Source organism: Fimbriimonadaceae bacterium, from assembly GCA_023957775.1.
Lineage (GTDB): Bacteria > Armatimonadota > Fimbriimonadia > Fimbriimonadales > Fimbriimonadaceae > JAMLGR01.
The window spans coordinates 1-115,343 of the sequence record JAMLGR010000001.1; the positions used below are offsets into that span (position 1 = coordinate 1).

Here is a 115,343-nt window from a genome sequence, read left to right on the forward strand (position 1 = left end):
GATGTTGTGAGCGAACTCGTGGATCAGGATGCACTCCTTCTCGTAGGGGTCGCCAACCAGACCCAGCAGGTTCTCCTCGGCGACGGAGCAGTAGGGGTCGGTCTCGCTCCCTCCCAAGCCCCGGGCCCGAGCGTCCCAGAAGTCCTTGCTCGAAAGAGCCTCGAAGCCGCGCATCTTTTCCTTGCCCAGCCACGCGAACTCGGGAAGGTCCGTCGTAAACTCGTCGTGCGCCATCACGCACATGCGCGCGCCGCTCTTGATCATTGCCTCGCGAACGTCGGGGCGGTTCGCGAGCATCAAGTCCACGAGATAGGCCGCCTCCTTGAGCGCGTAGGGATTGACCTTGGGGGAGGCGACGATTGGGAAACCGTGAGCGTGGACCACCCGCGTGTAGAAGGGGGGAATGCCGTCATGGCCGTCAGGCTGGTAGCGGAAGCACTGGACCCGGACCTCGCTCGTGACGGTGGCCACCGTTTCGCCACCGCCGACGAGGGCAAAGCGGTGCCCGACGGTGGTGTTGAGGATCGTCTGGCCGCCTGGCGGCACGTCGCCTCTCTGGACGCGCTCAGTCTCTGACTTCAGCCAGAAGACGGTCAGGGGAACGTTGCCCGCGTTCTGGATCTGCAGACGCGCGCGAGGCGCGGCGGGTTGGGCCATCGTTGCGGCGGGCACCAGACAGACGACGAGAAGTAGGGCTCTGATGGTGGTCATGGGTTCCCCCGCGTGGGCTCTTGCTTGCAGTATAGGCCTGCGAGGGCGGCAGGTACCCTGAAGCGGTGAAGCGCCCAACGAAATCCGAGATCAAATCCGCCATCGCAAAGCTCAACGCGAAGGAAGCCTTCTCCACGGGCGCCGTCGAGTCCAAGAAAGCGCCCTTCGCCGCCTCCAGGAACACGGAGCGAAAGACCAAGAACGGCTACTAACCCCCAAGGACGAAGGACCAAGAACCAAACCCGCCGTGGCAGACATCGAACGCCTCATCATCACGCATCGCGACGCCATCTACCGGCAGATGCTTCGCGTGTGCGGCAACCACGACGACGCCGAGGACGCGCTGGCCACGGCGATCCTCTCGGCCCTCAAGGCGTCCGAGCAGCTCCGCGATCCTTCGAGCTTCCAGGGTTGGCTTGCCATGATCGGCCGACGTGCCTGCGCGCGGCTGAAGGGCCGTATGAAGGAGTCGAAGTTCGCCTCGCTGGAGGCCTTGCAAGCCCTGGGCTTCGAGGCGTCGAATGGGGCGCCGGGCCCGGACGAGGCGGGCGAACTCGCCGAGCTCCAGAATTGCGTCAGGGAAGCGATCGCCGGCGTTCCGGAGCTGTACCGGGAGGTCTATGTGCGCCGCGAGATCCTCGGCGAGCCCGCGGCGGAAGTGGCGGCGTCGATGGACCTCAGCGTGCCCGCGCTCAAGTCGAGGCTCCACCGCGCCAGGCAGATGGTCCGAGCCGCGCTTGACGACGGGCTCGGATGTCCGGAAGCCTCCGTGTGAGGCCGTCGGCTCAAGCGTCAGCCCTCCCTTTCTCCCACTTGCTTGCCGAAAGGAAGTAGAGCACCGGCACGGTGAGGCGCGAGAGCAGCGTCGAGGCGATTTCGCCCGCCATCAGCGCGATGGCCAAACCCTGGAAGATCGGGTCGAACAAGATCACGAACGAGCCGACGATCACCGCCGCCGCCGTCAGGAGCATCGGGCGAAATCGGATCGCGCCTGCGTCGATCACCGCCTGCTCCAGCGACGAACCCTGTCGCCTGCGCAGCTCGACGAAGTCGACGAGGATGATCGAGTTGCGAACGATGATCCCCGCTCCGGCGATGAACCCGATCATCGACGTCGCCGTGAAAAACGCTCCCATCAACGCGTGGGCGGGAAGGATGCCGACCAGCGTGAGGGGGATCGGCGCCATGATCACGACAGGCGTCTTGAAGTCCTGGAACCACGCCACCACAAGGATGTAGATCAGGACGAGGACGACCGCGAAGGCCAGTCCCAGGTCGCGGAACACCTCGTAGGTGATGTGCCACTCGCCGTCCCACTTCATCGCAGGGTGATCCGTGGTCTCGGGCAGGTGCGTGGACAGGACGTTGAGGCGCACGTCGTCCGGAAGCTCCATCTTGTCGAGTTCCTGGTTCATCTTCAGGATCGCGTAGACGGGACTCTCCTGCCGACCGACCACGTCCCCGGTGATGTAGATGACGGGCAAGAGATTCTTGTGGTAGATGCTCTTGTCGGTCTTCACCTCGCGGATCGTGGTGAGATCGCTCAGGGGAATCATCGCCCCGCTCGAACTTCGCACTTGGAGCTGCTCGAGCTGGTCCAGACCGCTGCGTTGCGAGCGAGGGAGTCGCGCCATGATCGGTACGTCTTCCCGGGACCCCTCGTCGTGGAAGAGCCCGACCGCCTGGCCCGAGAGCGCAGCGGCGAGGTTGTCGTTGATCGCCTGCACGCTCACTCCTGCGAGCGCGGCCTTCTCCTTGTCCACCTCGAACCGGAACGTGGTCTGGTCGTCGTCCATGTACCAGTCGACATCAGAGACGCCGTCGGTCGTGCTGAAGATCTGCTTCACTTTGCTCGCCACGTCGCGTCGGGTTTCCTCGTTGGGGCCGTAGACCTCGGCGACGAGGGTCTCGAGCACCGGCGGCCCCGGCGGCACCTCCGCGACTTTGATGCGTGCGCCGTAGCGGGAGGCGATGCGGGTGAGATCCGCGCGGATGCGCTTCACGATGTCGTGGCTTTGCGCCTTGCGCTCGCCCTTGTTGGTGAGGTTGACCTGGATGTCGGCTTGGTAGCTCGCGCTGCGCATGAAGTAGTGCCGGACCAGACCGTTGAAGTTGTAGGGGCTCGCGGCTCCGATGTAGATCTGGTAGTCCGTGACCTCCGGCACCTTCGCGCCGTAGTCGGCGAGCGTGCGTGCGACCGCAGCCGTCTGCTCGAGGGTCGTGCCCGTCGGCATGTCCACGATCACTTGGAACTCGTTCTTGTTGTCGAACGGGAGCATCTTGACCGTCACGGCCTTGATGGCGACCAGCGACATCGCGCCCACCAGAAGCAGCGCGATGATCGAGAAGAAGAGCGTGCGGACCTTCCACGAGCGGAGGAGCGGCGTCATGATCCGGCGGTACATCCGGGTGAGGACATCTTCGGGGCCCTCCTCGTCGTGCCCGTGTTTGCCCTTGCCGCCGTTCTTGAGGATGCGCACGGCCGCCCAGGGCGTGACGATGAAGGCGATGAGCAGCGAGAAGATCATCGCGGCGGATGCGCCGACGGGGATTGGGCGCATGTAGGGGCCCATGAGGCCGCCGACGAAGGCCATGGGGAGGATGGCGGCGATGACGGCGAATGTCGCGAGAATCGTGGGGTTGCCCACCTCGTCCACGGCGAGGATCGCGGTCTTCACCACGCCTTGCTCCTTGGCGCTGGGCATGCGGAGGTGGCGCACGATGTTTTCGACCACCACAATGGCGTCGTCCACGAGAATGCCGATCGAGAAGATGAGCGCGAAGAGGGTGATCCGGTTGAGCGTGAATCCGTAGAGGTAGAAGACCAGCAGCGTCAGGGCGAGCGTGACCGGGATGGCCGTGAGCACGACGATCGACTCGCGCCGACCGAGCACGAGGGCGATGAGGATGGTCACGGAGACCACGGCGATGGCCATGTGGAAGAGCAGTTCGCCCGATTTTTCGGCCGAGGTCTCGCCGTAGTTGCGGGTGACCGTCACGCGCACGTCGCCGGGGATGATCGTGCCCTTGAGGGAGTCCACCTTGGCGAGGACGCCGTGGACGACGTCGATCGCGTTCACGCCTTGGCGCTTGGCGACACTGATGGTCACGGCGGGTTCCAGCGCGGTCGTCGCTGGTTCGCTGCTGGCCGGACCCGTGCCGAAGAGCACGTAGTTCTTCGCTTCTTCAGGACCGTCCTCGACGCGTGCCACGTCGGACACTTGGATCGACTTTCCGTCCATGGAGGCGACCACGGCGCTCTCGACGTCGGACGTCGACTTGAAGAAGCCGCCCGCCTTGACGACGATTTCGCTGTTGTCTTCGGCGAAGTGCCCCGCATCGCCCGACTGATTGGCTGAGCCGAGGGCGCGCAGGACATCGGAGGGACTCAATCCATAGCCCGCCAACCGGGAACGGTCCAGGATCACGCGGAGCTCGCGCTTGCGCCCTCCGATGATCATCGTCTCGCTCACGTTGGGAACGCTCTTGATCGCTTGCTCCACCCGTGACGCCACCTGGCGCAGCGTGTAGGAGTCCACGGTCTGGCTGTGGAGGGTCAGGGCGAGAACGGGCACGTCGTCGATCGACCGGGCCTTGATGATGGGTTGGGACGCCCCAGGCGGGATGAGATCGAAATGTCCCTGGAGCTTCTCCCGCAGCCGGACGAAGGCCCGCTCCTGGTCCTGTCCCACGAGGAACCGGACGACGACCATCGACTGGCCGGGGCTGCTGGTGGAGTAGACGTACTCGACGCCCGGAATCTCCCAGATCAGCTTCTCCATCGGCGCGGTGACCCGACGCTCGACCTCCTTTGAGGATGCGCCGGGCATTTGGACGATCACGTCCGCCATCGGCACGACGATCTGCGGTTCCTCCTCGCGAGGGGTCTTCAGGACGGCGAAGAGCCCGAGGAGCAGGGAAGCGAGGATGATGAGCGGGGTGAGTTTGCTGTTGACGAACGCCGCCGCGAGCTTGCCTGCGAAGCCGGTCTTCATGGTTGGCCAGCCGCGACCTTGTCGCCGTCGGCAACGTCGGAGATGGGAGCGAGCACGATGCGATCGCCCTTTCCGAGGCCTGAAAGCACCTCCACTTGACCGCCGAAAGCCTCTCCGAGGGTGACGATCCTCAGCCGCGCGATGCCCTGATCGTTGACCGCATAGACGTAGTGCAGACCCTCCCGTTCCCAGGTCGCGCTTGTCGGAATCAGCATCCGCGGCACGGTCCCGGACCGGATGCGGGCGCGCCCGAACATTCCCGACTTCACGCCGGAGCTGGCTTCCAGCACGAACTTTACGATGAAGCTGTGCGACACCGCGTCGCCCTGGGGGACGATTTCGACGACGCGACCTTGGAGAATCTTGCCCGGCAGCGCATCAAGTTCGATCGGCGACGTGTCTCCCATCCGGACCGTGGCGATCAGGGACTCGGGGACCACCGCCTCGAGGCGGTAGGTACCTCCTTCGATTGCCAACAGGGGCACGCCCGGACTGGCCATCGCTCCGGGATCGACCATGCGCTGGACGATGCGGCCATCGAAGGGCGCAACGACCTTCGTGTAGGAGAGCCCCACCGTCGCCGAACGAAGCGCCGCGTCGGCCTGCCTCACCTGGGCGTGCGTGACGTCGACCGTCTTTCGACTCACGTCGACCTGAAGGGCCGACGCTTTGGCCTGGGCAAGTGCGGATCGCGATTGCTCGAGGCCGGCTCGGGCTTGGCTGACGGCCTCCTCGGCGGCGCGGATTTCTTGGGAGCGGGAACCTTCCTTGGCGATCGACTCGCTTTGGAGCGCCGCGTCGTACTGGCCCTTGGCCAGCTCGTATCGATTTCGCGCGACGTCCAAGTCGCGCCGCGCGATCGCCCCGACGTTGACGAGCTGGGTGGCTCGATCGAGTTCGATCTTCGCGAGTTTGAGATTGGACTCGGCCTGCACGACGGCGATGTGCGTCTGGGCCACCTCCTGGGTCCTGGGGCCTGCGACGGCCAGGTCGCGGCGGGCCTCCGCCGCGGCAAGTTGGGCTTGGGCTTGGCGAACGCCGGATTCCGCTTGGGCGATGCGGGCTTGGCTCGTCCGCTCTTCCATCGTCGCGCTGGTCTTGGCGCTGTCGACGGCGACCACGGAAGCCTGGTAGTTGGCGCCGGCCAGGTTGACGGCGGCTTGGAGTTCGCGCGAGTCGATCCCGACCAGTAGTTGGCCCCGTTTGACGTTGTCCCCCTCGCGTCCGACCACCTTCTCGACCCTGCCCATCACTTTCGAGGCGAGCGTGGTTTCGAACTGCGCTCGGACGGTTCCGGTGACGAGGGTGCCCTCGGCCGCTTCCGACTGGCCCACCGTGAGTATCTGGGCGTCCACCGTCCGCGCCGCCTCCTGCGGCTTGGAAGGGGTCTCCTTAGGTCCGCATCCAGCGATCAGGCCGGCACCCGCCGCGGCGAAGATGGCGATTCCTGTCCATTGAAGCTTCTTCATCACAAAGCACGATCCTCCGTACAACCCAAGAGAGGCGGCTGCGCGGCGAGAGGATTCGGGGTCGGCGGTATGAATCCTCGCCCTCGGCAAAGGGCTCTTTCGGTTCGGAGGATCACACCCATGAAGCAAGCCGTTCACACCGACGCATTTCCCCATTCAAAGCCGGCGGACCGCCGCCTCGACCGCCAGACGCACCTGGTTGCCGGGCTGATGTTGGGAGCCGCCTTTCTGCTGGCCGGATGGGTGGACCCCCGATGGATCTATCTGGCCCTGCTGCCAACTTTCGGGCTCCTGCTCGACGCCTTGACGGGCGTTTGTCCCATGACCCTGCTGTTGAAGCGGATGCCTTGGAACGCCAAGTAGTCGAGAGGCTGTGGGAATGGAGTACGCTGGGCCGTGAAGCGCCCTTCGAAGAAAGACATCAAGGCTGCCGTCGACAAGCTGAAGGAAAACCCCTCCGGCCCCTCCGGCACCCCGGAGACCAAGGTGGGCAAGCTCCCTTCGAAGAAGTCGAGCCAGCGCATTCGCAAACAAGGAGTGTAGACGCCATGGGTGACCGCAAGCCAAAGAAGAACTCGTCCGGGAACAGCGACGCGCACAAGGCGAAGCAGGACAAGAACGCGGCGAACCGGCCGGCGGTCGCGCCTCGAGCCGACGAGAAGCCCAAGAAGAAGAAGTAGGCAGGAGCATGGACCCCTTCGATCCGGTGGAGTCGTTCGCGAACCTTCGCCACGAGTTCGGCGAGCACGGCGGGGTGAACATGTCCGTGGAGGCCAGTACGACCTTCACGGTGATCGAGCCTTCCACCATGCCGGAGATCTTTCAGGGCCGACTTGGCCCGGAAGCAGGCGGTTGCTACCTATACGGACGCCACTTCAACCCGACGGTCTACGTGCTCGGCCGTCAGATCGGAGCCCTCGAGGGAGCGGAGACCGGCTACTGCGCCGCGAGCGGCCTCGCGGCGATCTCTTCGGCGATCATGCAGGTGTGCGATTCGGGCGACCACGTCGTTTCGGGACGCACGGTGTACGGCGGCACCTTCGCGCTGCTTAGCGAGTTCCTGCCGCAGAAGACCGGGGTGCAAACGACCTTTGTGGACCTGTCGGACCTCGAGGAGGTCGAGCAGGCGTTCGTCGCCCGCACGAAAGTGCTCTTCTGCGAGACGATCTCCAACCCCACCCTGCGGGTCGCCGACCTCCCCGCGCTGGCTGAAATCGCACACCGGCACGGGGCGATGCTGGTCGTCGACAACACCTTCGCTCCGTTGATCGTTTCGCCGATTCTCCACGGCGCGGATGTGGTCGTGCACAGCGTGACGAAGTTCATGAACGGCGCGAGCGACCATATCGCCGGCGCCATCTGTGGCAAGACGGAGTTCGTGATGCAGCTCATGGACCTGCACACGGGGGCGTTGATGCTGCTGGGTCCGACGATGGATCCGCAGGTGGCATTCGAGATCAGCCTGCGCTTGCCCCACCTCGGGCTGCGGATGGTCGAACACAGCCGTCGCGCCCTCGCCTTTGCCGAGCGTCTGCACGCCTTGGGCCTTCCGGTCAACTACCCTGGGCTGCCTTCCCACATCGACCACGCGTTGATGCGGCGGATGGCCAACGCCGAATTCGGGTACGGCGGCATCCTGACGCTGGATCTGGGGACTCGCGAGAAGGCCTTCGAGTTCATGCGCCTTCTCCAGAACGTGCACCGGTTCGGATTGATGGCGGTGAGTCTGGGATTCAGCGAGACCCTGATGTCCTGTTCCGCGGCCTCCACGAGCAGCGAGATGCCGGACGAGGAGCTGGAGCGCGCCGGCGTCAAACCCGGCCTGGTCCGGCTTTCCATCGGCTACACGGGGTCATTGGAGCAGCGCTGGTCGCAGTTGCACTGCGCCCTGCAGACCCTGGGTCTGGTGGGTAGCCGGCGCCTCGACTGAATCCCGCGCATACTGGACAGCCTCCTGCCCCCGGAGGTTGTTTCACGCTAAGGACGCAAAGGGGCTTTGGCCTGGAGTAACTGCAGGTTCAAGCTGGGGGCAACGCCCGTCGAGCGGACGTGGCACCGTTCTTGTGTGAGCGGTCTGGCACCCTACGCGGAGGGTGTTGCCCGCGAAGGGGAGGAGGTGCGGATCGCGGCGTACGGCTTGTGGCGGTACATCGCCCGGTCGGCGTCTGCCAGGAGCGAGTCCAGGCTTGCGCCCGGTCGCCACTGGGCGACGCCGAAGGTGAAGCCCGTACCGGGAACGCCCGCCTCGAGAAACCTCGTCCGAGACTCGTTGAGGAGCTTCGCAGCGTTCTCGGGCGTACAGCCGGGAAGCAGGGCCACGAACTCGTCGCCGCCCGTCCGCGCAACCCATCCATGCCGCCGGAGCCCGTGTCCCAGGGTGCGGGCGAGCAGTTTGAGCACCAGGTCGCCGTAGGCGTGCCCGTACGTGTCGTTCAACTCCTTGAAGCGGTCGCAATCGATCATGGCGAGGGTGAGGGGACCTTGGGCGTCCTTCGCGGTCTCCGCCCGCTGGATCGCCTTGTCGGCGAGACGTTGCAGGGCGTTCCTGTTCGGCAGGCCGGTCAGGGCGTCTTGGCACGCAAGGGTCTGGTAGTTGGCGAGCCCGGACTCCAGGCGTTCCATCAGGCGCAGAATCAGGCCCAGCAGACACGCGTGCAGCGCCAAGGAGGCGAGCGAGTTCACCTGGCCCTTGTGGAGGTACCACTCGATGGTCGTGAGGATCAGGGCGGCCGCGAACACGACTCCCACGCTCCACCGGAGTCCCGCGCCGCGTGCGGCGACGCAGATGGGGAAGACGTAACCCAAGCGGAACGCGGTCGGGAAGCCGAAGAGGGCATCGAGCGCCAACACGGCGAGAAGGGCGGCGACGGAGTCGGCCTGCGCGCGCACGACGGGGGACGCCAAGTAGCTGTCCGCCGTCGCGCGCACCGTGCGCACGACTCGATTCCGACCCGAAGGTGTCACAGCCTACTTATCGGCAAACCTCATAAACAACTTGAGGTTCTTGCCCGGGCGTGGCGGAAATCTACCCTCGGCTGCGCACGATCTCGACCCCCGCGACTTCCGCGATGATCGGGGCCGGCGGCAGCCGCTTCGCCAGGCGCATGCGGACCTCGACGATGGCTTCGAACGTCTCGAAGAGCGTGTCGCACAGACCCGCCGCGAGGCGCTCCAGGGTGCGGTAGCGGTGTTCCTGCGCGTGCCCGACGAGTGCCTCGGCGACCGCGGCGTAGTCCACAGTGTCCTCGACGCGGTCGGTCTGCGTCGCCTTCTCGCGCACGTCGATCTCCAAATCGACGGCGTAGCGGTGTCCGATCGCCTGTTCGGCTTCGGGGACTCCATGGTGCGCGTAGAACTCCAGACCTTCGACGAAGAGTGTGATCACAACGCGAGTCTACTTGGAAGACGCGTCGTCTGGCGTGTCGCGGGAGGGTCCTTTCGGCCTGTGCCCTTCGCCCCCGTCTCGATGCGCCCGGAGGGGGGTGCTGTGCTATACTCTGCCCAATAACTGAGCTAAGCCGAGAAGGCGGCCACGGTGCCGCCTTTTTTGTTAGCTCTTCACAAGGTTTTTCGAAATGGACATCCTGCAGCAGCTCAATCAAATCGCGACCGAGCGCGATATCTCGCTCGAAGAACTCCTTGCAGAGATTGAAGAGGCGCTGGCCGCCGCCTACAAGAAATTCGTTGGTGCGACGGGCGATGTCACCGTGCACATCGATCCCGAGAAGGGATGGACCGCGCTGCTGGACAAAGAGGTGGTCGGCATCGTCACCGAGCCCTCTTTCCAGATGACGATCGACGAGGCGCGCAAGCGCAAGCCGGACGCCGAGGTGGGCGATTTCATCCAGACCCAGGTGGACCCGAACCGGTTCGGCCGGATCGCGGCCCAGACGTTCAAGCAGGTGCTGAGCCAGAAGCTGCGCGAAGCCGAGACGCGGCAGATCCACGAGGTCTTCAACGAGAAGATGGGCGAGGTCGTTTCCGGCGTCGTCAGCAGGCGCGAGGCTCAGAGCGTCTTCATCCAGGTAAACCGCGTGGAGACCGAGTTGCCGCGCCGCGAACAGGTTCCCACGGAGCCGTACAGGCCCAACGATCGCTTGCGCGTGTACGTGCTGCGAGTGGACGACTCGATGCGGCGCCTCCGCGTTTTGGTGAGCCGGACGCACCCCAATTTGCTTCGCAAGCTGTTCGAGCTTGAGATTCCGGAGATCGCCCAGGGCATCGTGGTGATCAACTCGGTGGCGCGCGAACCGGGCCAGCGTTCGAAAGTAGCGGTCACTTCGACCGATGAACGTGTGGACGCGGTCGGGGCGTGCGTCGGGCCGCGAGGCTCGCGCGTGCAGGCGATCGTGGACGAGTTGTACGACGAGAAGATCGACATCGTGCCGTACAGCGAGGATCCGACGACCTACATCACCAACGCGCTGAGTCCGGCGAAGGTCAACGCGATCCGCCTGAACGAGGAGCAGCGAAGCGCCTATGTGGTCGTTCCAGACAACCAGCTTTCCCTCGCCATCGGCAAGGGCGGCCAGAACGTTCGGCTTGCCGCCCGTTTGACGGACTGGAAGATCGACATCCGGAGCGAGACGCAGGCGGCCGCCGAGACGAAGGCAGCCGTCGAAACCGAAACCACGCCCGAGGCCCAGGCGGTGCCGGAGGCTTCGGAGAGCGAGGCGCCCGCCGAGGCGTCCACGCCGCCAAACCCGGAGGAAGCGCCTTCGTCTTGACGCACGTTCCGCATCGCACATGCGTCGCTTGCCGGTGCAAGGCGCCTCAGGCGACGTTGCTGCGCGTGGTGCGGACCGAGAGGGGAGTCGATGTCGACGGCCCTGGCTTGCACGGGCGGTCGGCCTACGTGTGCAGGAGCGAATCCTGCGTGGAAGCGGGAACGACCCGCGGGCGCCTGGCGCGGGCGCTGAAACTACCCGCGGGAGCGGTTCCCGAGGCGGACATTCGAGAAAAGCTAATATGCAAACTGAGGTAAAGAAAGAAGCTATGACGGTGACCATCGCAGAACTGGCCACAGAATTCGGGTTGAAGCCGGGCCAGATCTACGGCGCGTTGCACGATCTGGGGCTCGAGCACGATGCGCAGGGCTTCGAGACCGACGAGGAGAGCCTCGAGCTGATCCGCGAGTCGTTGGCCGAGATGCCCAAGGACGCCCCGCTCGTCCTGCAACCGAACGTCACCCCGCGCGACATCGCCGCCGCCCTGGACCTCGCTCAGCCGGAAGTTCAGAAGACCCTCATGATGAAGATGAAGGTCATGGCCACTCTCACGACGGTGCTGAAGGCCGACGTCGCCGAGAAGTTCGTCCAATCCTTCGGCCACACCATCCGATGGGCCGATGCAGCCAAGCCGAAATCGGCGCCTGCGCAACAAAAAACGCGGCGGAGCACCAAAGGTGCCCAGCCGCGCCCGCCTGTTGTCACCATTATGGGCCATGTCGACCACGGCAAGACGTCGTTGCTCGACTTCATTCGGAAGGCGAACGTGGTTTCGAGAGAGCACGGCGGCATCACGCAGCACATCGGCGCGTACCAGGTGCAGCTTCCGGAAGGGAAGATCACCTTCTTGGATACGCCGGGCCACGCCGCGTTCACCGCGATGCGCGCCCGAGGCGCGCAGGTGACCGATATCGCGATCCTCGTGGTGGCTGCCGACGACGGCATCATGCCGCAAACCAAGGAGGCCATCAGCCACATCCTGAACGCCGAGGTCCCGATGATCGTGGCGGTCAACAAGATCGATCGCCCCGACGCGAATCCCGACCGGGTGATCCAACAGCTTCCCGAACACGAGGTGATTCCCGAGGTGTTCGGCGGCCAGACCATTGTCTGCCCGGTCTCCGCCATCACCGGCGAAGGCGTTCCGCACCTCTTGGAGATGGTGTTGCTCCAAGCCGAGGTCCTCGGCCTGCAAGCAGACCCCAAGGGGCCCCTTGAAGGGGTCGTGATCGAGGCGAAGCTCGAGAAGGGCCGCGGCCCGGTGGCCACGCTTCTCATTCAAGAGGGAACGCTCAAGGTGGGCGACACTCTTGTCGTGGGGAGCACCTGGGGCCGTATCAAGGCGATGCACGACTACACGGGCGAGCGGATCGAAGAGGCGGGTCCCTCGACCCCGGTCGAGGTGCTAGGGCTCAACGAGACGCCCCTGGCCGGCGACACCATCGAGCGCGAGTCCGACGAGCGCGAGGCTCGAGAACGGGCGGAGGGAAGGGCCGAGGCCGATCGCGTGAGCAACTTGGCGACGCCCGAACGCAAGATCACGCTGCGCGACCTCCGGTCCCAGATGGACTCCGGCGAACTCCGCGAGCTGCTGCTCGTGGTCAAGGCGGACGTTTCGGGTTCCGTCGAGGCGGTGCGCGGCATGCTTGAGAAGATCAGCAACGCCGAGGTGGAGACCCGCATCATCCACTCGGGCGTCGGATCGATTACCGAGGGCGACGTGCTCCTCGCGGGCGCCGCGGGCGCGATCTGCGTCGGTTTCAACGTGAAGCCCGAACCGGGCGCGAAGAAGGAAGCCGAGAAGCAGAAGGTCGAGATTCGAACGTACACGATCATCTACGAGCTGATCGAAGACATCGAGGCCGCCGTGAAGGGCATGCTCGAACCCAAGTTCGAGGAGCAGTACCTCGGCAAAGCTGAGATTCGCGTTCGCTTCAAGCTGACCAAGAAGGGGATCGTTGCGGGCTCCCACGTCACCGACGGAAAGGTCACCCGCAACTGCAAAGTGCGCGTGCGCCGTGGCGAGGAGCTGGTGTACGAGGGCAAGCTCTCGACCCTGAAGCACCTCAAGGACGATGTGCGCGAGGTTACCGAGGGTTTCGATTGCGGTCTGACCTTCGACAACTGGGAAGCGTTCCAGGAAGGCGACGTCGTCGAAGCGTTCGAGATGATCCAGGTCAACGCCTGATCCTCGGGCACTGGGCTCAAAACAGGAAAGGCAGGGACCGAAGTCCCCGCCTTTAGAGAGCTCGACGCTGAGTCGACGCGGCTATATCCGGCTCTGCAAGATGATATTGATGATTGCTACGAGAGATGCAGAACCCCGCCAGTTTTCTCAACGCCTTTTCCGAAATGGCATCCAACGCTTGAGGGCTTGTGAGACACAAACTCAAAAGCGAGAAGGCTTCCTCTTCGGTGAGCTCAAGCCCGTCGGGATGATTCCCTGCGGTCATGTGCCACCTCCTGTGGAAACGTCCACTATTTTAGACGAGATTTGGCGGGATTTGTTGCAAAGGATTCGACAACCCGGCAATCTTGATCCCTCGTAGCCGCGCCCAGGTCCCCCGCGTCGACGCGGATGGAGCGCCAACGCGTCGATGGGATCCATACGTGGCTCTGCATTTGTACCGGGATTTGGGTCGCGCAAGCTTCTTTTGCTTGTTCCTCACCTACACTGATGGCGTGTCGCTGGGACGCAACGCTGCGTTGGCCCGATTGTTGATTGTGGTCAAAAGAAAGAGGAGTCTTCATGTTTCGCAAATCTCTGACCCTGGTGGGATCTTTGGTGTTGGTGGGAGCCGCAAACGCTCAGAGCGCGGCTTCGCACTTCGACTCGAACTTGGAGGGCTGGCACGGCGACACTTGAAACCTGGGCTACTCCTGGCAGTCTGCCGGGGGAAATCCTGATGGTTGGATGCGTTGGCAGGAGCCGTGCGGCAGCACCTATGTAGTGGCTCCGAGCGCCTTCTTGGGTGATTGGAGCAGCTTGATCGGGGCGGGGACGTACAGTTACGACTTCCGCATGATCGAAGTGCCGACCGACGGAAGTCCGCTGCCGTTCGAGGTGCGGGTGTCAGGGCCAGGGGGCTCGCTTCTTTGGACCGCCCCTCAATCGGGACAGCCTACGGATTGGATCCACCACTCGATCCAAATCGACGAGGCTTCTTGGACCGTCACTTCGGGCTCGTTCGCCGCGACCTTGGCCGACGTCTCGGAAGTTCGCATGCGGGTCCGCTTGTTCGATAACACGACCCCCGGCATCAAGATCGGATTCGACAACGTGGTCCTTACTCCGGTGCCGGAGCCCACAACCCTGATCGCGCTTGGGATCGGTGGATTGGCCCTGATGCGGCGAAAGCGAGCCGGGTAGGTTTGGGGCGTTCCGGGGAGGTCGGGGTCCGTCCCCCGGTATAATCCAGCGATGCCCAAGGGCGAGTATCTCCAGTACGGCGGACAGGCCATCATCGAAGGGGTCATGATGCGTTCGCCGCGGTACTTCGCCGTGGCCGTGCGGGCTCCCAACCAGCAGATCGTCCTGCAGGCAGAGCCTCTTGCGAAGACTTGGATCGGCCGGCAGAAGTGGCTTAAACTCCCCTTCCTGAGGGGAACCCTCGCGCTGCTCGACGCCATGGCCCTCGGAATCCGTGCGATGCACTTCGCCTCGCACATCCAGATGGACGATCGCTACCAGCCCCAGACTCCTTCTGGAGAGGGCTCCGACGAGAAGCCGGAGGCGGTGCCGGGCGAGGTCGTTTCCGGAGGCGGAGAGAACGACTCCATCAAGAAGATCGCGGTGGGCGGCGCGATGGTCATGGGGCTGGTCGTCGGCCTGTTCCTGTTCGTTTTCTTGCCCAACCTGATCGGCCAGGGTTTGCTGCAGCGCTTCTTCGGCATCGACGACTCGACGATCGTGAACTTCGTGAGCAATCTGGTGAAGGTCGTGATCTTCATCGGCTACATCTGGCTGGTGAGTCGGATGCCCGAAATCAAACGCGTCTTCATGTTCCACGGCGCCGAGCACAAGGCGATCAACACGCTGGAGGCGGACGAGGAGCTGACCCTGGAGAACTGCAAACGGCAGACACGGCTTCACCCGAGGTGCGGGACGAGTTTCGCGATCATCGTGTTGCTGGTGGGCATCCTCATCTTCACGTTCGTGCCGAGGTACCCGGTGCCGGAGTGGAAGCACCTGCTGTTCCTCAATACCCTCCTCCGGTTCGGGATCGAGCTGCTGATCTTGCCGTTCATCGCGGGAATCAGCTACGAAATGCTCCGGTTCGCGGGGAAGTTCCGCAACAGCAACTTCGTGATGGCGCTCTTCAAGCCGGGTCTGTGGACGCAGTACATCACCACGGTCGAACCGGACGAGGATCAGATCGAGGTGGCGCTGGTGGCGCTGAAGGCGTGCATCGACGCCGAGCAGGGACATACCGAAGCCGCTCCGGTTCCCGCCACGGTTTGATCCGGGAGGAAAAGGGGGAAGGTCCCAGGGTGCCACGCCCGCTTGACGGGCGTGTCGAGACTCCCAGGGTGCCACGCCCGCTTGACGGGCGTGCGATCTGTCGCCCCTCACGGAGGGCGAGAGCAGCTAGTTCAGCACGAAGTGTCCGACGCTGAACCAGACCACCCACAGTGCGACGTAGGCTCCCGAGGCCCACAGACAGGAGCGGCGCACGAATTCGCGATTGGTCTTGGCGTACCACACGAGCACGCCCCAGGCCCCGAACAGGGTCGCCGATTTCACCAGCACGAAGGCCCACTCATCCCTGAGCAGGAAGTAGCGCATGATCGGGTTGAGCTCGACCATCATGCCGTTCACGTGCAGCCAAAGGGTGGTGAACAGATCCAGGAATCCAATGGCCAGCAACAGTGCCAAGCTCCGCGTGGGCATGAGGGCTTTCATACGTTCTTCTCAAGGCAAACGGCGTGCCGTCCAGGAATTCCTTTTGCAATTCGGTTACGAAAGTGTCCTGGATTCCCCGTGCTTCCGCCGAACTGCAAAGGAAGTGGTTGAAAACCAGTGACACGACCAGCGTCCGTCCCTTGCCGTCCTCGACGTAACCCGAGAGGGCGCTTGCCAGATGCAGGGTCCCGGTCTTGCCGCGGAATCCCGTCCCTTTCAAGCGACCCGACAACGTTCCTACGCTCGAGGAAGCGAGGGAGCTCTCCCAACTCTTATTCCAGGACTGTTTTGCCGCCCAAACCAGCACCCTTGCGAGTCCGCGGGAAGCGACCATGTTGTGGCGGCTGAGCCCGCTGCCGTCTTGAGGCACCCAGTCGCCCTTGGTCACGCCCACCGTGCCCTCCAGGAAGGCGCCAAGCCGCTTGGTCGCCACGCCGTAGGGCGCGTCCCCAAGTGGACCCTCCTTGCCGGCCGCGGCGAGAAGGAGCATCTCCGCCAAGTTGTTGTCGCTCTTCGTCAGGCACTCGTGGGCGATCTCCGCCAGAGGCGGGCTTTCGATGACGAAATCGGGTTCGCGCGCGGGCACGTCGCCGCCGACGGCGTAGAGCCCTCCGAGCGCGGCCACCGCCGCCCGGTCGGGAGCGGGCAGGGCGAGAGTGTCGAGCCGGGTGCGCGCCTTCGGCAGGCCCCCGTAGAGGAGGGCGACGCGTTGGGACGGGTCGTACCGGACGGAGGGCTTGCCCTCCTCCGTGACGCGCACGGTCCGCGTGCCATAACTTTCGGGGAGGAAGAAGGCCTTCCCATCTTCCGCCCAGATCTCGAAGGAGCCCCGATCCACGGTCAATCCGGAAACGGGAGCCGCGTACTTGTTGGGCAGATCGTCCCACTCCCACGCCGGGCCGATCTGGGCGCGAAACGGTTGGTGGACGTAGACCGCCGTGTCCTTTCCGATGCCGAGCTTTGCCCCCGCCGCCTTGAGTTGGGCGTACGTGAGCAACGGATCGCCCTCGGCTTGCACGCGAACGCCCTCGCGTACCTTCCAGAATCGGGTTTGGAAACGGTGCTCCGGGCCCAGCTTCGCAAAGGCGAAGGCGACCGAGGCGAGCTTCTCGTTGCTGGCCGGCATCATGCGGATTCCGGGGTTTCGCTCGTACAAGGTCTCGCCGCCGAGGGTGCAAACGGTGGCGGAAACCCAGGCGCCTTGGAGCTTGGAGTCGTCGAGGATCGCATCGAGGCGCGAGACGCAGGCAAAGGCGAGAAGGCAGGAGATCACGGAACCCGCTTTCGTGAAAGGAGCTCCCCAATCCTGCCGGAAAGGCGTCGAACGTCGTCTCAGCGCTCTTCGTCGAAGATCGGTTCCTCGACGTGTTCGAAGCGTTGGGCTTCAATGTCGTCCGCCATGTGCGACGCAAAGGTCTTGAGCAGCGGTTCCGGTTCGACCGCCGCGGCGGCGCGCAGGGCGCTCACGACCCTCTCCCGTTCGCCGGGGTGCCACTCGACGACATGGAACAACCCGTGCATCGCGCTGCGCCGCCCGTACTTGCTCTTGGCGCGAAGGCAATCCAGCAAGGCGAATTCGCCCTCCTCGTCGGGAAGGTGTCCGCCCAACACGACCCCCGCCTTGTAGATCGTGCGCGCGTAGTCGTCCTGCGAGGACCACAGAAGCTCCTTCATCGCCGCCACGGCCTCGTTCTCTTGGGTCGGATTCGTGCAGAAGCTGGGGAGATCTTCAAAAAGGTCCAGAACGCACCACTGCGCCGATCTCCGGTGGGGATGGCGGGTGTCCTTGAGGACCTCGATCAGGGCCGGCGTGAACACGTTGAGGCTGGCGTGTTTTTCGATCTCCGTACGGGCTTCGTTGGCCACGTCTCGATCGGGACAGTAGAGGAGTTTCACCAGATCGACGGGACCGAGATCTCGGATATGGCCGCCAAAACGCCCCTCGAGGCCGAGGGTTTTGCTGATCGCGAACTGGCGCTCGAACAGAGGGGCCGCGGTCGTTTCGAGGTTGGCCAGCATCTCCTCCATGGTCTCGCCCCGCGCCTCGTGCCAAAGGACATCGCACCTCCCGAAAATCCCATGAGGCGTCCGCGCCACGGTCACGGGGAACGTCTCGCCATAGGCGCTCCAAGTGGCCCGCTCCTTCCAATCTCCGGCCAGCACGTGAAACCCGTGGCTTACCGGATGGGGCGGCCAGTGAAAGGGAATGCGGTGGTCGGGCTTGAGCGGTGGCGCGCCCGGCTCGAGGCCCTCGGCCGCCGCGTCGATGAACGCGCGCAGCTCTTGGAGGACCTCTTCGGCGGTCGGTGCGTTGTCACTCGTGGTCGGCATGCGTCCTCACCCCGTCCTCAACGACCCACCGCGTAGTGGCGCTCGAGGAACCGATCCACGGTCTCTTTGCAGTCCTTGAGGTGGAGGCGCGTCATCGAGTCGAGTTTCGCGCCGGCGGCCAGTTGCTGGCCGAATCGGACCGAGAGGCGGCGCAGGGCGTCGGATGCCAAGAGCCGCATGTCCTCGTTGATCGCACCGGTGCCAGCCGAAGATTGGAGGATCAGCGCGTTGAGGGCGAACCGCTGCAGGTCTCTCCGGGTCGCAGGCACGTTCTGGTTCTTACCGATTTCGCCGAAAGCGGCCGCGAGCATCGTACCGACGTGCTCCTCCAGCGTGTAGGCGCCGGGTTTGTCGCCCCATTTCACCTGGTTCTCGGTGATGCGGTCGATCGTGTCGGCGCTCATCGCCCCCGCGTAGAGCATCATCTGCTGCCTTCCGATCAGTTGCCGAAGCGGGGCGATCCAGTCTTGCGACTCCTCAAGGTTGTTGTCGATGGCGAGGTTGTTCCGGACGGAATCCGGGAGAGCGAAGGCGTCCGCATGAAGGCACTCCCGGGCAAGGAGGCGGGTCGCCTGCCGCTGGAGCGCCGGGGAGACCGGCGCGAGCGTCCCTTGGCCTGAGCGGAAGGAGCGATTCGCTACGATGCCGCCGATGAACCGCGAGGCGTAGCGGCCCTCGCGAAACGTCGCGACGATCGACTGCAGGATCATGTTCGTCCGGCGCGCGTAGCTCTCGTCCGCGAGGGGCAGCTTGTCGATCGCGTATCGGCGAATCCGATGCGCCGCCTCGATCTGCCTTTCCGAGTAGTTGAGGGGGTCCGCGGCGTTGTCGAACCGGACGACGTAGGGGTTCCACGAGTCGGCGTTCTCGTCCGTCATGAAACCGAGGCCCGGCTGCGTGCTCTGCGAGGCGATGCGCTCGAGCCCGTACCGTTCGCCTTCCGGAGAGTAGGCCTTCACGTCTCCGTACCCGTACTCGATCGCCCACTCGTCGTACTTTCCGATCGTGGGGGAGAAGAAGTTGCCCTGTCCCTTCAGCACGGCCATCACGTTCACCGGAACGTAGTCCATGACGCTCGCGGAAACCCCTTCCCGATTCGTCAGATCGTCGTTGGCGAGTTGTCCGGTGGAGAGTCCCGTCGAGCCTTCGAAGTTGTGGCGCAGCCCCAGGCAGTGGCCCATCTCGTGGCTCACCACGTCGCGGATGAACTCCTTGGAGTACTCCTCTTTCGAGATCGCCACCCCGGGCAAGGGAAGGAGGGCGTTCCAAGCGAAGCTCGCGGAGTCGCGGAGCCCCGGCGCGAAGCTGCACTCGAGCCGCTTCCAGCCCATCTGCCCGAGCTTCTGTCGCGCTTCGGCGCGCATCTGATCCTGCTCGTCCGTCCAGAGGAACGCGTCGGCCGGTTCGCGCCGCTTCGGGTCGCGCACCAGCACCGCGTTGGCCCTCGTGATCGCGGTCGAGGCCGGGACGGCGAGCCGTTGGTGCTCCTGTTGGGAAAACTGAAGCATGTTGGCGTCGAAGGTGATGCTGGCGTTGAGGATTTCGCCGGTGAACGGGTCGGTCCGCACCAGCGAGACCGCATATCCCGCGTCCGGGCTCATCGTCCATCGGAACACGTTGTAGCGGCCGTCTGCGTGGTCCCAGTCGGGATCGTCGGGGGCGTCCTGGACCACGATGGCGTTGCGGTAGCCGAGTTTCTCGAACGCCTTGTTCCACCTCAAAATCCCGTCCTTGCAGGCGTCCCGATATTGCTCGGGCACCGAGGGATCGATCGTCCAGACGATCGGTTTGACGGGCTCGCTCATCGCCGCGTCCGGGTCCTTCTTCTTCAGGTTGAAGCGCATGATGTAGCGCTGGGTCCGATCGATGGCAAGAAACCGGTCGACCGAATAGAAGTCCTCGGTGAAGTACCCCACGCGGGGATCGGCGAGGCGGGGCATGTAGTCGCTCGTTTCGCGGTACCAGAGGTTGTAGCTGACACTGATCGGAATGCTCCGGCTGTCCGCGAGCTGGTCGGTCCCGGACAGGCCGAGGAGGGCGAGCAGGGGATTCCGCTCGGCGCCCCTCGGAGAGACGAAGTGGAGGTTCATCCGCACCACGGAGTTCTTGTCGAAGCTCTTGACGGAGGCGGGCTCGCACTTCTCCCGGTCGAGCACGTATTGCCCGCCGACCCCCATGTTCACCAGGTCGTTCAGTCGGAACACGTCGCCATAGAAGAGTTGGGTGACGTTGGCCAGCACGAGCTTTTTGGCGGGATGCTGCTGTTCGATACGGAAACCCGCGAGGATCGCCTCGGGAAAACTCCTGGACGAGGCCAGGCCCAGCGGGTCTTCGGCGGACCATCGGTAGGCGAGGTTCGGGCGGACGAGCCAGATCTGGTCGTCGTGCTTTTCGAATCGGAAAGTGTCGATGGCGGTATCGCCGATCGGATCTCCGGCCTGGGTGCCGTTTGCGCTCGATCCCGTTCCGAAGGCGGCCTGGATCAGGAAGAGCTTGCCGAGCTGCTCCTCGGGCAGTTCGATCAGGAGCTCCCGTTTCCGGAGATAAAAGGTGAACGCACCTTCGATCTTTTGCAGGTCCTTGACGGCCTTCTCGTACTCTTCGCCCTTCTTGTCGGCGGCCTTCTGCTCGTCGGTTTTCTCGGGTTCCGCCTGCTTTTGTTCGGTCTTCTGCCCGGTCTTCGGGGGATCCGCCTTCTTTTGGGCGGGAGCGAGGGTGGGCAACGCGAACGCGGCGAGCGTCGCCAGGGCGATCAGTTCGGTCTTGGACATGGGTGAGATTCCTTACGCTGGGAGAGGCCGTTGGGTTCTCCTAAGATTGGCAGATTCTGCGTCGAACGGGAGGAGATTTCGACCCAACGAAGGAACTCCCTGCGTCCCGTCGAAGCTCAGCGCATGGCGCAGATCGGCGAATCGCCGCACCTTCAGCGGCAGATCGGTTTTTGGAGTGCCGTTGCGGTGGTCGTCGGCAGCACGATCGGCTCGGGGATCTTCGGATCGCCCGCCGGCATCGCCGAAAAGATGCCGGGGCCGCTGCCGATGCTTTCGGTTTGGGTGGTCGGCGGCCTGTTCGCGCTGTGCGGAGCGTTGACGCTCGCCGAGGTGGGGGGCGCGTTTCCCTACGCGGGCGGCCTGTACGTGTTTTTGAGGGAGGCCTACGGTCGGCCGATGGGGTTCCTGTTCGGCTGGGCGCAGCTGCTTTTGATCCGGCCGGCGGCGCTGGGGGCCGTGGCGGTGATCTTCGGCGAGTACGCGTTGAGGCTGGGGGGTCTCGATCCCGACTCGGCGGAGTTCGCGCGGTACGCGACGTACGCGGCGATCGGCGCGCTGGTCGTGGTGGCGTTCGCGAACGTGCGGGGCGTGCGGTGGGGAACCGGGATCCAGAACGTCACGACGATCCTCAAAACGGGTGGATTGATGGCGCTGGTGGTCCTGGCGTTCGCGCGCGGGCTACCGGGCAACACGGCCCACTTCACGCCGGCGGTGCCGGCGGGCAGCTTCTCGTTCGCACCGTTCGGGTTGGCGCTGGTGTCGGTGCTGTGGGCGTTCGACGGCTGGTCGGACTCGACGTACGTGTCCGGCGAGATTGCGGATCCACGGCGCAACGTGCCGCGCTCGATCTTCTTGGGCACGGCGATCATCATCGCCGTGTACCTGCTGGCGAACCTCGCGTATTTGTCGGTGCTTTCGGTGGGCGAGATCGCCGCGAGCAAGCAGGTGGCCGCCGACGTGATGCAGGGGCTCGTGGGACCTGCGGGCCTGGCGTTCATCGTGGCGACGGTGATGCTCTCGACGTTCGGCACGCTCAACGGCTCGATGCTCACCGCGCCTCGCATCTTCTACGCGATGGCCGAGGACAAGCTGTTCTTCCCGGCTGTCGCGCGGGTGCACCCGAGGTACCACACGCCGTACGTGTCGGTGGTGCTGACCGCGGCCATCGGCATCGTGTTCGTGTCGATCGGCTCGTTCGCGCAGCTCGCGGACGCGTTCGTGACGGCGATGGTGCCGTTTTACGCGCTGGCGGTGGGCAGCGTGTTCGTGTTCCGCGCGCGGGCGAAGCGCGGGGCCGCGACGCCGCCTGGCGAACTGCCGCCCACGGCCGCGGAGAGCGGGGAAGAGGCCGCGGTGCCCGACCACCCGCACTACGACCCGCCCGTGCGCACCCCCCTTTACCCCTTTGTGCCCGCCCTGTTCATCCTCTCGACGCTCATGCTGCTGGCGAACGCCGTGATGGACGGAGCCTCCCGCTGGCCGACCTTGGGGACGTTCGCCGCGATCCTTGTGGGTCTGCCCGTGTACTGGGCGACTGCGGGGAGGAAGGGAGGCATCTCCCATGGATGACGCGATCGAGGTTCTCAGCCGCTTCTTCGAGGCCGTCAACCGCAACGACCTCGCCTCGGTCGCGGCGTGCTTCGATCCGGAGATTGTGCGGATCGAGCCCCAGCGACACGCCACGGCCGGGACCTACCGAGGCATCGAGAGCGTGGTCGCGCATCTGCAGCAGGGACGGGGAACGTGGGCGGAGGGAAGCTGCGACCCCGAGGGCTTTTTTGCCAGCGGGGAGCGGGTGGTCGTGTACCTCCACGCCCGGGTTCGCCTCAAGGACTCGGACGAGTGGATCGATGGCAGGTTCGCCGACGGCTTTGTCGTACGCGATGGCAAGATCGTGGAGTATCACACCTTCTGGGAGCGCTCCACGGCTCTCGATTGGGCGGGGATCGACGAGGTCACCACTTGAACTGGGCGGCCTCGTCGAACGTGTAGGCCCGGGCGTGACCGTCCGCAAAGGCGATGTTGGCGACGGTCTTGTCCCCAGATGGGTGGCGCGGGACGAGCCATTCCCGGCCCCCGGAGGCATCGGGCAGAGCGGCGTTGGCTTCGAAGATGAGCACGTGTTCCTCCGGGTCCTTGAGGGTCTCTGCGTTCGCGCCCGCCATGGAGCGGTCCATCGCGTAGGACCAGGGGGAGGTGGCGAGGGGGCAGTGGAACAAAGCTTCGTTCCCGGCGTAGGGCGGGAGTTCCCGGTACCAGGTCGCGGCGAGAGAGAAGCGCCCGTCGTGGTCGCCGGCGTACATGACCATGCTCATGGCTATTTGTTTGATGTTGGAAAGGCACTCGGTTCGACTGTCGCGATGGTCGCGCGCATAGATCGGATTCATGACGAGCACGAGGAATCCAAACAGCACCCCCGCAACAGAAATCAGGCAACCTTGTCGAAGCCGGTCTTCCCTCGGCCCGGCCGGAATCCCCAGCAAGGCCGTGGCCACTGCGCCGATCACGGATGGGGTGCCAAGCAACAAGTCGCCTGCGAAGAACCCGATGGTCGCTAGGCAGAACAGCACAATCGACAGCAGAATCAGCAGTACGTGCTCAAGGGGACCCCTGCGGCGATTGGAAGCCATGCAACTATTGTACGGTTGAATCTCGCCTCAGCATCGGGGGCTGGGCCCGGTAAACGTTACACCTTGGCGGGTTCGGATTCGAAGGTGAACGCCCCGTCCCGATAGTCCACGTGGACCGTCTGCCCATCCTCGACCTCACCGCGCAGGATGCGCTGGGCCAGGGGGTTCATCACGAACGTCTGGATCGCGCGCTTGAGCGGTCTGGCCCCGTACACGGGGTCGTAACCGGCGGTCGCAATCTGGGTCGCGGCCTCCTCGGAGAGGTCCAGCGTGATGCGCCGCTCCGCGAGGCGCTGGGCAAGGTGTCCAAGCTGGATCTTCACGATCTCGCGAATCTGCGCCACGCCGAGCGGGCGGAACACGATGATGTCGTCGATCCGGTTGATGAACTCGGGCCGGAAGAACGCCCGGACCTCCTCCAAGACCCTCGACTTCGTCGTCTCGAAGTCCGCGTCCGTGGAGATGGGGTCGCCGTAGAGGTGGGATCCGAGGTTGCTCGTGAGGATCACCACCGCGTTTCGGAAGTCCACGGTCCGCCCGTGGCCGTCGGTCAGACGGCCGTCGTCGAGCATCTGCAACAAGACGTTGAACACCTCGGGGTGCGCCTTCTCGACCTCGTCGAGCAAGACCACGCTGTAGGGGCGTCGACGCACGGCTTCGGTGAGTTGGCCGCCCTCTTCGTAGCCGACATAGCCGGGGGGCGCCCCGATGAGCCGCGCCACGGAGTGCTTCTCGCCGTACTCGCTCATGTCGATGCGCACCATCGCCCGTTCGTCGTCGAACAGGAACTCGGCGAGGGCCTTGGCGGTCTCGGTCTTCCCGACTCCGGTGGGCCCCAGGAACAGGAACGAGCCGATGGGACGGTGCGGATCGGCCAGACCGCTGCGCGAACGCCTCACGGCGTCCGAGAGGATCTGGAGCGCGTCGTCTTGGCCGACGACGCGACGCTTGAGGTGCTCCTCCATCGAAAGCAACTTCTGCATTTCGCCCTGGAGCATCTTGCTGACCGGCACGCCGGTCCACTTGCTCACGACTTCGGCGATGTCTTCGGCGTCGACCTCTTCCTTGAGCATCTTGCCGCCCTGCTGGATCTGCTCGAGTTCGGCGGTGTCCTCTTCAAGCTGCTTCTGAAGCGTGGGAATCCGTCCGTGCTGGATCTCCGCGGCGGTGGCCCAGTCGGCCTCCCGCTCGGCTTGCTGGAGCTCCGTCCGCAGCGTCTCAAGCTGCTCCTTGAGGGCTCGCACGGACTCGATCTTCTCCTTCTCGCGCTCCCAAACACCCCTCAGGCCTGACGCCTGCTCGGAAAGCTCTGCCAGCTTCCGCTCGGTGGACTCGAGGCGCTCCTTGCTCGCCTTGTCGTCCTCCTTCTTGAGCGCCTCCCGGTCGATTTCAAGCTGGGTGATCTGGCGCTCGATCTCGTCGATCTCGACCGGCACGCTGTCGATCTCGATCTTCATCTTCGAGGCGGCCTCGTCCATCAGGTCGATGGCCTTGTCCGGCAGGAAGCGATCGGTGATGTACCGGTTGCTGAGCGTCGCCGCCGCGACGAGCGCGGAGTCGGTGATGCGCACGCCGTGGTGGATCTCGTACCGCTCCTTCAGACCGCGCAGGATCGAAATCGTCTCCTCGACGCTGGGCTCGCCCACGTAGACGGTCTGGAACCGGCGCTCGAGCGCCTTGTCCTTCTCGACGTACTGGCGATACTCGTTCAGCGTCGTCGCGCCCACGCAGCGGAGCTCGCCGCGCGCGAGCATCGGCTTGAGCATGTTCGCCGCGTCCATCGACCCTTCTGCCTTCCCGGCGCCGACCAGCGTGTGGAGCTCGTCGATGAACAGGATGATGCGGCCGTCCGAGCGCTTGATCTCGTCCAAGAGCGCCTTGAGGCGATCTTCGAACTCGCCGCGGTACTTCGCCCCTGCGATCATGGCGCCCAGGTCGAGCGAAACGACCGACTTGTCGCGCAGCCCCTCGGGCACGTCGCCGCTGACGACGCGCTGGGCGAGGCCCTCCACCACGGCCGTCTTGCCGACGCCGGGTTCGCCGATCAGCACGGGATTGTTCTTCGTGCGGCGGCTGAGGACCTGGATCACGCGGCGGATCTCCTCGTCGCGGCCGATCACGGGGTCCAGCTTGCCGCTGCGCGCCCGCGCCGTGAGGTCGATCCCGTACTTCTCGAGCGCCTGGTAGCGCTCCTCGGCGTTGGCGTCCGTGACGCCCCGACCGCCGCGCAACGCGTCGATCGCCGTCTCCAGATCCTTCTTGTTGATGCCGGACGAACGCAGGATCTTGCCCGTGGCGCCCGGCTCTTCGACCAGCGCGACGAGGAGATGCTCGGTGGAGACGTACTCGTCGTGCATCGCGTCCGCGAGCGCGAACGCGTCGTTGAAAACCTTCTGCATGCGCCCGGTGATCGCGCTCCCGTAAGAAGAGGCTCCTTGCACCGTGGGCGCACGCTCCAGCTCCCCTTCGATCTGGGCCCGAATGGACGTGGGGTCCGCATCGAGCTTCTCGAGCAATGGTCGCGTGACGCCCCCGTCCTGGTCGAGGAGAGCGGCCGCGATGTGCTCGACATCGACGTTGGCGTGCTGATGCGTGGTCGCTATCTCCTGTGCGGACTGGAAGGCTTCTTGGGCTTTGAGGGTGAGTTTGTCGAATCGCATGGACTTGAGTGTAAGATTATCAAGTGAATTGCTTACATCTTATATAACGCTGGGGCGCGGGTGGGGGTTCCAAAGGCCCTGGGGCCCGATTCCAGTGTATCGCACCCGCCGCCCTTACTTTCCAAGGCAGAAGTCGGCGAAGAGGCGATCGACGAGGTCCGCATCGGCCGTCTCGCCGGTGATGGCGCCCAAGGCGCTCGACGCTTGCTGGAGGCCGACGCTGGCGAGGTCGGTCGGTCGGTCGGCACGGAGGACGTCCGTGGCGAGGTTCACCCCTTCGAGCGCTTGCGCGAGGCTCGCGGCGTGCCGGGCGTTGACCGCGGGCGCGTCGGGCGAGAGTTCCAGATCCGCGGCGAGGGTGGCGATCAGGTCCGACAGGCCCGCGCCGGTCGTCGCCGAAACGGGCCTGCCGAAGCCCGCGTTCGGCGCCAGGTCGCACTTGTTGGCAAGCACGAGGCACGGTCGATCGAGGGCGGCGTGTTGGCGGGCATCTTCTTCGGTCCAGCCGAGCGAGGCGTCGGCGACGTACCACACGCGGTCGGCGGCGGCGGCGGCGTTCCGCGCCCGTTCCACGCCGAGGGCCTCTACCGGGTCATCGGTTTCGCGCAGACCGGCGGTGTCGGTCAGGACGCAGGGGATGCCGCCGAGGTCGGCGCGCTCCTCCAAGAAGTCGCGGGTGGTGCCCGGCACGTCGGTCACGATGGCCCGGTCGGTGCCCAAGAGGGCGTTGAGCAGGGATGATTTGCCCGCATTCGGACGGCCGACGATCGCGACCCTCAGCCCGTGTCGGAGGATCCTCCCGGTTTCGGCGGTCGCCGCAAGCTCCTCGACGTTGCGCGCGACCTGCGCGAGCGCCGCGAGGGCCTCGGGCTTGTCCAGCTCCCCGACCTCGTCGCTGAAGTCGACGCTCGCTTCGATCGAGGCCTGGACCCCGAGAACGCGCTCGCGGATCGCGCGGACCCGGTTCCGCAGCGCCCCTTCTCGATGGAGGCGGGCGAGCCGCAACTGGGACTGTGTTTCCGCCTCGATCGTGTCCCGTACGCCTTCGGCTTGCGAAAGGTCGATGCGGCCGTTCAAGAACGCGCGCTGCGTGAACTCGCCGGGCTCGGCGCGGCGCGCGCCCGCAGCCAGGCACGCCTGACAGAGCGCGAGCACCGATGCCGGCGAGCCGTGGATGGAGAACTCGACCGTCTGCTCCCCGGTGTAGGAGCGACCCTCTTCGAACGGAAGGGCAAACCCCTCGTCGCCGTGCGCGAACGTCCCGAAGTGGGCTGCTCGCGGGGTCGGCGATTCGGGCCAGGGTCCGAAGACGGTTTGGGCGATGTGCCACGCATCGGGGCCCGAGACGCGCACGATCGCCACGGCCGCGTTGGCAAGGCCGGTGATGGGCGCGACGATCGTGTCGAAGTGGGACATCCGCAGTGGCAGATTGACAGATTTCCCGACGCCGAAGGAATCCGGCGCGCAACGGCGAAGCAACTCCTCGTGACGCAGCCCCGCCGATCGACGCTGTGGTACGCCGGCTTGTCTGCGTACTGGTTCGCCACAAGCTACAAGTGGTTCATCCTGCTCCTCGCGGTGTTGCCCGGACAGGTGAACGCCATCGTTCCGGGGGGAGAGAAGAACACGGCCTGGGGGATGGTGTTCATGATCGGAGCGGTCTGGGCCGTGGTGGGGCCGTCGGTGTTCGGGTACCTGAGCGATCGCTTCACCTCGCAAGGGGGAAGGCGGCGTCCGTTCATCGCGATCGGAGCCGCGGCGACCGTGGTTTCGCTGGCCATTCTCGCGGGCGCCAACCAGCTCTGGATGCTCGTTGTGGGCTATCTGTTGCTGCAGGTTTCCGACGACGTGGGCACCGGACCGTACAGCGCCCTCATTCCCGATGTGGTCGCCGAGACCGACCGCGGGAAAGCCAGCGGGTGGATGGGGCTGATGCAGCTCGTCGGCCACTTCTGCTCGGCGGTCGTCGGCGCGTTGCTCGGCAGCGTCGTGCTGATCTACGTGGGGATCGCGGTGGTCAACGTCCTGTGCGCCCTTTGGGTTCTGGCGCTGCTGCGGGGGGTCGATGTGGCCTCGGAAAGGCCCGCGGAAACACCCGCTTCGTTCAAAGAGTTTCTGGTGGGCTGGAAGGCCCCGTGGGCGAGTCGCGACTTCCGCTGGGTCTGGTTCACCCGATTCCTCAACGCCCTGGGCTTCTACATGGTGCAGCCCTACTTGCGCAACTACCTCGAGGACGTGGTCAAGGAGTTTCGCATCTTCGGCATTGCGGTGGGTGACGGTCAAACCGCGACCCTCGTGATCGGCCTCACGATCTCCGTCTTCGGCGCGGTGGGAGCGGGGTGGGCCGCTAAGGCGTCGGACCGCATCGGGCGCAAGCGGGTGATCTACTCGGGTGGGACCCTGATGGCGGCGGTGCTGGTCCCGATCGCCTTCATTCCCAACTACACCGTGATCTGGTGCCTGGCGCTGGGCTTCGGTTTTGGCTACGGCGCCTTCCTCTCGGCGGACTGGGCGTTGGTCAGCGACGTCCTGCCGGACAAGGAAGCGTCGGGTAAGGACATGGGGGTGTGGCAGTCGAGCATCTCCTCCGTCCAGATCTTTGCGGGCGGATTCGGGCGTGTGATCGACTGGGGCAACCGCCTGCAGTTCGGGCTGGGGTACTCGATGACGCTCGTCGGTGCGGCCGTGGTGTTCTTCATCGGGACCGTTCTGGTGCGGCAAGTCAAAGGCTCCACGTAGGGCAAATCGGTTGAACGGTTGGCCTCCTCTGCGACACCCATGGGCGAGGTGCTCTCATGAAGTTGTTCGCCCTGGTCGGTCTCAGCCTCGCCGTGATCGGATGTCGGTCGTCCGCTCCGCCCGCTCCAGAAGTGGCCCAAACCGGGTCTGGAACCAAGGTGGAGGGGTTGCGCTTGGCCGGCTCCTTCAGCTCGGGAGGGCTCACCGTGATTCCGATCCTGGAGGACGCCCAAAAGGGAGGTGGCGAGGAGGTCACGACCTTGGCCGAGGCCCAGAAGATGGGCACGGTGGAGATTCGGGAGCTTCCAACGAGCCAGGTCAACTCCCTGCTCGTGATCAATCACGGAGACAAGCCGCTGCTTCTTCTCGCAGGCGACTTGTTGCTGGGCGGCAAGCAGGACCGGATCGTTGCCAAAGACACGCTGGTGCCGCCGGGCAAGGCCATGCAGGTCGAAGCGTTCTGCGTCGAGCACGGCCGCTGGACGGAGGGGAGGACGAAGTTCGAGTACAGCGGTTCGGTCGTTCCCCAGTCCGTCAAGAGCGCGGCGGCCCGCGAGAGCCAGGAAGAGGTGTGGTCGAAGGTGGCGGAGTATCGGGCCAATGCCGCCCCGATGGCGAGCATGCCCTCGGGAACGACCGTGAACGGTGCGGTCTCGGCTCCCGAGGTACGCAAGCAGGTGGACGACGCCCTTGCGGCGCTCCGGCAGGATCTCGCGAGTTTCCCGGATGCCGTGGGCTTTGTCGTCGCCCGCGGGGGGCGCGTGGTGGCGGTCGAGCTCTTTGGAAGCCCGGCGCTCTTCAAACAGGCCCAGGATGCCGTGTTGAGGGGGTATCTCGCGGACTCCGTGGTCGGCGGTGCGCCGGCTGCACCCGTCGATGGGGACTTCGTCGAAGCAGGCCTGAAGCGCGCGCTGGACGCCCGCAAGGGCGTTCGCGTCGACGGGATGGCCGTGACCCAGGTCGAGGGCGGCCCGGAGAACGCGAAACTGCCGCTTCACGGCACCTACGGGTTCGATCCGGGGAATTAGTCCGTCGGCGACCATGTAGACTCTCCGCATGAAGCTATTCGTGGACACCGGAGACGTCGAGGAGGTCCGCCAGGCGGCCGAGTGGGGCATTCTGGACGGCGTCACGACGAACCCGACGCTGATCGCCAAATCGGGCAAGGGATTTCGCGAGACCGTGCTGAAGATCTGCGAACTCGTGCCGGGGGGTGCGATCAGCGCCGAGGTTGTGGCGACCGATTACGACGCGATGCTCAAGGAGGCCCTCGAGATTTCGAGTTGGCATCCGCAGATCGTGGTCAAGGTGCCGATGATCGAGCCGGGCGTCCGCCTGGTCCGCACGCTCTCCGAAAAGGGCATCCGCACCAACGTGACGCTGGTGTTCTCCGTTCCGCAGGCGATGATGGCCGCGAAGGCCGGGGCGACCTTCATCAGCAACTTTGTCGGCCGGGTCGACGACATTTCGGGGGACGGGATGGACGCGGTGGCGGACACCGTGGCGATGGTGGCGACCTACGGTTTCGAGTCGGAGGTGTTGGTCGCCTCGGTGCGCCACCCGGCGCACGTGGTGGAGGCGCTCCAGGCGGGCGCCCACATCAGCACGATGCCGTTCAAGGTCATGAAGATGCTGTTCAAGCACCCGTTGACCGACATCGGGCTCAAGCGGTTTCTCGACGATTGGAACGAAGCGGGCCTCACCATTCTTTGACGGTTTGAACGTATCAGGCAATTTTGCGAGGTATCGGGTGCAAGCGACTCGTGTACCCTATAGGGAGTCAGTTTCAATTTGGTGGAGAGTATATGAAAGGTCTATTGGTTTCGTTGGTCGTGGCGTCGTTCGCCGGCGCGCATGCTTACTCGCTGTTTGACTTCGAATCCGAAGCGGCGACGTCGGACATCGGCTCGGGGAGCCCCGGAGCGTTGACGTCGGTGACGATGACGGACAACGGCCTCACGCTCGAGCTTTATCGCGAAGGCGGAGCCACGTTCGACATCTGGGATGCGACATCCACCGAAGGCTTCTTCCCGCTCACGTGGGAGACGCGGGTCCTCGATCCGTTCGCCAACCTCACCACGGACGATTGGTTTATCGGCAACTTCTCCTCGGCGGTCAAGCAGGTCGAGGTGGAGATGACGGACTTCGGCAGCGACGAGGACGAACTTGTGATGGAGGTCTACAGCGGCCTCGATGCCACGGGAACCTTGATCGCGACCAAGACGCTCAGTTGGGGCGGTAACTCAAGTCCGAGCTACATGGCCCTCGGATGGTCGAGCGTTTTCGAGTCCGGTGCCGCTCGCTCGATCCGCTTCCGCGGCGGTGTGCCTGACTTCCCGAACAGCATGTACTACGACAACATCGCCGCAACCCCCGTGCCGGAGCCCGCTTCCTTTGCCGCGCTCCTGCTGGGTGGGGCCGCGCTCCTGCGCCGGCGAAACCGCTAACTCCTCCTCGCTCGCGGGAAAGGGAAGGGCCGCTCCTATCGGAGCGGCCCTTCTTGCTTTGCGCTTGGGCGCTTCGGCCCGAATCGGATACCATGTCCCAGAGGCGGCTCCCAATGCGCCCCGAGGTTGAACCGTGCTGTTGCTCCTAACCCTTGCGACCCTGCAGCCGTCCGAAACGGCCGAGGAGATCTTGGCTTCGATGAGCGCGGCCTACCGATCCTGCGAAACGTACGCCGACACCGGGGTGGTCTCTTCGGTCTTCGAAGCCGGCGACGAGACGGGCGAACCCTCCGTTCGGACGATCCGCACCCTTTTCGTGCGGCCGGACCACATCCGTTTCGAATGCCACGAGAAGAATGCCGCGACCAAGGCGGAGGAGTATTTCGTCGTTTGGAGGGGTGCCACGAAGTCTCACACGTGGTGGTCGACGATCGCCAACGGCACGCACCACGACACGCCTTTGGAGGCGTTGGGAGAGGCCTCGGCCCTCTCGGGCGGGGCTTCCGACCTGGTGTACGCCCTGCTCTCGCCGCCCGTCGATGGGAAAGGCTGGTCGGTCGCCCAGTTGGCGTCCTTGAAGAAGGCGGGCACCGAGCAGGTTACGGGTGCACTGTGCGATGTCTTGGTGGGGAAGGGCTTTGAGGACTCGGCCGTCACCGTGTGGATCGACCGGGACTCGCACGCGATCCGGCGGTTTAGGGAAGCGGTCGTCGTGCCAGGCGGCACCACGGTGGACACCGTCACCCTGGTGCCGGTGTTCGGCGCACCGGTCACCCCGGAGGAGGCCTGGTTCAAACCCCCCATCGTGCGGGATCCGCCGCCGGTCGGCGGCGATACCGGAGGCGGTGGGGCGCGATGATCCTCTTGGCCGCCCTCGCTTTGGCGGCGCCCCTCCAGTGGGCCGCCGACCTTCCGACGGCGCTTCGGACCGCCGGCGGCGGCCGCGTCGTGCTGGCGTTCTTGTGGAAGCAGGATTGCCCGTGGTGCGACAAACTCGAGAAGGAGACCTTTCCCTCCAAGGAGTTTCAAGACCTCGGCAATTCGCTGGTTCCGGTGAGACTCCAGGGCGACGGATCCGAAGCTGGGGAGTCGGCGAGGCTGGGTGTTCGCGGATTCCCGACGCTCCTGTTCCTGTCGAGCAAGGGTCGCGTCGTCGGACGCATCCAAGGGTTTGTGTCGGCCGATGCCATCCAGTTCGAGGCCTCGGAGGCCGCAAGACGGGCGTGCAACCTCGACGTGGTTCCCCGCTCGCGACAGGCATTTGCCGATCGGGTCGCCATCGCGGCCGCGCAGCGGAACGAGGCGGACGTTGAGACGTGGCTGGGGCGCCTGGGCGCGGGGAGCGATCCAGAGTCCGCCGCCGCCCACCTCGCTGCGGGGATTTACTTCGAGGAGGAGATGCGGCTCACGGACGCGCGTTCGCACTTTGAGAAGGCGGTGCTTTCGACGGATGCGCGGGTGCGGGCCCAAGCGCTTTTCGGCCTCGCTCGGACCTACCTTTCGACCGATGGGTTCGCGGACGCTGCGCGCAACCTGGAGGCGGCCCTGGCGGGAGAGCACCTGTTCCACAGCCAGCGGGAGTTGGCGGCGAACCTCCTGAAGTTTGCTCGTCAGAAGGGTGGAGGGGCTGAACCCTCGATGGTCCGCCGATGAGTCGGGTGCCACGCCCGCCTGACGGGCGTGCCGCTCGTGAAGAAGCCGGGTCTCGTTTGCCGCGCTAGTTGCGGTCCCCGGTGTGAAGCTCCTCCTCGAGGCCCTTCACGGGACACGGCGGAATCGGAGTGCGGCGAGGCGCGACGAGGACCAGCGTGTCGCTCAAGACATCGTGGATCGCTTGGCGGTACGTGCTGAGCCAGATCGCGAGCACGTTCATGCTCGCAAGACCGTAGGCGGCGAACAAAAGGGTGCTGCTCACGAAATCGAGGTTCCGGAAGTGCGCCACGAGCCCGAGCTCCGCGGCGGTGGCGTACCCCATCGGCGCGCACCACTTGAGGAAGTTTCGCCTCAGCGCGCGTGAGAAACGGACGCGACCGCCGTCGTCGTCGGTCACCCGGATCCTGGCGAGCCACTTGCCGGGAGTCGAACCGTACCGGAACTCGAAAACGGCCATCAACGCGGGGATGGCCGTCAACGCGAAGACCACCACGCCGATGAGAGCCAGAGGTTCCCGAGACCCGATCCCGGCGCGAAGCAGCCCGAAAACGCAACTGGCGGCGAGGATCGCATCCACGATCGACGCCACGATTCGTCTGAGGAGACTTGCCAAAGGCATGGGCTCACCTGCCACTTGTGGGAGGTTTGATTCACTTCCATCCTACGCCATATCGGGGTCCGAGACGCAAATTTGCTTGACGAATCGAAATCTTTGCTCCTAAACTGGGAGCACGTTCGTCTTCAAGGACTGATGACCGTCGGTCCAGCAGGGCTGGAGCCGGGGCAGATGGGCTTCGTTTGCGCATGATGCGCAATGGGAGGCGCCTCTGGATCCGGGAGGGTGTCTGAGTATGGGGATGAGCGGCGACTTCGAAGTGGCGATCCAGGAAGGGTCCACCCACGTTCGGATCGGCACCGCCCTTTTGGGGCCACGGGAAAATTAGACCGTTTGGAGGACTCATGGAAGAGCTGGAACTCCAGGAAAAGCCTGGGATATTTACGAAACTCGCCGCCGTGTTCACGCGTGGCGACCACGACGAGATCGAGGACGAGGAACCGTCCGAAAGCAACGCCCGCACCTACCAGTTGCGCACGGCCTACCGGTACCACGTGACGGTCCGCAGACAAGTCGCCTCGTTCGACGATGCGATGGCCGCCGCCCAGGGCTTGAAGCGGGGAGAGCAGCAGATTCTCAATCTCTCGGCCACCGAGCCCACGATGCGGCAGAAGATCGTGGACTTCATGTGCGGCGTCAACTTCGCTCAGGAAGGCACGTGGGAGGAGATCGGGGACCACATCTACCTCATCGTTCCCGCCAGCGTGTACGTGGAGGCGGCCCCGCCGACGCCTCGCTCGTCCTCGCTCCACAACTAGTCGATTTCGGTCCCCATGGATCGAAGCCTCAGCCCCGGCCGATCCCCGGGGCTTTTTGGTGTCTCCCCGAACCCCTGCCGATCTCGGTAGAATCCCGGCAATGGTTCTTTCCTTCAACGACGAAGAGAAACGGTTTTTTGAGACGGTCGAGCGGTTCGTCGCCGACGAAGTCCTCCCCAACACGCGTGAGTGGGAGAAATCCACCTTCCCGGACGATATCTGGAAGCGCACGGCGGAGCTGGGCATCACCAGTTGCCTGTTGCCGAAAGCCTACGGCGGGCGGGGCTACTCGTGCGGCACGTACGTGGAGATGTGCCGGATGATCGCCCAAGGCGATCCGGCGCTCAGCATGAACGTCGCGGCGATCAACGCCCTGTGCGCGGCGCACTTCGAGCACTTTGCCAACGATGAGCAGCGCGAGCGTTACCTCCCAGGCGTTCTGAGCGGGGAGATCCCGTTGGCGTGGGGGCTGACCGAGCCCGACGCGGGCAGCGACGCGCGCCGGGTGAAGACCTTCGCGACACCGATCGAGGGGCGGCCGGGCTACTTCCACCTCAACGGCGAGAAGATGTTCATCACCAACGGCGGGTTCGCGAAGCTCTTCATCATCATCGCGCGGGTGAGCGACACCGAGCTGAGCGCGTTCCTCATGGAGAAGGACCAGCCGGGTTTCGAGGATCTCGGCCGCATCCCGACGATCGGGGTGAGCGCCTCGTACACGTTGCGGTTCAAGATGAACGACGCGGTCGGCTGGCATACGCCGGGCTCATTCGAGCAGGTGATCGGGCTTCTCTATCGGGGTCGCGTGGGCATTGGCGCGATGGCTCTTGGCATCGCGGAGAAGGCGCTCGAGGAGGGCATCTCCTACAGCAAGACGCGCGAGCAGTTCAACCGACCCCTTGCCGCGATGCAGAGCGTGCAGAACATGATCGCCGAGAGCGCCATGAAGGTCGAGGCAGCCCGACTCCTGGTGCACAAAGCCGCATGGATGTACGACCAGGGGCTCCCGATTGTGAAGGAAGCCTCCTACGCCAAGCTGTTCGCCTCCGAAGCGGCGCGGGACACGACCAACGCCATGCTCCAGGTCCACGGTGGCCGAGGCATGATGCAGGAGTATCTGATCGAGAAGCTCTGGCGCGACGCCAAGCTCACCGAGATCGGCGAAGGAGCGAGCGAGATCCAGAAGCTCGTAATCGCCAAGTCTCTCTTGAAGTAGCAGGGGCTATCATTCAGCCATGCCTCTGCACGTGCTCGACCACCCCTTGGCCGGCCACCTGTTGGCGGGTCTGCGGGACGTGGCCACGCCGCCCGACCGCTTCCGCCAACTGTCCAAACGCCTGACCACATTGCTGGCCTTGGAGGCGACCCGAACTCTGGCGACGGCGGAGAGGGTGGTGGAAACCCCTCTTGAGCCCGTTTCGCAGCGGGTTCTAAGCCAGGGGCTCGCTGTCGTTCCGGTCCTGCGGGCCGGGCTTGGAATGTTAGAGCCCATCGTGGAGCTGTTTCCCGACGTTTCGATCGGCTACATCGGCCTCGAGCGCCACGAGGACACCGCGATCGCGCACAGCTACTACTGCAAGCTCCCGGACTTCCAGAGCCGGTTCGTGCTTTGCGTGGATCCGATGCTGGCAACCGGCGGCTCCGCGGCCCAGGCCCTTTCTCTGATGAAGGCGCACGGCGCGCAGCAGCTCGCGATGGTGTGCGTGGTCGCCGCGCCGGAGGGGGTCGCCCGGCTTGAGGCGGCCCACCCGGAGGTTGCGATCTACACGGGCGGGGTTGGACCATGGGCTCAACGATCGGAAGTACATCGTGCCCGGGCTTGGCGACTACGGCGACCGCCTGTACGGAACGCTGTGAACGGGCGCGTCCATTTGTCCACGACCTGTCTGCTCGTGTTGGGCGCCGTCGACCTGGTGTCGTCGCTCATGTGGATGAATCTTGGCCACCAGGAGGGCAATCCGTTCTTCCGGGCGCTGGCCCGACACGGCTCGATGGCGTTCGCCCTCGGCAAATTGGCGCTGCTGCTCGGACCCGTGCTGCTGCTCGAGTACGCGAGGCGGTCGCATCCGAAGTCCGCCGAGCAAGGCACGTGGATCGCGTTTGTCGCCTACCTGCTTCTCTACGCGTTGCACGTGCGGCGGCTGGTTCTGGGCTGATGCCCCGTAGTGGGGATCGTGCACAGGAGGTGCCACGCCCGCTCGACGGGCGTGCTTGGGCGGCAAAGGTCAGGACACCTTGGGGATGAAGCACCCGACGGCCTCGGTGCGTTTCACCTTGACGGCCTTGCCAGCAAGCGCGGCGTCGATCGCGTCGCGAAGGTCGTGGGTGCGCGGGTCGCGCAGCACGCCGAGGTCGGCCCAACGGTCGTCGATGCGGCCCCGGTAGAGCTCCGGGCCCTTCCGATCGAGGACGAACGCCTCGGGGGTCTTGGTCGCTCCGAGCTCCTTGACGAACTGGTGGCGCGGATCGAGGAGGACGGGGCACTTGAAGCCGAACTCCTTCGCATGGGCCTTGGCCCGCGAAGAAGAGAGGTCGGGATCGACGTGCACGAGATAGAACTGGACGCCCTTGGGATCGTACGCTGCGACGAGGCGGTTGATCTCCGGGGCGTAGGCGTTGCTGATCGGGCAATCGACCGTCACGAAGATCACCGCGGAGAGCGTGTGCCCCTTGGGCGGAACGGTCATCGTGTGGGACTTGCCCTCGACATCGCGAAGGACGATCTCTTGGTCCGCGAACGAACCTGATGCGAACAGGGCGAGGACGGCGAGGGTGAAGCTCATGAATCTGGGGCTCCCGTTCCGCAACGTCGCAGGTCGCACGTTTGCAACCCGCCGATGCTCCGGCGCGTGATTTCCTACGAAGACGATGGAAATTAGGTTTCGACCGGGGGCCGTTCGCGCTGGGCGCGGCGGCTTTGGTTTTGAGGCTCCTTCGCGATGTTGACGCTCTACATCGTCACCGCGATCGTGGGCGGCGCGATGGTTCTCGTGAGCGCGCTCATGGGCGGCCACGACGCGGACACCGACCACGACTTTACGCACGACGCCGACGTGCACGTCGAAGTGGATTCCGACACGGATTCGGACGCCGGCGCCGATCACGGGGGGGACCATGCCGGGCCCTGGCTGCCGTTCTTCAGCCTTCGGTTCTGGACTTATCTGCTGGCGGCCTTTGGGCTGACGGGGGTCTTGCTCACGTGGCTGACGGATACGCCGCAGCCGACGGTCCTCACCTGGTCCATCGCCATGGGCCTGGTCGTCGGTCTGGCCGTCTCGTACCTGATGCTGGTGTTGAAGCGGATCGGCGTCGACAGCTCGATCTCGTCGAGCGACATGCTCGGGATCGAGGCGCGCGTGACGGTGCCGATCCGGGGCGCTTTGATGGGCCGCGTGCGGTGCAACGTGAAGGGCGAGGCGCTGGACGTGTTCGCCACGTCCGACGAGGACCGGGTTTTCGAAGAAGGCCAATCCGTGGTCATTGTGGAAATGGTCGGCGACAAGGCGCGGGTGGTCTCGCGCGAGGACGTGTTTGGTTAATTCTATGGCAACGATTCAACTTTCGCAGGAAGTGACGACGGGGCTGATGATCGGGGGCGGCGCCGCCCTCGTCATTCTCATCGGCCTGGCATGGATCAAGAGCTTTCTCCACATCTGTCCTCCCAACGAGGTGCTGATCTTCTCGGGGCGTCGGCGCAAGATGGCGGACGGCTCCCAGCGCGGATTCCGACCGATCTTTGGGGGAAGGGGGTGGCGGATGCCGATCGTCGAGAAGGTCGACCGCATGAGCCTGAGCATCATGGAGGTCCCCATCCAGACGCGGAACGCCTACTCGAAGGGCGGCATCCCGTTGGCGATGGACGCCATCGCCAACGTGAAGATCTCGAGCGACCCGCAGGTGGTCGGCAACGCGATCGAGCGCTTTCTCGGGCGGGACCCGGCGGAGATTCGGAGAGTGGCGAAGGAGACCCTGGAGGGCCACCTGCGGGGCGTGCTCGCGCGGCTCACCCCCGAAGAGGTGAACGAGGATCGGCTCAAATTCGCCGACGAGCTTCTGCGCGAGTCGGAGCTTGATCTCAACAAGCTGGGCATCCATCTCGACACGCTGAAGATCCAGCACGTGTCGGACGAGGTGCACTATCTCGACTCTATCGGCAGGGAAGCGATCGCCAACGTCGTGATGGAGGCGGAGATCGCCGAGAGCGACATGAAACGCCAGGCCGAGCTTGCCGAGGCCGAGAACGACGGCCGCGCCAGGGTCATCGAGGCCAACGTGCAGGCGCAGGTGCTGCAGATGCGCAACGAGTTGCGGCGGATTCAAGCCGAGCTGGAGTCCGAAGTCCGTTCCGAGGAGGAGCGCACGCTGGCTGCGGCCCGCGAGGCGCGGGCCAAGGCGGAGCAGGAGTTGCAGCAGGTGCGCGCCGAGGTCGAGGGGGTCCGGCTCCACACCGACCAGGTGTTGCCCGCCGAAGCGCAACTGGTCGCCCAGGAGTATCGGGCCAAGGGCGACGCGGCGATCCTCCGCGAGCGCGGCATCGCCGTGGGGCAGGCGCTCGAGGAGATGAACTCGGCGTGGCTCGAGGCGGGCGACCAAGCGCTGGCCATCTACTTGATCGAAGAGATCGAGAAGATCCTCGGCAAGGCCGCCAAGGGCGTCGCCAAGATCAAGATCGACAACCTCGACATGATCGACAGCGGGGACGGCAAGGTGCTGTCCAACTACCTCAGCGTCTATCCCGAGATGCTGGGCTCGGTGCTCGACGCCGTCACGCGGACGACCGGACTCGACATTCGCAAAGCGATTTCGCAGACGGAAGGAGAGGCAGACAGCCTCTTGGCCCAAGAGGAAGGGGGCAAGCAGTGATTCCCGTAATCATCCTGACGGTATTGGCGTTTTTCGGAGTGCTCGGTCTCCTAAGCCTTCGGCGGCTGTTCTACATCTGCGCTCCCAACGAGGTGCTGATCTTTTCCGGCTCCACCCGCAGATTGCGGGGCGAGAACCGACGGTACGGCTACGTGATCGTCAAGGGAGGTTCGCGCTTCCGGGTTCCGATGCTCGAGCGCGTGGACAAGATGGACCTGACCAACATGGTGATCGACGTGGGCGCCACGAACGCTTACTCCAAGGGCGGCATTCCGCTCACGGTGCAGGGCGTGGCGAACGTCAAGATCGCGGGCAACGAACCCGTGCTGAACAACGCGATCGAGCGGTTCCTGGGCAAGAGTCGCGAGGAGATCATGCGGATCGCGAAGGCGACGCTCGAGGGCAGCCTGCGCGGCGTGCTGGCGTCCCTCACGCCCGAGGAGGTGAACGAGGACAAGCTGAAGTTCGCCGAGCGCCTCGTGCACGAGGTAGAGCAGGACATGACGGCTCTCGGACTCGTTGTCGACACCTTGAAGATCCAGAACGTCCACGACGAGGTGAAGTACCTCGATTCGATCGGGCGCAAGAAGAGCGCGGAGATCCTGAGCACGGCCCGGATGGCGGAGGCGAAGGCGAAGGCCGACTCGATGGTGCGCGCCGCGGAGAACCTTCAGCGGGAGACCAAGGCTCAGATCGACGCCCAGACGTCGATCGCCAAAGCCGACGCGCAGCGGCGGCTGACCGACGCCCAGACCCGGCGTGCGGCCCTGGTGGCCGAGGAGCTAGCGACCGTCGCCGCGCAGGTGGCCCAGTCCAAGGCGGAAGTCGGCGTGCAGAAGGCGCGCGTCGAGCAGGTGCGGAAGATGCTCGAAGCCGACGTCGTTCAGCCCGCCAAGGCCTCGTCCGAGGCGGCGGAGGCCCAGGCCAAAGGCAAGACCGTGCAGATCGTCGAGGACGGCCGCGCCCGGGCCGAGGCGCTGAGACGGCTGGCCGAGAGCTACCGCAAGGCGGGCAAGGGCGGCCGCGACGTGCTGCTGCTCCAGAAGCTCGACAGCATCATCGAGGCGATCACCGACACGATCGCCGAGACGCGGATCGACAAGGTCACGATGATCGGTTCGGGAACGCCGGGGCTGGGCGACGGTGGCGGTTCGTTGCCGGTCAAGGCGTTCAGCACGCTCGAGCAGTTCCGCCGGCTGACCGGGGTGGACCTGGTGGAGAAGCTTAGGGACGCCGACTTCGGAAAGAAGCGGGAGGCGGAGGTCGAGGCCAAGGCGCCCGTGGTCGTCCCGGAGCCGTTGGAAGGACCCCAACCGGAGCCCCCGGCCCCAACGCCCCAACCGATGCCGAAGCGGACGCCCCCCAAGAAGTGGGACATTGCTCCTCCCCCAAAGCTGGACGGCTAGCCCAAACCACAAACCACCAACCACAAACCAGCTGGGCGGAGCCCAAAGGTAGACTAGACGCGTTGGCCGCGAGCTTCAACGGCGCAGCCGCCCAACGTGTCGTCTGACAATCGAGGAATAAGCGCTGTGCCCAAACCTGCCCAAACCCCTGCCCAATTCACTCCCTCGCAGCTCGAGGACTTCTACCGCGAGATGGTGTTCTTGCGGCACTTCGAGGAGAAGTGCAACTTCGCGTACCGCCAAGGCAAAGCCGGCGGCTACCTCCACGTGTACATCGGGATGGAGCCGCTTGTCGTGGGCTGGCTCAACGTGATCAAGAAGGGCTACGACTACGTGATCACGGCGTACCGCGACCACGGCCACGCGCTCGTGCTGGGCTCGGACCCCGTCGCCGTGATGGCCGAGATCATGGGTCGCAGCGGCGGATTGAGCCGGGGCAAGGGCGGCTCGATGCACCTTTACGACATCGGGCGGAACTTCTACGGAGGCTGGGGGATCGTCGGAGGCCACACGGCCCTGGGCGGAGGGTTGGCCTTCGCTGCGAAGTACCGCGGGGAGGACCGGGTGACCTTGTGCTACCTCGGTGACGGCGCCGCGAACGCCGGCGTGTTCTACGAGACGCTCAACATGTGCGGATTGTGGGACCTGCCGATCATCTTCATCATCGAGAACAACGAGTTCGCGATGGGAACGCGCCTCGAGTACCACGCGGCCGATCCCGAGTTGCACAAGCGCGGGTATCCGTTCGGCATCAAGCACGAGCGGGTGGACGGGATGGACCTTCTCCAGACGTTGTCCGATGCCGAGCGGATCGTGGATTGGGTCCGGAAAGAGCAGAAACCGTATCTCGTCGAGGTGATGACGTACCGTTTTGCGGGCCACGGGGCGGCGGACAACGACCAGAGCCTTTACCGCACGGCGAAAGAGGTCGATCAAGCCAAGAAGCGAGACCCGATCCACCTGTTCGAAGAGTATCTCGTGAAGAACAAAGTGGCCACGAAAGAGAAGCTCGAGGCCATCGACGCCGAACTGGAGGAGCGCGTCGAGCAGATTTACGAAGAGGCCGACGCCTCGCCGATGCCGGAGGCGGGCGAAGTGTACGAGCACGTATACACGGACATGACCCCGGAGGAGGGGCACTAATGGCAACCGAGACGATGACCTACCGCGATGCGGTGCGCCAAGCCCTGATCGAGGAGTTGGACCGCGACGACAACGTGTTCGTGATTGGTGAAGATATCGGTCGGTACCAGGGCACCTTCCGCGTCACCCAAGGGCTGTTTGAGAAGTACGGGGGGCGGCGGATCGTGGACACGCCCATCACGGAGCCCGGAATCGTCGGGATGGCGACGGGAGCCGCGATGACGGGCTTGCGCCCGGTGGTCGAGATGATGACGATGTCGTTCTCGATCCTCGCGCTCGACCAGATGATCAACCACGCCGCGAAGATCCACTACATGACGGCAGGGCAGGCCAAGGTGCCCTTGGTGATGCGCGGCCCAGGCGGGGCGGCGAACCAGCTCTCCGCGCAGCACAGCCACTCGCTGGAGGGGTGGTACGCGCACGTGCCGGGGCTCAAGGTCGTCGCGCCCGCGACGCCCGGGTGTGCCAAGGGCATGTTGAAGTCCGCGATCCGGGACGACAACCCGGTCGTGTTCACCGAGAATCCCGGCCTTTACGCACTCAAAGGGGAAGTCTCCACCGATCCTGAATCGTTGGTGCCCTTCGGAAAGGCGCGGATCGCGAAAGGGGGGAAGGACCTCACGCTCGTGGCGTACAGCCGGATGGTGCACGTGTGCCTGAAGGCCGCGGAGATGCTGGAGAAGGACGGGCTGGACGTCGAAGTGGTCGACGTGCGATCGTTGCTTCCGTTGGACGCGGAGACGATCTACGCATCGGTGGCGAAGACGCACCGCTGTGTGGTCGTGTACGAGGATTGGAAGAGCGGGGGATTCGGCGCGGAGATCGCCGCGCGCATCGCGCAGGACTGCTTCGACGACCTCGACGCGCCTGTGCGGAGGGTCGGCGGCCTGAACGTTCCCATGCCGTACACGCGCCCGTTGGAGTTGCTGTGCATCCCCAACGAGGACGACGTGGTGGCCGAAGTCCGGCGTCTCGGCTAACACCACCCGATTCCGGTTCCCGATTCCCGACTCCCGGTTCCCGACTCCCGATTCCCGTCCGGAGGATAGACTCTCGTCCAATGGACGACGGGAGTTTGTGGGCGGCGGTCGGTCGGATGTACGACCGCGACGAGGTGGTGGCCGCCCACGAGCTTGCCGAGTCTCTTGGAACGGGCGAGTTCGGCGTCCACTTGGGTTTCTACCGCTCGATCGAGGCGGAGGCCGCCACTCGGCGCGAGAGCCGGGTCGTGCGTCTTGCCGAGTGGCTTGAATTCGAATACCTGCCTCACGAGGTGCGCAATTTCAAGGCGCTCGCCGAGGCGACGCTGGCCACGTGTGATCTCGTTGCGGAGCGTCTGGGTTGGACCCACGGAGCGGCGACGAGGATCGCGGTGCTCGCCGACGAGGCTGACGCCCCTTGGGCCACCAACCCGCACGGCTACCACAGCCCGCGCACGGATTACGACAAGATCTGCCTTCCCGCGTATCTGCAGGACGACCTGGGGGAGTTCCGACAGGCCATCGCGCACGAGTACGCGCACGTGGTCACGCACCACTTGACCGAGGGACGGGCACCGCGTTGGCTTTCGGAGGCGGTGTCCGTCCTGGCGGAACGGAACTTCGACGCGCGGGCGCTCAAGGCGCTCGCGGCGGGGAAGTGGCGTTCTCCGGGACCCTTGGAGGCGGCGTTCGCGGGGGACGAGGAGGGCGAGAACCCGGAGTGGGACGTGTGGCTCGCCTACCAGCAATCGGGTTGGATCGGGAGGTTTCTCGTGTCGATGGGGGACGAGCGGCGCCTGGGAGATCTGCTGCGCGCCCATGTGGGAGGCTCGACCTGGGGCCGCGTGCTGGCGCTGCTTCAGGGTCGAAGTCCCACCGACCGGGCCCTGCGCCAGACGTACGGGCTCACCGTTGCGGATTTGTTCGAACAGGCCCGCGCCAATCTCTAGCCGATCCCGCCCAACGGTTGCGGAAAGCCATCTGATGCCGTCGGGTGCCCTCGGGTGCCCTCGGGTGCCACGCCCGCTTGACGGGCGTGAGAAGCATGCCCGCCAGGCTCACCAGGTGCCCTCGGGTGCCACGCCCGCTTGTCGGGCGTGAGGGGCATGCCCACCAGGCTCACCAGGTGCCCTCGGGTGCCACGCCCGCTTGTCGGGCGTGAGGGGCATGCCCACCAGGCTCACCAGGTGCCCTCAGGTGCCACGCCCGCTTGTCGGGCGTGCGTTCGGCTTCGGATCCTGAGTCTCAGAAAGCAAATGCAACGGCTTGGAACCCGGGAGTTGTCACTGCGTGCGCTCCACCCAAGGCCCCTGTGGATCTACAATCAGGCATGCGCTTTCAAGATCAGGCGGTCCGCATGACCCAGCGCGCGCTCGACGACATCTGCCGCGCGGCGCGGGCGGTGCCGGAAGACAAGCGGGAGTGGGTGCCGATGGGAGCGGCGAGGAGCGTGCTCGACCAGATGCAAGAGATCGCCGCGGCCGCGCCATGGTTCCTTCCCATCTTGCGAGAGCGCAAGATGCCCGTGTTCGACGCGCACGCCAAACGGGAGGCGGTACGGCTGAGGCAGACGCACGCGACGGTGGAGGACTGCATCCTGGCCGCCCAGTCGCACACGGCCCTGCTGTGCGGCGTGATCGAGTCGATGGAGGACGAGCACCTTGAAGAGGAGATCGAGCTTCCGTTCGGCGGCGGCATGAAGCTGTCCCTTGCGGACGTGTGCATGCTCCACCACAACAACATGCAGTACCACCTCGGGCAGATCAACCAGATCCAGTTGATGCTGGGAGACCGGGAGATGCATTAGGGGGGGACGGGAATCGGGAATCGGGAATCGGGAGTGGGGACGGGGGTTGTCTGCGCGGCGGGTGACGTACAATGGGGTGGAACCGGTCTTTTGCTGGATACCGATCCGGCGAGGCGGGGGGAAGCCGGCGACGGAAGGGCCCGCTGCTGAGGCGGGCGCTTCGAGGAGGAGACAGTGATGCGTATCGGAATCCTCGCGCTGATCGCCGCGGTCGGCGCGTTTGCCCCCTTGGGTTCGCTCGACCAGACGGCGGGTCTGCCCGGCCTGACGTCCAAGGATGCGTTCCCGAAGGGCTGCGTCAGTTGCCACGTGGTGGTCGAAGGTCAGGACCACCGCCTCAGCGCGCTGTTGGCGAAGGTGAAGGGCCATCCCAAGCTGAAAGCGGGTGTGGCCGTCCCCACGGAGTGCGCCAAGTGCCACCGCGCGGAATCCCCGCTGGGCGAAATCGGCTCGTTGCTGCACCGGGCCCACTACGCAAGGCTCGAGGAGAGCGAGTTCGTCAAGAAGTTCCAGGGCGCGTGCCTGAACTGCCACACGCTCGACTCGAAGACGGGAAAGATGGGCCTCAAGACCGGCCCGCTGCAGTAGAGCGGCGCCGGAGGGGGAGGACGTGGTGCGTTGGGGTTGCGGGCCCGCCGCGAAATTTTCTCTCCGGCCCCTTGACTTGCCCCTCCCGGTCTGGTATCATCTCCTCTTGCCGCAGGTTGGTTTCGCAAGAAGCCGAACGACGGCCCGCGCACGAGCACTTTGACAGCCGCATATTGGTTTAGTGGATTCAAGCATCGAGCATCGAATCGAAAGCTGCTTTGTCTAAATAAGCTTAAGAGGGTGTACGATGAATGCCTAGGGACAAGTTGCCGATGAAGGACGCGCAAGCGGCGAAACGCTCCGGGGAGCTGCACAGAAGTGTTGATCCGGAGGTGTCCGAATGGGGAAACCCAGCGTGGGTAATGCCACGTTACCCTTGCCTGAATAAAATAGGGCATGTGGAGGGAACCGGGTGAACTGAAACATCTCATTAACCCGAGGAAAAGAAATCGAAGAGATTCCGTAAGTAGCGGCGAGCGAAAGCGGACCAGCCCAAACCAACAGGCTTGCCTGTTGGGGTTGTAGGGCCATCACTAAGCCCCCCAAACGAAGGGTTCGCCTTTCGTTTGAGGGGTTCAGAAAAGAAGATCGAAGGTGTTAGCGGAAGAGGACTGGAACGTCCCGCCATAGAGGGTGAGAGCCCCGTACTCGAAAACTTCCTTCGGATTCAGATGGTACCTGAGTAGCACGCAACACGAGGAACTGCGTGTGAACCCGCCCAGACCACTGGGTAAGGCTAAACACAACTTGTCACCGATAGTGCATCCAGTACCGTGAGGGAAAGGTGAAAAGAACCCCGGGTAGGGGAGTGAAATAGAACCTGAAATCGTACGACCCACAAACAGTCAGAGCACAATGTGCGGAGCAATCCGTTCAGGTGTGATGGCGTACCTTTTGCAGAATGAGCCTGCGAGTTACTAGTGTTGGCAAGGTTAAGGATTTAAGATCCGGAGCCGGAGGGAAACCGAGTCCGAATAGGGCGTCAAGTCAGCATTAGTAGACCCGAAACTGCGTGATCTAGCCATGGCCAGGTTGAAGTGTTGGTAACACAACATGGAGGACCGAACTCATTGACGTTGAAAAGTCACGGGATGAGCTGTGGTTAGTACGGTGAAATGCCAATCGAACGCAGAGATAGCTGGTTCTCCCCGAAATGCATTTGGGTGCAGCGTTACGTGATGTTGGTGGGGGGTAGAGCACTAAATGGGCTAGGGGGCCTACCAGCTTACCGAACCCAATTAAACTCCGAATACCCATCAATTAACGTGGCAGTGAGACGGCGAAGGCTAAGCTCCGTCGTCAAAAGGAAAACAGTCCAGATCGACAGCTAAGGGCCCTAAACGTGTGCTAAGTGTGAAACGATGTGAAATCGCGTAAACAGCCAGGAGGTTGGCTTGGAAGCAGCCACCCTTTAAAAAGTGCGTAACAGCTTACTGGCCGAATGTGATTTCGCGCGGATAATGTAAGGGGGCTAAAGCACACTCCCGAAGCTTCGGGATTCAATCTTCGGATTGGATCGGTAGGGGAGCGTTGTGTTCAGCAGTGAAGCTAGAGCGGAAGCACTGGTGGAGCGGACACAAGTGAGAATGCAGGCATGAGTAGCGATCACACAGGTGAGAATCCTGTGCGCCGAAAACCTAAGGTTTCTCCGTCTATGTTCGTCAGACGGAGGTTAGGCGGCACCTAAGGCGAGGCCAGAAGGCGTAGCCGATGGACAACGGGTAGAAATTCCCGTCCTTGGTATATCAGCGATGGAAAGACGCTTCTCGACGTTCCATCCCGCACCGTTGGTTGTTGCGGGCTACGTGAAGGCTGGGCCGGTTGAATAGACCGGCGGAAAGGTCGACACGGGGGAAGGGCGCTCTTCGGAGCAATCGAACTGGGACAGAGGGGGGCCGAGAAAATCTCCTCAGCGTTAATGATATATCGAGCCGTACTGCAAACCGACACAGGTAGGTGAGTCGAGGAGACTAAGGCGTTCGAGAGAACTCTCGTTAAGGAACTAGGCAAATGGGCCCCGTAACTTCGGGATAAGGGGCGCCCACTTCGGTGGGCCGCAGCGAAGCATCCCAGGCGACTGTTTACCAAAAACACAGGTCTCTGCTAAGACGAAAGTCGAGGTATAGGGGCTGACGCCTGCCCAATGCCCGTAGGTTAATCGGAGATGTCAGGGGTAACCCGAAGCATTGAAGTGAAGCCCGGGTGAATGGCGGCCGTAACTCTAACGGTCCTAAGGTAGCGAAATTCCTTGTCGGCTAAATACCGACCCGCATGAAAGGCGTAACGACTTGGGAACTGTCTCAACGAGAAGCTCGGTGAAAATGTAGCACCCGTGAAGATGCGGGTTAAACGTAGTAGGACGGAAAGACCCCGTGGAGCTTTACTACACCTTGAGATTGTGAATTGGCTATGCGTGTAGAGCGTAGGTGGGAGCTTCGGCACCAATGGAACACCACCCTCGTATAACTGGTTCACTAACCCAGGCCCTTATCGGGTCTGGAGACAATCTCAGGCGGGTAGTTTGACTGGGGCGGTCGCCTCCCAAAAGGTAACGGAGGCGTCTAAAGTTGCACTCAGGCTGGTTGGAAATCAGCCGTTGAGCGTATAGGTATAGAGTGCGATTGACTGCGAGACACACAGGTCGAGCAGGGACGAAAGTCGAGCTAAGTGACCCTCTGGTGGTGTGTGGGCACGCCAGGGTTCATCGGATAAAAGCTACCCCGGGGATAACAGGCTGATCTTGCCCGAGCGCTCACAGCGACGGCATGGTTTGGCACCTCGATGTCGGCTCGTCGTATCCTGGGGCTGTACAAGGTCCCAAGGGTTCCGGAGTTCACGGATTAAAACGGCACGCGAGCTGGGTTCAGAACGGCGTGAGCCAGTTCGGTCCCTATCCACTACGTTCGTAGGAAACTTGAGGGGAGTCGCTCTTAGTACGAGAGGACCGGAGTGAACTGACCTCTGGTGTACCAGTTGTGCCGCCAGGCGCAGACGCTGGGTAGCCACGTCGGGCAGGGATAAGCGCTGAAAGCATCTAAGCGCCAAGCCCACCCCAAGATTAGGTTTCCCATCAATTGAGTAAGGCCCCCGGAAGACTACCGGGTGATAGGTCGCAGGTGTAAAGGCAGTAATGTCAAAGCTAAGCGATACTAATTGGCCGAGGGCTTAAACAAAGCTCTTACGATTCAAGCTTGGTGCTTGAACCCCACTAAACCAGCATGTGGCTGCCAAAGCGCTTGGCGTCGCGGCGACAATCAGGCGAATAGGTTTCTATTCGGGTGACCATGGCGAGAGGGTCACACCCGTTCCCATCCCGAACACGGCAGTTAAGCCTCTCAGCGGCGGATGTACTTGGCCCGCAAGGGCCCGGGAGATAGGCACGTTGCCCGAGTAGATGATTTCAAAGAGCCCCCTCGAGGGGCTCTTTCCATTTGCAAGCCTCCCCGACTCCCGATTCCCGACTCCCGACTCCCGTTCTGGAAAAACCCCGTATTGTTGCTGGCCCCTCCGTTTGGCGAGAATACGTATTCTGGGTTACAATGGACCCAGAGGGCGAGGCGCCGGTACGTCGCGCGTCGCAAAGGAGAGTGGACATGAATCTGCGAACGATGCTCGTGCTCTCGGTGGTTGCCGCTTCAGGCGCCGTTCATGCCGAGTTTCATCTGGCTGGAGACTTCAACGGGTGGGATCCAAACGGTCCGCTCCTCAATGAGACCGGAAGCGGGACCGGGATCTTCACCGCAGACTTGAGCGGGCTCGGCGACACGGTGCGGCACGAGTTCAAAGTCACCGACGGGACCTGGAACGTCTCCTGGCCCGGCAGCGGAAACAGCTGGTTCTACTCGACGAGCGGCGGGGAGATTACGATCACCTACGACACCAACGTCTACGGAGACGGCTGGAGCGGGGACGGTGGCCGGATCGGCCTCAGCAACAACGTCTCCGCCTGGACGGCGGTCGGCGATTGGCAAGGCTGGGACAATGCGAACGCCGCCACGGCGATGGCGGACATGGGCGGTGGGATCTACAAGTTCACCGCTACGGGACTGAGCGCCGGCAGCCACTTCTACAAAGCCGTCAACACCGGCACGTGGGACGCGATCGGGGCCGACTACCGCAGCATCAATGCGGACAACCTCGAGTTCTTCACAGACGCCGCGAACCCCAATGTGGAGCTGTTCGTGAACGTCCAGGATGGGACCATTCGCGCGAATCCGGTTCCCGAGCCGGCGTCGATGGTGGCCCTCGCTCTGGGTGCCGGCGCCCTTCTCGCAAGGCGCCGACGAGCCTAACAGGGCACCCTTGAGCCCGGGGTCTCGCTGCTGCTCGACCCCGGGCCAACGTCCGCGACCTCTTTCACGGTCGTGTTTCGACACCCCGCTGGAGTCCGAGGGGGACAATTCCAACACACGGAGCCGCAAGCGATGAACCTGCCGCCCCTTCTTGGCTATGCGGAGGGGGGGCGAGACCGAGGGGTTCGTCCACCCTTAGGTGAAGGGGCTGACCTCGGCGGACCATGCCTCTGCCCGGCGAGCGTCCCCTTGGGGTAGAACGTGGGTATGCCTTTGCCAGTTGGAACCCGAGCCCCGTTGTTCACCCTCCGAAGCCTCCAGAACGGGGAGTTCAAGGACGTGTCGCTCGAGGACAACCTCGGACAGCGCAACACCGTGCTGCTGTTCTTCCCGGGCGCGTTCACCCCCCCGTGCACGGAGGAGATGTGCCTGGTGAACGACTGGCACCAGAAGGCCGCCGCGCTGGACGCCGTGGTCTGGGGCATCTCGTGCGACACCGCGTTTTCTCAGGCGGCGTGGGCCAAGCAGGAGAACATCTCGATTCCCCTGCTTGCGGACTACGCCAAAGAGGTGGCCACGCAGTACGACGTGCTGTTGCCAAGTCTGGCCGGCATGGGACCCTCCGCGGCTCGAGCGGCCTTCGTCGTCAATCGCCACGGGATCATCCGCTACGCCGAGCAGACCGAAACGCCCCTGACGATGCCGAACTTCGACGCCGTCAAAGCCGCCCTGGAGGGCGAGAGGGAGTAGCCCCGCGCCCGCGGGTCTCAGTCTGGAGAGGGGGGTGCCAGGGAACCCTTGGAGCCCAGGGTCCCGCCGCAGCTCGACCTCGGACATTCGTTTGCGACCTATCGAGGTCGTTGATTCTGCACCCTGTGGGCACCGACCGAGGATCTAGCGAGTCGGCTGCCTGAATCTGCGGCGCCTGGCGGTAGCCGCTAAGGCGAGGCAGGCAAGCGCCGTGGTGGCGGGTTCCGGAACCGGCGCGTGGACCCCCCGGATATCGTCCAGCCCAAATCCCTCGCCAGGCATCCCGGCAACCGTGCTCGTCGAGCGAAAGCGAACCGAGGTCGCCGACATTCCGCCGTCGAGGACGAAACCGGTGAATTCAGCCGCTCCTCCGGAGAGATCGTGGCTTCCAAGGAGCGTCGCGTCGTCGAAGACGTCGATGGTCGCCCCTTCGAGGGTCATCGCGTCCCAGGTGAGAAAGCTGAGCGCGGTGTGGCGCGTGAAAAACGTGAGGCGCACGTCGGTGCCCACACCTGCTTCGTGACCGTTTGTGAAGAGCGATGCGTGCTTGGTCCCGTTATTATCGGTGTAGACAAGAGGCGGGACATCGATAAAGTTGCGGAACGTGTTGCCGTCGAGGCTCTCTTGAGAGAAGGCGCCCGCGGCGGACGCCACCGGACTCGACGTGAACGAGAGATCGGTCGCAAATCCGTCAAAAGTCTCGAAGTAAGAAGGGGGGCCGGCGGCCGCACCCCAAAGCGCGGGATGATCGTACCAAGTGATGCCCGCGTGAGCGTGGGTTGCACACACGGCAATGGCCAAGAATAGGGTTCGCCTCATGGTCTCCTCTCAGGGTGGCCCCAATGGAAAGACACCCGTCCTCCCATCATAACGCAGAACTGTTGCTAATGACACTCGCAATGTTGCCAGGCGACCCTTGTCGATGCGGGATAATGGGCCATGAAGATCGGGATCTTTACCGCCCTCTTTGGGGACAAGTCGCTGACCGAAACACTCGATATCGTGCAGGCCGAAGGGATCGAGGCCGTCGAGTTCGGAGCCGGCGCCTATCCCGGGGCCGCCCACCTCGACGTCGAGAAGCTCCTCGAGAGTAAGTCCGCCCGCGAAAAACTCCTCGCCGAGGTGGCGAAGCGGGGGCTCTCGATCAGCGCGATCAGTTGCCATGGGAACCCCTTGCACCCCGACAATGCCGTGGCCGAGGAGCACCATCAAGCATTCAAGAACTCGGTAAAGCTCGCGCACCTCTTGGGAGTGGAGTGCGTCAACGGCTTCAGCGGCTGCCCGGGGGACGGCCCGAAGGCGAAGAACCCCAACTGGGTGACCTGTGCTTGGCCCGACGAGTTCCGAGACATTCTGGACTGGCAGTGGAAGAAGAAGGTGATCCCCTACTGGCGCGAGCAGGCGGCTTTCCTGAAGGAGCACAAGGTCAAGTTCTGCATCGAGATGCACCCGGGGTTCGTCTGCTACTCGAACGACACCCTGCTCAAACTGCGCAACGGCGTGGGGAAGAACGGCGATGCGATCGGCGCCAACTTCGACCCCTCGCACCTTTGGTGGCAAGGCATCGATCCCATCGCCGCCGTTCGGGAACTGGGTGCCGAAGGGGCCCTCTACCACGTCCACGCCAAGGACACGCGCATCGATCCCTACAACTCCGCGCGCAACGGAAACCTCGACACCAAGTCCTATGGGGACATCCTGAACCGGTCTTGGGTGTTCCGCAGCGTGGGCTACGGGCACACGCTGGGGTGGTGGAAGGACTTCGTCTCGAACCTGCGCATGGCGGGCTACGACCACGTGCTCAGCATCGAGCACGAGGATGGGCTCATGTCCCCGATGGAAGGCCTCCGCAAAGCGGTCCAGGTGCTCAAGGCAAGCGTGATTTCCGAGCCCGCCGGACCCATGTTCTGGGCCGCCGACTGACCTCTGCCAAGGTTGCCGATCCTCGGCGGGTGCCACGCCCGCTCGACGAGCGTGAGTTCAAGGTCGGAGAGTCTCGGCACGCCCGCCAAGCGGGCGTGGCATCGACGAGGACACGGAGGGGTTGTCCTACTCGGAGTCCGCGCACTCCCACAGACTAGCGCTAGCCGTTGTTGGAGGCGCCGGTGCCTGCGGCGGCCATGGCGCGGCGCGAAGCGACGTGCGCGGTGGGCCAGTCGGGCGCCGTACACACGACCGTGTAGGCATCGATCCGCTCCCACTCCAAGAGCTGGCACGCGGCGTCCGCCTCTTCGGAGCGGTTGAACTCGATCTTCGCCACCACGGGGCTTTGAGGCACCCACGGCGCGATGCTCCCCGCCGAACGGACCGCATCCCCCGCCGCCGCTTCGATCCGGGGCCCCGTCTCGGAGGGGTGCAGCAAACGGCCCATGTAACGGCCGATGCCGTGTTTGGTCACCGCGGTCTTCAGCGCGGGCACCAACTCCTCGGCCTCGCGGCATCCGGCCTCGTCGCTGCTGACCAGCACCAGCGGAACCTCGCAGACACCCGCCGTCGCCGCGCTCATGGCGATTTCGCCTGCGGGCATCCCGTTGATCCAGTACCGATGGACGTTTCCACTGATCGTGTGCTCCATCACGCCCGCGGTCGTCCCCGCCATCGCGTGGTAGCCGACCAGCATCGCGCAGTCGAAACCCGCGTCGACCCCCTCCATCATCCCCAGAGCCCCGCTTCCGGAGCCCGAGAGCAGCTCGACGCCCGCTTCGAGATCGGAGACGAGGAGGTTCTTGCCGCCCCCGTGGCTGTCCTTCACCACGATTCGGGTTGCACCCGCGGCCCGCGCCCCTCGGATCGCGGCGTTCACGTCGTGGGTCATCATCCGGCGGGCGTGCGGCCAATCGTAGTGCTCGGAGCGGGGACCCCCCGTTTGACCCCAAGTGACCACCCCCGTGACTCCTTCGATGTCGGCGGAAATGTAGACCCTCATGCGCCCATTCTACTGGTCCGGCCTGCCCGTGCGTGCCACGCGCTACGCGGCTCGTGGAAGGGGTTCGGGCTTTCGCAACGCCAAGATCGCCACGGAGGAGACGATCGACACGATCCCGATCAGGATGAACCCGCTGTTGAAGGCGATGGTGTGGGCCTGGACGGAGACGCTCCGATCGATCAGGGCAAAGGCTGCCTGGTGGGCGCCGGCGGGCGAATACCCGCGAGCCACGAGCGCTTGTGCTGCGCCCTCGATGCGCTGCTGGAGTGCGGGATTGCCCGCATAGAGATTGGAGAGCAGATCCACGCGCGCGTAGGCCGCCTGCCGCGTGATGAAGCTCCCAAGGGCCGCGATGCCGAACGTCCCTCCGATCTGTCGGCTCAGATTCAACATGGCGGCGCCTTGAGCGATCTCGGCCCCGCGGAGCGTCGCAAACGCGGCGAGGTTGATCGGCACGAAGAGCATTCCCAGGCCGAAACCGCGCACGATAAGCGCCAGTTGGACGTCGCCGGAGCCCGCGTAGGCGGGGAGGGAACCCAGGTCGAACATCGACGTGACGAACAGTCCCAATCCCAGCACGATGGAAAGGCGAGGGTCGAAACGGGGCCGGGGGCCGTTCAGCAAACGGCCCACCGTGATCGCGGCGATCCCCGTGGCAATCCCTCCGGGAAGCATCGAAAGCCCGGTCTCGGTTGGAGAGAGCCCCATGACCGACTGGGCGAACAACGGGAAGATGAAAACCCCGCCGTAGAGACCGAATCCCAACACCACGAACAGCACGAGTGCCGCCGAGAGCTCCCGATTGCGCAGGACCCGCAGATTCACCACTGGCTGTTCGTTCCGCGGCGAGAGCTGCCACCACACGAAGATCGGAAGGGTGATGGAGGCGATGAGAAACGGCCACACGATGGCAGAACTTTCGAACCAGCCTTTGTCGTTGCCAGACTCCAGGGCGTACTGGAGGCAGCCCAGCCCGGACGTCAAGAGCAGGATGCCCGCGACGTCGAGCTTCTGGACCTTCATGTGGAAGGTCGAATCTTCCAGGAAGGAGAAGACGAGGAAGAACGCCAAGAGGCCGATGGGCACGTTGATCAGGAAGTTCCAGTGCCAGGAGTAGTTGTCGGTGATCCACCCACCCACCGTTGGGCCGAGGGTGGGCGCCACGATGATGCCCAGCACGTAGATGGACTGGACCAGGCCCTGCTGCTCGCGTGGGAAGATCTCGCGAATCGTCGCCTGCGCAGTGGAGAGCAGCGCGGCGCCCCCGGCGCCTTGGACAATCCGCCATCCCACGAGCGACACCAACGACGTGGAGGTGCCGCAGAAGAATGAAGCCCCCACGAAGAGGAGAATGGACGCGCCCAGGTAGCGTTTGCGGCCGAATCGGAATGAAAGCCACGCCGTGAGGGGCAACACCACCACGTTGCTGAGGATGTAGCCGGTCGCCACCCAGCCGATCTCCTCGGTCGTCGCACCGAGGTTTCCCGCCATTTGAGGCAGCGACACGTTGACGATCGTGGTGTCGAGCACCTCCATGACCGCGGCGAGGATCAGCCCGACGAGGATGATCCACCGGTTGGGGTTCAGCGGCTCCTCCATCGAGGGAATGGGACCCAACGCTATTTCACCGCCACGGTGACCAGAGCGGACATGCCCACCCGCAGCCCCTCCAGTTTCGAGTCGTCGGCGAACACGATCTTGACGGGAACTCGCTGCACGACCTTCACGAAGTTCCCGGTGGCATTGTCCGGAGGAAGAAGGGAGAACGTTGAACCGGTCGCCGCCGACGTGCTGTCGATGCGGCCCGCGATCGTTCGACCCGGGTAGGCGTCCAGTTCGATCTCCACGGGCTCGCCGCTCCGAATGTTGACCATCTGCGTCTCCTTGAAGTTGGCGACGATGTACAAGCCGCCAGCCGGCACGATCGACATCAAGGGTTGTCCGACGGCGACCAGATCGCCCACCGCCCCCAGTTTCTTGCTCACGCGTCCGGCGCGCGGCGCCACGATTCGGGCATGCGCAAGGTCGAGCTCGGCACTTTCCAGCGCCGCCCTCGCCTGATCGACCTTCGCCTGCGCTTGCTGCCAGGCGGCCTCCTTCTGCCCGACCATCAATTGCGCGCCGGCTGCCTGAGACAGCTCGCCGGCCGCGCTCGTCCGCCGGCCCTTGGCCGCGGCAAGCTCGGCCTGGGCCCCCGTGGTCTTCTGCTTGGCAAGATCTGCCCGAGCTTTGGCTGAATCAAGATCGTGGCGGACGGTTCGCAGGTGGACTTGCGCTTGGTCGATGGCCGTCTGCGCAAGCTTCCGGGCGACGAGGGCGCTCTCCAATTCGGCCTGGCGCTGGTCGACCAGCGCCCGTGCCATGGCCAGTTGTTGCTGCGCGACCTGCAGACCCGCGGAGGCCTGCGCCTCCCGAGCAAGGCCTTGGTCGAGCTGCTCCCGACTCACGGCGCCCTGACTTTCAAGGAGTTTGAGGCGCGCCAGATCCCGCGCGGCGACCGTCGCTCCCGTTTGGGCCGCAGAGATCGATGCCTCTGCGGAGGCGACCGAGGTCTTGGCGGCCCGCAGTTGGGCCTGTGCGGCGGTCACCCCGGCATCGGTCCGCTCGAGGCTTTGGCGGGCGAGCGCGACCTGGGCCTTGGCGTCGTCCAGCAGGGAAGCGGCGCCCTGGGCGTCCGCCTGGGATCCCAACAGGGCGGCGGCGGCGGAGCCGATGCCGGCCTCGGCGGCCAACACCCCGGCCTGGGCTTGGGCGCGGTCGCCGTCTGCGGAGAGCTTGCTGGCCTCGGCCATGGTCTTCGAGAAGTCGACGTCGACTCCTGCCGCCCGGGCATCGGCAATCGCGGCTTCGAGGTTTGCCCGCGCTGCGGAGACTTGCGCTCGGAGCTTGGAGTCGTCGAGTCGGGCGAGCAACTGCCCGGCATGGACCTCTTCGTTTTCGGAGACGAGAACTTCGGAAACGATTCCGGTCACCTGAGGCGCGATCTGGACGAGATCGGAGGCGACCTGCGCGTTGTCCGTAGATTCATGCCCATGGAGCCAGATCCACTGGCGTACGCCGTAGCCCAGCGCGATGACGACCGCCAGCGGGATCAGGATCTTGGCGACGGCGACGCCGCGCTTGCGTTTGGAGGGCGGGCTGGGGGATTCATCCATGATTGATCTCTTGCGGCTTCTGAAGGGCTTGGCGCAGGAGCGCGGAGACGCGGCGCGCATGGTCCTCGATCGTCTTGCGCGGGGGGACCTGTTCTGTTCGCACACGGTAGGGAAGCAGCGAGTTGGTGGCGACCACCAACGTCTCGCCCAGCCGGTCGGACGACTCGCCGGTCTGGCGCGCCTCCCCTTCCCGAGCAGCCTCGTCGATGAGCCGGGCGATCAATGCGGCTTCTTGGGCGTGGAACCGGTGGCGATGCTCGTCGAGCATGCCTCTCAGGCTCTCGAGGGCCTCGTCCAGACTCCTTCGGTGCTGGCGGAAGATCGCATCCCGCAACATCACCCGCTGCACGAGGAACTCCTCGAGTCGATCGAGCGCGCTGCCCGTCCCCTCGACCGTCTCGAGAAGGGAGATCAGCATCTCCTGGTGGATTCGGTGCAGCCACGCGAGTCCGATCTCCTCCTTGCTCTCGAAGTGAAGGTAGATCGTGCCCTTGCCGACGCCGGCTTTCTGGGCGATCTCCTCGACGGTCGTCTTCCGATAGCTGTAGTGCTCGAAGAGCTCGGCGGCGGCGTCGAGTATCTCTTCCCGAACGGGATCGTGAGTCGCGTTCATGGTGACTGGTGACCAACAATCAAAGTCGGTCACCAGTCACTCTACCTCATGGGGCGGAGGCTTTAGCCGCCCTTGAGGAGGTCCTGGGCCATTTGAACGTACTCCTTCGGCGCGCCTTCGAGGGCGACGAGTCGTTTGGCCACGGCCTTGGCCGAGGCCACGTCCCGATTGCCCTGGTGGCACACCATGAGCGAGATGAGCGCGTAAGCGCGGTCGTTCGCGTTCAGCGACGCCGCATCCGCCTTCTTGAAGTAGCCGATGGCCTTGTCAAGGTCGCCGGACGTTTGGTAGTAGTCGCCGACGGCGTTGTACGCCGGCGCGAGCGCGGGGCCCTTGTAGTGGCCCTTCTCGGCCCGTGCCAGTTGGGCGAGGGCCTGGTCCGGCTTTTCGCGAGCCGCCGAAATGGCGACCATCTGCGCGTTGGCTTCCGGGTCGTTCGGGTTGGCCTTGAGCTTCGCAAGGACGCTTGGGAGCGACTTGTGGAGCTTCAGCGCCTTGGCCATCTCCTCTGAGAACCCTTCGGGGGGCATGTAGCCGCCGATCTTTCCGACGAGTTCCCCCTTGGCGTCGACGAACAGGATCGTGGGATAACCCTGGACGTGATACTGTTTGGCGAGGGCGACGCCCTCTTTTTCTGCGTTGACTTTGAGCGGCACCAACTGGGCCGCAAGCTTCTGGACTCGAGGATCGGGATAGGTGTCCTTCTCCAGTCGCTTGCACCAGCCTCACCAGTCGGTGTAGAAGTCGAGCATGATCATCTTGCCGGACGCAGCCGCGCTCTTCTTCGCCGCATCCCAATCCTTCACCCATCCAATGGGCTGGGCTTGAGACAGGGCGGAGGCGAGAACCACCGTGCCGGCAAGGAGTAATCGAAGTTTCATTTCGAAGACCTCCTCTTCCTCTTTACTATATCTGGGGGACGGGAGTCGGGAGTCGGGAATCGGGAATCGGTGTCGGAGCGATTCCCGATTCCCGTCTCCCGGTTCCCGATTCCCGGTTCCCGATTCCCGGTTCCCGTCTCCCGTCTCCCGATTCCCGTCTCCCGTCTCCCGGTTCCCGTCTCCCGATTCCCGGTTCCCGTCTCCCGGTTCCCGTCTCCCGATTCCCGCTCCGGTATAATGTCGCGGCGATCACCTCGCGTTGGAGACGTGCGAACTTGCAGTCGAGAAGCTATTATTTCCTCCTTATCGTTTTGGGCCTGACCATCGTGTCGGCGCTGCTCTACCGGAGCACCAACTACCAGTACGGGCTCGATGTCCAAGGCGGCGTGCGGTTCACGTTCCGCATGGACCTGTCCAAGCTGACGCAGGACCAGAAGGGCCGGGTCGAGGAGATTCGTCGGAACCTGGTGCGCATCCTCACGAGCCGCGTCGCCAAGTCGATCGGCGTCGTGGAGGGGAACGTCCAAGCCAAGGGAACAGACCAGTTTGTGGTCGAGCTTCCCGGAACGACCGACATCGATGCGGCGCGCAAAACGCTCCAAACCAGCGCCAGCATCAAGTTCTACTGGGCGAAGAACGTCACCACGGAGCGGGCGGGATTCCGCCGCTACTCCGAGGACCAGCAGGTCACCGAAGACGGAAGCCCGGAGGTCAATTTCCGGCTCACGCGAGACGCAACCAAGGTCTTCAAACCGGGCGACCCCGAGTATGAGAAGATGATCGAGGGCTGGGAGCTGATCCTTCAAGGCGACGATCTCAAACGGGCGACGGGGCAGCAGAACGGCAACAAGTGGATTCCGCTAATGGAGTTCTCGAGCGAGGGCTCGAAGAAGATCGAGGCTTGGAGCCGCAAGGTCATGAACCAGGGCGAGAAGATCGCCGCGGTCATGGACGGCGTCGTCCTCAGCATCGCCCCCCTTCGCGACGGCACGATTCTCACCACAAACGCCGTCATCGAAGGCGATTTCACGCCCGAATACGTCCGAACGCTGACCAATTTGTGGAACTCGGGCGCGCTTCCGGTCGACCTTGAGGAGCTTTCCAGCCAGAAGGTGGACCCCACGATCGGCAAGCAGGCGCTCAACCAGATCCTCACGGCAGGCGTCGTCGCGTTCGCCTTCATCTCGCTGTTCCTGATCATCTACTACGTGTTCCCAGGCGTGGTGGCGCTCGTGGCGCTGCTGCTGTACATCCTCTTCACCTTGACGGTGCTCAAGATGCTCGGCGCCACCTTCTCGCTCGCCGCGATTGCGGGCGTCGTGCTCTCCGTGGGCATGGCCGTGGACGCCAATATCCTTGTGTTTGAACGGGTCAAGGAGGAGATCGGCGAAGGCCGGCCATTGACCTCCGCCATCGAACTCGGATTCCGGCGCGCCTTGCCGGCGATCGTGGACTCGAACGCGTGTACGATCCTCACCTCCTTGGTGCTTGCGCAGTTCGGAACGGGTCCGGTGAAGGGATTTGCCAGCACGCTGATCATCGGCGTCCTGATCTCGCTGTTCACCGCCGTGACGGTCACGCGATCGCTCCTCATGTTCCTCGTGGGAACGGGCATCGGCAAGGACAAGAAGTGGTACGGCTTGAACCGGGCCTGGTTTGGCGAAAAGCTCGAGAAGGGAGCCGACGCGAAGCCCCTGCAGATCGTCAACAACGCCAAGCGTTTCTTCATCATCTCGGCGTTGCCGATCGTCCCGGGCATCATCTTCATCGCCATGGGCGGGCTCAAGCCCAACGTCGAGTTCCAAGGCGGCTACGAGGCCGTTTACGCGCTGAAGGACAACTCGACCACATCGGCGAGCATTCAGAAGAACCTCGAAGAAAACGGCATCAAAGGCGGTAATGTGAAGCTCGCCACGGCCGACAGCGGGCGCATTGCCTACGTCACCGTGCCTCCCATCAAGGAGTTTGAAAGCGGAGGCGGTCGCCAGTTCAAGGACCAGGCTGAGCGCGCGAAAGCCTTGCGGACCAAGGTCGCCCAGGCAGCAGGATTCACCGAAGCGGATACCCGCGAATTTACGGACATCGGACCCGCCGTCCAGGCGGAGACGGTCACGAACGCCGTCAAAGGCGTGATCTACAGCACGATCTTGATCATCGTCTACCTGGGCTTCCGGTTCGGCCTGTCGCTCGGGCTCGGCTTCGTCGTGGGCTTGCGCTTCGGCGCCTCGGCGCTCGGCGCTTTGATTCACGACATCCTCGTGGTGGTGGGTTTGGCCGCCGTGGGTGGTTACTTCCTCGGCTGGGAGATCAGCGCCCTGTTCCTGACCGCGATGCTCACGATGATCGGCTTCTCCACGCACGACACGATCGTCATCTTCGACCGAATCCGTGAGAATCTCAGGAAACCTAAGCGCGGCGAAGACTTCGAGAACCTTGTCAACCGCTCGATCACCCAGTCGTTCGCGCGGTCGATCAACACCTCGATGACGGTCATCGTGTCGCTTGCGATCCTGATCTTTATCGGATCCGCGACGCCGGACCTGAAGCTGTTCAACGCGGCGATGCTCGTCGGCGTGATCTCGGGCACCTACTCTTCGATCTACAACGCGGCCCCCATCCTCTACTTGTGGGACCGGGCGATCGGCCGGAAGAAGGGGGAGAAGCACACGCTGGTGCACCTGGCTTCGGAGGAGTTGGCTCGCGCGCGGGCAGCCGCGACGGCTGCGGCCGCCCATGGCGGAACCCCGGCCCAGGCGCCCGGAGACCCGTCGCAGTCCTACGGTTCGATCAAGCGAAAGTCGGGCGTGGACAAGAAGGGAACCGTCGAGCTGGACGACTAGAGGGCTTCCTCGAGGCCGAAGGCGCGCCGCACGGCAGGGCTCACGGAGGGTCGCACGCGCTTGGTGCCGCGCGTCCCGTAGCGCGTCGGTCGGCCAATCCCACCGAGGAATCGGTCCCACGTCAGCGCGAAGAGCGGACCCGCGTCGGGCTGGCCCCTCACAAAAGCGACCGCGGCGAGTTCGTTTGCAAGGAGGCGCGCGGGTGGCTCGGACGACTCGGTGAGCACCTTCGCCGCGTTCAGGTAATCCAAGGGGGCGGCGAGCTTGTCCGCGGCGTAAAGCTCCAACACGCGCGCTCTGGCGGCCTGTGTGGAGCGCCCTTTGGCGAGCTTCGAGAGTTCGAGGCTCTCCGGCGTGGCCAGCGCCGTGATCTGCCAGGCATTGTCCGTCCGCTCCTTCAATCGTTCGAGAATGGCCGGCATCGAGGCCTCGACCGCCTCTGTGCTCTGCTTCTGAAGCACGTCGAGCGGTGGTTGCAGCGAGTCCAGACGCAGCGCGTCGGTCACGGAGGCCCTTGTCCCGGTGTCCACACGATTCATGGTCAAGGGGCCGCTGCCGGAGACGGCGAACTGGCTTCCAAAGCGCTGAGGTCGATTGATGTGCACGAGGAAACGATCTTCGGCCAGAGCGACCAGGCTGGTGGGCCTCCCCATGTGGAAGGCCATGAGGGCCAGTTCGCGGGCGACCTCGAAGTCGTCCGGCGACGTCCCGTGCTGGAAGAGCAACGCGGCGGAATCGAAATCCTCCGCCGTGGTCAGAGCATCGGACTCGATCAGTTCGGCGGCCCGCTTGCGACGTTCCGTATCCCGAGATTGGACGGCTAGCCGCTCCTCCACGGACATCGAGAGCCACTGCGTGCGGTCCGCCTGGTCTTCGGCTGCGAGGCGCTTCAACTCGTCCGAGCCCTGACACCAAACGTATCCGCCGACAAAAGCGACGGCAAGAACCCACCAACCGCGCATAGGCATGCGTCCATGATACATCGGCCACCGGGCGTGCGCAGCGCGGTGGCTACCCTTCGAACAGCAGACGCGCTTCCGGGGAGCCAGGCTCCAAATGGGCTCGTTCGAACGCTTGCAGGGCCTGGTCGAGTTGTGAACGCATCGACCCGGGTTCGAGGGGCGCGCCGTCCACGCTCGCCACGCCACCGAAGCGTCGCGACAGCTCATCGGCAAGGAGGAGCATCGCGTCGAGCGCCGCGGCGGGAGCGGGGTTCAGCGGGATCGAGAAACCCAGGGAGAGCGCATGATGGCGAAGCGTGGGATTCCCGCTGGGAAAGTCCGGTTCGTCCTCGCATGCCGAAGCATAGAGGAGGGGCGCGTCCCAACCCGATACGAGCCAGGCGTAGCCGTCGGGAATGGGCTGAAGCCCGAGTTCGGCAAGGGCCTCGGCCAACTCCGCCTCCTCGGTGCCCGGGGCCGGAAACGCGACGGCGGCGGCCACCCCGATATCCAGGGTATCGCGGATCGTCTCGAGCGTTTCGCGCATGGCATCGATGTCGTCGGGGATGGGAAGGGGGATGGCTCGACGCTGCACCTGCTCCGCGAAGGTCTGGGCGACCGCCAAGAGGTGACGCGCGCTGGCGGCCCCGAGGGCGCCGTGGTGTTTCAGGAGATTCCACGTCAGGGCGAGCGAGTCGTAGGAGCCGGTGGGATCGCTCGCGACCAGGGGTCGCCAGCGCGCGTCCGCGGGGCCCATCACGAAGGTCTGGGGGTCACCCAGGGGGCCTTGCCACTTGGGGTCGAGCAGCGCTTTCGCCGCGGCGGACGGCAGGGAACGGGGACCGACGATCTCGACGACGTACTGCACCTTGTGCAAGGGTTCGGGTCCGTATTGGGTCGGCAACGAAGGCTGGGGCAACCGATTCGAAGCGCTCAATCCGTGTACTCCAGCTCTTGGAGCATGCGCGGATTCATGCGCCAGTCGGGACGCACCTTCACGTGCAGTTCCAGAAACACGTGGTGCCCGAGAAGCTCCTCGATCTCCTTTCTCGCCGCGGTGCCCACGGCCTTGATGAACTTCCCGCCTTGGCCGATGACGATCGCCTTTTGGCCTTCCTTCTCCACAATGATCGATGCGGAGATGCGGATGAGGCCGGATGGCTCTTCCTCCCAGGATTCGACCATGACCGCGGTGGAGTAGGGAAGCTCTTGCCGCGTCGCGAGCAGGATTTTTTCGCGCACGAGCTCTGCTGCCGTGAATCGTGCCGACTGGTCGGTGTACTCCTCGGAGGAGAAGCGGGGTTCGCCTTCCGGCATCCGCTCGACGATCATCTGCATGAGCCGGTCCACGTTGTGGCCGGACGTGGCGGTGGTGAACATCGAATCTTCCGTCCCGAGCAGCGCATGGTACGCGTCGACGTGTCGCTGCACGTTTTCCGGCTTGAGACGGTCCATCTTGTTCAGGCACACCAAGACCGGCAACTGCGACGCCGCAATCCACTGGGCGATCTGGCGGTCGTTGTCTCCCGGCATGGTCGAGCCGTCCGCCACGAAAAGGACGAGATCGACGCCATCCAGCGCCCGGCGCGCCGCTTCCACCATGGCTCGCCCGAGCCGGTTGTTCGGCTCGTGGATGCCGGGCGTATCGATGAACACGACCTGATAGCCCTCGCCATCGGCGATGCCCAACACGCGCTTGCGCGTCGTTTGCGGCCGCTGGCTGACGATGGACACCTTCTGGCCGACGATGCGGTTCAAGAGCGTGCTCTTGCCCACATTGGGCCGACCGAGGAGTGCGACGTGGCCGTACCGGAACGCCATGGGCTACTCGCGCTTCCGGAACATCACGTGCACATCCAGGTCGGGGTCGGGCAAGGTCGCCGTGCCGTTGCCGTTCTCGGCCGGGGAGCGGTCGCTTCCGCCCCGTCGCCGCCGGCGACGGCGACGCCGGCCGGTCGTCGTCGTTTCCAACTCGGTCTCCGAATCCTCGACCACCACGGGGCGCAGGAGGAAGTCCTCGCTGATGTCCTCGTCCGATCCACCCTCCATGAATTCGCCCAGCTTCATGATCGGTACGTCGAAGCTGAACGAGTCGAAGCGCACGGTGTCGTCCGGCTTGGTCGGCAGCTCCTCCATCCGGAGCAGGTCGTCTGGGTTGGCGGCAAGAATCGCCTCCAGCTCGGACTTGACCCCGACGAGAAAAGCGTGGGTCGTTCCATCCACGGCGTTGAACCGGAGGCTCGTCGAGTCGGTCGCGATCCAATCCTTGTGCAGGAGGTCGTAAACCGACCATTTGTTAGGCAGCGCGATGGTGCGCGGACCGGTCCCGGTGCAGTGCACGGTCAGGAACGGCGGGCGGACGTGCACCACATCGTCCTGATAGTTCCACACGTGGACTCCGGCGATCTGCCCGAGGGCGCGCATCAGCGCGGGGGTGACCACGGGCTCCCCCATGAACACGCTCGTCCAGTGGGTCTCTTCCTCGCCCGCGTTGAACTCCTTCACCACGAAGCTGGGCAAGCCGGTCGCGGAATACTCACCGAGCACCGTGGCCTCTTCGGGGATCGCAAAGTAGCTGGGTTCGAGCTGCATGCCTCCGACAAGGGTGCGGTCCTGGAAGGCCTCGCTCAGCACGTGCCGGCGGTTGAGGATCGTCGTTCCGGATTTGGAGTGGAACGGCTGTGGCTTGAGGGCGATGCCCGTGACTTCGCGGGCCCGCTCGAGCGACTCGCGGCCGGATTCGAAAAGCCCTGCGGCGTAGAGCCAGCAAAGCACCTTGTTGTCGCGCTGGAGCCGCGACTTGATGGCGGCGCGCAACTCGGAGCGCAGGTCCCACGCGTTGAGGAAGACGTAGAGCTTGCTCTCGGGGAAATGCTCGCGGTGAGCCAGGTCGCTCAGGAGGTAGAACGCGGCCGACATTCCGGAGCGCAGGACGGATTCGCGCACGTTCTGGACGAGCAGCGAGAAGGCCTTCTGGTCGACGAGATAGGCCAAGGCGCGCTCATCGATGAACACGGCGACGTCCGGTTCGCCGACGGGAGCGGCCATCCGCCGCACCAGCACGTCGCGCACCGCGGCGCCACGCTCCCAAATGCCCTGGGTGCGCAGCCAGCCGTGCCCCCAGAGGTCCATCCAGCACATGCCGCTGGCATGGGCGAGCGCCGACCCCGCGCCTCGCCACTGCACGCTCTCCAGCGCTTGAGGGGTCTTGATGACCGGGTTGAAATCGTCGGGATCGATGCCTTGGCCGATCGAGGTCTTGAAGTCCTCCTCGCTGATGTAGAGCTTGCCGTTGAGTGCAAAGCTGTCGATCGGACCCGGGAAGGGCGCGGCCCCGCCGGGTTCGCGGGTTTTGTAGCTCGGAGGGCCGGCGATGAAGTCGATCTCCGAGTTTCGAAGGAGTTTGCCGAGGGAGAGGTGGCCGCTCGCGGGGTGCGACCACTCGAACGTGTAGCCGTAGCTCACACCGACGAGCAGTTCGCCGCCGCTGGCTTCCTTGATGGCGTACGCGAGGTCCCCGATCCGCTCGACCGTCGCGTCGCTGAGAAAGAGGTGGTAATCCACCCACCGCCGCTCCTTACGGGAGGAGCGCACGAACTTCGGTTCCTCTTTCGGCGACTGGTAGGTCGGTACTTCCAGCGTGTCGAACTCGACGCTGCCGTCGAACCACGCCGCCCGCAGGGCCACGCGGTCGTTGAGGTAGCGCCTTCGGGTCCACTCCCGGAACTTTGCCACGCCTGCCTTCGAGGTGTCGTAGCCCCATCCGTCGGCGAAAAACCACTCGCCTCGCTCGAGGTGGACACCGAGGACATGGTCGCTGGCAGGCAGGAGACCGATCTTCTTTGCGAACAGGGCCAGGCACTCCCGGGCGAGCCCCCAGAACTCGTCGTCGCACACGCTGGGCTCAGCCACGGACCCGTCCTGCGTGGTGTAACGGCCGTTGGGGAACCGCTCCTGCCACCCCCGTCCCGCCACGAACACGATTCGGTAGACCACTTGGGCGTCCGGATCGACCTCGAGGGTCTTGGCGAGCAGGTAGGCCGCAAGCGCGGCGTTCTCATCGACGGCCCGCTCATCGACCTCGAACTCGATCAGGTGCGAGTGGAGGTGGATGCCCGCCTCGCCCGCCTGACGCATCTCGTCGAGGACGGTCGCCGCGCTCTTCTCGTCGGAGGAGCTCCCAAAGAACATGAGAGGCGGAAACACGCGGCCCGCGCGAACGAGTGTCGGGATGCCGTCTCGGAGCACCACCTGGGGTGCGTCGTCGGGCACGGGAATGGCCGGTTTCAGCGGCGGCGCGGAAATCACGGCCGTGGCCGGCACCTCGGGCGTCGGTTCCGCGACGGTCTCCGCGGCCGTCGGTTCGGGCTCCTCTCCGCGCCGCGTCCGTCGTCGTCGGCGGCGGCGAACGCCGCCCTCGGGTTCTTCCGCGTCGGACTCTGCGGTGGGCTCCACGGGCTTTTCCGCCTTCTCCTGCTTGCGCGCACTGGCGGGTCTCGGCCTCCACGTGGGCGGAAGCACGTCGAGGGCTTCCGCCTCGGCGTTCAGTGCGGCCAAGGCGTCGTCGGGTTCGGCCGCTTTTCGGCGGCGGCTTCTCGGGGCCGGCTTCTTGGCCTCGGGAGCCGGCTCCGGGGGATCCTCGGACTTCTTTCGGGACCGGGTGCGGGCGACCGGCTCGTCCTTCTTGGCGGACGCGCGCTTCTTGGGCGGCGCGGCCGCTGCTTCCTGCGGCTCGGCCTCTTCGGGGGCGCCGATCTTCTTGCGCGTTCGCGGTGCCGCTTTCTTTGTCGGGGCCGTTTCGGCGGACTCTGGGGCGGCCTTCCTGCGGCTGCTGGGCTTGGCCGGCGCCTCTTCGGCCGGAGCGTTGGCCTTGGCCTTCGTCGCGCGGGGTTTGCGCCCAAGAGCCGCTTTCTTGGCGGTGTCCGGAGCGTCGTCGTGGGTTTCAGTCTGTTTTCGAGCCATGGGTTTACTAATTCAAGGTCGCTTCGATCCATTGTCGAAGCTGGTCTGGGGTGCGGAATAGAGCATCGGGCTGTTCGGCCTCGAGCGTCGCATAGGGGGTGGCCCCGTAAGCGACGCCCACGGCACCGACGCCGGCGGCGCGCGCGCAACGGAGATCGAAGACGGAGTCGCCGATCATGATCGCGCTCGGCACCGGAACACCAAGCCGTTCGCAGGCGAGCAACGCGCTGTCCGCCGCGGGCTTGGGATGCTCCACGTCGCTGGAGCAAACGGTGGCGTCCACGAAGGGGGCGAGGGGAAACTTCTCGAGGAACTCGGCCAGTTCCACGGTGGATTTGCTCGTCACCAGGGCTGTCTTCAAGCCGTGGCGATGGCAATGCTCGAGGGCGGCGACGGCGGGCCGAATCGCCGCCTCCATGTCGCTGTGGACACGAAATCGCTCGATCGCAAACTCGGCCATTTCAGCCGATTGGGAATCCGAAGGCGGGGTCTCGCGAAACATGGCCATTTGTCGGCTCAGAGGCAATCCGATGATCGCCCTCAGGTCCTCGTCCTTCGGTCGCGATCCGTTGAATGCCTCGTAGGTGTCGCCCAATCCCCGCACAAGCGTCTCGAGACTGTCCACAAGGGTTCCATCGACGTCGAAAAGTACTGCTTCGAATCCGTTCAGGCGCGGCCCCCCGGGCATTCCAGTTCCCAGTATGGCAGATGCAGGGACCGGGACCTGCGTCCGATGCCGCGAGGCACGCTAATTTTGCCGGGCCGGTGTGCCGATCATGGATGTTGTAGGAGGCCAATCGTGCAAATCATGCAATCGTCGCCGTCGGCGGCGCTGACCATGGTTGGAGCTCGAGCCGCGCCGCCTGATTCGGCCGTGAAGGGCGAATTCAAGGTTGCGGGGGCAACGGGACCACCAGGCAGCGATCCACCGGCAAAGGTAGAAAACGAGAGGAAGCCCCAGGGCGCCGAGCAGAACGCTCGCCCTGAAGAGCCGGACCCTCTCGAGAGGCAGAAGAAGGAGCCCCGGACCGTCGATGCGTCCGATCCGCTGCTTGGGAAAGCGGTGCCAACCCTGACCGGTTCGCCCGTACCTCTCGCACCCGAGATCGTCGCCGCAGCTCCTGAAGTCGTCACCTCGCCTGCTCCATCCGTCCCGACAGCCGTCGTTGCCCCTGAGGGCGCCGTCGACGCGAAAGGGGTTCCGGTTCCCGACGCGGCGCCCGTGGCCGCGGAAGCCGATCGGGTCCAGGCCAAACCCCAAGATCGGACAGCCGACGGGGCTGCAGAAACAGCGGTCTCGGCGCGGGCAGATCTCGTGCAGGATGCGACCGGACTCGGACAGGACGAGGTCCAGTCTCTGGGGATCGACCTCGTGAAGGTCGATCCGCCGCAGACGGCCCAATCCGACCCCAAGGCCGACGCTTCTGGTTCGGTCCAAGCCGATCACAAGGGAGCGGCGGACGTGGTCGTCCCCCCTTCGGACAAGGCGCCGATTCGGCCAACGAAGCCTGACGGAATCAGCGAACCTGCGTTCAATCCCCAGGCGGACTTGGTCCAAGGAAAGGAGCGGGGCGGCGCCGACTTCTCGGGGCAGCCCAGTTGGGGCGGAGACGCCCCGGACCTTGGCGCCCCCGACCTGCTGGACAAGGACACGGGCGCCGTCGGAAACCCGGACAACGCTTCGGAGGCGAAGCCGGAATTCCGCGTGGCCGTTCCCCCAGGGAAGGCTGCCGAGGCGGCATCGGTCGCGCGTCCGGCGGCAAACGATCCTGCGCCGATCGACCGCGTGTCGGTCGTCCGCCAGATCGCAGACCGTTTGGAGCTTCTGACCGCCGCAAGGCCTCGGGAGGGCGTGACGATCCGTCTCAACCCGATCGAGTTGGGTTCGATCACGTTGACGGTGCGGCAGCGGGGCGGCGAGGTTGAGACAAACGTCTTGGCCAGCCACGACGCGGTCCGCGCGGCTCTCGAGCAGAGCCGTCCGCAGCTTCAGCACGCGCTTGAAACGCGCGGATTGAACCTGGGATCGCTCGAAGTCGGGAGTCAATCCGCCCAACTCGGAAGCCACGCCCAACACATGGAGCGCGAGGCGAACGCCCCCAGCGCTTCGCCGACCCCTCAAGCCTTGGGTGGTTCGATCGTCTCGAGCGACTGGCGCGAGTCCGCGCGCAGCGCCACAGGCGTCGATCTTTGGATCTAGGAGAAACCATGGAAGTCACACCCTTCAACTCGCAAGCGTATTTCGGAACGAAGCCGATTCAGCCGAAATCCGATCTCAACAGCACGCAGTTCATCAAGTTGCTGACAGTGCAGCTTTCGAACCAGAATCCGTTGGAACCGATGAACGACCGCGACTTCTTCGCGCAGCTCGCCCAACTGGGAACGGTGGACGGCCTCGACAAGATGAAGAAGTCGATGGACATGACCCAAGCAGCCGGAATGATCGGCAAGACGGTCACCGGCGTGCGGCCCGGAGCGCTCCAAGGAAGCGCGAACCAGACCTACTCCGGCATCGTGGAGCGGGTCACCCTCAAGAACGGCGAGCAGGTGCTCGGCGTCCGCGAGGCCAACGGCGGGTTGGTCGAAGCGCCCCTGGGTTCGCTCCAATCCATCTCTGAGTAACGTCCCAACGCTCATGGACAACCGGATCCAAAACCAAACCATCGCGGGCCTCGTGCAGACGCAGCCCACCGCCGCTCCGGCCACCAAGCCGGTCGCCGACGGGACGTTTGCCGCACTGCTTCAGGACCGCCTCAAGGTCAGCGGGCACGCCCAAACGCGATTGCAGAGTCGAAACATCGACCTCGGCCAATCCGAGTGGAATCGTGTGCTCGAGGGCGTCGATCGTGCGGCGGCCAAGGGTGCGAAGGAGTCGCTCGTCATGGTCGACGACGTGGCGCTCGTCGTGAGCGTCCGCAATCGAACCGTGATCACGGCCGTCGACAAGGGCCAGCTCAAGGACAACGTCTTCACGAACATCGACAGCGCGGTGATCGTGTAGCCCGACCCAATTGCCACAGAACAAGACAAACAGCAAACAGAGAAGAGGAAAGGACCGGATTGGGGCGCATGCGCTCCAAGGGTTCGGGCGGATTCGAGAATCGGACCGCTCGCCTCTTTCTCCTTCGGAGGAAGAAAGAACATGATTCAGGCACTGCTTTCCGGCGTTGCGAGCATCAAGTCTCAGCAATCCAAGATGAACGTCATCGGCAACAACCTCGCCAACGTCAACACCACGTCGTACAAAGGAACGCGGGTGACGTTCGAGGACATGATCGCGCAGACGATCCGATCGGCCTCCCGGCCGTCGGCGAGCAAAGGCGGCACCAACCCGTACCAACTCGGCCTGGGAACGAGCATCTCGGGAACGGACACGAACAACGAGCAGGGTGCGTTGAGCGCGACAAACCGCCCTACGGACCTCGCGATCCAGGGCAACGGCTACTTCCTGACCGGTGATGGATCCCGCATTGCCTACACGAGAGATGGGAGCTTCGACATCGACTCGCAGGGCAACCTGACCCAGCGCGCCTCAGGCGAGCGGCTGTTGGGATGGGCCGCCTCCCCGACGGGAGACGTCGACACGACGACGGCGCTCACCGCCGACTCCGTGCTGACGATTCCGATCGGATCGCTCACGGCGACGCAAGCCACCCAGAACGTCTCGTTTCAAGGGACCCTCCTGAGCAGCCAGACCCCGGTGGTTCCCGGCGTGACGACCGTTCGCGTGTACGACCAGTTAGGCGCCCCGCACGACCTGACCATGACGTTCGACAACCGCATGGTCCCGCCCGCGGGCTCGCCGCCTCCGGGAGCTATGGCGAGTTGGGAGTGGTCCGCGACCGAAAACGGAGTCGGCGTGGGCAGCTCGAGCGATCCAGGCAACGATCTCCTTTACTTCGACGCGGCGGGAACCCTTATCAATCCGGTCGGAACGGGGACGATCACCGTTCCGGGCTCGTCCGGCACCACGCCGTTGGATCTCACGGTCGATTTCACGAAGATCGCGCAGCAGGCAGGGGACAGCTCGTTCGTGAGCGCCTCTCAGGACGGCTTCCCCCCTGGATCTCTCCAGGGATTTGGCGTGTCGGTCGACGGCTTGATCACCGGCAACTATACGAACGGCCTGACACGCAATCTGGGGCAGATAGCGATCGCCATCTTCTCGAATCCCGGCGGTCTCGAGCGGCTGGGGAGCAACCAGTGGCGCAACACCGAGAACTCGGGCAACGCGCTTCTGGGCGTGTCGGGAGTCGGAGGTCGCGGTTCGATCAACGCCGGATTCCTCGAGCAGTCAAACGTCGACATCTCGAGCGAATTCACCGACCTGATCGTGACCCAGCGCGGGTTCCAGGCGAACACGCGCGTGGTGACGACGGTCGACGAGATGCTGCAAGAGCTTCTGAATATGAAGCGCTAAGGCGTCGAAGCGTAGCGAGGGGCGGCGCGGGGGAGAAGATCCCCGGCGCCGCCCCTTGTTACTGGTGCAGCAGCTTGTTGAGGAGGTTGGCGAGTCGGTAGCCCGCAAGCGCGGCGCGCTCGGCGCTCGCCCGCTGCGCGGCCCGCAGGTACTGGTCCGTGGGGACCGACCCCACGGGAAGGGAGTAGGCCCGCGATTTCGCCAAAGCAACGCTCTCGGCCGACCAGCGGGAGGGGTCGGGATCGTCCACTCCCGACAGGGAAGTCGCGGGCATGAGCGCGACGATCCGATCGGCCAGATCGGCGATCTCCCGCTTCCCGCGAACATCGAGGGGCCGTGGAACGGACGGGAACAATCCCCCACCGATGTCCCACAGGAAGTGCAGATTTCGAGGTTCCGGTTTGAGCGACGGCGGCGACACGACGGGGAAGTCGTTGCCGCCACGATCCCCGTTGGGAAACGTGTCGGTGTCGCGGGCCACGTTGTGCATGGGTTGGTGCACGTCGCCCACGAAATGGATCAGGTAGCGAAGCGCATCGGCGCGCTCCGCTTTGGGAAGCGAACGGTTCGCCAGAACTTTCGAAAACTTCTCGATCGCCCAGATCACGTTCTCCGGTTCGGGCTTGTTGTCGGTCTTCTTCCCATCGGTGCGGAAGTGCACGTTGATGTAGTGCCAGGCCCCGTTCTCGCGGCTCTTGGTGTCGTCGGCCCAACACGCCGCCGTGACGAACGTGTTGGTTTTGAAATCGCCGCCGACGGCCAGAAGCTCCTCGCACTGTCGCCGGACGTCGAGCTGCAGACGCTTTTCGGCGATCTGCGCGATCACCATGTGCCCCGTATCGATCCATGCAAAGACGGGTGTTGCCAGACAAGCCAGCAATGCCAGGGCCAAGCGTGATCGCATAGGGGCGAGATTACCTATCGGAGATTCGCTCCTTTGCCTTGGATTGCTCCCAGAGCGCATCCCACTCCTCGGCGGAGAGTTCGGCCAGCGGTTTGGTTGCAGAGCGCTCGATCGCCATGAAGCGATCGGTGAAGCGGTGGAGCATCTTGCGAAGCGCATCCTCCGGCTCCACCCCCGCCCAGCGCGCGATATTGACAGCGGTGAACAGGAGGTCGCCCACTTCGTCCTCGACGCGCTTCGGATCGCCGTCATCGAGGGCTCCGCGGAGTTCGGTTTCCTCCTCCGCCAGCTTGGCGAACACCGCTTCGAGGTTCGGCCACTCGAAGCCCGCCCGCGCCGCCCGCTTGGAGATTTCGAACGCTCGAAGAAGGGACGCCATGCCGCGGGGTACCCCCTCGAGGATGGAAGCGGGCTCTCCGCCCTTCTCCTGTCGCTTGATCGCGTCCCAGTTGCGCAAGACCTCGTCGGCGTCTTCGACCGAGAGTGGGCCGAACACGTGGGGGTGGCGGCGAACGAGCTTGTCCCGGAGGCGGCGGGCCACCTCCTGGATATCAAATTCGCCGCGAAGCGATGCCATCTGCGCGTGCATCACGGGTTGGAGCAGCAGGTCTCCCAACTCTTCGCAGAGAGCCTCGGACGATCCGGAATCGATCGCCTCCAGCACTTCGTAAGTCTCTTCGAGAAGGTGCCGCTTGAGCGATTCGTGCGTTTGCTCCTGATCCCAAGGGCACCCGCCGGGGCCCAGAAGCCGGTCGGCGACGTGGACCACGGACTCGAGTTCGCTGGGCTCGCTTGGCGCCGGAACCACCAACACCGAGCCTGGAGGAAGGCCCTCCGGAGGGACCGCTTCGACCGTCAGCCCCAACGCTGCGACGCACTGCGCGGACGGATGCGAAGGAGCCGTGTGGTAGACAACGCCGCCAGAGGCCGCGCCTCGCACCGCTTCCGGCCAGCTCGCGTCGCCGGAAGCCACGATGACCCTGACGCGATCAGCCACCCGAGGTGCCCATCAGCTTCCGATACGTGTCGGCGAACTGCTTCTCCTTGATGTCGATCTTCGATCGCCTCCGCATGTCCGACATCTGTTGCTGCAGGTCGTTCCGAACCGAGCCTTTGTCGAGCATCAGTTGGCGGCGGATCTGTGCCTTGAGGGTGTCGGTGAGGGAAAGCAGCTTCTCCGGGAACACGTCTTCGAGAAGAAACTTCGCATACACCTTCTCGGTTTGAACCCAATCGGTGGCTTGGCCGATCTTGATGGCCCCCAACGCGTTCTGGACAGGCGTCGGAAGCAGCGAGAGGACCGGGCGACCGAGGGACCCGCCTTGGGTCTTGGTGAGATCGATGCTGAACTGCTGGGCGACATCGGCGAACTTCTGTCCGGCCGCCAGGGCGTCGTCGATCTTCTTCTTCAGCTCTTCGGTGTCCGCTGCGATCACCCGGATTTGGACGGAACGAAGCGATGTGAAGCGTGTCGGGTTGTCCTTGTAGAACTTCTCGACCTCCTGGTCCGTGATCGTGATGCCGTTGGTCTGGAGTTTGAACTGGACCATCTCCAGACGCAGGAGATGGGTCAACTCGGCTTGGGTGCGGCCGTTGGCCAGCCAGTTCTGGAGCATCGTGGGATTGTCTGCCTGGCGCTTCTGCATTTCGGCTTGGACTTCGGCGTCTGTGACGACGATGTTCTTCTCCTTGGCCAGTTGAAACATCAGGTGCTCGTTGATCAGCGTGTCGATCGTCAGGAACCCGGGGGTTGCCTCGGCGATGGCGTTGCCGATGCGCTTGCCCACTCCGGGGAGAAACTCCATCCGGCGGTAGTACTCCGCCCCCTTGATCTCTTCGCCGTTGACGACGGCGACGGTTCGGTTCGGGTCGACTTGCGCCGAAGCAAGCGTGCAAAGGGCGAAAAGGGACAGGGCGAGCGGTTTCACGTGCGGGACCTCCGGTGCGTCAGTGTATCGGTTCTGACGAACGGATTGCAGGTTGCGTATCCCCGGTCCGCCTTTGGGCTCAGAGCTCGATTCGGAGCATCTCCTTCAGGTGGCGCACGGTTACGACGCCCTTCCGAGGGGTTTGCGAGCAGGCGGTGAACGGGACACCCGGCCGCGGAGACTCCATCAGGACGCCCTTGCCGGCTCGAATCGCATAGCGCGCCATCGAGGTGTCCGTGAGAAACAACTCGACGCAGCGATCGCCCACGCGCCGCCACAGGACGGGGCGACCTCGAAAATCCTCGGGGCCGAAGGGCCCGCAGGAGATCCAGCCCCAGCCTTGGGGCAGGGTCCTTCCCGCGTAGGCGTGGAAGTCGACCGGCCTGCGTTTGAGCAATCCCACGACCTTCAAGAACCAGCCGTCTTGGTCGTACCGCGCTTGTTCGGCTTCGGGGCGCTTCACGTTCTTGGAGGAGGTCACGCCATCGGGCCATGGCGCGTCCAGGCACTCGTTCTCGTGAAACAGCAGGTCGGTCGTGTCTTCGACCGCGACGGCGAGGGGACACGATCGAATCGCGTTGTGGGCAAGCACAATGTCGGTGGAAGGGTGCGAGCGTTTGGCTTCCCGCCGAGGCGCCCACAGTCGGACCGCCGCCCGGCCGTTGGCGATCATCGTGTTCTGGGCGATCTGGCTGGACCGGCCGTGTTCGATCGCAACGCCATACTCGGCGTTGCGGCAGATCTCGTTCTCAAGCACCCAACTCTCGTTGGAGAACCCGAGCCAGAAACCGTATCTCGAATCGTTGGCGTAGTTTCGATAGAAGACGTTCCGCGCCGAGAACGTCGCTTCGAACGCGTTGTTGGTGGAGAACGATCCGTCGTTGAACGCAAGGATGTTCTCGTTGCTTGCACCCGATGCCTCTAGCCCGCCCTGCGTGCGATCGGTCAGGAACGCGCCATCGCCGGAGTGGGTCATCGAGTTGGCCACGATGTAGTTCTGGTGGCTTTCGTTGACGAGGAGAACGGCGGCGCTGTCCCCGCCCCAACCCCCGCGCCACGGCCGATTCACGAAGTCGATGTTGTTCCACGCGACGACGTTGCGGGAGGAGGCCCACATCGCCACACCCCATCCGGAGTTGAAGCTCAAGTCGTTGTGGAAGATCTCGCACGCTTGGCATCCCACCAGGACGATGCCGTTCTGGGCGCCGTTCGCCTGCGTTTCAGAGATGTGGACTCGATGGCAACGGTCCAACCACATCCCCGCGCCCGTCGTGCGCCAAAAGCCAAGGTCGCGGATCTCGAGCCACTTGTCGAGGATCTCCCCACCCTCGCGGAGGCATTCGGCTCGGCTGCCAGAGAAGTCGCAGTTGATCAGGCGAAGTCCGTTGCAGCCCTCGGCATGGAGGTTGAAGCGGTACCCGTGGACACGGGCGTTCCGGATCGTGACGTTTCGCGCGTTCTGGACCTGGATTCCGACCCCTTCGAAGCTGTCCTGTTCGCCTTCGGCACCGGAAAGGACGCTCCCTTCCAGGTCGAGGTCGATGTCCTCGCCTTGGATGGCGAGGGCTGGGCGCGCGTTCGAGCCGGGAACGGCATGGTGATCGGGGCGGAGGCGCCCAGATTGGCGGATCCGCGTCGTCCCGCGTCCCAAGGGAATCACGTTGCCACCCATGTCCGTTTCAAATTGTCGGCACGGAAACCCGCATCGGGTACCACTAGGCGGTGTTTGGTCCTGCGATCGGTGTCCTTGCCGGGCTGCTCCTCATACAGTCTGCACCCCGGCCCGTCATGATCGAGCGGGAGGCGTGGGGTGCCGCACCGCCCGTCTTGGCCATGCGCCCGCATCGACCCTCTCGGATCACGATCCATCACACGGGCACGCCGCAGCGGCCCGACCTGACGACGGCCCAGAAGATCAAGAACCTCCAACTCTTCTCCCAACGCGAGGACAAGTTGGCCGATGGGCGGACCAAACCCGCTTGGGGGGACGTGCCTTACCACTACTACATCGGGGTGGACGGCCAGATCGCGGTGGGTCGGGACGACCGCTTCGCGGGCGACACCAACACGGAGTACGATCCGGCGGGGCACGTCCTCGTCGTCGTGGAAGGGAACTTTGAGAACGAGACGGTCAACGAAGCGCAGATGCGCTCGCTGTGGAACGTCGTCTGGTGGTTGGCCCAAAGGGACCATATCCCGAGCGCCGAGATTCAAAGCCACAAGGACTTTGCCCAGACCGATTGTCCCGGAGCCGACCTGTATGCGCGGCTCGATGCGCTCCGGTGGAACGTCCTGCTCGCGCGCTACGGCCTCAGGTCGGGGCGAAGTAGCGCGGACCCTGCGATGGCGCAGGGTCCGCGAGAGAGGGGGCGCCGCTAGAAGCGGATGCCGACGTAGAGGCCGAACCCGTTGAGCTCGGACTGAGCGTTGCCGAAGTAGCGACCCTCGACGAACCAAGGGGTGCCGTTGTTGCTGGGTGCGTCCCAGCCAAGGGCCAACGAGTAGCCGAACTTGGTCGACGTCTTCTTGTCTCCGGGGGCGTCCTCCGTAGGCACGTACCCCGAGCCTGGAATCGAGTTGAAGGCGAAGCCGATGCCTGCGCTCCAGTAGAAGTTCGTCGTCTTCTCGACGTAGTTGAACAGCACGGGGACCGCGCTCGCATCGTCCTTGCCGTACCAGTCGACGGAGATCGACCAGTGCGCGTGCGCGTTCATCATGGAGCCCGACCGCTCGAGATCGCCGCCTTTCCACTCCAGGCCGGCTGCGAACCAGGTGTTGCCGATGTCACGTGCATCGCTGTCCGTTGGGGAGAAGATGCCTGCGCGCACCGAAATGTTCGATGGCTTGCTCATCTGGGCGTTGGCGGTTCCCGCCACGCAGAGTGCAAGCGTCGCCGCGGCGACGCCATGTCCAAGAGTCTTCATCATTTCCCTTCCTCCTTGGGATTCGTACGAATCAGACGCGATTATAGCCAAATCCGTGGCTTGACCGTGTCCTTGGAAAGGACGATCTTTGGAATCGATTCGATGCGTGCGGACGCCTCCTAATCGACCGTTTGCGTGTAGACGGCCTTGAGGACCTCGTCAGGCGTCGTCCAGCCCTTGAGGATCTTCTGTTTGCCGTCCTCCATCATGGTCTGATAGCCCTGCTCGCGCGCGGCGGCCGCGATGTGGGGAATATCGACGCCCTTCGTGATCGCCTGTCGGAACTTGGGGGTTCCCAGAATCAGTTCGAACACGCCGACGCGGCCCTTGTATCCGGTGCCGCGGCAATCGGAACACCCTTTGCCTTTGACGAACTGGGCGGAAGCGATCTCCTCGGGCGTGAATCGGCACATCTCCAACTCTTCCTTGCTGGGCTGGTACGGCTCGCGGCACTTGGGACAGTTCAATCGAACGAGTCGCTGGGCGAGAATCGCGACGGTCACCGCCGCGACGAGGTAAGGCTCCGCGTCCATGTCCACCATGCGCCCGATGGTCTCGACCGCGTTGTTCGTGTGCAGCGTGGACAGGACGAGGTGGCCGGTCAAGCCGGCTTGGATGCCGATCGACAACGATTCGGCATCGCGCATTTCTCCCACGAGCATCACGTCCGGGTCCTGGCGCAGGAACGTGCGCATCACCCGGGGGAAGGTCATCTTCTCCGTGACTTGCACCTGCGCGATGTTCTTCTCGAACTCGTACTCGATCGGGTCCTCGACGGTCACGATGTTTCGCCGTTTCGAGTCGAACTGGTGCAGCGAGGCGTAGAGGGTCGACGTCTTTCCCGAGCCGGTGGGGCCGGTGACGAGGATGAGGCCGTAGGGAACTTCGATCGCGCGTCTCCATTTGACCAACAGCTCTTCGGACATTCCCAATTTCTGCAGATCGACCTTCATGGCGGTGGGGTCGAGGAGGCGCATCACGAACTTCTCCCCGTTCAGGGAGGGGATGCACGAGGCACGGGCCGAGAGCCTCCGTCCCATGTACTCCATGTCGATGCGACCATCTTGTGGCTCGCGATTCTCGTCGATCCGCATCCCAGCGGCGAGCTTCAGACGGGCGAGCACGTTGGCCGCCTGCTCGGGGGGCAGTTGACCGTTGTCCTGGAGCTGGCCATCCTGGCGGAACCGAATGCCCAACTGTTCCCGTTCGGGCTGGAGGTGGATGTCGCTGGTTCCGGTGTCCAGGGCGTTCATGAAGATGTTGTCGACGATGCCCACGGCGACCGACATGTCTTCGCCGCCCATATCCCGCGTTTTGCCCTGTTCGCGGAGGATGAGTCGGAAACGCTTGGCTGCGCCCCAGTTCGTTTGGGAGTGGTCGGTGATGGACATGGTTGTTCTCTCAATTCGCGGGCGGTGGGCGCCTTCCTGCCCTGAGGCCATACTGGTGCGTGCCTGGCGTCAAGCCCAATCTTCCGCTGTCGCTCACGATGCTGAGTTGGGGCTTCAACTTCGTCGCGCTCAAGATGGTGTACGAGCAGATGACGCCTCCCGCGGTGGCACTCGTTCGCTACCTGGGAATGTTTGCGTTGTTGGTGGCGTTCAGCGCTTCCCGGAAGGAGTCGCTGCGGTACCCGCAGGGCGAGACGTTTCGCCTGCTCACGCTCGGGTTTCTCTCGATGGGCGTGTACATGGTCTTCTTTCTGGAGGGCATGAAGGAGTCGGCTCCGGCCGAAGGAGCGATCATCCTCTCCACGTCGCCGATCTTCACGGCCTTGATCGCAAGCGCGGTGGGCCAGGAGAAGCTGAACCGGGGAGCGTTCGCCGGGGCGCTGCTCGCGTTCGCCGGAGTCGCCGTCGTGGTCCTCGGAGCGAGCAGCGGGGATCACGGCAAGCTCCTCGGGAACGTCCTGATCCTGATCTCGGCGGTGCTGTGGGCGGCGAGCACGGTGGTCTCGCGACCGCTGGTCGAACGGATCTCGCCCTTCCGTGTGTTGACCCTCTCGATGCCCGGAGCATTGATCGTTCTGGTGCCGTACGGCCTGTTGGCGTCCCTGCACACGCCGTGGACGGCCCTGACGCCGACGACCTGGTCGATGCTCGCGTATGTGGCGGTGATTGCGGGCGCAGTTGGCTTCGTGGGGTTCTACGAGGGCGTTCGGCAGATCGGGGGGCCTGCGGCGATGGTCTACCAGTATTTCGTGCCGGTTTTAGCCGCGCTCTTTGCGTGGCTGGTCCTCGGCCGCACCGTCAACGGGATCCAGTTTGTGGGAATGGGCATCGTCTTGACGGGTGTCGGCATCTCGAACAAGGCGCGCCTGGCGGCCCGGTTCGAGGGAGCCGGTGAAAGGTAAAATGAACCTTCGCCGAAAGCACAGGAGACCTGAAACCTTGCCAAAGAAACACTCCGACACCGCAAAGGACTCGCCACCCTCGAAGGAAGCGGAAGGCCATCTGAAATCAGAGGGCCCAACCTCCGACGCCCAGTCCGAATCCGGGGCGACAGGCGGGGGCGGTGCCGACGAGACGGCGGCGATCGAGGGGCTTCTCGCCCGAATCGCGGAACTGGAGAAGCAGCTCGAGGAGGAGCGGGACCAGGTGGTTCGGAGCGTCGCGGAGTTCCAGAACTTTCGAAAGCGGGTCCAGCAGGAGAAGGTCCAGCTTCAGAAGTTCGCGATCGAGACGCTGGTGCTCGATTTGCTCCCCGTTCTCGACAACTTCGAGCGGACGACGGCGGCGCTGCAGGCGGGCGCGGCGATCGAATCCGTTGCGGAAGGCATCCTCGCCGTCGAACGGCAGTTGCGCGGCGTGCTCGAAGGCCGCCACGTGACGCGCGTTCCCGCAAAGGGGACGGCCTTCGATCCAGAACTGCACGAGGCCGTGGTGACCGAGGAGTCGATTTGGCACCCAGACGGGACGGTCATCGAGGAGTTGGAGCCGGGCTACAAGCTGGGAGACCGGGTGGTGCGACCCGCGCGCGTCAAGGTATCGCGCAAGCCATGAGCCGCCGGCACTTCGGGACCGACGGCATCCGCGGAGTCGCCAACGAGAAACTCACTCCGGAACTCGCTTTCGCGTTGGGCCGGGCTGCAGGCCACTTCCTGCACGCGCGAGGGTTGCCCCGGCGGGCGGTGATGGGCCGGGATACTCGCCGGAGCGGGCCCATGCTGGGGGCGGCCCTGGCAAGCGGATTGTGCTCGACAGGCGTCGATGTGGTGTCCCTCGGCGTCGTGCCGACGCCCACGGTGTCTTACGCTGCGCGCACGGGGGAGTTCGGGTTGGGGGCCATTCTCTCGGCCAGCCACAACCCCGCGCCCGACAACGGCATCAAGCTCGTCGGACACGATGGGTGCAAACTCGCCGACAGCGTCGAACTCGAGCTCGAGGCGGCCTTAGCCCCGGAGGCGGTGACCCTGCGGCCCACGGGCGGGGAAGTGGGCTCCCTCGAAAGCGATCGGGCCCTCGTGGACGCGTACCTCGACACGTTGGTGGCGATGGTGCCAGAGCGCCTGGATGGGATGCAGATTGCGGTGGACGCCGCCCACGGGGCCGCGTTCGAGCTTGCTCCGGAGGTGCTGGTCCGGTTGGGCGCGGAGGTGTATCTGACCGGAGCGGAGCCGGACGGGATGAACATCAACGCCGAGGGAGGCGCGACGAAACCCGATCGGATCGGGGCTTTCACCCTGGAGACCGAGGCGGAATTCGGCGTCGCTTTCGATGGCGACGCGGACCGAGCGGTCTTTTGCGACGAGCGCGGGCGCCTGATCAACGGGGACCGCACCATCGGGATCTGGAGCGGGCACTGGCAGCGGCACGGGTTGTTGGAGCCTCGCGTCGTCGTGGGCACCGTCATGAGCAACGGTGGGTTCGAGCGCTACCTCCTCGGCCGCGGAGTCCGGCTCGAGCGAACCCCCGTGGGCGACAAGTACGTGGCGCAGCGACTGATCGAGACTGGTGCGAAGATCGGAGGAGAGCAGAGCGGGCACATCATCTTTCCCGCCCACGGCCCCACGGGCGACGGCCTGGTGACGATGCTCGAGATGCTCCGCGTGCTTCGGCGCGAATCGCGACCGGCTTCCGCGTTCTACGAGGATTACGAGTCGTGGCCCCAGGTGCTGATCAACGTGGCGGTCGCGTCGAGGGACGGGTGGGATGCGGGCGAGCTCGTCCGCGAAGCCCTCGCCTCGGGCGAGCAGGCGCTTGCCGGCCACGGCCGGCTCGTCGTTCGGCCCAGTGGCACCCAGCCGATGGTGCGCGTCATGGTGGAAGCCGACACGTACGCGCTGCGGGACGAGGTGGCGGACCAAATCGTATCGGCGATGCAAAGCGAGCTGGACGGACGCGTGTACAGCAAGGTGGATCTCACACATGCTTTGGGCGATTGATGTCGGGAACACGCACACGGTCGTCGGCCTCTGGGACGGCGATGCCTGGCGGTCGGTATGGCGCAGGTCCACGGATGCGGAGGCCACCGAAGACGAGCTGGCCGCCTGGATCAAGGCGATGTGCGAACTGGACGGCGTCGAGATGGCGGCGAGCGGCGTGGTCTGCGCGAGCGTCGTGCCGGCGATGCACTCGGCGATCGCGCGGCTGGGCGGCAAGTGGCTCGGCTCCGAACCTCGCTTCCTCGACCGTGGGGATCAAGTGGGACTGGTCGTGACCTACGATCCTCCGCACGCCGTGGGCGCCGACCGCCTTGCGAACGCCCTGGGCGCGTTGGACCGATTCGAGCCGCCGATCGTGGTCGTGGACTTCGGGACGGCCACGACGTTCGATGCGATCGATCGCCAAGGCGCGTACGTGGGCGGCGCCATTCTCACGGGAATCGAGGTCTCGAGCCAGGCCCTGTTCGGGCGGACGGCAAAGTTGCCCCAAGTCGAGCTGGTCGCGCCGGAGCGCGCGATCGGGAGGACGACGGTGGAGTCTCTCCAGTCGGGTCTGGTTTTGGGCTATGCGGGCGCCATCGACACGCTGGCGGCCCGCATGTCCGACGAGCTTGGCGGAGCGCGCGTGCTGGCGACAGGCGGGCTTGGCAGTCAGTTTGCCGCGCTGTGCGCCCAAATCGCCTCGTACGAGCCCCATCTCACGCTCGATGGGCTTCGGATCGCGTTTGCCCGGTTCGAGGCCTCAACAGCCTGACCATTCAGGTGCGGGCCAGGCTGCGGAGAATCGAGTCGAACTGGCCGCTGTCCCGCGAACCCCGGGCTCCCACATACGTGGCGCCCATATTGAATCGAATGCCGCTCACGCCGCTGTGGCGCGCGTACTTCGCCAGTTTGCCCGCCAGCACCCAGTCCGCCGAGTCCGCTTCCTCCTCGCTGAGGATGTGCCGCGCCGCGAGGCGGACCCATTTGTCCATGGGTTGAAGGTAGAGGCGGTCCACGTTGGACACGCCCTCCTCCAAATCCAAGGTGTCCACGACGTCGCGAAGAAAGATGCTCGCGAATTTCGGGCCGACTCCTCGAATGTCGACGATCCGCATGAACTCGGTCTCCAGGCGGCCCGTGCGCTCGACGGCATCGCCCACGTACTGGGCCACGCTCCCGCCATCGGTAGCGCGAAAGGCGTCCTGGACAAGCTCCACCAACCCGGCCACGACGCCGTAGTTGAGACTTTCATTGGGCTTGCGCCCGCGCTCGGAGCAACGCTTGGCAAACGCTTCCCAGACCCTGTCTGCGGCTTGGTCTTCGAGGAAGGAGCCGAAGCGCTCCCTTGGGTAACAGTCTCTCCAGGCCGCGCCGGCGATTTCACCGAGTTCGAGCCGGTCCTTACCCCTGCGCATGAACGCGTAGTAGCCGAGCATGGCGCAACAGCAGCCGTACGGATCGAGAAACAGTCTCTCGAGCTCCTCGGCGGATTCCACCCTCTCTTGTGCGGCCTTCGAAACACCGGGCACAAGCAGTTGCTCGACGTAGCGATCGGCTGGATCGCCGGCCAGGGCCAGCATCAGTGCGCGGGCTTCTGGCCGGAGTTCGAAAGGGGTCATCTGTCTTCGATGTTCACCTCGCGCCTCTAGAAGCGCGCGTCAGAAGCCATGTTGCTCAACACGGGCAGAGTGGGTGTCTGCTGGCTGGCTCCACCGGTCGACCCGGTGTCCCCTCGGCGAATGCGGTAGAAGACCTGCCACCCGAACTCGAGGATGGGAATCCGGTTGGACCGCATCTCGCTCAGCACGGACGCCATGGCTTCGCCGTAGACCCCGATGGGCTTCCCATCGCGCACGGAGGAGAAGACGGTATCGCCCGGCAATGTGGCTTGTGCCTGGGAGATCGCCCCGACGAGAGGTGTCTCCATGCCGAAATAGCGTCCCTGCACGATCGGACGGTTCGCTTCGAAGAACGCGAAGATCTTGGCTCCCTTGGCCATGAAGATCTTGTAGAGTTCGCTTTTGGCGACCATGCCGGTCGACTCCGACGCCGATTGCGCCTCGATGCCGGCAAGGTAGTCCTTGCCATCCAAGTTCACGCCGACCCCGGCGAAGAAGATCGTCACCGTGTTGCCCTCTCCCACGCGCTGGGCCATGGCTCGGGCGCTCGCGAGAATCTGGGCCGAGGTGGCATTGGCCACGAGGTCGACATTGCCCTCGGGATACCCTCCGTGGGTGATGAGAGCCTCCCGCACATGGGCTGCATCGTCGGCACCGAAGGGAAGCATTCCCTGTGGCAGCCGCCCTTCGGAGTTACCGATCACGAGCGCGAACTTCGTCGCCAGCGGGGCCACGCGGCCGACGAGCGGAGCGATGAAGCCACCGGTCGCCGAGGTCGACGTGTCCGCCAAATCCCCAGCTTTGATGTCCACGGAGTCCGTGCCTGCCTTGACGGTCTTGACGTTTCCGACGGGCGCGGCCTGCTCGATGGCGGCACGCTCGTCGGGAGCCACGACCTCGGCGTCGACGCGCCAGTCCGCCTTGCCGGCTTCCGCATAGGTTCCCTCGAGGGTTTGCGCCTTGGCCGTGTCACCGGTCTCGACGTAGATCGCGTTGAGGAAGTAGAAGGTCTCGCGGCTGAACTGCCTCTTGGCGAGGAGCGCCTCGAACTCCTGGGCGGCGGTTCGAAGCATGTTGCTCCGTTGATCGCCGGGGCCAAGGACCATCGCGGCGCGGTACGCGGAGTACGCGGCCATGAAATTCGGGGAGTACGGCGCGCCGTCTCGCCATTGCCTTCGTTCGGACACGGGTCCGGGGAGAAGGGTGGCGCCAGAGTAGTCTTCGGGGCGGTAGGCGGCTGCCTGTTGAAAGGCCTGTCGCGCTTCGGCCCAGAGCCCGGCGCGCGCGTTCTGCAGGCCCTCCTCGTAAGAGGTGCTCCACGACTGGGCCAGCCCGATAGCGGCCATCGCGAGCACGGCCAGCAGGACGGTTACTCTTCGAACCAATTTCATAGTGCTACCTTTTCACCTTGTAGGAGACTCCGAAGCTGAAGTCGCGACCGCCCGTGTCCGGATCGCCCCAGTTGAGGTCGAGGCTGAGATCGGAACCATTGGGGCGGTAGCCGATGCCGTAAACGAGACCGCTGCGGTCGTCGAAGTGGTCGCCGGCGCTGGGATTCCAGCTGTAACCGACCCGGATCGGCACGCGACCGAACTGCGCGTTGTACGTGTACTCCAAGCCCGCTCCGAAACGGGTCTGGGCGTCTCGCGTACCACCGAAGGGGCTGGGCCCGCCCGAGAACAGGTGCTCGACCTCGGCGCCAAGGACCAGGTAGTCCCTGCCGCCGCGGAGCCCGTCTCGGCGCGTGGCGAAGCCGGCCGAAATGCGAGCGGGGACCTTGTCGTAGAGGTCCTGTGAATTCGAGTTTCCGCTCAAGTTGATCTCACTGTGGAAGCTGAGTCCGAAAATCGAATTGGGCTGGTTGCGCGGCACGTACTGGACGCCTGCGACGACGCCAAATCCCGTCCCGGTCTCATCGACGTCGCTATCGACGTCCCCGACGACGTTGTTGCTACCATCGAAAAGCTGGCCGCGCCTGCGGTCGAGGATCCCTGTCGTGGCGTACATCACGCCGACGCCCCAGTTGAAGTTTTGAGCCTCGTTCGTCTTGCCGAACGAAAGGGTGACGACGTCCGTTCGGATCTTGGTGAGTTCGCTGTAGTTGCGGACCGTGAGCGCTCCGCTGGAAAGGTTATTGGACGTACGCACGTCGTGCAGGAATCCCCCAAGGGTGATCCCGAGGCTGACGGTTCCTTTCGAGCGGCCCGAACGATCCTTGAGCGGCATGGCCACCCCGGCATGGGTCAGCGCGAGGGGACCGCCAGAGCCTGTCGTGGAGAACTGCTGCTGGGAAAGAGGGGCGAAGGGTCCGGTCACCGCCGTCTTGCTTTCGGGCAGGTTTCGGAGGACCACGCCGACCTGGGTGCGATCGACATAGCCGAGGCCCGCCGGATTGTTGTATCCGGAGAGGGTGTCGGCGCCCGTGATGTTTCCGGCACCTCCCATGCCCATGGCGCGGCCTCCGGCGTCGAGCGCCGACAGAACGTCGGGGATCTGGGCGGAGCCCAAAGCCGATACCGCGGCAACGACCGCGACGAACGAATACCTTCTCATCATCTTCATGCAAAGTCCTCCAAACGACTTCGGCTGCGTTACCTAAGCCTGACGGTCACTTCCTGTGTGGCCGCGACATTCCCCGCGCGATCGCGGGCCGTCGTCACAATCTTAAACTCGTTGGGCAGTCCCGGACGCCAACGGATGCGCCCGCTCCACCGCAAGGTGTTGTTTCCCGAAGTGCGGACAGAACTGCGCGCGACCCGCGTGATGAAGGCGCCGGTCAGCGACTGCACGAACACATCGATGCCGGTCACGTCGATGGACGAAGTACTCAGATCGGTGACGTCCACAACGACGGAAATGGTCGCCCTCCGCCGGAGGTTCGTGTCGGATCGCGGGTACTGAATCGTGAGGACCGGATCCACGCGGTCCAACGTCACGCTGATCGACTGGGTGGCGGTGTTCTCCGCTTCGTCGGTGACCTTGATCGTAATCGTCTGGGCGCCATCCAACTCGATGCCGCTTGTGTCCCAAGTGACGGTGAAGGACTGCGTGTTCCCCGTATTGTTGGGGATGTCCTGGTTGTTCACCTGGACGCGCCACTCTTTGACGTTCGCTTCATCGAGTTCCACGCTGATCGGAATGAACGGCCCACGCACGAAGGCGTTGTTGGTTGGGTTGAACTGAAGAAACTTGGGTTTCGTGCGGTCCAACGTCACGTTGAGCGTCTTGGGCGTGTAGGTCGCCCCCGGCTCGGTCGCCGTCACCACGATCGTGTAGGCGCCTTCCGGGTTGGACGGGCCAAAGGAGAGCGTGAGGTTGTTGTCGATCTGCCCCTGGGAGTTGGGGGTGAAACGCCCTTCCACGCTGGTTTGGACTCCGCCGGGTCCTGTCGCGAGGGCCTTGACCGTCACCTCGAGTGTCGCACCGCTGATGAGGAATTTGACTTGGGTCGAGCTTCCGACAAATGCTCCATCGGTCGGCGAGGTGACCGTCAAGGTCTGCGCCTGGACCGCCAGCGCGCACAGAAGTGCTGCGAGCATGGTCGTTGCTTTCAAGATATTCATCATTCCCCTCCAGAGTCTAATGCCATGATGCGGTCCATCAAGGCGATCTATTCTCGCTGATTTAGGACGTACGAGTCAATGAATTCGGCGACTCCGCCCTCCGTATTGGCCGCGACGTGCACTCTCGCGCAGGCGCGAACCTCGTCCGCCGCGTTGGCCACAGCCCCGCCCAATCCCGCCCAGGCGAGCATTTCCAGGTCGTTCAAATAGTCCCCGATCGCCGCGACTTCGGACCGCGGAATCGCGAGGTGGGAGGCGAGGGATTGAAGCGCCGCCCCCTTGTTTGCGTCGCGCGGCAAGAACTCGAGGTACTCCGGTTCCGACAAAGTGAGTTGTGCGCCGGAGTACGCGCGATCCGACGCGAAGCTGCGGAATTCTTTGCCGATTCGCGGCTCCTCGGCGACAAACATCAGCTTGGTGACCTGCAACTCTTCGACGCGCTGGGAACCCAATAGTTCTCGCTGTACGCCACCAACCCGGTGAAGATACAGGTCTCCCCACTCGCTGTCCCGAGGGAAGATCAGTCGATTCCGGCTGTAGAGATGGGCATGAAGGCCATGGGTCTCCGCGTAGCCCAGAAGCCTGGACACCAACTCGGGTTCCAGAGAGTGGTGGAGAAGTTCCTGTTCGGCCGAAAGCAGCACGTGGGCGCCGTTGCAGCAGATCGTGGCTCCAGTGAGTCCGAGAAGCGACGCGTAGTGGCGAACGCTGGGGGCATTGCGCCCGCTGGCGAGGACCACGTGGATGCCCGACAGGGCGGCGCGGCGGATCGCGTCGGCCGACGCGGGATGGATGGTGCGGTCGGGGAGCAGGGTCGTACCGTCGAGGTCCAGGGCGAGAAGTGAAATCGGCACAACGGGTCTCTTCCCGGCTACAAGCCGAGGCTCCAGTTACCGACGATACCCTTAGGGAACCTCCGCGCGAGGCGCTCCCTGGCTGGCGGGCCGCGCAAGCTGCTGCGAACGACGTGGGTGGAGCGACGGAGTTCGCAGGCTTTCGGGGGCGTCAGGGGTTGGGTGGAGACGGCATGATGGATTCGGGAAACGACACGGAGCAGTACCACGATCTCTTCCTTCAGGAGGCGACCGAGCAGTTGGAGATCCTGGAGCGGGAGACCCTTGGGCTCGAGAGCGACGCCGATCTCACTCGGGTCCAGGCGCTCTTTCGAGCCGCCCACACCTTGAAGGGAAGCAGCCGAGCCATGGGCTTCGTGAAGATCGCCGATCTCACGCACGAGATGGAGAACCTGCTCGATCGGCTGCGCACCGGTGAAGTCCGGTGCTCCCCGACCGTCGTTCAAGCCCTCCTTGAGGCCAACGACCTCCTCTCGGACCTCACGGAGGACGTTCGGACGGGCGTGGACTCCGGCGTCAATCCACAGCACCTCCTGGAGACCATCAGGTCCCTCCATGGCGAGGCGGCGTCCAGGCCGCCTTCGCGCCGATTGATGCGCGCACAAGTGGCGCTCGAGCCCTCTTGCGTAATGAAGTTCGTCCGGGCGTTCATGGCGATCAACGCAGCCTCCGAAGTCGGCGAAATCGTGGAGTGCGTGCCGGACCGCGCCGCGCTCGAAGAGGAGCAGTTCGACTCGGAGTTCGAGATCTACGTGATGACCGGGGTCTCCGCAGCGGAGCTTCAGAAGCGCCTTCAAACCATTCCGGAAGTCGCGTCCTGCCACGTCACCGAGTCGGCAGCACAGCCTGAAAGCCCCCAAGCTCCCCTTCCTGCGCCCGTCCTCGAGCCCTCGGCGCCAAGCAGTTCGCCAAAGCGGTTGGACACAGGACAAACCGTGCGCGTGGACGTGGCGCGCATGGACGAGTTGATGAATCTGGTGGGCGAACTGGTGATCGATCGTACGAGGGTCGCCCAGCTCGCCTCGTCCCTCGCGTCCCGTTTCCCGGGCGACGAGGCGATCGATCAGGTTCAGGAGACGGTGGCGCACATCGGCCGGATCACTGCGGGACTCCAGGAGAGCATCCTCAAGGCACGCATGCTGCCGATCGAGACGGTGTTCAGCCGCTTTCCGAGAATGGTGCGCGACCTTGCCCAGAGCCTGAAGAAAGAGGTGGGTCTGGAAATGCGCGGGGCCGATACGGAGATTGATCGAAGCGTGATCGAGATCATCGGCGATCCGATCCTGCACATCCTCCGGAACTCGCTGGACCACGGGATCGAGCCGCCGGACCTCCGGGAGCGGGTGGACAAACCTCGCCGCGGCACGATCGTGCTCTCGGCCAGGCACATCGAAAACCAGATCGTCATCGACATTGAGGACGACGGTGGCGGCATCGACATCGAACGCGTCAAAGCCAAGGCCGTTGAAAGGGGCATCATCGACAGCCCGACGGCCGCCGCTATGACGGAGCAAGAGGCCGTCAATCTCGTCTTTGCCAGCGGATTGAGCACCGCGGCGGATGTGAGCGACGTCTCGGGCCGCGGCGTGGGCATGGACATCGTCAAGGCCAACATCCAACGGTTGGGCGGGATGATCGACGTGCAGACGCGCCCCGGAAGAGGGACGCGGTTTACGTTTCGACTCCCTCTCACCCTCGCGATCATCCGCGGCCTGCTGGTGCGCGTCGGATCGGGCGCCTACGTGGTTCCCATCAGCAATATCGTCGAGACCCTCCTCGTTCGCGAACGGGAGATCCAACGGTTGCCGGACAGCGAAGTCCTGGTCGTGCGAGGCACGATCACTCCGCTGGTCCGCCTGCGCAGTTGGTTCCGCGGCCGGATCGCCGACGATGCGGTCGAGGACTCCGACAAGCGCTATGTCGTGGTCGCAGGCGTCGCGGACCAGCGCGTGGGACTCATCGTCGACGGTCTGGGTGGGGAGCAGGAAGTGGTGATCAAGAGTCTGGGCTCGAATTGCGGGGACACCCGAGGCATCAGCGGAGCGACGATTCTCGGCGATGGAACGGTGGCGTTGATCGTCGACGTGAACGAGGTCGTTACGAAGGAGGCTGCCTGATGGCTCTTCCCCAGGACCTCTCCGCCACGACGCGAAAGTGGATCTTGCGCGGCGTCCACGACCTGCCGTCGCTGTCCGACGTGGTGACGAAGACGCTGGAGGCCACCGAGCGGGAGTCCACCAGCGCGAGCGAGATCGAGCGTTTGGTGAGCTCGGATGCCGCCCTCTCGGCGAAAATTCTGCGCGTCGTGAACTCGGCGTACTACGGTTTGTCCGGTCAGGTGTCGAGCCTGAACCAGGCCGTCGTGATCCTGGGGATCCAACAGATCCGCAACCTCGTTCTCAGCATCAGCGCCCTGAGCCTGCTCAAAGGCAGGACGCCCCAGTTGAGGAGGCTGCAGCACAGCTTTTGGATGCACTCCTTCGCCACCGCGGTTTGCGCGCAGATCATCGCCCGCCGCAAGCGATTCTCGGCCCGGGACGCGGAAATGGTCTACACGGCGGGATTGCTACACGATATCGGGAGGCTCTACCTGTTCAGCGCGGTGTCCGAAGAGTATCTGGCCGTCATCGCCCACGCCGCAAAGTCGGAGCGGAGCCTCGACGAGGTCGAGCCGGAGATGCTCGGCGTGCGCCACGACGAGATCGGAGGGGAGTTGGCGAAGACGTGGCACTTTCCCGCGGCGCTGACCGACTTGATCGCCCGCCACGAGGGCCCGTTCGGCGACGAGATCGAGCACGCGTTGTTCGCGATCCACGGAGCCGATCGGTTGACGGCGTCGAGATACACCAAGACGTTTGGCGTGCAGACACCCACGATGGACTTGGAAGTCGAGTGTTGGCTCGGATTCACGCCCGAGGATATCGAAGCGGTTTTGGCGGAGACCGAGAGCAAGGTCGATGAGGCGGCCGAAGTGTACGGACTGATCGTGCAGTAACGTTATGAGCATAGGATCCAGCCTTTCCGGCATTACGTTCAGTGGCTTGAGCTCGGGGATCGACACCGAGGGCTTGATCAAGCAGCTGCTTCAGGTCGAAGCCATCCCGATCCAGCGACTCCAGCTTCAGGAAGCGCAGCTCAACAGTCGATCGAGCGTGCTCCAGCAACTGAAGAACCAGATGCAGACGCTTTCGACGAACGCGGCGGGCCTGAACAGCCTCGCGGCCTTCAACCCAATCAGCGCGAGCACGAGCGACAGCAGCGTCGCGACGCTCAGCGCAACGTCCGGCGCGGTCGCGGGCTCATACGACCTTTCGGTCTCCAAACTCGCCAAGGCACACAAGTTCTCGTCCTCCGCGCAATCCGACACGACCAGCGCCCTCGGCCTTGCCGGCAAGTTCGTTGTCAACGGCAAGGCGGTCGACGTGGTGGCCACGGACTCGTTGGCCGCCGTCGCCCAGAAGATCACCAATGCGAACGTCGGGGTAACTGCGAGCGTGATCGACGGAGGTGCCGGGAGCGCGTATCTGACCATCACCGCGTCCTCCACGGGCGCGACGAACAAGATCCAGATCGCCGACCTCTCCGGAACCGTCGCCGACACCTTGGGCCTCGTCGCCGGCGCCGCGACGATTCGCGAATCGATCGCCAACGGGGCCACCAGCTTTGGATTCAGCTCCTCCACCACGGCCGTCGGTTCGCTTTTCGGAGCGACCGGGCTGGCGTCCGGGACGGTGCTCATCAACGGCGTCGGCGTCAGCATCGATCCCAACGCGGATTCGCTCCAGGCTATCGCCGACAAGATCAACGCAGCCGGGACCGGAGCGACCGCGACGGTGCGAAGCGCCCAGAAGAACGGCGCGACGGTCTACAAGTTGGATATCAGCGGCGCCACGACGCCGACGTTTGCCGACGACCAGAACATCTTGGGGTCCCTCGGCATCCTCCAGCAACCGATCGGCTCGGAGCTCGTGGCCGCGCAGAGCGCCGAGTACACGCTCGACACGATCGCCTTCACGAGCGAGACCAATGCGATCACCACGGTGATTCCCGGAGTGACGCTCACGCTTCTCTCGGCCGACGAAACGACGCCGAAAACGTCTACCTTGACCCTTCAGCGCGATACCGACGGCGTGAAGTCGTCGGTGCAGGGCTTCGTGGACAGCTTCAACGGCGTCATCGACTTCATCAAGCAGAACAGCGCGTTCGACAAGGACACGTTCAACAGCGGGGCGCTCTTTGGAGACCCCGTCGCCCGCCAAGTCGAATCGGCGATCACGGACCTGCTCTTCAATACGGTGCCCGGCCTGACCGGAACCTACACCAACCTGAGCCAACTGGGTTTCTCGATGGGCGAAGAGGGCAAGCTGACCTTCGACCAGGCGGCCTTCGATACGGCCATGGCGGCCGACCCTGCGGGCGTGAGCGCCGTGTTCCGCGCGATGGGGAAGGGCTCGACGGACTCCATCACCTACGTGTCGAGCTCGGACAAGACCGTGGCTTCGGGGACCGGCTCCTACGATGTCGTGATCTCGCAGATCGCGACCAAGGGGTCCTACACAGGCTCCGTGGCCCAAACGGCGCCAAGCTCCGTCCCGGAGACCCTGACGTTCGACGGAACCCTCTTCGGCAGCACGCCCTACCAACTGGTGCTTCCCATCGGCAGCACGGCCGCGGCCGCCGTCGATCAGATCAACAACGACTCCGCGCTGAAGGACCTCGTGGTTGCGAGCTTGGACGGAGGATTGCTCAAGATCGAGAGCAAACGCTACGGCGCCAACGGCAACTTCACCGTCGACAGCGACACCGCGGCCGCGTCCGACACGAGCGGCATCGGCATCGGCCAACCCGGTACGGTCTCCACGGGCCTGGATGTCGCGGGGACGATCAACGGGGAAGCCGCGACCGGGAGCGGCCAGTTCCTGGTCGGCAATACCGGCAACGCGAAGACCTCCGGCCTGCAGATTCAGTACACGGGCATCGACACGGGCCTGGTGGGCACGATCAAGTTCACGAAGGGCATCGCCGCGCAGATGACCGATTCCGTGTTCACGTTCACCGACTCGGTCAGCGGACTGCTCACCAGCACCGACCAGTCCATCCAGGACCAGGTGGCGTCGATCGAGCAGCAGATCGCCGACATCCAAGAGCGTCTCGCCTCCAGGGAGACCGAGCTGCGCGCGCGCTTTGCCGCCATGGAGCAAACCATGGCCCAGTACCAGTCGCAAGCGGCCCGGCTCGGAGCCCTGAACCAGAACACCGGCTAGGATGCCCCTCTATCGGGTGCCACGCCCGCTGGACGGGCGTGCCAATCCGGCTAGACCCTGACGAGGACCTCCTCGCGCTGAAACATCCGAACGGCGAGCGCGATCGCAACCGCGGCGAGAAGGCCGCTGGAGCCGAGCGTGAGCAGCAGGCCGACGCCGTCGTACTTGCCCAAGAGGGCGCTGCGGATGGTGGTGGCGGTGTTGAGGACCGGGATCAGGCTGACCCAGCGCTCGGAGCCGAAATCGGTGAATCCGATGAACTGGCTGAACACCGCCGGAAGGATCACCACGAAGCTGAGGAGCGTGGTCTGCGTTTGCGCTTCCCGGACGTTTCGCGCCCACGTGCTGATCGCGACGAGCAGGGCCGCGAAGAGCGCCACGGTCGGGAGCAGCACGGCCAGGATCACGGCAAACGACGCCGGATTGAGCCCCATGCCCTCCTCCAGCAGCGGCCGCGTGATCGGCAGGTTCAACAGGTTGATGACCACGAGACCCACGATCGAGGACAGACTGCTGACCAGGCAGACCGTGGCCAGCGCGAGGAACTTGCCAAGCGCGATGCTCGTTCGGCTCACGGGTGAGATCAGGAGCGTCTCCAAGGTCGCCCGCTCCTTCTCGCCCGCGACGAGATCCGCGACGATGCTCATGCCTCCGTAGAACGCCCAGATCACGATCAGGTACGGGAGCATGCTCAAGACAAAATCGTTCGCTCCGCCTTCGCCCACCTTGACGGGCTTCTCCTTGACCTGCACCGGCTCGGACATGTCCGCTGAGACGCCCTTGGCGACCAGCACCGCCTTCACGATCTCCTGGTTCATCTCGGAGAACACCTTGCGAACGGCGCCGAGGGTGATTTGCGATTTCTGGTCCTTCGGGTCGAACGCGACCACCACCTGAACGGCCTTGGTCCCGGCGTTCTTGAGATCCTCGTCGTTCGGCAGCGCCATCACGATGCGCGCCTTGCCGTCCCGGATCAGCTGCTCGCCCTCCTCGATCGTGTCGACGGTTTGGACGTTGAGCTTGGCCTTCTTGAACGCCTCGGCCAGGGCGCTCTCCCCCTTCACCACGTGGACCTTGAGGTTCTCGGGCTTGGAGAGGGTGGACGCAAGGAACCCGAAGAGGTACAGGAACATCACGATCATCGCGATGGGCCAGAAGATGGCGCCGGACCGTACCCGCTTGTCCCGGAACATCTCGCGAAGCTCCTTCCGGTAGATGTGCAGGGTTGCGTTCAAGCGACCCCTCCCGCCAGGGGCTTCTGTTCGCCAATCAGGCGAAGAAAGGCGACTTCCAGATTGGGGCTCTCGGCACGGGTCTTCAACTCCTCGGCGGTGCCTTCGGCGTGGACGACTCCATCGTGGAGCAGTGCCAGCCGGTCGCAGAGGCGTTCGGCCTCGCTCATGATGTGGGTGCAGTAGATCACGGTCTTCCCCTGGGCCCGCGCCTCCTCGACGTAGCCCATGATCGTCTGGCTCGTGACGACGTCCAACCCGGCCGTGGGCTCATCGAAGAACAGCACGGGCGGGTCGTGGAGGATGGTGCGAGCGATGGAAACGCGCTGCTTCTGGCCCGTCGACAGCTTGTCGCAAAGCCGGTCCGTGAACTCGTTCAAATCGAGCTTGGCCACGACATAGTCGACGCGCTGCTTGAGGGCGGAGCCCTTCAAACCGTAAAGGCCCCCGAAATACTCGAGCAACTCGATCGGGTTGAGCCGCCCGTAAAGCGCCGTCGTGCTGGAAAGGAACCCGATGCTGGCCCTCACGCGCTCGGAGTCCCTCACCACGTCGAATCCACCGACGTCGGCCGTTCCCGAGGTGGGGGTCAGGACCGTCGAGAGCATCCGGAGCAGGGTGGTCTTGCCCGCGCCGTTGCACCCGAGGATCCCGAAGATCTGGCCCGGATGGGCTTCGAGCGAGATGCCATCCACCGCCTTCACCACACCGCGTTTCGAATCTTTGAAATGCTTGCAGATCGAGACGGTTCTGACCACGCCGGGATTGTACCGGCACGGTCACATGCGGAACAGGCCGAACCGCGGGGGGCGGGAGGGGGCGTTTTGGGCCGCCTCGATGCCCAAGGCAAGGACGCGCCGCGTGTCCACTGGGTCGATCACGCCGTCGTCCCACAGGCGCGCCGTCGCGTAGTAGCACGAGGACTCCTCGGCGTACGAGGCCAGGATGGGCGCCTTGAACGCCGCTTGCTCCTCCTCGGTCATCGTTTCGCCGCGCGCGGCAAGCTGATCGAGCTTGACGGTGAGCAGCACGTTCGCCGCCTGCTCGCCGCCCATCACGCTGATTCTCGCGTTGGGCCACATCCACAACTGCCGCGGACCGAACGCCCGGCCGCACATCCCATAGTTCCCTGCGCCGTACGAACCTCCAACGACGACCGTGAACTTCGGCACGTTGGCGGTGCTCACGGCGGTCACGAGCTTTGCGCCGTGCTTGGCGATGCCCTCGTTCTCCACTTTGCGGCCCACCATGAAGCCGGTGATGTCTTGCAGGAACACGAGAGGAATGCCGCGCTGGCAGCACAACTCGATGAAGTGCGCGCCCTTTTGCGCGGACTCGCTGAACAAGATGCCGTCGTTGGCGAGCACTCCCGCCAGATGCCCATGGAAGCGCGCGAACCCACAGATCAAGGTCGTTCCGAAGTTTCGCTTGAACTCCTGGAAGCGCGAGCCGTCCACCACTCGGGCGATCACCTCACGCATGGCCATGGGGTGCTTCGAGTCCGTGGGGACCAGCGAATAGAGTTCGGACGGGTCGTACAGCGGGTCTTCGGCGGGCTCGGGCGGAGTCTTGGTTGGGCGGGGCCCGAGAGACTCGACGATGTTCCGCAGGATCTCGATCGCGTGGGCGTCGTCCTCCGCGAAGTGGTCGGCCACGCCGCTGATGCGCGTGTGCACGTCCGCGCCACCGAGGTCTTCCGCGCTCACCTCCTCGCCGGTCGCGGCCTTGACGAGCGGAGGGCCGCCCAGAAAGATCGTGCCCTCGCCCTTGACGATCACCGCCTCGTCGCTCATCGCGGGGACGTAGGCGCCTCCTGCGGTGCAGGAGCCCATGACCGCCGCGATCTGCGCGATGCCGAGCGAACTCATCACGGCCTGGTTGTAGAAGATTCGGCCGAAGTGGTCGCGGTCGGGGAACACTTCGCTTTGAAGCGGCAGAAACGCGCCGCCAGAGTCCACCAGATAGAGGCAGGGCAGGTGGTTCTCGAGGGCGATCTCCTGGAGTCGGATGTGTTTCTTGACCGTGATGGGGAAGTAGGTGCCCCCTTTCACCGTCGCGTCGTTCGCCACGATCGCGCACTCCCTTCCCTGGACGCGCCCAATCCCGGTCACGATCCCGGCGCCTGGAGCGTCGCCTTCGTACATGCCGTTGGCGGCAAGCGCGCTGAACTCGAGGAACGCGGAGCCTGGGTCGACGAGAGCCTCGATCCGTTCGCGGGCGAGCATCTTTCCACGGTCCTTGTGCTTGGCGATCGCGCGATCTCCCCCTCCGCGCCGGGCGTGTTGGATTCGATCCCGAAACTCGGCGAGTGTGGCGTCCATCGCCTCGCGATTGGCCCGATGCTCGGCGTCGGTCAGGTCCACGTGCGTCGGAAGGGGGTCCATGGGGACGTAAGATTACCGACTCCTTGGGGGCCAAGAGACCCTATCGGTTCGGTCGCTATGGGTCGGAGTGCCCGGCGGGGGATGAAACAGTGCGATGAGGCGTCACCATACGGCTCGTGAAACTTCTTGGTCTTCTGTTTTTGGGTTTGGTGGCGTCCTCCAGTTGGTCACAGGAGGCTCTTCCGGCGATCCGGCTGGATCAGCCCCCCAATATCGACGGTGTGATCCAACCGGAGGAGTGGAACGGAGCGGCCAGCGGATCGGGCGGTTTTGACGAGGAGACCGGGAGGCCGGCCCCCGAGCCGATGCGTTTCTGGGTCGGCTACGACGATCAGTACATCTACGTCTCCGCCAGACTCGGGGACCGCAAGCCCGATTCGATCCAGGCGGTGGAGACTCGGGCCAACGTCAGTTTCCCCGGCGACGACTTCGTCATCTTCGCGATCGATCCGTACGGGACCTTGGGCGAGCTGAACAAATTCTGGGTGAACCCGAACGGCGCGACGAACCTCCAGATCGCCGGTGGTCGAGCGGCCAAGCGCGAGTGGTTGGGCGAAATGGAAGCGCACGGCAGGATCACAACGGACGGGTGGGAGTGCGAGGCGCGCATTCCCTGGGGCGTGATGAGCCTGCCCTCCGCCGGAAAGCGAACGGCCCGGTTCTCGGTCGGTCGCTATCTGCACCGCGAGCAGCGCCTGTACCTCTGGAACGACATCTCGGGTGGGAAGATCGAGAACTTCGGACGATGGACCGGGGTCGAGATTCCCAAGTCGGACACGGGGAGAACCATCAAACTCCTCCCCTACGGCTATGCGGGGACCGATCGCGACGAGGGCACGATCCTGAATGCCGGGCTTGACTTCAAGAGCAGCATCACGTCGGACATGCAGATCGTCGGAACGATCAACCCCGACTTTCGAAACGTCGAGAACCAGGTCCTCAGCCTCGACTTCAGCCACTTCGAGCGGCTGGCCGGGGAGAGCCGCCCGTTCTTCCTCGAAGGCCAGGAGTACTTCCAAACCTCCCGGGACGCTTCTGTTTTCGCAAGCCAGAGGATCGGCTCGTTCGACGCTGGCGCGAAGGCGTACGGCAGGCTCTCGCCACGCACCACCTTCGCGGTGCTGAACACGGCGGATTTCGGACACGAGAACGCCTTCGCCACGAACCTCGGCTACAATTTCGACGGCCAAAGCTCGGTGACTGCGGCGGTCTCCCAGCTCGACGTCGAGGGAGGATCCAACACCGCGACCTTCTTGGGCGGGACCGTCGGGCGTGGGCCCGTCTCGGCTTTCGCCCAACTCTCCTCCACGGACGACACGCAGGCGGGCGAAGCGGGCCGCTTCAACAGCGGCCTGATCTACCAAGCGAACGGATGGAACGGCGCCCTCGAGTACACCACGATCGACGCGAACTTCCTTCCGCGGCTGGGTTTCGCTCCCGAACGAGGCTACCGGGGCTTCGGCGCCAACGTGGGTTACGTGCGGCCGATTCCCCACGGGCCCTTGATGGAGTCCGGACTCGAGGTGCATTACGAGGACTTGAACGCTCACGGAGGCGGCCTCTACCGCCGCGGGGGGTCGTTCGAGGGCTCGCTGACCCTGCGCGATCAGACGGACATCGACTTCGGATACGGCGAATCGAAGTTTGGTGGGTCGACCGATCGGTATCAGTTCGTGAGTGTCGAACGGCCGCGGGGCAATCCGTACCAACATTGGCAGGTCGATTACCTGTGGGGCGAGTTCGCGGGCAAGGCGTACCGGAGCTTGGCGCCGAGCGTTTCGCTTCGGCCGTTGAAGGGCTTTCAGATTCAGGCCAGGTACCAGCGGGTGGAGCACTTCGACACGCAGGAGCTGCTGATCGTCAGCGCAAACTACGAGCTCAACAAGGTCGATGCGGTCAGTGGGCGGCTGATCACGCAACGGGGCGACACGAACTTCTACCTCGCCTACCGCCGCAGCGGGAACCGCGGCAACGAGTACTACTTCATTCTCGGGGACCCCAATGCGCGGACGTTCCGGCCCAGCGTCATCTTCAAGCTCGTCGCGCCGATCGAGATTCGGTTCTGAGGCGAAGCAGGAGCCGGGGCGCCGTCGTCGAAGGAACCCTTGTGGAGGACCCAGGCTGAACAGGCGGCAATTCCTGGTGGGGATGGGCGCCCTGGCATCGCTCGGGCCGACGGCCTCCCTGGCGAGAGGTGCCAAGGTGGAGTTCGATTCGCTCGTGGAACGGGGAAGGGAGCGCGGCTGGTCGCGGCTTCCGCTGGGTCGGCGCGTGGTGGCCATCGGCAAGGAGTTCCTCGGGACGCCGTACGTGGGGGGAACCCTCGACCGCAGCCCGGGCAAGGAGGAGTGTACGGTCCTTCTCGACGGATTGGACTGCGTGACGTTCTTCGAGACGTCACTGGCCTTGGCGCGCGTGCTGGTGTTGGAACGGCCCTCTTGGGACGCCCTCGTTGCCGAAGTGGCCGCGACCCGCTATCGGCGCGGCGCCGCCGAAGGCTACGCGTCGCGTCTGCACTACACCTCGGATTGGATCTTGACGAACGCCGCCAGAGGTTTGGTCGCCGATGCGACGCGCACCATGCCCGGTGCCGAGCCATGGACAAAGAAGATCGGCTTCATGAGCGGTCACCGGGACCGGTATCCGGCGCTGGCCGATCCGGCCGTGTTCGACGCCATCCGCGACTCGGAACGGGCTCTCAGCGAGGCGGATCGTTCTTGGATTCCAAAGGAAGCGGTCCCCAAGGCCGCCGGCGCGTTCCGCTCCGGCGACATCTTCGGATTGGTCACGGGCGTGGAGGGTTTGGATTGCGCGCACACGGGCTTGTGTGCCGGAGACGGGGCCGGGGCGCGGCTGATGCACGCCTCCTCCAGCCAGGGCAAGGTCGTCCTCGATCGCCCGATCGTCGAGCTGGTCGCAGCCAGCCGCTCGTGGACCGGCATCGTCGTGGCGCGTCCTCAGGGTGCCTGACGGCTCAAAGTTGATATACTTGCACCATGATTTGGAGAGCAAGTGCACCCGTGCGTCTGGCACCCTTTGTTGCGGCCATTCTGTGCGCCGCAGGGGCCCAAGCCCAGGTTGTCGCGGGACAGATCGACACGTTTCAAGATGGAACCACCATGAACTGGTCGGGGGGCGCGAGTCCCACGAACATCCCCGATGGAGGCCCATTGGGCGCCGGGGACCGGTTCCTGCGGCTGACCGCGACGGGAGGTGGCGGCTCGGGGAGTCGCATCGCCACATTCAACGACAACCAGTGGTCGGGCGATTTTCAGGCCGCCGGTGTCACGCGCGTCGAGGCGGACCTGCTCAACATGGGCAACACGACGCTCGAGATGAGGATCGTCCTGTTCCGGTTCAACGCGCCCACCTCGCGCTTCACCTCGGCCAACGCGGTGGTGCTCGCGCCGGGATCGGGTTGGCAGCATGTGGCCTTCGACCTGGATTCTGCGAGTCTGGTTTCGGTTGCAGGCAGCGCCACCTACGCCCAGACGATCACGGACGTGGGGCGGATGATGTTCCGGCACGATCCGGGCGGTCCGTCGGCCCAGGGCACGTCCGTGGTCGGCCAGTTGGGGATCGACAACGTCCAAGCCGTTCCGGAGCCGGCCACGCTGGCGGCCCTCGCCCTGGGTATGGCCGCGTTGGGGCGTCGGCGCCGATCAAGCGAGAAATCGCGAATTCTTCGAGAAATCGGCTGATCTCTGCCGGCAGTTTTGCGTTATTGCTTCCGTAGGTGGTCGGTTGGAGGCCATTTCGGAGGATAACAAATGAATGTTCGATTGTGGGCAACCACAGCCATGGTGTTCGTCCTGGTGCCCGCGCTCCTCGCGCAAGGGCAGGGTGGGGGACGAGGCGGCCAACGGGGAGGCGGTGCCGCGCTGCTGCGCCGCGCCGACGTCCAGAAAGAGCTGAACCTCTCCGCGACGCAGATCGAGTCGATCAACGCAAAGCTCCCCGCGGGACAGGGCCGCGGGCAAGGCGCCGGTCAAACTCGGGGCCAAGGAGCGGGACAGGGCGGCGGACAAGCGCGCGGCCAGAACGCCGAAGCCCGCGCCCAGATGATGGAGGCGATCAAGGGCATCCTGGACGCCAAGCAGTTCCAGCGCTTCCAAGAGCTCGAACTGCAGAGGAGCGGTCCTTCCGCGTTGGCGCGTCAGGACGTCGCCGAGAAGCTGAAACTCTCAGACGCCCAGAAGGAGTCCATCCAGAGCATCAACCAGGAGCAGCAGCAGGCCATGCGGGACATGCGCCAAAGCGGCGGCGTGGACCCCGAGGAGATGGCGAAGATGCGCGAAGAGACCGGCAAGAAGCTCCTTGCCGTCTTGACCGACGGACAACGGAAACAGTGGGAAGGCATGCTGGGAAAGGCCTTCAAGTTCGACGACGGCCAGTAGCGTTGGGGGCCCTCGGCGCGCAAGCTGGGGGCCCTTTTTTGTCGATGGGCGACGCCGCGGGCGGTTCTTGGAGGTATGAAGGTGCATGATTCGCCAAACCCTTGCCGCCGCCGCGATCGTTCTTGGTGCTTCGTGGGCTGCCGCCCAATCCGCAGCTTGGGATACGACGCTGACGCCGGCGCGTCAGGCCGTCCTGGATCGCGTCGATGCCAACTCGCTTCGCGGCCACCTCTCGTTCATCGCGTCTGACTTGTTGGAGGGTCGGGGAACCCCATCCCGCGGGCTCGACCTTGCCGCGGAGTACATCGCCGCCCAGTTCCGCCGAGCCGGTCTCGAACCTGGCGGCGATGACGGCTACTTCCAGACCGCCGAAGTCTCGGTTCGGGGGTCTTCGGAGCCGGGGAAGGCCCGGAACGTGGTGGGCATTCTTCGAGGCACGGACCCCGCGTTGAAGGACACGTGCGTACTGGTGAGCGCGCATTACGATCATCTAGGCATGCGTGCGACCGGGGAGGGCGACACGATCTTCAACGGCGCGAACGACGACGGCAGCGGCACGGTCAGCGTGATCGAACTGGCGTGGGCCCTTGCGAAGACCCATCCCAAGCGATCCATTGTTTTCGTGACGTACTACGGCGAAGAGCGGGGTCTGCTCGGGTCCCGGTACTTCGCCCAGCACCCCCCGTTCCCGCTCGACAAGATGGTGGCAATGGTGAACCTCGAGCACGTCGGCCGTACAGACGATACGGAGGGGCCCCGGCTCAAAGCCGTGAGCATGACGGGCTTCGACTACTCGGATCTCGGTCAAGTGTTTCGAGCAGCTGGCGAGAAGGTGGGAGTGGAGGTGCAGAAGCACCCGGTCAACAGCGATGCGTTCTTTGGAAGGAGCGACAATCAAGCGCTGGCGGACGCTGGAGTTCCCGCGCACACCCTCTGCACGACCTTCATCTTTCCGGACTACCACAAGGTGTCGGACCATTGGGACAAGGTCGACTTCGAAAACATGGCTGTGGTGGATCGCATGGTGGCGTTGGGCCTGATGGCGCTCGCCGATTCCACGCAGGTTCCGCACTGGTCCGAGAATCCGAGGGCCGCCCGCTACCGAGAGGCGTGGAAGGGGTTGCACGGCGGCGGCGAAAACCGGTGAGTGGGAGGAGTTGCCGCTTCGGCGGCAAATAGGGGCCCATGCGTAGGACGTGGCTCTTCGTATTGGCGGGACTTGCGGCGCTGGCGACCGGTTGGGTGCTTCAAGTGGGCCAGCCCACCCCGGGCAAGCAAGCGGATGGCTCGGTTTGGGTTCCCACACACCAGCGGCTGACGAAGGTTGGAAGCTGGATCGAGTTGCAGGGAACGCGTCCCAAACAGGTCGAGATCCGAGGCGACGGCGTGTTCGCCGCGCTCTGCACCGGCCGCGTGCGCGTTTTTGCCTCGAACGGCGAGCCCCAGGGCGACATCGCCCTCAACACGGCCGGGCTCGGCCTGGCCTGGTCGGGCGATGGCGCGACACTTTACGCCTCGATGGGCGACGGCAAGGTCGCCACATTGGGTCAAGTGGGTGGGAAGTGGACGAAGACGGCCGAGTGGAAGGTCGACGCGCCGCCGGAGGCGGATCTCAGCGGCCCCAAGTCCGGCAATCCGCAGGTCAACGGTTTGGCCTGGAGTCCCGGCCACCTCTACGTCGCTCTCGGGATCCGAAACGCCCTGGTTGACATGGACCCGGCGACGGGGAGCGTCCAGCGCGTGGTGGCCACGGGGGTCGCGCCGTACCACGTGCGCGTCTCGAGCGATGGAAGGTGGGTGGCGGTGTCCAACCGCGCGGGAGCCGTTGCGGCGGCCGGGGAGGCCTCGGCCGACAGCGCGGGAACCAACGTCAAAGTGGACCCCCGCACCGATGCCTCGCAAGGAGGTTCGATCTCGCTGGTGGACACGGCGGCGTGGACCGCGCGCGAGATCCCGGTAGGACGCCAGCCGTCCGGAGCGGCCTTCACGGGGGACGGCAAGACCCTGGTGGTCGCGGATTCCGACTCCGACACGATTTCGGTTCTCGATGTGGATCGGGGAGAGGTGACGCAGACCGTTTCTGTTCGGCCTCCGACCGATCCCGGATTCGGCCAAATGCCCACGGACGTGGCGCTGTCTTCGGATGGCAAGACGCTCTTCGTGGCCTGCGGCGGACTCAACGCGGTTCTCGTCGCCGACTTCGGGCGTTCGATCCGCGTGCGCGGTTTCGTGCCGACCGCGTGGTATCCGATCGGTTTGGCGCGCCGTGACGGAGCGATGGTGGTCGCGTGTTCCAAGGGCATCGGATCCCGCAGGGAGGATCGGGCGAACAAGTGGGGACCGCACGACAGCGTGGGGGTTGTGCAGGTGTTGGACGATGCCGACTGGAGCGACCTCAAGTTGTTGTCGGGGCAAGTCGCCGACAACAACCGGTGGAACCGGGAGACCGCCCCCCGGCCCGGACAGGCGCCCCGACCCGTGCCCGAGCGCGTGGGCGAACCCTCGGTGTTTCGGCACGTGGTGTACATCATCAAGGAAAACCTGTCTTACGACTCCTTGTTGGGGGATGTGCCCAGGGGACGCGGGGATCCCAGCCTGTGCATGTTCGGAAAGGACGTCTCCCCCAACCACCACAAGCTCGCCGACGAGTTCGTTCTCTTGGACAACGCCTACGCAAGCGGAACCAACTCCGCGGACGGCCATCAATGGACGTCTTCGTCGGTGGCCAACGCGTACAGCGAGCAGAACTACAGCGCCTACGCGCGCAGCTATCCGTACGACGGAGGGGACCCGCTGGCCTACTCGCCGGCAGGATTCCTGTGGACCGCCGCGGTGCGCGCGGGGAAACGGGTGCGCGTCTTCGGGGAGTTCGTGAACAAGCCGAAGATCGCCCATCGGGAAACGGGGAAGTCGGGGACATGGACGGAGCTGTGGAACGACTACCGGACGGGGTCGAAGAACTACGAGATCACGTCCGACACGGACAATGCGGCGCTCAAGCCGCTGCTTCACCCCCACTACATCGGCTTTCCCACCGTCGTGTCCGACCAGTGGCGGGCCGACCAGTTTCTTGGCGACCTCAAGCGGTGGGAGTCCGAAGGCGCCATGCCCGACCTGTGCGTGATGCTCTTGCCGAATGACCATACGACCGGCACCCGGGCGGGCTACCCGACCCCGCGGGCGCAGGTGGCCGACAACGACCTGGCGCTCGGTCGCATCGTGGAGGGTCTCACGCACTCGAAGTTCTGGGCCGAGACGCTCATCCTCGTGGTGGAGGACGACACGCAGTTGGGTCTCGACCACGTCGACGGGCATCGCATCCCGGCGTTTTGTATCTCGCCCTACACGAGAAGGGGAGCGGTGGTGAGCGAGACCTATGACCACGCGTCCTTCGTGCGGACCATCGGGCTGGTGCTCGGGTTCCCGGCCCTCAATCGATTCGACCGGACGGCCACACCGCTCTCCGCCTGCTTCGCGTCCACTCCGAACGACACGCCGTACGACCATGCGGCCAATATCGTTCCCCTGGACGAGATGAACAAGGCGCCAAGCGAGTTGGAGGGCACCGCGAGACGGCTTGCGCTCGCCTGCGGGGAGCTGGACTGGTCCGAGATGGACGTGGCCGATCCGGAGACCGTCACCCGGGCCGCGTGGCAGTCGGTGTTTCCGGAAAGGCCGTTCCCGGAGGATCGATACGAACGGATCGACGATGACGATTGAGTCGGTGGTGGGAGGGCCGTCGCAACGGAGGCGGCCGATGCGATATGATTGTCGGCGGTCTCGTTGGCAGCGCAGCCCGAGCCGTCGCGCCAGCGCTGGCCCGAATCGGCATCGATGAAAGATTTCTCGCTCTGGGCCGCGCTCAAGCGCCTTCGCCGAATACTCTTCGGCGCGCCGATCCATTCATCGCAGGCGCATCACGAACGCCTGTCGCCGTTGCTCGGACTTCCCGTCTTCGCCTCCGACGCGCTGAGTTCGGTGGCGTACGCGACGGAAGCGATCCTCAGCGTGCTCGTGCTGTACGGACTGGCGGCGATCCACGACCAACTGCCGATCGCGGCCGCGGTGGCCGCGCTGATCGTCATCGTCACGATCTCGTACTCGCAGACGATTCGGGCGTATCCGCATGGCGGAGGTTCGTACATCGTGGCGAGCGACAACTTCGGCGAGACGGTGGGGCTCATCGCCGGCGGCGCGCTGCTGATCGACTACGTCCTGACGGTCGCGGTGTCTGTGTCGGCGGGTGTTGCGGCGATCGTCTCGGCTTACCCTTCGCTGCACAACCTGTTGGTCCCCATGAGTCTGTTGTTCATCGGAGGGGTCGCTTGGGCGAACCTGCGGGGCGTGCGCGAATCGGGTGCCGCGTTTGCGCTTCCCACCTATGGGTTCATTCTCGCCATGGGAACGATGCTCGTGACGGGCGTCGTGCAGTCCCTCGGAACCGCGCCCCCGCCTCAGGTCGTCTTTGCCGATCCGAACATGTTGGGCTCTGCGGCCAGCTTGCCCTTCCTTTTTGTCATTCTTCGCTCGTTTGCGGCGGGGTGCACCGCCCTCACCGGCATCGAGGCGGTGAGCGACGGAGTTGCGGCATTTCGCGATCCCGCTCCGCAGAATGCGATTCGAACTTTGCGGATCATGGCCTTCCTGCTCGTGGGGCTGTTCATCGGGACCGGCTATCTCTCGCGGTTCTTGCCTGAAATCACCCTGCACAGCACCGCGAATCCCGAGTACCGGACGCTCGTTTCGCAACTCGCGATCCACGTCTTCGGTGCGGATTCGGCCCTGTTCTACGTGCTCCAGTTTGCGACGGCCGCCATCCTCGTCCTCGCGGCCAACACGGCGTTTGCCGACTTCCCACGTCTCGGCAGTTTTCTGGCTCGCGATGGGTTCTTGCCCCGTGCGATGGCGCGCCAGGGCGACCGCCTCGTGTTCCAGAACGGCATCATTCTCCTGGCCGTGCTGGCCGGAACGCTCGTTTGGCACTTCCACGGCAACCTGGACCATCTCCTCCCGCTCTACGCGGTCGGCGTCTTCACCGCGTTCACGCTCTCGCAGTTGGGGATGCTCCGCTACTGGTCCCGCCGTCGGAGTACGGATCCGAAATGGATGCGCGGCGCCCTCGTGAGCGGAACAGGGGGTATCGTCACGGCCTTGGTCACGTTGGTGATTCTCGTGACCAAGTTCATGGAAGGGGCCTGGATCGTCGTGATCCTGCTCGCCGTGCTCTTCGTCTCCCTTCGCGCGGTGAAACAGAGGTATGAATCGATCGCCCGCCAGCTCGAAACCACGAAGCCTGCCGAGCTTGGCGCCCGCAAGAACCTGGTGCTCGTCCTCGTTCCCCGAGTGCATCGGGGCGTGCAGGAAGCGCTGGATTACGCACTCTCCTGCCACGGCGAGTGCCGCGCGATCCACGTGACCCTTGACGAGAAGAACGTGCCGACGCTGAGGGACGACTGGGAGCGTCTTGGCCGGGGCGTACCTCTCGTCGTCCTCGGTTCGCCGTTCCGCTCCCTGATCAAACCGATCTTGGAGTACGTGGACGAAGCGAGGGACGAGGACCCGAACCGGATGGTGACGGTCATCGTGTCCGAGGCGGTGCCGCGCAAGTGGATCCACAAGCTGCTCCAAGAGAACGTCGCGATCCAGCTCAAGCTCGCCCTCGGCCAGCGCGAGGGCATCGCGGTCACGAACCTGCGGTACTTCCTCGACTAGCAGGGGCCGCCTGGCAGCGGGCGATGGGCGTCAGTTCGAGTCCTGCGGCGGCCAGGTGATCTTGGCCAGCGCAGCAGGCACGTCGAACACCTTGGGGGCTGCGGCTCTCTGCTTGCCGACCGCCGCGTAGGTGCCGGGCGATCGCTTCAGGGTGCCGAAGCACCCATCGCAGCACACGTAGATCCTGACGTCGTCCACGTTCACGAACCCACCGGTCCCGTAGTAGTTTGCCAAGTCCACTTTCATCACGGGGCAGTAGAGGCACTCGGACTTGGGCGCGTCGTACCGCTCGGGAGAGGCGAGAAACGCCGTCCGGTTGCTTGCGTTTTCGAAGGCGTAGCGGACACCGTTTCGCTCGGCCCAGCCTCCACGGGCGAGGGAAGCGGTCAGCCGATGTCCGGAGACCGGGTCGAAGAGGCTGGTTCCAACGGTGCGGCCGGCCTTCACGGCCTGTTCGGCGACGCCTTCGGGGTCGGATTTGAATTTGGCTTTGCAATCCGCGCAGCAGAATCGGATGCGGACGCCGCCGGCATCGACCGTCGGCGCATTCGGAGGCAGGGGCGCCCCGGAAACCGGGCAAATCGCACCGGAGACGGGCGCAACGACAAGGGAGGCGATCCAAGCCAGCATGGAAGGAAAGACGCAGGGAGCGGGCCAGGGTTCGGCCCCATCGGAATTTCTGGTCGGGGCGACAGGATTCGAACCTGCGACCTGTTGCTCCCAAAGCAACCGCGCTACCAAACTGCGCCACGCCCCGACCCGCGAGAGTGTACCTATGCGCCCTCCCGGTAGAATCGTGCGCATGCCCGCACCCGCCAAGCGCCTCGATCTCATCCCGCCGTACCTCTTTGCCGAGATCGCGAGGCTCAAGCGGGAGGCCATCGCCCAAGGGGCGGACGTGATCGATCTGGGCATCGGGGATCCCGACATCCCCACGCCGACCGGTGTGGTGGAGGCGCTCAAGCGCGCCGTCGACAACCCGGCGACGCACCGGTACGACGAGACGGCGCGCGGCTGGACTCCTTTCCTCGAAGCTGCCGCCACCTGGTACGAGCGCGAATTCGGCGTTCGGATCGATCCCCGGGAGGAGGTCGTCCAGCTCATCGGGTCGAAGGAGGGGCTCGCCCACCTCGCGTGGGCCTACGTCGATCCCGGGGACCTGGCGATCACCCCGGATCCCGGGTACACGGTGTACAAGGTCAACACCCAGATGGCGGGAGGCGACGTCTACGAGACGCCGCTCCTCGAGGCCAACGGCTTCCTTCCCGATTTGAACGCGATACCCACGGAGGTCGCGCGCCGAGCGAAGCTGTTCTACGTGTGCTATCCGCACAACCCGACCGGTGCCGTGGCCACTCGCGGCTTCTATGAAGACCTGGTGCGCTTCTGCCGCGAACACGACGTGCTCCTGGTCAACGACATGGCGTACGCGACGGTGACGTACGACGGCTTCAGAAACCCCTCGGTGCTGCAGATCGATGGGGCCAAGGAGGTCGCGGTCGAGTTCCACTCGCTCAGCAAGATGTTCAACATGACCGGGTGGCGCCTGGGCTTTGCCCTGGGGAACTCGGACGCGGTGACGACGCTCCAGCGCCTCAAGTCGAACCTGGACAGCAAGCAGTTTCCGGCGATCGCCGAGGCGGGTGCCCATGCCTTGCTCGACGTGGACAACGGCGAAACGCTCCGAACGTACGAGCGGCGGCGGGACTTCCTGTGCGACGGGCTCAACGCGCTCGGATGGCACGTTGTCAAGCCCAAGGCGACGTTTTACGTGTGGGCGCGTCTGCCGAGGCCGGACATGACCAGCACGGAGTTCTGCGCGGAGCTCCTCAAGCGGGCGCACGTGCTCGCCATCCCGGGGAACGGCTACGGCCCCCACGGCGAAGGCTACGTGCGCATGTCGCTCACCTTGGCGGGGGACCGGGACGGCGAGCGCTTCCGAGAGGCGGCGCGCCGGATCGGCGAATCCGGGCTCGTGCCTTCGCCCGCGAATCCATGATGACCTTCGACGAGGCCCTTGCGTATCTCGACTCCCTCGCGCCGCGCGGCTGGCGCATGGGCCTGGACCGCATGGAAGAGTTCGTGCGTCGGGCGCAGTTGGAGTCCGCCGTGCGCGGGTCCCTCGCGCCGCGTTTCCTCCACGTGGCGGGTACCAACGGAAAGGGCTCCGTCACTGCGTTTCTCGAGTCCATTGTCGCGGCTCACGGGGTGCGCGTCGGGGGGTATTACAGCCCCTACGTCTTCGATCCTTGCGAGCGCATCACGGTCGGCCGTGAAAAGATCGATCGCGCAACGTTCGCCAGCCGAATCGAGACGTTGATTCCGGCTGGAGAATCCCTGGTCGACACGGAGTTCGGGGGGGTGACGGAGTTCGAGGTGAAGACCGCTGCGGGCTTGCTTCACTGGCGCGAGGAGCGATGCGAATGGGTCGCGCTCGAGGTGGGGCTTGGGGGCCGGCTCGACGCGACGAACGTCGTGGAGGGCACGGTGGCCTCGATCGTCAGCATCGGATTGGACCACACGAACATCCTGGGCGATACGATCGAGGCCATCGCCCATGAGAAGGCGGGGATCATCAAGGCCCTGCGCCCCGTCGTGAGCGGCGAGATGTCGGAGCCGGCACTCTCCGTGATCGCCGAGGAGGCTCGGCGGAGGCGCGCTCCCCACTGGCGGTACGGAAAGGAGTACGGCTTGGAGCCGAGCGGCTCCGACGAGTGGACCGTCTGGAGCCAAGGTCACCGCCTGTCTGGCCTTCGGCCCGGCTTGCGCGGCGCCCGGGCGCCCCACAACCTTGCCGTCGCCATCGCTTCGTTGGTGGCTGCCGAGTTTCCGCTCGACGAAGATGCCGTGCGCGAGGGGGCCGCCGCGGCGACGCTGCCGGGTCGAATGCAGTCGTCGGAGTGGGAAGGGGTGGAAGTCCTGCTCGACGGGGCGCACAATCGCGATGCTGCCCAGACGCTGGCCGAAGGTTTGGCGATGCGCTATCCGGGGCGAAAGGTGGCGTTGGTGCTGGCGATGACCCGCGGCCACGCTCCGAACGAGTTCGTGCGTCCCCTCTTGGCGCAGGTGGGCACCGTTCACCTGGCACCGATCGACTTTCACCGCGCGCTGCCGATGCGCGAAGTCGGCTCTGCCCTGCCGGATTTGCATCCAAAGGAACACGCTTCGGTCGCGGAAGCGCTTACCGCCGCCGCCCAGGACGCGGGCAGGGAAGGCCTGGTGGTCGTGACCGGGAGCTTCTACCTCGTGGGCGAGGCCGGCGCGATCTTGGGACTCACTCCCATCCGGGCCCCTCAACGATAGCCTAGAGCTTGAACCGGCAATCCATGATGAAGTCGTGGATCACGCCCTTTTGGCGAAGGCCGTTTCCGATCCGTTCGATCACGGCCCTGAGATCCGTATTTTCGGATCCCTTGTCCGCGGCGATCGTTCCGCGAATGTAGGCGACTCCGTGCGTGACCCGGAGGTCCGCATGGGTCAAGTCGATGCGTTGGCGGTTGAAGTCGCGGCGAAGGAGCTTCGTCGCAGTGACGTCCTTGGGATCTGCCATATCCTATTGTAGATGCGAAAGGGGCACATCGCCAAAGCGACGTGCCCCTGATTCGCGCTAGGCCTCGGGATTTTCGGGTTCGACGGCTTCCGGCTCCTCTTCGACGAGGATTTTCCGCTTGGGCGCGGCCGCGACGTCCGCCGATGCCGCCACGGCTGGCGCGGGAGCGCCGCCGCCCGTGGCTGTGACGCTCAACGCGTCGCTGAGGCTGCCACGCTTCGACCACCAGATCGAGAACGCGAGGGCCGCGAGACAGATGCCGGAGATCGCAACCAGCACATCGGTTCCGAAGGGCTGGATCACGACCGGCGCCAAGAGCAGGGCCACGAGGTTCATGACCTTGATGAGCGGGTTGAGCGCAGGGCCTGCAGTGTCCTTGAACGGATCGCCGACCGTGTCGCAGACGACGCCGGCCTTGTGCGCTTCTGTGCCCTTCCCGCCGTGGAGACCGTCCTCGATGAGCTTCTTGGCGTTGTCCCAAATGCCGCCGGAGTTGGCGAGCAGGACGGCCATGAGCTGACCGGAGAGGATCGCACCGGCAAGGAACCCACCGAGCGCCTGCGCGCCGGTCAGGTTGTAGGCATCGCCGTTGATGATCGTCGGGGCTTGGCCGATCGAGAACCCGAAGGCGACGAGCGCAGGCAGAGCGATCGCGAGGATGCCCGGCCCAAGCAGCTCCTTCTGGGCGGCCTCGGTCACGATGGCGACGCAACGGCCGTAGTTCGGCTTGCTGGTGCCCTTCATGATTCCCGGGTCGTTTGCGAACTGCTGGCGCACTTCGCTGATCAGGTGGAAGGCCGCACGGCCGACCGCATTGATCGAGAACGCGGAGAACAGGTAAGGGGCGGCGCCGCCGATCAGAAGCCCGAGGAAGATCTGCGGGACATCGAGTCGGAGACCGACTTCGCCGAGCCTTGCGTCTTCAAGGAACGAGTGGAACAGCGCGACCGCGGCGACCACCGCCGTGGCAATCGCAAATCCCTTTGTGAGGGCCTTGGTCGTGTTGCCCGCGGCGTCCAGCCGCTGGACGGCTTTGGACCCCTCGGGCGAGTTGTGCCCCGCACCCGACATTTCGAACACGCCTTGGGCGTTGTCCGAGATGGGGCCGAACGTGTCCATCGCGAGGATGTACCCGGTTGTGGTGAGCAGTCCCAACCCGACGAGCGCGATGCCGTAGAAGCTGAGGATGTACCCGCCGTAATCCCCGGGAGGGAAGAAGAACAGCGGCATGATCAGCGCGATGACGATCGCGAACACCGAGAACACGCTGGATTCGAGACCGAGCGCGAATCCTTGGATGATCATCGGCGCCGGACCGGCGCTGGCCACGTCCGCGACCTCGCGCACCGGCTTCTTGTGCGTCGACACGTAGTAGTCGGTGAGGATCTCGATGGCGAACGCCATGAGGATGCCGAACAAGATGGCGGCGAAGAACATGTACCACGGCACCGTCTTGCTCTCGACGACGGCCAGGGCGATCGGCTCGCGGTTGGGCATCCCGCCCATCTGGCCTCCGGGCGAGGCCTGGGCCTTCTCCACGGTGTCGACGCTCTCCGTGAAGAAGAACATCGGGAAGTTCGGGCGCAGCACCTGGGGCTTGTCGACGCCCGCGTCCACGCCCAGCGCCAGTTTGCCGTCGGCATTGGCGTAGAGGTGGACCGGCACCGTCTTGAGCTTTTCGATCTCAAGTTTGACGCCCTGGGCCTTGGCGGCATCGAGCTGCTGCGTGATCTGCTTGTCCAGCTCGTCGACGAACACCGGGCCGAACCACGTTTCGCGGTCGACCTTCTGGCCGGGCTGGGCGGGCGTGTCCCCCTGTGCCGGCTGCTCTGGAACGTCGGCCTTGATGTGGAGCTTCACCGCCCCGAGGTTGGCCTCGCCGCCCTTGCCCACGAACGCTTCCTTGATGGTCACGTACTGTTTGGCCGAGGGATCCGAGGCGAGATTTGGATTCTGGATGGCATAGTCCAGAATTGGATTGTCCGCATCGGCAAAGTCCACCATGTGGTAGCCGGAGAGGCTCTTGATCTCGGGAAGCTGCGTCGGATCGGTGAAGATGGCCTGCTGGATCAGGTCCTGATCCTCGGGCTTGTCCATCCCCATCTCCTTGAGTTCGGGACGGTTCTGCAGGTCCGAAACCCCGATCTCCCACGTCTTCTTGCCCTTCTCCTTGGCGATCTTCTCCCGCAGGGCGAAGATCGACTTGAGATCGTTGCGGGCGAACTCTTCGGTCGAGCGGAGCGTGTTGGTCTTGATCGGGTTGCCGTTGCCGCCCATCATGAACCAGGCCAGGATGGCGGTGCCGATCGCTGCGACCACAGCCGAGGATTGGAAACCCTTGCGGATCGCTTTGAGCGGATCGGCGTCGATGTTGTCGCTGCCCTTGACCGAGAAGACGCCCACGATCGAAGCGACGATGCCGACGCCGCGGGCCATGAGGGCGAATAGGATCAGCTTCATCCACGTGGGCTGATCGAAGATCTGCGCGGTGGCTGCGCCAAGCACGATGGCCGCCACCAGGGTGACCTCGTACGATTCGAAGATGTCGGCGGCCATACCGGCGCAGTCGCCGACGTTGTCGCCCACGTTGTCCGCAATGGTTGCCGGGTTGCGGGGGTCGTCCTCGGGAATCCCGGCTTCGACCTTTCCGACGAGGTCCGCGCCTACGTCGGCCGCCTTGGTGAAGATGCCTCCTCCAACGCGCATAAAGAGCGCGGCGAGCGAGCCGCCGAACCCGAAGCCGACCAGCAGCTTCATGGCGTTGCCGCCGGCGAGCAGGAAGATCAGCGTCGCGCCGATCAAGCCCATGCCGACGGTGAACATGCCGGCGACGGCTCCGCTGCGGAAGGCGACTTCCAAGCTGCTCTTGTAGCTCGTCAAGGCCGCATGGGCCGTGCGCATGTTCGCGGCGACGGCCATCAGCATGCCCGTGTAGCCGGCGATGTACGAAGCGGCGACGCCGCCGATGAACGTGACGGCGATCCATCCGCCCAACGCCAGGGAGTCATAGCGCTTCCAGTACATGACGAAGAGACCGACCGCCAGCAGCAGGACGAACGGGATCATCGTCTTGACCTGCTGGAGCAGGTACGCCAGAGCGCCCTCGCGGATCGCTCCGCCGACCTCCTGCATCTTCTCATCGCCCGGGGACATCGCGCCGACGGAGTTGCGCAGGTAGATCCCGACCCCGATCGCGAGAATGCCCAGTGCGAGCGACACGTACAGATAGATCATGTCGTTCTGCGAGAACTTGAGGACGACGTTGCCCTCTGCCGAGGCCATCGCGAACCCGGGAAGAAGCGTCAACAACGCCCCGAGCAGCAACGTCCAGCCCCTGTGCGCCGATCGACGACGACCGCGCAGCGCCACGCATTGCGAAACCATTGTGTGGATGAACCCCCTGTTAACCATGCTTCCGTGCACCACCCTTCGTTCGGCCGCGAGGGCCGGATAAGAAACTCCGGATAGGATACCCTCCGATTCCGGAGTGTCCACCGTCAATGTGGCGAACTCCGTGGAACCTACGGGGTGGAGACGGGCTTGAAATCGGACGCCGCGTCGTGGATGGAAAGCTGGGCCTGGAGCATTTCGGCCTTCTTGCGGGTGATGCCGGTGAGAAGGGTGACCGGTAGCTGCGTGAGCATGTCCTTGACTTGGTTCCGGTTCAAAGCCAGCATCTGCTGCAGGGCGGAGATCAGCTCCTCAGTCTTGTGGCCGTACGCAACGAGCACGAGCTCGTAGAGCTTGTCGTCGTCCTGGATCGCGAACCCTCGGGGGACGTGTTTCGTCGGCTTGCCCTCTTCCTGTGCGATCGGAATCTCACGGTCGCAGGTCTCGCAGATGAGCACCTCGGTCTTCTCGTTGTAGTAGTTCAGCTCGTTGCAGTAGCCGCACCGCACTTGCGAGACGGGCATGACCTTGCCGTCCTTGATCGGGATCATGCGGTGGCAGCTCAGGCACGAGAAGTCCACCATCGGGGTCTCCGTGAGTTTGTTCGCGTAGTCGCAGTAGCAGCACACGACCGTCACGGATTGAACCTTTCGGATCTGAAGCGCGCAGTAGATTCCGTAAATCACGGCCAAGAGGCCGCCGATGAGCAGCACGTAGGCCAAGCCGATCGTGTAGCCCTCCCCCTGGTACCGAAGGAGGAGGCCACCGAGCGCCATCCCGACGACACCCGCCAATCCGAAGGCGAGGGCATGCTCCGAGTGAACTTCGACAACGTCCGAACTGCGTGTGGGTTGTTCCATGGGCCGCTCCGAGACCTTGTGGTCGGTTTCAGTATATCAAGGCCCGCCAGCAGGCACAATGACCGCGGCCGTCGTCAGTTTCCGTCCTTGGTCGGCGGAACCATGGGGCCGGTCGGCCCGCCGTCGCGCGAGTCCGTCGCGGGAACGATCAAGACGCGATTCCCGCCCTGCGACAGGGCGGTGAACCCGAACTTCGTGCCGAGATCCTGGAGCATCTCCATCCCCGTCGCGTCTCGGTAGTCGCAGCTGATCTTGACGTCCTCGAGTCCCGGCGCCACCTCGACCTGCATGCCAGTTTGGGTCGCGATCGCCTCCAGCACGGTCAACAGACCCGCTTCGTCGATCATGATCGTGTGCCGCCGCTGGTACTTGGGAACGTAGGCGGGCGGTTCGATCGGGGGCGGAGCGACGTTCGGGACCGTGGTCGTCGGGACCTGCCCACCGGCATCGGGAGCCTTTTTGGGAACCGGCGCGCCCGCGCCCGCCCCGGCGCCGCCGGCCTGCGCCGGAGGGGCATTGTGTTGCGGCGCCGGCATGAGTGCCCGCGTGGCATAGAACGTTCCGAAGGCCAGCGCGCAGAGGCACGCCGCCAGCATGGCCGCTGCCAGGGGGCGATTCCAACGCGGGGGCGTGGCGGCGGGCGCGTGGAAGCGGGGGGTGTCCGTTTGGACGGCTCGGCCCGCGCCTCGGAGGTTGTTCACCAGGGCGACCCGCTTGGCAAGTTCGAGGCGCAAGTCGGGGAACCGCTGTTCGAACTCCTCCACGGCCTTGCGGTCGTTCTGTTCGGCCAAGACCCACATGAGCTGATCGACGTCGGGTGCGATCTTCACGACTCCAACTCCTCGTAGGCCGCGCGAAACCGTTCGCGTGCCCGGTAAAGACGCGTTTTGGCGGCGTTGACGCCGCAGCCGATGCTCTCGCCAATCTCCTGTAGGCTCAACTCGTCCCAATAGAAGAGCACAAGCAGCGCCCGGTCGGCCGGTTGGATGCTGGCGAGGGCCAGATGGATCTTCGGATCGGTGTGCGGCTCTTCGGGCGCGTCGGCTGCGGCCAAGCCCTCGTCGAGCGGCACCCACCTGTTCTTGTGCTTGAGGCGGCGGCCCTGCTGGATGCTGCGATTGACGCTGATCCGGAAGAGCCACGTGCTGAACCGGGCCCGGCGATCGAAGCGCGGAAGGTGCCGGTAGACCAGGGTGAAGATCTCCTGCACGGCATCGGCGGCCTCGTCGGCGTCCAGCAAGATGCCGCGGGCGATCGCGTAGACCTTGTCGTAGTAGCGGTCGTACAGAAGGTGGAACGCGTCCGCGTCGCCGCCAAGGAAACGCTCGACGAGCACCGCGTCCTCGTCGAAGTGCGCCTTGCCCTGCTCGGCCATCACGGAAACCATCGCCCCTTTAGACGCTGCGTCGGTTGGCGACG

The 115,343-nt window shown here is 64.5% G+C and carries 98 protein-coding genes, 1 tRNA gene, 2 rRNA genes and 2 pseudogenes; 56 read left to right on the plus strand and 47 right to left on the minus strand.

The genetic code is table 11. The features are described 5' to 3' along the window. Window positions 1–711, minus strand: a 711-nt coding sequence (locus M9921_00005) for a hypothetical protein (protein ID MCO5295219.1), incomplete at its 3' end; no start/stop codon positions are given. A gap of 65 nt (window positions 712–776) precedes the next feature. Here M9921_00005 and M9921_00010 point away from each other — a divergent pair. Beyond that, the gene (locus M9921_00010) at window positions 777–923 is read left to right on the plus strand and encodes a hypothetical protein (protein MCO5295220.1); all 147 of its coding nucleotides are present in this window, start codon (window positions 777–779) and stop codon (window positions 921–923) included. A gap of 35 nt (window positions 924–958) precedes the next feature. Beyond that, the gene (locus M9921_00015; protein ID MCO5295221.1) at window positions 959–1,486 is read left to right on the plus strand and encodes a sigma-70 family RNA polymerase sigma factor; all 528 of its coding nucleotides are present in this window, start codon (window positions 959–961) and stop codon (window positions 1,484–1,486) included. Between the two features lie 10 nt (window positions 1,487–1,496). Here the strand turns inward: M9921_00015 and M9921_00020 are convergent, their stop codons facing one another. Then, window positions 1,497–4,706 carry an efflux RND transporter permease subunit gene (locus M9921_00020; GenBank protein MCO5295222.1) on the minus strand — a complete coding sequence of 1,070 codons (3,210 nt, stop codon included), beginning with the start codon at window positions 4,704–4,706 and terminating at the stop codon, window positions 1,497–1,499. Continuing rightward, the gene (locus M9921_00025) at window positions 4,703–6,175 is read right to left on the minus strand and encodes an efflux RND transporter periplasmic adaptor subunit (GenBank protein ID MCO5295223.1); all 1,473 of its coding nucleotides are present in this window, start codon (window positions 6,173–6,175) and stop codon (window positions 4,703–4,705) included. Before M9921_00025 ends, M9921_00020 begins: the two co-directional genes overlap by 4 nt. A 120-nt stretch (window positions 6,176–6,295) precedes the next feature. On the opposite strand from M9921_00025, the gene M9921_00030 reads away from it, so the two are divergent. The 3 genes from M9921_00030 (at window position 6,296) to M9921_00040 (ending at window position 8,105) form a co-directional block, all read left to right on the plus strand. Next, complete coding sequence (locus M9921_00030) at window positions 6,296–6,538, plus strand: DUF2892 domain-containing protein (GenBank protein MCO5295224.1); 243 nt, start codon at window positions 6,296–6,298, stop codon at window positions 6,536–6,538. Between the two features lie 33 nt (window positions 6,539–6,571). Further along, a complete protein-coding gene (locus M9921_00035; GenBank protein ID MCO5295225.1) occupies window positions 6,572–6,718 on the plus strand; it encodes a hypothetical protein in 147 nt (48 codons plus the stop codon). Between the two features lie 145 nt (window positions 6,719–6,863). Continuing rightward, entirely contained in the window at window positions 6,864–8,105 is a 1,242-nt protein-coding gene (locus tag M9921_00040) for an aminotransferase class I/II-fold pyridoxal phosphate-dependent enzyme (protein ID MCO5295226.1), read from the plus strand. Between the two features lie 152 nt (window positions 8,106–8,257). Here the strand turns inward: M9921_00040 and M9921_00045 are convergent, their stop codons facing one another. Continuing rightward, window positions 8,258–9,112, minus strand: a complete 855-nt coding sequence (locus tag M9921_00045; protein MCO5295227.1) for a GGDEF domain-containing protein — start codon at window positions 9,110–9,112, stop codon at window positions 8,258–8,260. An 88-nt stretch (window positions 9,113–9,200) separates the two neighbouring features. Continuing rightward, the gene (gene folB, locus M9921_00050) at window positions 9,201–9,560 is read right to left on the minus strand and encodes a dihydroneopterin aldolase (protein ID MCO5295228.1); all 360 of its coding nucleotides are present in this window, start codon (window positions 9,558–9,560) and stop codon (window positions 9,201–9,203) included. A 190-nt stretch (window positions 9,561–9,750) separates the two neighbouring features. Between folB and nusA the strand changes: the two genes are divergently transcribed. The 4 genes from nusA (at window position 9,751) to M9921_00070 (ending at window position 15,364) form a co-directional block, all read left to right on the plus strand. After that, window positions 9,751–10,902 (plus strand): transcription termination factor NusA, encoded by a 1,152-nt coding sequence (gene nusA, locus M9921_00055; protein MCO5295229.1) that lies wholly within the window; start codon window positions 9,751–9,753, stop codon window positions 10,900–10,902. 268 nt (window positions 10,903–11,170) lie between these two features. Next, window positions 11,171–13,090: a translation initiation factor IF-2 gene (gene infB, locus M9921_00060; protein MCO5295230.1), complete on the plus strand. Its 1,920-nt coding sequence runs from the start codon at window positions 11,171–11,173 to the stop codon at window positions 13,088–13,090. A 726-nt stretch (window positions 13,091–13,816) separates the two neighbouring features. Beyond that, window positions 13,817–14,272 (plus strand): PEP-CTERM sorting domain-containing protein, encoded by a 456-nt coding sequence (locus tag M9921_00065; GenBank protein MCO5295231.1) that lies wholly within the window; start codon window positions 13,817–13,819, stop codon window positions 14,270–14,272. A 51-nt stretch (window positions 14,273–14,323) separates the two neighbouring features. Beyond that, window positions 14,324–15,364 carry a DUF1385 domain-containing protein gene (locus M9921_00070; protein MCO5295232.1) on the plus strand — a complete coding sequence of 347 codons (1,041 nt, stop codon included), beginning with the start codon at window positions 14,324–14,326 and terminating at the stop codon, window positions 15,362–15,364. 126 nt (window positions 15,365–15,490) lie between these two features. Here the strand turns inward: M9921_00070 and M9921_00075 are convergent, their stop codons facing one another. Genes M9921_00075 through M9921_00090 form a run of 4 tightly spaced genes read right to left on the minus strand, consistent with a single transcriptional unit; the run spans window position 15,491 to window position 20,907 of the window. Beyond that, window positions 15,491–15,712: a DUF5658 family protein gene (locus tag M9921_00075; protein ID MCO5295233.1), complete on the minus strand. Its 222-nt coding sequence runs from the start codon at window positions 15,710–15,712 to the stop codon at window positions 15,491–15,493. Further along, on the minus strand, window positions 15,663–17,078 hold the full coding sequence (locus M9921_00080; protein MCO5295234.1) for a D-alanyl-D-alanine carboxypeptidase: 1,416 nt from the start codon (window positions 17,076–17,078) through the stop codon (window positions 15,663–15,665). The genes M9921_00075 and M9921_00080 overlap by 50 nt, the downstream gene beginning before the upstream one ends. A 59-nt stretch (window positions 17,079–17,137) precedes the next feature. Continuing rightward, window positions 17,138–18,136, minus strand: coding sequence for a hypothetical protein (locus tag M9921_00085; GenBank protein MCO5295235.1), 999 nt, complete (start codon window positions 18,134–18,136; stop codon window positions 17,138–17,140). Window positions 18,137–18,153: 17 nt separating this feature from the next. Further along, window positions 18,154–20,907, minus strand: a complete 2,754-nt coding sequence (locus M9921_00090; GenBank protein ID MCO5295236.1) for a zinc-dependent metalloprotease — start codon at window positions 20,905–20,907, stop codon at window positions 18,154–18,156. Between the two features lie 123 nt (window positions 20,908–21,030). Between M9921_00090 and M9921_00095 the strand changes: the two genes are divergently transcribed. After that, window positions 21,031–22,476, plus strand: coding sequence for an amino acid permease (locus M9921_00095; protein ID MCO5295237.1), 1,446 nt, complete (start codon window positions 21,031–21,033; stop codon window positions 22,474–22,476). Continuing rightward, the gene (locus tag M9921_00100; GenBank protein MCO5295238.1) at window positions 22,469–22,873 is read left to right on the plus strand and encodes a nuclear transport factor 2 family protein; all 405 of its coding nucleotides are present in this window, start codon (window positions 22,469–22,471) and stop codon (window positions 22,871–22,873) included. The genes M9921_00095 and M9921_00100 overlap by 8 nt, the downstream gene beginning before the upstream one ends. Here the strand turns inward: M9921_00100 and M9921_00105 are convergent. The 3 genes from M9921_00105 to mnmE form a co-directional block, all read right to left on the minus strand. Next, window positions 22,863–23,537 (minus strand): hypothetical protein, encoded by a 675-nt coding sequence (locus M9921_00105; protein ID MCO5295239.1) that lies wholly within the window; start codon window positions 23,535–23,537, stop codon window positions 22,863–22,865. The two genes, M9921_00100 and M9921_00105, sit on opposite strands and share 11 nt — an antisense overlap. A gap of 56 nt (window positions 23,538–23,593) precedes the next feature. Then, window positions 23,594–26,197 (minus strand): ATP-dependent chaperone ClpB, encoded by a 2,604-nt coding sequence (gene clpB / locus M9921_00110; GenBank protein ID MCO5295240.1) that lies wholly within the window; start codon window positions 26,195–26,197, stop codon window positions 23,594–23,596. Between the two features lie 114 nt (window positions 26,198–26,311). Further along, window positions 26,312–27,613, minus strand: a complete 1,302-nt coding sequence (gene mnmE / locus M9921_00115; protein MCO5295241.1) for a tRNA uridine-5-carboxymethylaminomethyl(34) synthesis GTPase MnmE — start codon at window positions 27,611–27,613, stop codon at window positions 26,312–26,314. Between mnmE and M9921_00120 the strand changes: the two genes are divergently transcribed. From M9921_00120 to M9921_00145, 6 genes are all read left to right on the plus strand, one after another. Then, window positions 27,605–28,936 (plus strand): MFS transporter, encoded by a 1,332-nt coding sequence (locus M9921_00120; protein ID MCO5295242.1) that lies wholly within the window; start codon window positions 27,605–27,607, stop codon window positions 28,934–28,936. The two genes, mnmE and M9921_00120, sit on opposite strands and share 9 nt — an antisense overlap. Before the next feature lie 56 nt (window positions 28,937–28,992). Next, window positions 28,993–29,964 (plus strand): hypothetical protein, encoded by a 972-nt coding sequence (locus tag M9921_00125; GenBank protein ID MCO5295243.1) that lies wholly within the window; start codon window positions 28,993–28,995, stop codon window positions 29,962–29,964. Window positions 29,965–29,992: 28 nt separating this feature from the next. After that, a complete protein-coding gene (fsa, locus tag M9921_00130) occupies window positions 29,993–30,649 on the plus strand; it encodes a fructose-6-phosphate aldolase (GenBank protein MCO5295244.1) in 657 nt (218 codons plus the stop codon). A 92-nt stretch (window positions 30,650–30,741) separates the two neighbouring features. Then, the gene (locus tag M9921_00135; protein ID MCO5295245.1) at window positions 30,742–31,383 is read left to right on the plus strand and encodes a PEP-CTERM sorting domain-containing protein; all 642 of its coding nucleotides are present in this window, start codon (window positions 30,742–30,744) and stop codon (window positions 31,381–31,383) included. Between the two features lie 133 nt (window positions 31,384–31,516). After that, on the plus strand, window positions 31,517–32,242 hold the full coding sequence (locus tag M9921_00140; GenBank protein ID MCO5295246.1) for a hypothetical protein: 726 nt from the start codon (window positions 31,517–31,519) through the stop codon (window positions 32,240–32,242). Next, a complete protein-coding gene (locus tag M9921_00145) occupies window positions 32,239–33,036 on the plus strand; it encodes a thioredoxin fold domain-containing protein (protein ID MCO5295247.1) in 798 nt (265 codons plus the stop codon). Before M9921_00140 ends, M9921_00145 begins: the two co-directional genes overlap by 4 nt. A 64-nt stretch (window positions 33,037–33,100) precedes the next feature. On the opposite strand, the gene M9921_00150 is transcribed toward M9921_00145, so the two are convergent. After that, complete coding sequence (locus M9921_00150) at window positions 33,101–33,649, minus strand: RDD family protein (protein MCO5295248.1); 549 nt, start codon at window positions 33,647–33,649, stop codon at window positions 33,101–33,103. Between the two features lie 232 nt (window positions 33,650–33,881). Here M9921_00150 and M9921_00155 point away from each other — a divergent pair. The 4 genes and pseudogenes from M9921_00155 (at window position 33,882) to upp (ending at window position 36,566) form a co-directional block, all read left to right on the plus strand. Beyond that, a pseudogene (locus M9921_00155) lies at window positions 33,882–33,980 on the plus strand (YggS family pyridoxal phosphate-dependent enzyme). Between the two features lie 16 nt (window positions 33,981–33,996). Then, window positions 33,997–34,410 carry a cell division protein SepF gene (locus tag M9921_00160; protein ID MCO5295249.1) on the plus strand — a complete coding sequence of 138 codons (414 nt, stop codon included), beginning with the start codon at window positions 33,997–33,999 and terminating at the stop codon, window positions 34,408–34,410. 100 nt (window positions 34,411–34,510) lie between these two features. Continuing rightward, the gene (locus M9921_00165; GenBank protein ID MCO5295250.1) at window positions 34,511–35,626 is read left to right on the plus strand and encodes an acyl-CoA dehydrogenase family protein; all 1,116 of its coding nucleotides are present in this window, start codon (window positions 34,511–34,513) and stop codon (window positions 35,624–35,626) included. Between the two features lie 19 nt (window positions 35,627–35,645). Then, complete coding sequence (upp, locus tag M9921_00170) at window positions 35,646–36,566, plus strand: uracil phosphoribosyltransferase (GenBank protein ID MCO5295251.1); 921 nt, start codon at window positions 35,646–35,648, stop codon at window positions 36,564–36,566. A gap of 69 nt (window positions 36,567–36,635) precedes the next feature. Here the strand turns inward: upp and M9921_00175 are convergent, their stop codons facing one another. Beyond that, entirely contained in the window at window positions 36,636–37,193 is a 558-nt protein-coding gene (locus tag M9921_00175; GenBank protein ID MCO5295252.1) for a redoxin family protein, read from the minus strand. A 156-nt stretch (window positions 37,194–37,349) separates the two neighbouring features. On the opposite strand from M9921_00175, the gene M9921_00180 reads away from it, so the two are divergent. The 12 genes from M9921_00180 (at window position 37,350) to M9921_00235 (ending at window position 50,239) form a co-directional block, all read left to right on the plus strand. Next, window positions 37,350–37,949, plus strand: a complete 600-nt coding sequence (locus tag M9921_00180; protein ID MCO5295253.1) for a hypothetical protein — start codon at window positions 37,350–37,352, stop codon at window positions 37,947–37,949. Window positions 37,950–37,953: 4 nt separating this feature from the next. Beyond that, complete coding sequence (locus tag M9921_00185) at window positions 37,954–39,273, plus strand: SPFH domain-containing protein (protein MCO5295254.1); 1,320 nt, start codon at window positions 37,954–37,956, stop codon at window positions 39,271–39,273. Continuing rightward, entirely contained in the window at window positions 39,270–40,679 is a 1,410-nt protein-coding gene (locus M9921_00190; GenBank protein ID MCO5295255.1) for an SPFH domain-containing protein, read from the plus strand. The genes M9921_00185 and M9921_00190 overlap by 4 nt, the downstream gene beginning before the upstream one ends. Before the next feature lie 126 nt (window positions 40,680–40,805). Then, complete coding sequence (pdhA, locus tag M9921_00195) at window positions 40,806–41,822, plus strand: pyruvate dehydrogenase (acetyl-transferring) E1 component subunit alpha (GenBank protein ID MCO5295256.1); 1,017 nt, start codon at window positions 40,806–40,808, stop codon at window positions 41,820–41,822. After that, window positions 41,822–42,802 carry an alpha-ketoacid dehydrogenase subunit beta gene (locus tag M9921_00200; GenBank protein MCO5295257.1) on the plus strand — a complete coding sequence of 327 codons (981 nt, stop codon included), beginning with the start codon at window positions 41,822–41,824 and terminating at the stop codon, window positions 42,800–42,802. The genes pdhA and M9921_00200 overlap by 1 nt, the downstream gene beginning before the upstream one ends. 80 nt (window positions 42,803–42,882) lie before the next feature. Next, window positions 42,883–43,752 carry a hypothetical protein gene (locus tag M9921_00205; GenBank protein ID MCO5295258.1) on the plus strand — a complete coding sequence of 290 codons (870 nt, stop codon included), beginning with the start codon at window positions 42,883–42,885 and terminating at the stop codon, window positions 43,750–43,752. A 380-nt stretch (window positions 43,753–44,132) separates the two neighbouring features. Next, complete coding sequence (locus M9921_00210) at window positions 44,133–44,609, plus strand: hypothetical protein (GenBank protein ID MCO5295259.1); 477 nt, start codon at window positions 44,133–44,135, stop codon at window positions 44,607–44,609. 177 nt (window positions 44,610–44,786) lie between these two features. Beyond that, window positions 44,787–45,197, plus strand: a complete 411-nt coding sequence (locus M9921_00215) for a hypothetical protein (protein ID MCO5295260.1) — start codon at window positions 44,787–44,789, stop codon at window positions 45,195–45,197. 224 nt (window positions 45,198–45,421) lie between these two features. Next, window positions 45,422–48,370 (plus strand): 23S ribosomal RNA (locus M9921_00220). 101 nt (window positions 48,371–48,471) lie between these two features. Next, window positions 48,472–48,588, plus strand: a 5S ribosomal RNA gene (rrf, locus tag M9921_00225). Between the two features lie 202 nt (window positions 48,589–48,790). Continuing rightward, the gene (locus M9921_00230; GenBank protein MCO5295261.1) at window positions 48,791–49,489 is read left to right on the plus strand and encodes a PEP-CTERM sorting domain-containing protein; all 699 of its coding nucleotides are present in this window, start codon (window positions 48,791–48,793) and stop codon (window positions 49,487–49,489) included. Between the two features lie 297 nt (window positions 49,490–49,786). Further along, the gene (locus M9921_00235) at window positions 49,787–50,239 is read left to right on the plus strand and encodes a redoxin domain-containing protein (GenBank protein ID MCO5295262.1); all 453 of its coding nucleotides are present in this window, start codon (window positions 49,787–49,789) and stop codon (window positions 50,237–50,239) included. 144 nt (window positions 50,240–50,383) lie between these two features. On the opposite strand, the gene M9921_00240 is transcribed toward M9921_00235, so the two are convergent. Beyond that, window positions 50,384–51,058 carry a PEP-CTERM sorting domain-containing protein gene (locus M9921_00240; GenBank protein MCO5295263.1) on the minus strand — a complete coding sequence of 225 codons (675 nt, stop codon included), beginning with the start codon at window positions 51,056–51,058 and terminating at the stop codon, window positions 50,384–50,386. A gap of 120 nt (window positions 51,059–51,178) precedes the next feature. Here M9921_00240 and M9921_00245 point away from each other — a divergent pair, with 120 nt between their 5' ends. After that, window positions 51,179–52,162 (plus strand): sugar phosphate isomerase/epimerase, encoded by a 984-nt coding sequence (locus M9921_00245; GenBank protein MCO5295264.1) that lies wholly within the window; start codon window positions 51,179–51,181, stop codon window positions 52,160–52,162. A 160-nt stretch (window positions 52,163–52,322) separates the two neighbouring features. On the opposite strand, the gene M9921_00250 is transcribed toward M9921_00245, so the two are convergent. From M9921_00250 to M9921_00275, 6 genes are all read right to left on the minus strand, one after another. Then, window positions 52,323–53,165, minus strand: coding sequence for a M55 family metallopeptidase (locus M9921_00250; protein MCO5295265.1), 843 nt, complete (start codon window positions 53,163–53,165; stop codon window positions 52,323–52,325). Between the two features lie 42 nt (window positions 53,166–53,207). After that, entirely contained in the window at window positions 53,208–54,764 is a 1,557-nt protein-coding gene (locus tag M9921_00255) for a DHA2 family efflux MFS transporter permease subunit (protein ID MCO5295266.1), read from the minus strand. A 20-nt stretch (window positions 54,765–54,784) separates the two neighbouring features. Then, window positions 54,785–56,320, minus strand: coding sequence for an HlyD family efflux transporter periplasmic adaptor subunit (locus tag M9921_00260; protein ID MCO5295267.1), 1,536 nt, complete (start codon window positions 56,318–56,320; stop codon window positions 54,785–54,787). Then, a complete protein-coding gene (locus tag M9921_00265; GenBank protein ID MCO5295268.1) occupies window positions 56,313–56,933 on the minus strand; it encodes a TetR/AcrR family transcriptional regulator in 621 nt (206 codons plus the stop codon). The genes M9921_00260 and M9921_00265 overlap by 8 nt, the downstream gene beginning before the upstream one ends. Before the next feature lie 62 nt (window positions 56,934–56,995). Next, the gene (locus M9921_00270; GenBank protein MCO5295269.1) at window positions 56,996–57,592 is read right to left on the minus strand and encodes a thioredoxin fold domain-containing protein; all 597 of its coding nucleotides are present in this window, start codon (window positions 57,590–57,592) and stop codon (window positions 56,996–56,998) included. A 66-nt stretch (window positions 57,593–57,658) separates the two neighbouring features. Further along, window positions 57,659–57,814, minus strand: coding sequence for a hypothetical protein (locus M9921_00275; protein ID MCO5295270.1), 156 nt, complete (start codon window positions 57,812–57,814; stop codon window positions 57,659–57,661). Between the two features lie 275 nt (window positions 57,815–58,089). Between M9921_00275 and secD the strand changes: the two genes are divergently transcribed. Beyond that, window positions 58,090–60,654, plus strand: a complete 2,565-nt coding sequence (gene secD / locus M9921_00280) for a protein translocase subunit SecD (protein MCO5295271.1) — start codon at window positions 58,090–58,092, stop codon at window positions 60,652–60,654. Here secD and M9921_00285 read toward each other — a convergent pair. The 5 genes from M9921_00285 to M9921_00305 are packed head-to-tail and all read right to left on the minus strand — an operon-like array spanning window position 60,651 to window position 67,182. After that, window positions 60,651–61,622, minus strand: a complete 972-nt coding sequence (locus M9921_00285; GenBank protein ID MCO5295272.1) for a hypothetical protein — start codon at window positions 61,620–61,622, stop codon at window positions 60,651–60,653. The two genes, secD and M9921_00285, sit on opposite strands and share 4 nt — an antisense overlap. A gap of 43 nt (window positions 61,623–61,665) precedes the next feature. After that, window positions 61,666–62,532, minus strand: coding sequence for a hypothetical protein (locus M9921_00290; GenBank protein ID MCO5295273.1), 867 nt, complete (start codon window positions 62,530–62,532; stop codon window positions 61,666–61,668). After that, window positions 62,529–63,416, minus strand: coding sequence for a GTPase Era (gene era, locus M9921_00295; protein ID MCO5295274.1), 888 nt, complete (start codon window positions 63,414–63,416; stop codon window positions 62,529–62,531). The genes M9921_00290 and era overlap by 4 nt, the downstream gene beginning before the upstream one ends. Before the next feature lie 3 nt (window positions 63,417–63,419). Further along, window positions 63,420–66,557, minus strand: a complete 3,138-nt coding sequence (locus M9921_00300; protein MCO5295275.1) for a hypothetical protein — start codon at window positions 66,555–66,557, stop codon at window positions 63,420–63,422. Between the two features lie 7 nt (window positions 66,558–66,564). Further along, entirely contained in the window at window positions 66,565–67,182 is a 618-nt protein-coding gene (locus M9921_00305; protein ID MCO5295276.1) for an HAD family hydrolase, read from the minus strand. Window positions 67,183–67,620: 438 nt separating this feature from the next. On the opposite strand from M9921_00305, the gene M9921_00310 reads away from it, so the two are divergent. The 4 genes from M9921_00310 (at window position 67,621) to M9921_00325 (ending at window position 70,977) form a co-directional block, all read left to right on the plus strand. Next, complete coding sequence (locus tag M9921_00310; GenBank protein ID MCO5295277.1) at window positions 67,621–68,757, plus strand: flagellar hook-length control protein FliK; 1,137 nt, start codon at window positions 67,621–67,623, stop codon at window positions 68,755–68,757. 8 nt (window positions 68,758–68,765) lie between these two features. Beyond that, on the plus strand, window positions 68,766–69,179 hold the full coding sequence (locus tag M9921_00315; protein MCO5295278.1) for a hypothetical protein: 414 nt from the start codon (window positions 68,766–68,768) through the stop codon (window positions 69,177–69,179). A 13-nt stretch (window positions 69,180–69,192) separates the two neighbouring features. Then, on the plus strand, window positions 69,193–69,558 hold the full coding sequence (locus tag M9921_00320; protein MCO5295279.1) for a hypothetical protein: 366 nt from the start codon (window positions 69,193–69,195) through the stop codon (window positions 69,556–69,558). Window positions 69,559–69,699: 141 nt separating this feature from the next. After that, window positions 69,700–70,977, plus strand: coding sequence for a flagellar hook protein FlgE (locus tag M9921_00325; protein ID MCO5295280.1), 1,278 nt, complete (start codon window positions 69,700–69,702; stop codon window positions 70,975–70,977). A gap of 58 nt (window positions 70,978–71,035) precedes the next feature. Here the strand turns inward: M9921_00325 and M9921_00330 are convergent, their stop codons facing one another. The 4 genes from M9921_00330 to M9921_00345 form a co-directional block, all read right to left on the minus strand. Next, window positions 71,036–71,881: a S1/P1 nuclease gene (locus M9921_00330; GenBank protein MCO5295281.1), complete on the minus strand. Its 846-nt coding sequence runs from the start codon at window positions 71,879–71,881 to the stop codon at window positions 71,036–71,038. A gap of 10 nt (window positions 71,882–71,891) precedes the next feature. Then, window positions 71,892–72,878: a nucleoside triphosphate pyrophosphohydrolase gene (gene mazG / locus M9921_00335; protein ID MCO5295282.1), complete on the minus strand. Its 987-nt coding sequence runs from the start codon at window positions 72,876–72,878 to the stop codon at window positions 71,892–71,894. After that, window positions 72,871–73,809: a peptidyl-prolyl cis-trans isomerase gene (locus M9921_00340; GenBank protein MCO5295283.1), complete on the minus strand. Its 939-nt coding sequence runs from the start codon at window positions 73,807–73,809 to the stop codon at window positions 72,871–72,873. Before M9921_00340 ends, mazG begins: the two co-directional genes overlap by 8 nt. 79 nt (window positions 73,810–73,888) lie before the next feature. After that, the gene (locus M9921_00345) at window positions 73,889–75,481 is read right to left on the minus strand and encodes a right-handed parallel beta-helix repeat-containing protein (protein MCO5295284.1); all 1,593 of its coding nucleotides are present in this window, start codon (window positions 75,479–75,481) and stop codon (window positions 73,889–73,891) included. A gap of 50 nt (window positions 75,482–75,531) precedes the next feature. On the opposite strand from M9921_00345, the gene M9921_00350 reads away from it, so the two are divergent. Continuing rightward, window positions 75,532–76,188 (plus strand): peptidoglycan recognition protein family protein, encoded by a 657-nt coding sequence (locus M9921_00350; GenBank protein MCO5295285.1) that lies wholly within the window; start codon window positions 75,532–75,534, stop codon window positions 76,186–76,188. On the opposite strand, the gene M9921_00355 is transcribed toward M9921_00350, so the two are convergent. After that, entirely contained in the window at window positions 76,185–76,736 is a 552-nt protein-coding gene (locus M9921_00355) for a hypothetical protein (GenBank protein ID MCO5295286.1), read from the minus strand. The genes M9921_00350 and M9921_00355 overlap by 4 nt on opposite strands. Before the next feature lie 116 nt (window positions 76,737–76,852). Beyond that, entirely contained in the window at window positions 76,853–78,124 is a 1,272-nt protein-coding gene (locus M9921_00360; protein ID MCO5295287.1) for a GspE/PulE family protein, read from the minus strand. A gap of 59 nt (window positions 78,125–78,183) precedes the next feature. Between M9921_00360 and M9921_00365 the strand changes: the two genes are divergently transcribed. Genes M9921_00365 through M9921_00380 form a run of 4 tightly spaced genes read left to right on the plus strand, consistent with a single transcriptional unit; the run spans window position 78,184 to window position 81,871 of the window. Beyond that, window positions 78,184–79,086 (plus strand): DMT family transporter, encoded by a 903-nt coding sequence (locus M9921_00365; GenBank protein MCO5295288.1) that lies wholly within the window; start codon window positions 78,184–78,186, stop codon window positions 79,084–79,086. A gap of 37 nt (window positions 79,087–79,123) precedes the next feature. Further along, window positions 79,124–79,735 (plus strand): nucleotide exchange factor GrpE, encoded by a 612-nt coding sequence (grpE, locus tag M9921_00370; protein ID MCO5295289.1) that lies wholly within the window; start codon window positions 79,124–79,126, stop codon window positions 79,733–79,735. Next, a complete protein-coding gene (gene glmM, locus M9921_00375) occupies window positions 79,732–81,117 on the plus strand; it encodes a phosphoglucosamine mutase (protein MCO5295290.1) in 1,386 nt (461 codons plus the stop codon). Before grpE ends, glmM begins: the two co-directional genes overlap by 4 nt. After that, the gene (locus M9921_00380) at window positions 81,101–81,871 is read left to right on the plus strand and encodes a type III pantothenate kinase (GenBank protein MCO5295291.1); all 771 of its coding nucleotides are present in this window, start codon (window positions 81,101–81,103) and stop codon (window positions 81,869–81,871) included. Before glmM ends, M9921_00380 begins: the two co-directional genes overlap by 17 nt. A gap of 4 nt (window positions 81,872–81,875) precedes the next feature. On the opposite strand, the gene M9921_00385 is transcribed toward M9921_00380, so the two are convergent. From M9921_00385 to M9921_00405, 5 genes are read right to left on the minus strand one after another with little or no spacing between them, the layout of a single operon-like run. After that, the gene (locus M9921_00385) at window positions 81,876–82,718 is read right to left on the minus strand and encodes a hypothetical protein (GenBank protein ID MCO5295292.1); all 843 of its coding nucleotides are present in this window, start codon (window positions 82,716–82,718) and stop codon (window positions 81,876–81,878) included. A 26-nt stretch (window positions 82,719–82,744) separates the two neighbouring features. Further along, a complete protein-coding gene (locus M9921_00390; GenBank protein MCO5295293.1) occupies window positions 82,745–84,109 on the minus strand; it encodes a caspase family protein in 1,365 nt (454 codons plus the stop codon). A gap of 4 nt (window positions 84,110–84,113) precedes the next feature. Next, entirely contained in the window at window positions 84,114–85,280 is a 1,167-nt protein-coding gene (locus M9921_00395; GenBank protein MCO5295294.1) for a hypothetical protein, read from the minus strand. Window positions 85,281–85,309: 29 nt separating this feature from the next. Then, window positions 85,310–86,281: a hypothetical protein gene (locus tag M9921_00400; GenBank protein MCO5295295.1), complete on the minus strand. Its 972-nt coding sequence runs from the start codon at window positions 86,279–86,281 to the stop codon at window positions 85,310–85,312. Window positions 86,282–86,328: 47 nt separating this feature from the next. Next, entirely contained in the window at window positions 86,329–87,135 is an 807-nt protein-coding gene (locus M9921_00405) for a Cof-type HAD-IIB family hydrolase (GenBank protein MCO5295296.1), read from the minus strand. 173 nt (window positions 87,136–87,308) lie between these two features. Here M9921_00405 and M9921_00410 point away from each other — a divergent pair, with 173 nt between their 5' ends. The 3 genes from M9921_00410 to fliD are packed head-to-tail and all read left to right on the plus strand — an operon-like array spanning window position 87,309 to window position 92,399. Then, the gene (locus tag M9921_00410) at window positions 87,309–89,252 is read left to right on the plus strand and encodes a chemotaxis protein CheA (protein ID MCO5295297.1); all 1,944 of its coding nucleotides are present in this window, start codon (window positions 87,309–87,311) and stop codon (window positions 89,250–89,252) included. Beyond that, window positions 89,252–90,130: an HDOD domain-containing protein gene (locus M9921_00415; protein ID MCO5295298.1), complete on the plus strand. Its 879-nt coding sequence runs from the start codon at window positions 89,252–89,254 to the stop codon at window positions 90,128–90,130. Before M9921_00410 ends, M9921_00415 begins: the two co-directional genes overlap by 1 nt. A gap of 4 nt (window positions 90,131–90,134) precedes the next feature. Further along, a complete protein-coding gene (gene fliD, locus M9921_00420) occupies window positions 90,135–92,399 on the plus strand; it encodes a flagellar filament capping protein FliD (GenBank protein MCO5295299.1) in 2,265 nt (754 codons plus the stop codon). 50 nt (window positions 92,400–92,449) lie between these two features. On the opposite strand, the gene M9921_00425 is transcribed toward fliD, so the two are convergent. From M9921_00425 to M9921_00435, 3 genes and pseudogenes are all read right to left on the minus strand, one after another. Then, window positions 92,450–93,634 (minus strand): ABC transporter permease, encoded by a 1,185-nt coding sequence (locus M9921_00425; GenBank protein MCO5295300.1) that lies wholly within the window; start codon window positions 93,632–93,634, stop codon window positions 92,450–92,452. Next, window positions 93,631–94,389 carry an ATP-binding cassette domain-containing protein gene (locus M9921_00430; GenBank protein ID MCO5295301.1) on the minus strand — a complete coding sequence of 253 codons (759 nt, stop codon included), beginning with the start codon at window positions 94,387–94,389 and terminating at the stop codon, window positions 93,631–93,633. Before M9921_00430 ends, M9921_00425 begins: the two co-directional genes overlap by 4 nt. Before the next feature lie 21 nt (window positions 94,390–94,410). After that, a pseudogene (locus M9921_00435) lies at window positions 94,411–95,901 on the minus strand (hypothetical protein). Window positions 95,902–96,131: 230 nt separating this feature from the next. Between M9921_00435 and M9921_00440 the strand changes: the two are divergent. From M9921_00440 to M9921_00470, 7 genes are all read left to right on the plus strand, one after another. Continuing rightward, window positions 96,132–98,081 carry a DUF5916 domain-containing protein gene (locus M9921_00440; protein MCO5295302.1) on the plus strand — a complete coding sequence of 650 codons (1,950 nt, stop codon included), beginning with the start codon at window positions 96,132–96,134 and terminating at the stop codon, window positions 98,079–98,081. 136 nt (window positions 98,082–98,217) lie between these two features. Then, window positions 98,218–98,985, plus strand: coding sequence for a DUF1460 domain-containing protein (locus M9921_00445; protein MCO5295303.1), 768 nt, complete (start codon window positions 98,218–98,220; stop codon window positions 98,983–98,985). Between the two features lie 26 nt (window positions 98,986–99,011). Then, on the plus strand, window positions 99,012–99,716 hold the full coding sequence (locus tag M9921_00450) for a PEP-CTERM sorting domain-containing protein (protein MCO5295304.1): 705 nt from the start codon (window positions 99,012–99,014) through the stop codon (window positions 99,714–99,716). A 69-nt stretch (window positions 99,717–99,785) separates the two neighbouring features. Beyond that, window positions 99,786–100,412 (plus strand): hypothetical protein, encoded by a 627-nt coding sequence (locus M9921_00455; GenBank protein MCO5295305.1) that lies wholly within the window; start codon window positions 99,786–99,788, stop codon window positions 100,410–100,412. Window positions 100,413–100,497: 85 nt separating this feature from the next. Beyond that, window positions 100,498–101,559, plus strand: a complete 1,062-nt coding sequence (locus tag M9921_00460) for a M28 family peptidase (protein ID MCO5295306.1) — start codon at window positions 100,498–100,500, stop codon at window positions 101,557–101,559. A 38-nt stretch (window positions 101,560–101,597) separates the two neighbouring features. After that, entirely contained in the window at window positions 101,598–104,132 is a 2,535-nt protein-coding gene (locus M9921_00465; protein MCO5295307.1) for a hypothetical protein, read from the plus strand. Between the two features lie 114 nt (window positions 104,133–104,246). After that, window positions 104,247–106,124: an APC family permease gene (locus tag M9921_00470; protein MCO5295308.1), complete on the plus strand. Its 1,878-nt coding sequence runs from the start codon at window positions 104,247–104,249 to the stop codon at window positions 106,122–106,124. A gap of 30 nt (window positions 106,125–106,154) precedes the next feature. On the opposite strand, the gene M9921_00475 is transcribed toward M9921_00470, so the two are convergent. Continuing rightward, the gene (locus M9921_00475; protein MCO5295309.1) at window positions 106,155–106,754 is read right to left on the minus strand and encodes a hypothetical protein; all 600 of its coding nucleotides are present in this window, start codon (window positions 106,752–106,754) and stop codon (window positions 106,155–106,157) included. A 50-nt stretch (window positions 106,755–106,804) separates the two neighbouring features. Further along, window positions 106,805–106,881: transfer RNA gene (locus tag M9921_00480), tRNA-Pro, on the minus strand. Between the two features lie 45 nt (window positions 106,882–106,926). Between M9921_00480 and M9921_00485 the strand changes: the two genes are divergently transcribed. Both M9921_00485 and M9921_00490 read left to right on the plus strand, forming a co-directional pair. Beyond that, window positions 106,927–108,123 carry an LL-diaminopimelate aminotransferase gene (locus M9921_00485; GenBank protein ID MCO5295310.1) on the plus strand — a complete coding sequence of 399 codons (1,197 nt, stop codon included), beginning with the start codon at window positions 106,927–106,929 and terminating at the stop codon, window positions 108,121–108,123. Beyond that, window positions 108,120–109,427 (plus strand): bifunctional folylpolyglutamate synthase/dihydrofolate synthase, encoded by a 1,308-nt coding sequence (locus tag M9921_00490; protein ID MCO5295311.1) that lies wholly within the window; start codon window positions 108,120–108,122, stop codon window positions 109,425–109,427. Before M9921_00485 ends, M9921_00490 begins: the two co-directional genes overlap by 4 nt. A 1-nt stretch (window position 109,428) precedes the next feature. Here M9921_00490 and M9921_00495 read toward each other — a convergent pair whose 3' ends face one another. The 5 genes from M9921_00495 to M9921_00515 all read right to left on the minus strand — a co-directional run bounded on the left by M9921_00495 (window position 109,429) and on the right by M9921_00515 (window position 115,311). Beyond that, window positions 109,429–109,674 (minus strand): hypothetical protein, encoded by a 246-nt coding sequence (locus M9921_00495; GenBank protein MCO5295312.1) that lies wholly within the window; start codon window positions 109,672–109,674, stop codon window positions 109,429–109,431. 57 nt (window positions 109,675–109,731) lie between these two features. Next, entirely contained in the window at window positions 109,732–113,043 is a 3,312-nt protein-coding gene (locus M9921_00500; protein MCO5295313.1) for a sodium/proton-translocating pyrophosphatase, read from the minus strand. A gap of 152 nt (window positions 113,044–113,195) precedes the next feature. Beyond that, window positions 113,196–113,924 (minus strand): hypothetical protein, encoded by a 729-nt coding sequence (locus tag M9921_00505; GenBank protein MCO5295314.1) that lies wholly within the window; start codon window positions 113,922–113,924, stop codon window positions 113,196–113,198. Window positions 113,925–113,998: 74 nt separating this feature from the next. Beyond that, window positions 113,999–114,754: a hypothetical protein gene (locus M9921_00510; protein ID MCO5295315.1), complete on the minus strand. Its 756-nt coding sequence runs from the start codon at window positions 114,752–114,754 to the stop codon at window positions 113,999–114,001. Then, window positions 114,751–115,311: a sigma-70 family RNA polymerase sigma factor gene (locus M9921_00515; protein MCO5295316.1), complete on the minus strand. Its 561-nt coding sequence runs from the start codon at window positions 115,309–115,311 to the stop codon at window positions 114,751–114,753. The genes M9921_00510 and M9921_00515 overlap by 4 nt, the downstream gene beginning before the upstream one ends. Window positions 115,312–115,343: the final 32 nt, after the last annotated feature.

Coding starts and splice junctions, on each gene's coding strand:
- M9921_00020 (MCO5295222.1), bottom strand. CDS start 4,706: ATGAAGACCGGCTTCGCAGGCAAGCTCGCGGCGGCGTTCGTCAACAGC.
- M9921_00025 (MCO5295223.1), bottom strand. CDS start 6,175: ATGAAGAAGCTTCAATGGACAGGAATCGCCATCTTCGCCGCGGCGGGT.
- M9921_00030 (MCO5295224.1), top strand. CDS start 6,296: ATGAAGCAAGCCGTTCACACCGACGCATTTCCCCATTCAAAGCCGGCG.
- M9921_00040 (MCO5295226.1), top strand. CDS start 6,864: ATGGACCCCTTCGATCCGGTGGAGTCGTTCGCGAACCTTCGCCACGAG.
- nusA (MCO5295229.1), top strand. CDS start 9,751: ATGGACATCCTGCAGCAGCTCAATCAAATCGCGACCGAGCGCGATATC.
- infB (MCO5295230.1), top strand. CDS start 11,171: ATGACGGTGACCATCGCAGAACTGGCCACAGAATTCGGGTTGAAGCCG.
- M9921_00065 (MCO5295231.1), top strand. CDS start 13,817: ATGCGTTGGCAGGAGCCGTGCGGCAGCACCTATGTAGTGGCTCCGAGC.
- M9921_00070 (MCO5295232.1), top strand. CDS start 14,324: ATGCCCAAGGGCGAGTATCTCCAGTACGGCGGACAGGCCATCATCGAA.
- M9921_00075 (MCO5295233.1), bottom strand. CDS start 15,712: ATGATGGTCGAGCTCAACCCGATCATGCGCTACTTCCTGCTCAGGGAT.
- M9921_00085 (MCO5295235.1), bottom strand. CDS start 18,136: ATGCCGACCACGAGTGACAACGCACCGACCGCCGAAGAGGTCCTCCAA.
- M9921_00090 (MCO5295236.1), bottom strand. CDS start 20,907: ATGTCCAAGACCGAACTGATCGCCCTGGCGACGCTCGCCGCGTTCGCG.
- M9921_00095 (MCO5295237.1), top strand. CDS start 21,031: ATGGCGCAGATCGGCGAATCGCCGCACCTTCAGCGGCAGATCGGTTTT.
- M9921_00100 (MCO5295238.1), top strand. CDS start 22,469: ATGGATGACGCGATCGAGGTTCTCAGCCGCTTCTTCGAGGCCGTCAAC.
- M9921_00105 (MCO5295239.1), bottom strand. CDS start 23,537: ATGGCTTCCAATCGCCGCAGGGGTCCCCTTGAGCACGTACTGCTGATT.
- clpB (MCO5295240.1), bottom strand. CDS start 26,197: ATGCGATTCGACAAACTCACCCTCAAAGCCCAAGAAGCCTTCCAGTCC.
- mnmE (MCO5295241.1), bottom strand. CDS start 27,613: ATGTCCCACTTCGACACGATCGTCGCGCCCATCACCGGCCTTGCCAAC.
- M9921_00125 (MCO5295243.1), top strand. CDS start 28,993: ATGAAGTTGTTCGCCCTGGTCGGTCTCAGCCTCGCCGTGATCGGATGT.
- fsa (MCO5295244.1), top strand. CDS start 29,993: ATGAAGCTATTCGTGGACACCGGAGACGTCGAGGAGGTCCGCCAGGCG.
- M9921_00135 (MCO5295245.1), top strand. CDS start 30,742: ATGAAAGGTCTATTGGTTTCGTTGGTCGTGGCGTCGTTCGCCGGCGCG.
- M9921_00145 (MCO5295247.1), top strand. CDS start 32,239: ATGATCCTCTTGGCCGCCCTCGCTTTGGCGGCGCCCCTCCAGTGGGCC.
- M9921_00160 (MCO5295249.1), top strand. CDS start 33,997: ATGGAAGAGCTGGAACTCCAGGAAAAGCCTGGGATATTTACGAAACTC.
- M9921_00165 (MCO5295250.1), top strand. CDS start 34,511: ATGGTTCTTTCCTTCAACGACGAAGAGAAACGGTTTTTTGAGACGGTC.
- upp (MCO5295251.1), top strand. CDS start 35,646: ATGCCTCTGCACGTGCTCGACCACCCCTTGGCCGGCCACCTGTTGGCG.
- M9921_00175 (MCO5295252.1), bottom strand. CDS start 37,193: ATGAGCTTCACCCTCGCCGTCCTCGCCCTGTTCGCATCAGGTTCGTTC.
- M9921_00180 (MCO5295253.1), top strand. CDS start 37,350: ATGTTGACGCTCTACATCGTCACCGCGATCGTGGGCGGCGCGATGGTT.
- M9921_00185 (MCO5295254.1), top strand. CDS start 37,954: ATGGCAACGATTCAACTTTCGCAGGAAGTGACGACGGGGCTGATGATC.
- M9921_00200 (MCO5295257.1), top strand. CDS start 41,822: ATGGCAACCGAGACGATGACCTACCGCGATGCGGTGCGCCAAGCCCTG.
- M9921_00205 (MCO5295258.1), top strand. CDS start 42,883: ATGGACGACGGGAGTTTGTGGGCGGCGGTCGGTCGGATGTACGACCGC.
- M9921_00210 (MCO5295259.1), top strand. CDS start 44,133: ATGCGCTTTCAAGATCAGGCGGTCCGCATGACCCAGCGCGCGCTCGAC.
- M9921_00215 (MCO5295260.1), top strand. CDS start 44,787: ATGCGTATCGGAATCCTCGCGCTGATCGCCGCGGTCGGCGCGTTTGCC.
- M9921_00230 (MCO5295261.1), top strand. CDS start 48,791: ATGAATCTGCGAACGATGCTCGTGCTCTCGGTGGTTGCCGCTTCAGGC.
- M9921_00240 (MCO5295263.1), bottom strand. CDS start 51,058: ATGAGGCGAACCCTATTCTTGGCCATTGCCGTGTGTGCAACCCACGCT.
- M9921_00245 (MCO5295264.1), top strand. CDS start 51,179: ATGAAGATCGGGATCTTTACCGCCCTCTTTGGGGACAAGTCGCTGACC.
- M9921_00250 (MCO5295265.1), bottom strand. CDS start 53,165: ATGAGGGTCTACATTTCCGCCGACATCGAAGGAGTCACGGGGGTGGTC.
- M9921_00255 (MCO5295266.1), bottom strand. CDS start 54,764: ATGGAGGAGCCGCTGAACCCCAACCGGTGGATCATCCTCGTCGGGCTG.
- M9921_00260 (MCO5295267.1), bottom strand. CDS start 56,320: ATGGATGAATCCCCCAGCCCGCCCTCCAAACGCAAGCGCGGCGTCGCC.
- M9921_00265 (MCO5295268.1), bottom strand. CDS start 56,933: ATGAACGCGACTCACGATCCCGTTCGGGAAGAGATACTCGACGCCGCC.
- M9921_00275 (MCO5295270.1), bottom strand. CDS start 57,814: ATGAAACTTCGATTACTCCTTGCCGGCACGGTGGTTCTCGCCTCCGCC.
- M9921_00285 (MCO5295272.1), bottom strand. CDS start 61,622: ATGCCTATGCGCGGTTGGTGGGTTCTTGCCGTCGCTTTTGTCGGCGGA.
- era (MCO5295274.1), bottom strand. CDS start 63,416: ATGGCGTTCCGGTACGGCCACGTCGCACTCCTCGGTCGGCCCAATGTG.
- M9921_00300 (MCO5295275.1), bottom strand. CDS start 66,557: ATGGCTCGAAAACAGACTGAAACCCACGACGACGCTCCGGACACCGCC.
- M9921_00315 (MCO5295278.1), top strand. CDS start 68,766: ATGGAAGTCACACCCTTCAACTCGCAAGCGTATTTCGGAACGAAGCCG.
- M9921_00320 (MCO5295279.1), top strand. CDS start 69,193: ATGGACAACCGGATCCAAAACCAAACCATCGCGGGCCTCGTGCAGACG.
- M9921_00325 (MCO5295280.1), top strand. CDS start 69,700: ATGATTCAGGCACTGCTTTCCGGCGTTGCGAGCATCAAGTCTCAGCAA.
- M9921_00330 (MCO5295281.1), bottom strand. CDS start 71,881: ATGCGATCACGCTTGGCCCTGGCATTGCTGGCTTGTCTGGCAACACCC.
- M9921_00345 (MCO5295284.1), bottom strand. CDS start 75,481: ATGGGTGGCAACGTGATTCCCTTGGGACGCGGGACGACGCGGATCCGC.
- M9921_00355 (MCO5295286.1), bottom strand. CDS start 76,736: ATGATGAAGACTCTTGGACATGGCGTCGCCGCGGCGACGCTTGCACTC.
- M9921_00360 (MCO5295287.1), bottom strand. CDS start 78,124: ATGTCCATCACCGACCACTCCCAAACGAACTGGGGCGCAGCCAAGCGT.
- glmM (MCO5295290.1), top strand. CDS start 79,732: ATGAGCCGCCGGCACTTCGGGACCGACGGCATCCGCGGAGTCGCCAAC.
- M9921_00380 (MCO5295291.1), top strand. CDS start 81,101: ATGCTTTGGGCGATTGATGTCGGGAACACGCACACGGTCGTCGGCCTC.
- M9921_00385 (MCO5295292.1), bottom strand. CDS start 82,718: ATGACCCCTTTCGAACTCCGGCCAGAAGCCCGCGCACTGATGCTGGCC.
- M9921_00390 (MCO5295293.1), bottom strand. CDS start 84,109: ATGAAATTGGTTCGAAGAGTAACCGTCCTGCTGGCCGTGCTCGCGATG.
- M9921_00395 (MCO5295294.1), bottom strand. CDS start 85,280: ATGAAGATGATGAGAAGGTATTCGTTCGTCGCGGTCGTTGCCGCGGTA.
- M9921_00400 (MCO5295295.1), bottom strand. CDS start 86,281: ATGAATATCTTGAAAGCAACGACCATGCTCGCAGCACTTCTGTGCGCG.
- M9921_00410 (MCO5295297.1), top strand. CDS start 87,309: ATGATGGATTCGGGAAACGACACGGAGCAGTACCACGATCTCTTCCTT.
- M9921_00415 (MCO5295298.1), top strand. CDS start 89,252: ATGGCTCTTCCCCAGGACCTCTCCGCCACGACGCGAAAGTGGATCTTG.
- fliD (MCO5295299.1), top strand. CDS start 90,135: ATGAGCATAGGATCCAGCCTTTCCGGCATTACGTTCAGTGGCTTGAGC.
- M9921_00450 (MCO5295304.1), top strand. CDS start 99,012: ATGATTTGGAGAGCAAGTGCACCCGTGCGTCTGGCACCCTTTGTTGCG.
- M9921_00455 (MCO5295305.1), top strand. CDS start 99,786: ATGAATGTTCGATTGTGGGCAACCACAGCCATGGTGTTCGTCCTGGTG.
- M9921_00460 (MCO5295306.1), top strand. CDS start 100,498: ATGATTCGCCAAACCCTTGCCGCCGCCGCGATCGTTCTTGGTGCTTCG.
- M9921_00465 (MCO5295307.1), top strand. CDS start 101,598: ATGCGTAGGACGTGGCTCTTCGTATTGGCGGGACTTGCGGCGCTGGCG.
- M9921_00470 (MCO5295308.1), top strand. CDS start 104,247: ATGAAAGATTTCTCGCTCTGGGCCGCGCTCAAGCGCCTTCGCCGAATA.
- M9921_00475 (MCO5295309.1), bottom strand. CDS start 106,754: ATGCTGGCTTGGATCGCCTCCCTTGTCGTTGCGCCCGTCTCCGGTGCG.
- M9921_00485 (MCO5295310.1), top strand. CDS start 106,927: ATGCCCGCACCCGCCAAGCGCCTCGATCTCATCCCGCCGTACCTCTTT.
- M9921_00490 (MCO5295311.1), top strand. CDS start 108,120: ATGATGACCTTCGACGAGGCCCTTGCGTATCTCGACTCCCTCGCGCCG.
- M9921_00495 (MCO5295312.1), bottom strand. CDS start 109,674: ATGGCAGATCCCAAGGACGTCACTGCGACGAAGCTCCTTCGCCGCGAC.
- M9921_00505 (MCO5295314.1), bottom strand. CDS start 113,924: ATGGAACAACCCACACGCAGTTCGGACGTTGTCGAAGTTCACTCGGAG.
- M9921_00515 (MCO5295316.1), bottom strand. CDS start 115,311: ATGGTTTCCGTGATGGCCGAGCAGGGCAAGGCGCACTTCGACGAGGAC.